The organism is Lachnoclostridium phytofermentans ISDg (assembly GCF_000018685.1).
Classification (GTDB): Bacteria; Bacillota; Clostridia; order Lachnospirales; family Lachnospiraceae; genus Lachnoclostridium; species Lachnoclostridium phytofermentans.
On record NC_010001.1, the window covers coordinates 4,073,949 to 4,177,500 of the forward strand.

64 protein-coding genes and 4 rRNA genes (2 of these 68 only partly in view) are annotated in these 103,552 nt (G+C 36.7%); 6 read left to right on the top strand and 62 right to left on the bottom strand.

Features of this window, described 5'->3' with window-relative positions; all coding sequences use genetic code 11:
* The 5 genes from CPHY_RS17335 to CPHY_RS17360 form a co-directional block, all read right to left on the bottom strand.
* A protein-coding gene (locus CPHY_RS17335) for an NCS2 family permease (RefSeq protein ID WP_012201348.1) crosses the window boundary here: on the bottom strand, window positions 1-1,251 show its 5' portion. It extends 111 nt beyond the left edge of the window; the window shows 1,251 of its 1,362 coding nt (coding positions 1-1,251); its start codon is at window positions 1,249-1,251; the stop codon falls past the left edge of the window.
* A gap of 522 nt (window positions 1,252-1,773) precedes the next feature.
* Window positions 1,774-3,459 carry a biosynthetic-type acetolactate synthase large subunit gene (gene ilvB, locus CPHY_RS17340; RefSeq protein ID WP_012201349.1) on the bottom strand — a complete coding sequence of 562 codons (1,686 nt, stop codon included), beginning with the start codon at window positions 3,457-3,459 and terminating at the stop codon, window positions 1,774-1,776.
* Window positions 3,460-3,591: 132 nt separating this feature from the next.
* Complete coding sequence (gene ilvD / locus CPHY_RS17345; protein WP_012201350.1) at window positions 3,592-5,265, bottom strand: dihydroxy-acid dehydratase; 1,674 nt, start codon at window positions 5,263-5,265, stop codon at window positions 3,592-3,594.
* Window positions 5,266-5,985: 720 nt separating this feature from the next.
* Window positions 5,986-7,209 carry a peptidase T gene (gene pepT, locus CPHY_RS17350; RefSeq protein ID WP_012201351.1) on the bottom strand — a complete coding sequence of 408 codons (1,224 nt, stop codon included), beginning with the start codon at window positions 7,207-7,209 and terminating at the stop codon, window positions 5,986-5,988.
* A 501-nt stretch (window positions 7,210-7,710) separates the two neighbouring features.
* Window positions 7,711-11,592, bottom strand: coding sequence for a phosphoribosylformylglycinamidine synthase subunit PurQ (locus CPHY_RS17360; protein ID WP_012201352.1), 3,882 nt, complete (start codon window positions 11,590-11,592; stop codon window positions 7,711-7,713).
* Between the two features lie 337 nt (window positions 11,593-11,929).
* Between CPHY_RS17360 and CPHY_RS17365 the strand changes: the two genes are divergently transcribed.
* Both CPHY_RS17365 and CPHY_RS17370 read left to right on the top strand, forming a co-directional pair.
* Window positions 11,930-12,892: a phospho-N-acetylmuramoyl-pentapeptide-transferase gene (locus CPHY_RS17365; RefSeq protein WP_012201353.1), complete on the top strand. Its 963-nt coding sequence runs from the start codon at window positions 11,930-11,932 to the stop codon at window positions 12,890-12,892.
* Between the two features lie 33 nt (window positions 12,893-12,925).
* Entirely contained in the window at window positions 12,926-13,816 is an 891-nt protein-coding gene (locus CPHY_RS17370; protein WP_012201354.1) for a LysR family transcriptional regulator, read from the top strand.
* A 137-nt stretch (window positions 13,817-13,953) separates the two neighbouring features.
* On the opposite strand, the gene CPHY_RS17375 is transcribed toward CPHY_RS17370, so the two are convergent.
* The 9 genes from CPHY_RS17375 to mutY form a co-directional block, all read right to left on the bottom strand.
* Window positions 13,954-14,889, bottom strand: coding sequence for a M14 family metallopeptidase (locus CPHY_RS17375; RefSeq protein ID WP_012201355.1), 936 nt, complete (start codon window positions 14,887-14,889; stop codon window positions 13,954-13,956).
* A complete protein-coding gene (locus tag CPHY_RS17380) occupies window positions 14,890-15,825 on the bottom strand; it encodes a M14 family metallopeptidase (protein ID WP_012201356.1) in 936 nt (311 codons plus the stop codon).
* Between the two features lie 313 nt (window positions 15,826-16,138).
* A complete protein-coding gene (gene leuD / locus CPHY_RS17385; RefSeq protein ID WP_012201357.1) occupies window positions 16,139-16,636 on the bottom strand; it encodes a 3-isopropylmalate dehydratase small subunit in 498 nt (165 codons plus the stop codon).
* A gap of 147 nt (window positions 16,637-16,783) precedes the next feature.
* Entirely contained in the window at window positions 16,784-18,049 is a 1,266-nt protein-coding gene (leuC, locus tag CPHY_RS17390; RefSeq protein WP_012201358.1) for a 3-isopropylmalate dehydratase large subunit, read from the bottom strand.
* A gap of 12 nt (window positions 18,050-18,061) precedes the next feature.
* Window positions 18,062-18,412, bottom strand: a complete 351-nt coding sequence (locus CPHY_RS17395) for a hypothetical protein (protein WP_012201359.1) — start codon at window positions 18,410-18,412, stop codon at window positions 18,062-18,064.
* Between the two features lie 275 nt (window positions 18,413-18,687).
* Window positions 18,688-19,770, bottom strand: a complete 1,083-nt coding sequence (gene leuB, locus CPHY_RS17400; RefSeq protein WP_012201360.1) for a 3-isopropylmalate dehydrogenase — start codon at window positions 19,768-19,770, stop codon at window positions 18,688-18,690.
* Between the two features lie 730 nt (window positions 19,771-20,500).
* Window positions 20,501-21,256, bottom strand: a complete 756-nt coding sequence (locus CPHY_RS17405; protein ID WP_012201362.1) for an HAD family hydrolase — start codon at window positions 21,254-21,256, stop codon at window positions 20,501-20,503.
* Window positions 21,238-22,161: a LysR family transcriptional regulator gene (locus CPHY_RS17410; protein ID WP_012201363.1), complete on the bottom strand. Its 924-nt coding sequence runs from the start codon at window positions 22,159-22,161 to the stop codon at window positions 21,238-21,240. The genes CPHY_RS17405 and CPHY_RS17410 overlap by 19 nt, the downstream gene beginning before the upstream one ends.
* A gap of 123 nt (window positions 22,162-22,284) precedes the next feature.
* The gene (mutY, locus tag CPHY_RS17415; RefSeq protein ID WP_012201364.1) at window positions 22,285-23,337 is read right to left on the bottom strand and encodes an A/G-specific adenine glycosylase; all 1,053 of its coding nucleotides are present in this window, start codon (window positions 23,335-23,337) and stop codon (window positions 22,285-22,287) included.
* 394 nt (window positions 23,338-23,731) lie between these two features.
* On the opposite strand from mutY, the gene CPHY_RS17420 reads away from it, so the two are divergent.
* Window positions 23,732-24,760, top strand: coding sequence for a hypothetical protein (locus CPHY_RS17420; protein WP_012201365.1), 1,029 nt, complete (start codon window positions 23,732-23,734; stop codon window positions 24,758-24,760).
* A gap of 158 nt (window positions 24,761-24,918) precedes the next feature.
* On the opposite strand, the gene CPHY_RS17425 is transcribed toward CPHY_RS17420, so the two are convergent.
* The 14 genes from CPHY_RS17425 to manA form a co-directional block, all read right to left on the bottom strand.
* Window positions 24,919-27,306, bottom strand: coding sequence for a transglutaminaseTgpA domain-containing protein (locus tag CPHY_RS17425; protein ID WP_012201366.1), 2,388 nt, complete (start codon window positions 27,304-27,306; stop codon window positions 24,919-24,921).
* 263 nt (window positions 27,307-27,569) lie between these two features.
* Window positions 27,570-28,553, bottom strand: a complete 984-nt coding sequence (locus CPHY_RS17430) for a DUF58 domain-containing protein (protein ID WP_157668754.1) — start codon at window positions 28,551-28,553, stop codon at window positions 27,570-27,572.
* 203 nt (window positions 28,554-28,756) lie between these two features.
* Complete coding sequence (locus CPHY_RS17435; protein ID WP_012201368.1) at window positions 28,757-29,707, bottom strand: AAA family ATPase; 951 nt, start codon at window positions 29,705-29,707, stop codon at window positions 28,757-28,759.
* A gap of 340 nt (window positions 29,708-30,047) precedes the next feature.
* On the bottom strand, window positions 30,048-33,005 hold the full coding sequence (locus CPHY_RS22500; protein ID WP_012201369.1) for a glycoside hydrolase family 9 protein: 2,958 nt from the start codon (window positions 33,003-33,005) through the stop codon (window positions 30,048-30,050).
* Between the two features lie 79 nt (window positions 33,006-33,084).
* Window positions 33,085-35,844, bottom strand: a complete 2,760-nt coding sequence (locus CPHY_RS17445; RefSeq protein ID WP_012201370.1) for a glycoside hydrolase family 48 protein — start codon at window positions 35,842-35,844, stop codon at window positions 33,085-33,087.
* A 642-nt stretch (window positions 35,845-36,486) separates the two neighbouring features.
* Window positions 36,487-38,520 (bottom strand): molecular chaperone HtpG, encoded by a 2,034-nt coding sequence (gene htpG, locus CPHY_RS17450; protein ID WP_012201371.1) that lies wholly within the window; start codon window positions 38,518-38,520, stop codon window positions 36,487-36,489.
* A gap of 165 nt (window positions 38,521-38,685) precedes the next feature.
* The gene (locus CPHY_RS17455; RefSeq protein WP_012201372.1) at window positions 38,686-39,180 is read right to left on the bottom strand and encodes a DUF5721 family protein; all 495 of its coding nucleotides are present in this window, start codon (window positions 39,178-39,180) and stop codon (window positions 38,686-38,688) included.
* A gap of 94 nt (window positions 39,181-39,274) precedes the next feature.
* The gene (locus CPHY_RS17460) at window positions 39,275-40,045 is read right to left on the bottom strand and encodes a TraX family protein (protein ID WP_012201373.1); all 771 of its coding nucleotides are present in this window, start codon (window positions 40,043-40,045) and stop codon (window positions 39,275-39,277) included.
* Between the two features lie 185 nt (window positions 40,046-40,230).
* A complete protein-coding gene (locus CPHY_RS17465; RefSeq protein WP_012201374.1) occupies window positions 40,231-41,859 on the bottom strand; it encodes an ABC-F family ATP-binding cassette domain-containing protein in 1,629 nt (542 codons plus the stop codon).
* 303 nt (window positions 41,860-42,162) lie between these two features.
* Window positions 42,163-43,593: a leucine-rich repeat domain-containing protein gene (locus CPHY_RS17470; RefSeq protein WP_012201375.1), complete on the bottom strand. Its 1,431-nt coding sequence runs from the start codon at window positions 43,591-43,593 to the stop codon at window positions 42,163-42,165.
* A 321-nt stretch (window positions 43,594-43,914) separates the two neighbouring features.
* The gene (locus CPHY_RS17475) at window positions 43,915-46,023 is read right to left on the bottom strand and encodes a glutamine synthetase III family protein (protein ID WP_012201376.1); all 2,109 of its coding nucleotides are present in this window, start codon (window positions 46,021-46,023) and stop codon (window positions 43,915-43,917) included.
* A gap of 361 nt (window positions 46,024-46,384) precedes the next feature.
* On the bottom strand, window positions 46,385-47,293 hold the full coding sequence (locus CPHY_RS17480; RefSeq protein WP_012201377.1) for a mechanosensitive ion channel family protein: 909 nt from the start codon (window positions 47,291-47,293) through the stop codon (window positions 46,385-46,387).
* Between the two features lie 143 nt (window positions 47,294-47,436).
* Window positions 47,437-48,096: a YesL family protein gene (locus CPHY_RS17485; protein ID WP_012201378.1), complete on the bottom strand. Its 660-nt coding sequence runs from the start codon at window positions 48,094-48,096 to the stop codon at window positions 47,437-47,439.
* A 93-nt stretch (window positions 48,097-48,189) separates the two neighbouring features.
* Window positions 48,190-49,122 carry a mannose-6-phosphate isomerase, class I gene (manA, locus tag CPHY_RS17490; protein ID WP_012201379.1) on the bottom strand — a complete coding sequence of 311 codons (933 nt, stop codon included), beginning with the start codon at window positions 49,120-49,122 and terminating at the stop codon, window positions 48,190-48,192.
* 224 nt (window positions 49,123-49,346) lie between these two features.
* Between manA and CPHY_RS17495 the strand changes: the two genes are divergently transcribed.
* Window positions 49,347-49,970 carry a class I SAM-dependent methyltransferase gene (locus tag CPHY_RS17495; RefSeq protein WP_012201380.1) on the top strand — a complete coding sequence of 208 codons (624 nt, stop codon included), beginning with the start codon at window positions 49,347-49,349 and terminating at the stop codon, window positions 49,968-49,970.
* Between the two features lie 216 nt (window positions 49,971-50,186).
* Here the strand turns inward: CPHY_RS17495 and CPHY_RS17500 are convergent, their stop codons facing one another.
* From CPHY_RS17500 to CPHY_RS17590, 19 genes are all read right to left on the bottom strand, one after another.
* A complete protein-coding gene (locus tag CPHY_RS17500; RefSeq protein ID WP_012201381.1) occupies window positions 50,187-52,127 on the bottom strand; it encodes an ABC transporter ATP-binding protein in 1,941 nt (646 codons plus the stop codon).
* Between the two features lie 34 nt (window positions 52,128-52,161).
* Window positions 52,162-53,883, bottom strand: coding sequence for an ABC transporter ATP-binding protein (locus tag CPHY_RS17505; RefSeq protein ID WP_012201382.1), 1,722 nt, complete (start codon window positions 53,881-53,883; stop codon window positions 52,162-52,164).
* Window positions 53,884-54,085: 202 nt separating this feature from the next.
* Window positions 54,086-54,670: a xanthine phosphoribosyltransferase gene (locus CPHY_RS17510; protein ID WP_012201383.1), complete on the bottom strand. Its 585-nt coding sequence runs from the start codon at window positions 54,668-54,670 to the stop codon at window positions 54,086-54,088.
* Window positions 54,671-54,903: 233 nt separating this feature from the next.
* Window positions 54,904-56,064: a phosphoglycerate dehydrogenase gene (locus tag CPHY_RS17515; protein WP_012201384.1), complete on the bottom strand. Its 1,161-nt coding sequence runs from the start codon at window positions 56,062-56,064 to the stop codon at window positions 54,904-54,906.
* An 18-nt stretch (window positions 56,065-56,082) separates the two neighbouring features.
* Window positions 56,083-57,165, bottom strand: coding sequence for a 3-phosphoserine/phosphohydroxythreonine transaminase (gene serC, locus CPHY_RS17520; RefSeq protein WP_041703761.1), 1,083 nt, complete (start codon window positions 57,163-57,165; stop codon window positions 56,083-56,085).
* A 433-nt stretch (window positions 57,166-57,598) separates the two neighbouring features.
* Window positions 57,599-58,435 carry a hypothetical protein gene (locus CPHY_RS17525; RefSeq protein WP_041703762.1) on the bottom strand — a complete coding sequence of 279 codons (837 nt, stop codon included), beginning with the start codon at window positions 58,433-58,435 and terminating at the stop codon, window positions 57,599-57,601.
* 143 nt (window positions 58,436-58,578) lie between these two features.
* A complete protein-coding gene (locus CPHY_RS17530; protein ID WP_012201387.1) occupies window positions 58,579-58,857 on the bottom strand; it encodes a hypothetical protein in 279 nt (92 codons plus the stop codon).
* Complete coding sequence (locus CPHY_RS17535; protein ID WP_012201388.1) at window positions 58,809-59,318, bottom strand: hypothetical protein; 510 nt, start codon at window positions 59,316-59,318, stop codon at window positions 58,809-58,811. The genes CPHY_RS17530 and CPHY_RS17535 overlap by 49 nt, the downstream gene beginning before the upstream one ends.
* A gap of 546 nt (window positions 59,319-59,864) precedes the next feature.
* The gene (locus CPHY_RS17540; protein WP_012201389.1) at window positions 59,865-60,371 is read right to left on the bottom strand and encodes a phosphatase PAP2 family protein; all 507 of its coding nucleotides are present in this window, start codon (window positions 60,369-60,371) and stop codon (window positions 59,865-59,867) included.
* A 277-nt stretch (window positions 60,372-60,648) separates the two neighbouring features.
* Window positions 60,649-63,564: ribosomal RNA gene (locus CPHY_RS17545) — 23S ribosomal RNA — on the bottom strand.
* A 459-nt stretch (window positions 63,565-64,023) separates the two neighbouring features.
* A 5S ribosomal RNA gene (gene rrf, locus CPHY_RS17550) occupies window positions 64,024-64,141 on the bottom strand.
* Window positions 64,142-64,224: 83 nt separating this feature from the next.
* Window positions 64,225-65,754, bottom strand: a 16S ribosomal RNA gene (locus tag CPHY_RS17555).
* The 16S, 23S and 5S rRNA genes sit together here, the layout of an rRNA operon.
* A 708-nt stretch (window positions 65,755-66,462) precedes the next feature.
* On the bottom strand, window positions 66,463-71,547 hold the full coding sequence (locus tag CPHY_RS17560) for a carbohydrate binding domain-containing protein (RefSeq protein WP_012201390.1): 5,085 nt from the start codon (window positions 71,545-71,547) through the stop codon (window positions 66,463-66,465).
* 271 nt (window positions 71,548-71,818) lie between these two features.
* A complete protein-coding gene (locus tag CPHY_RS17565) occupies window positions 71,819-72,640 on the bottom strand; it encodes a formamidopyrimidine-DNA glycosylase (RefSeq protein WP_012201391.1) in 822 nt (273 codons plus the stop codon).
* Window positions 72,641-73,028: 388 nt separating this feature from the next.
* Window positions 73,029-74,768 (bottom strand): FAD-binding oxidoreductase, encoded by a 1,740-nt coding sequence (locus tag CPHY_RS17570; protein ID WP_012201392.1) that lies wholly within the window; start codon window positions 74,766-74,768, stop codon window positions 73,029-73,031.
* 246 nt (window positions 74,769-75,014) lie between these two features.
* Window positions 75,015-76,568 carry an FGGY-family carbohydrate kinase gene (locus CPHY_RS17575; protein WP_012201393.1) on the bottom strand — a complete coding sequence of 518 codons (1,554 nt, stop codon included), beginning with the start codon at window positions 76,566-76,568 and terminating at the stop codon, window positions 75,015-75,017.
* Window positions 76,569-76,599: 31 nt separating this feature from the next.
* Window positions 76,600-76,956: a DUF1667 domain-containing protein gene (locus CPHY_RS17580; protein WP_012201394.1), complete on the bottom strand. Its 357-nt coding sequence runs from the start codon at window positions 76,954-76,956 to the stop codon at window positions 76,600-76,602.
* Complete coding sequence (locus CPHY_RS17585; RefSeq protein ID WP_012201395.1) at window positions 76,953-78,275, bottom strand: NAD(P)/FAD-dependent oxidoreductase; 1,323 nt, start codon at window positions 78,273-78,275, stop codon at window positions 76,953-76,955. The genes CPHY_RS17580 and CPHY_RS17585 overlap by 4 nt, the downstream gene beginning before the upstream one ends.
* Window positions 78,269-79,999, bottom strand: a complete 1,731-nt coding sequence (locus tag CPHY_RS17590) for an NAD(P)/FAD-dependent oxidoreductase (protein WP_012201396.1) — start codon at window positions 79,997-79,999, stop codon at window positions 78,269-78,271. The genes CPHY_RS17585 and CPHY_RS17590 overlap by 7 nt, the downstream gene beginning before the upstream one ends.
* 210 nt (window positions 80,000-80,209) lie before the next feature.
* Here CPHY_RS17590 and CPHY_RS17595 point away from each other — a divergent pair, with 210 nt between their 5' ends.
* Complete coding sequence (locus CPHY_RS17595) at window positions 80,210-80,791, top strand: TetR/AcrR family transcriptional regulator (RefSeq protein ID WP_012201397.1); 582 nt, start codon at window positions 80,210-80,212, stop codon at window positions 80,789-80,791.
* Between the two features lie 192 nt (window positions 80,792-80,983).
* Here the strand turns inward: CPHY_RS17595 and CPHY_RS17600 are convergent, their stop codons facing one another.
* A complete protein-coding gene (locus tag CPHY_RS17600; RefSeq protein ID WP_012201398.1) occupies window positions 80,984-82,384 on the bottom strand; it encodes an alpha-galacturonidase in 1,401 nt (466 codons plus the stop codon).
* Between the two features lie 342 nt (window positions 82,385-82,726).
* Between CPHY_RS17600 and CPHY_RS17605 the strand changes: the two genes are divergently transcribed.
* Entirely contained in the window at window positions 82,727-83,623 is an 897-nt protein-coding gene (locus CPHY_RS17605) for an AraC family transcriptional regulator (RefSeq protein ID WP_012201399.1), read from the top strand.
* Window positions 83,624-83,690: 67 nt separating this feature from the next.
* Here CPHY_RS17605 and CPHY_RS17610 read toward each other — a convergent pair whose 3' ends face one another.
* The 14 genes from CPHY_RS17610 to CPHY_RS17675 form a co-directional block, all read right to left on the bottom strand.
* Window positions 83,691-85,235, bottom strand: coding sequence for a glycoside hydrolase family 43 protein (locus CPHY_RS17610; protein ID WP_012201400.1), 1,545 nt, complete (start codon window positions 85,233-85,235; stop codon window positions 83,691-83,693).
* A 45-nt stretch (window positions 85,236-85,280) separates the two neighbouring features.
* Window positions 85,281-87,479 (bottom strand): hypothetical protein, encoded by a 2,199-nt coding sequence (locus CPHY_RS17615; RefSeq protein WP_012201401.1) that lies wholly within the window; start codon window positions 87,477-87,479, stop codon window positions 85,281-85,283.
* Between the two features lie 131 nt (window positions 87,480-87,610).
* Window positions 87,611-88,462, bottom strand: coding sequence for a carbohydrate ABC transporter permease (locus tag CPHY_RS17620; RefSeq protein ID WP_012201402.1), 852 nt, complete (start codon window positions 88,460-88,462; stop codon window positions 87,611-87,613).
* 12 nt (window positions 88,463-88,474) lie between these two features.
* A complete protein-coding gene (locus CPHY_RS17625) occupies window positions 88,475-89,392 on the bottom strand; it encodes a carbohydrate ABC transporter permease (protein ID WP_012201403.1) in 918 nt (305 codons plus the stop codon).
* 129 nt (window positions 89,393-89,521) lie between these two features.
* A complete protein-coding gene (locus CPHY_RS17630; RefSeq protein ID WP_012201404.1) occupies window positions 89,522-90,877 on the bottom strand; it encodes an ABC transporter substrate-binding protein in 1,356 nt (451 codons plus the stop codon).
* Between the two features lie 526 nt (window positions 90,878-91,403).
* Complete coding sequence (locus CPHY_RS17635; RefSeq protein ID WP_012201405.1) at window positions 91,404-92,459, bottom strand: hypothetical protein; 1,056 nt, start codon at window positions 92,457-92,459, stop codon at window positions 91,404-91,406.
* Window positions 92,460-92,734: 275 nt separating this feature from the next.
* The gene (locus CPHY_RS17640; RefSeq protein WP_012201406.1) at window positions 92,735-94,060 is read right to left on the bottom strand and encodes a glycoside hydrolase family 30 protein; all 1,326 of its coding nucleotides are present in this window, start codon (window positions 94,058-94,060) and stop codon (window positions 92,735-92,737) included.
* Between the two features lie 42 nt (window positions 94,061-94,102).
* Complete coding sequence (locus CPHY_RS17645; protein WP_012201407.1) at window positions 94,103-94,864, bottom strand: response regulator transcription factor; 762 nt, start codon at window positions 94,862-94,864, stop codon at window positions 94,103-94,105.
* Window positions 94,865-94,868: 4 nt separating this feature from the next.
* Window positions 94,869-96,680: a sensor histidine kinase gene (locus CPHY_RS17650; protein ID WP_012201408.1), complete on the bottom strand. Its 1,812-nt coding sequence runs from the start codon at window positions 96,678-96,680 to the stop codon at window positions 94,869-94,871.
* A gap of 82 nt (window positions 96,681-96,762) precedes the next feature.
* On the bottom strand, window positions 96,763-97,608 hold the full coding sequence (locus CPHY_RS17655) for a carbohydrate ABC transporter permease (RefSeq protein WP_012201409.1): 846 nt from the start codon (window positions 97,606-97,608) through the stop codon (window positions 96,763-96,765).
* A 7-nt stretch (window positions 97,609-97,615) separates the two neighbouring features.
* Window positions 97,616-98,497, bottom strand: coding sequence for a carbohydrate ABC transporter permease (locus CPHY_RS17660; protein ID WP_012201410.1), 882 nt, complete (start codon window positions 98,495-98,497; stop codon window positions 97,616-97,618).
* A gap of 215 nt (window positions 98,498-98,712) precedes the next feature.
* The gene (locus CPHY_RS17665; RefSeq protein ID WP_012201411.1) at window positions 98,713-100,068 is read right to left on the bottom strand and encodes an ABC transporter substrate-binding protein; all 1,356 of its coding nucleotides are present in this window, start codon (window positions 100,066-100,068) and stop codon (window positions 98,713-98,715) included.
* Between the two features lie 214 nt (window positions 100,069-100,282).
* Window positions 100,283-100,942, bottom strand: coding sequence for a hypothetical protein (locus CPHY_RS21015; protein WP_012201412.1), 660 nt, complete (start codon window positions 100,940-100,942; stop codon window positions 100,283-100,285).
* Window positions 100,943-101,390: 448 nt separating this feature from the next.
* Window positions 101,391-103,552: ribosomal RNA gene (locus CPHY_RS17675) — 23S ribosomal RNA — on the bottom strand (it continues 754 nt past the right edge of the window).

Consider the following 103,552-nt stretch of genomic DNA (forward strand, 5'->3'; position numbering starts at 1 on the left):
GATAAATCCTCCTGCAATACCATAGGAAATACTATAGCAAAGAGCTGTGAAGGCACCTGCAAAGAACGCTGGTATAGCTTCTTCTAAGTTATCCCAATCTACCTGCTTAAACGCGGAAAGCATCATAACACCAACAACAATAAGAGCTGGAGCGGTAGCTGCAAAAGGAATTGCACTTACATATGGAGCAAAGAATGCACTAACTGCAAACAAAATAGCTACCACTACACTGGTTAAGCCAGTACGTCCACCTGCATTAATACCTGCTGCACTCTCTACGTAAGTAGTAGTATTCGAAGTACCAAAGATAGCACCAATGCTGGTTGCTGTAGCATCTGCAAATAAAGCCTTGTCCATCTTAGACTTAAATCCTGCACTATTTTCAAGTGCTTCTTCATCCTCTTTAGAGAAGATTCCTGTTTTACGACCAGTTCCAATAAATGTTCCGATGGTATCAAAGGTATCTGATAAACTAAATGCAAAGATTGTCATTAATACAAGAGGAATTCTGCTTGCATCCGAAAATAAATGCTGAATACCTTCTTTACCAAATGCAGCACCAAAAGTTTCTGGTAACTGACTTAATGCTTCACTAAAACTTATCGAATCTGCTGTCTTTGTTACGCCAAAAGGAATACCAAGTAATGTAGTTACGAGAATACCGATAAAGATGGCACCCTTTACGTTTAATAATAAAAGAATAACAGTAAGTACAAGTCCAACTACAGTTAAAATAACGGCTGGATTATTAAAAGTTGCAATGCTAGGAACAATTGGATCACCAACAAAGATAACTAGTCCTGAATTAACAATTGCAATATATGCTACGAAAATACCGATTCCGCCACCGATAGCATGCTGTAAGCTTTCCGGAATGGATTTAATAATTAACTTACGAAGTTTTGTTACCGTAATAAAAATATTAAACAAACCACAGATAAATACCATTGCCAAAGCTTCCTGCCAGCTAAACTTAAGACCAAAGCATACGGTAAATACGAAAAATGCATTTAGTCCCATTCCTGGTGCCTGTGCATATGGAACATTAGCAACAAGTCCCATAATTAAAGTTCCGACGATAGATGCTAATATAGTTGCTAAAAATACCGCTCCCCATGGCATTCCAGTCTTTGATAACATCCCTGGATTTACTGTGATAATGTACGCCATTGCAAAAAATGTAGTGAAACCTGCTATTACTTCTGTACGCACGTTTGTATTGTTCTGCTTCAATTTAAAAAAGCGTTCCATAAATACTTCCTCCTATTATAATTTATTCAAGGAGCTTTACTCCTTAACAGGTACCCCTGTTTGAATCATAAAAAACGCTAGTAAGGCAATGAAACCGACTAACACGTGCTTTCATTCTTAAAGTTCATAGCACCCTTACACTGTTTTCTTATAATGTTTATAAATATACAATTAGTATAATTATTTGCATATTTAAACAAATAACTTTTCTCAATACACGCTCATTTTATCAATAGCGCTCTCAACTGTCAAGCATTAAAAGATAGAATTTTGTAATAAAAGGACGAAATAACACTAAATTTTGATTTTTACTTTAATCCGCTAAGAAGCCTGATTTCACTGAAATTTTTGTAATTATTCCAGCTTATTTTATTTATAAGTGACACTTATTTATCTCGTTGATATTTTAATTTATTCCTATTTTTTTACATATTAAATAAAATAAAAAACCCGCATTGCAGATTTTTTCCCACAATGCAGGTTGTAATTTTATACATACATATTTGAGTTAATTTCTTTATTTTAATTCTTTTTATCAAGATCATCCTCATTAAAACATTCCTCAATTGCAGCACCTGGTGCAACCATAGGCCAAACTTTATCATCATTATCAATGATACAATCTATTACGACTGGTTCGTTTAAAGAAAGTGCTTCTTTTAATACAGGTTCCACTTCTTCTTTTTTGGTAATTCGGAAAGCCTTTGCTCCCATAGCTTCTGCTAGCTTTACAAAATCCACTTTATCATTCAGAATCGTTTGAGAATAACGTCTTCCATAGAAGAGTGTCTGCCACTGACGAACCATTCCAAGAACGTGATTATTAAATATTACCTGTATAACTGGAATATTGTATCTTGTCGCAGTTGCAATCTCGTTCATATTCATACGGAAGCAACCATCACCAGCAATATTAATTACTGTCTTATCTGGCATTCCGACCTTTGCTCCAAGACTTGCCCCTAAGCCGTATCCCATTGTCCCTAATCCACCCGAAGTAATAAATGTTCTAGGATTTCTATATTTAATGTACTGTGCTGCCCACATCTGGTGCTGTCCTACCTCAGTTGTAATAATTGCATTCTCACCTGCAAGTTCATCAATTTTTTCTAAGATGTAAGGACCTGTTAAAACATTATTCTGATAAGTTAATGGATGTTTTTTCTTGCTTTCTTCAACTTTTTTCATCCATTCTTCATGTGATTGTTGTTCTAACTTCTCATTTAGTAAACGAAGAACTGCTTTGATATCTCCAATTAACCGTTTGTCTATAACAACATTCTTATTAATCTCAACCGGATCGATATCAATATGTATCTTCTTCGCATTTTGTGCAAACCTTGTAGCATTTCCAGTTACTCGGTCGCTAAAACGCGTTCCGATTGCTATAAATAAATCACATTCCGTAACACTTAAATTCGAAGTTTTTGTACCATGCATTCCAAGCATTCCGGTATACCTTGTATGGTTTCCTGGAAATGCACCTTTTCCCATCAAAGAATCTGTAACCGGGCAATCTAAGAGCTCTACAAATTCCATCAACTCTTTTTCTGCTCCCGATATAATAGCACCGCCGCCTACAAATACCATAGGTTTCTTACAACCACGAAGTAAGGCTAAAGTCTCATTCAAATCTTTACTAGTTACTTTTAGATATTCGTCATAGGTAATCTCTTCTGGTTCAGCCTCCACGTATTCATATTTTGCTGCTGTAACATCCTTTGTAATATCAATCAAAACAGGACCTGGTCTTCCACTCTTTGCTATCTTAAATGCACGACGGATCGTATCAGCAAGCTTCGTAATATCTTTCACAATAAAATTATGCTTTGTGATTGGCATCGTGATTCCCGCAATGTCAACCTCTTGAAAGCTGTCTTTACCAAGAAGAGGTACAGGAACGTTACCTGTAATTGCAACCATAGGAACAGAATCCATATAAGCGGTTGCGATACCAGTTACTAAATTCGTTGCACCTGGACCTGACGTTGCAAGACATACACCGACTTTTCCGGTTGCTCGTGCATAGCCATCCGCAGCATGGGAAGCCCCTTGTTCATGGGAAGTTAAAATATGTCTTATCTCGTCCTGATGACGATAAAGCTCATCATAAATGTTAAGCACCTGACCACCTGGATATCCAAATATGGTGTCAACGCCTTGTTCTTTCAAGCACTCAATTAAAATTTGCGAACCGGTTAATAACATACTGCACCTCTTTCTATAGTATCATTTTTTCAATCTTTTAATCTTGCCACTTCTGCAATCTCCAATCAGTGAAGAACTCTTTTTTGCGTGTGAATCACAAACAGAAGATAGTAAGCTTTATCTTAATCTTTCTTACTTAACACGTGGAACTTCTAAAATTGCACCACGATTTCCAGAGGTAACCATAGCAGTATAACGTGCAAGGTAACCCGTCGTAATTTTGGGCTCTCTTGGGCTCCAATTGACTCTTCTTCTCTCTAACTCCTCGTCGGATACTACGAAGTTAAGAGAATTATTCGGTATATCAATTTTGATGATATCCCCCTCCTCTATGAGAGCGATATTACCACCAACCGCTGCTTCCGGTGATACGTGACCTATCGATGCACCTCTGGATGCACCAGAGAAACGGCCATCTGTAATTAATGCAACAGAAGAACCAAGTCCCATACCTGCAATAGCAGAGGTAGGGTTTAGCATTTCTCGCATACCAGGTCCACCCTTTGGTCCTTCATATCGAATTACTACGACATCTCCCGCAACAATTTTCCCACTCTTAATTGCGTCAATTGCATCCTCTTCACAATCAAATACTCTTGCAGGTCCAACATGCACCATCATCTCAGGTGCTACAGCAGAGCGTTTTACTACACCGGAGTCTGGCGCTAGATTACCCTTTAACACTGCGATTCCACCAGTTTGACTATATGGATTTTCAATTGGACGAATTGTATCTGGATCTCTATTTACACAGCCTTCAATATTCTCTTTAATAGTCTTACCTGTACAAGTAATTAGGTCTGTATACAATAATCCCTTCTTATCAAGTTCATTCATAACAGCATAGACACCGCCGGCTTCATTCAAATCTTCCATGTAAGTATGACCAGCCGGAGCAAGGTGACATAGGTTTGGAGTCTTTGCACTGATTTCATTTGCGATATCTACATTTAAATCAACTCCTGCCTCATGAGCAATGGCTGGTAGGTGTAACATACTGTTTGTAGAACAGCCAAGTGCCATATCGACTGCCAACGCATTAAGAAAAGCCTTCTCTGACATAATATCTCTTGGACGTATATTATTCTGTAGAAGCTCCATAATCTTCATACCGGCATGTTTTGCAAGTCGAATACGTTCAGAGTATACTGCTGGAATTGTTCCATTTCCTTTCAGTCCCATTCCTAGCGCCTCTGTTAAACAGTTCATACTGTTTGCCGTATACATTCCGGAGCAAGATCCGCAGGTTGGGCAAACTTTATTTTCAAATTCCTCAACTTCCTCTTCCGTCATCTTACCAGCTGCATGTGCGCCAACTGCTTCAAACATACTGCTAAGGCTTCTCTTTTCTCCGTGAACACGACCTGCAAGCATTGGTCCTCCACTTACAAATATGGTAGGAATATTTACTCTAGCTGCTGCCATAAGTAAACCTGGAACATTCTTATCACAGTTTGGAACCATTACTAAAGCATCAAAACTATGTGCCATTGCCATTGCTTCAGTAGAATCAGCAATCAAATCCCTCGTTACTAGGGAATATTTCATACCGATATGTCCCATCGCAATTCCATCACATACTGCAATCGCTGGAAATACGATTGGTGTTCCTCCTGCCATCGCAACTCCTAATTTCACGGCTTCCACTATCTTATCTAAGTTCATATGTCCTGGTACAATTTCATTATAAGAACTTACAATACCTATGAGTGGTTTATCTAGTTCTTCCTTGGTTAATCCCAACGCATTAAATAAAGATCGATGAGGTGCTTGTTGTATCCCTTTGGTTACTGCATCACTTTTCATATCTCTATACACCTTTCTTTCTGTAATTTCTTTATTCTTAATCTCAACCAATCACACATTTCAAATCTTATAATCAAACCAACAAAGTGAGTCCACGTCTCTTTGATATTAAAAAAACGCCCGCCATAAGCAAGGATGCTTAGGGCGAACGTAATATCCGTGGTACCACCTAATTTCAGAATTTCTTCTGCTCTCTACAGTACAGGTTGCTCCTTATGAAGCAGAACCAATACTGTTTCCTTTTAACGGTGGACATCCGTTGAAGCCTACTAAGTAACTACTGTTCGGTTCAAAGCTCCGAGGCTACTTCCCGGTACATAAGCACTCCTGTACCATATGGCTATAAGTTCCCTTTTACCACTACTACGAATCTCCCGAAGACTTTCACCAGCCGTCTCCTCTCTTTGCTTCGATTCCGTAAGTACTCCTCCTCATCAACGCCTTTAAACTATTGATTTTTGTATTCAGTTATAACCAAAACTCTCCAAAAATTCTATTTGTATTGCAGTATAGTCTAGCAGAACTTTATTTTAAAGTCAACTGTCTTTTCAATATTAATATTTTATGGCAGATATAACTTTTAATACTTAAACAAGCCCTGAATATAACTAAAAAGAGCTAAGAAAACTTAAGTAATTCTGTTTTCTTAACTCCTTTTTCTTGACTCTTTTTTCTTAATTCTTTTTTCTTAACTTTTTATCAATTCTTTTTAGCTACCTATTATTTTGCGTATAACTCAATAATCTTTATTAGAATCTCCACTACTTTCTCCATTGCATTAACAGAGACATACTCATATCGTCCATGATAGTTTTCGCCTCCAGTACAAAGGTTTGGGCAAGGAAGACCCATAAAGGACAAACGAGCGCCATCCGTACCACCACGAATAGGAACAACAGTCGGTGTAATCTCTAGTGCCTCCATAGCTTCTTTGGCACGATCTACTAAATGCATGTGTGGTTCAACTTTTTCTTTCATATTATAATAGTTGTCTTTTATCTCCGCTGAGAAAGTATCCTGACCATATTTCTCATTTAAAAATTCGCAAACTTTAGAAAATAACTTCTTCTTTTCCTCAAACTTAACTTTATCGTGATCTCTTATAATATAATAAAGTGTTGCCGAATCAACAGTACCCTCTATTTTATCAAGATGATAAAATCCTTCATAACCTTCGGTATATGCTGGATTTTCAGATACTGGAAGCATCTGCTGGAATTCCATACCGAGTAATACTGCGTTCTTCATTTTTCCTTTTGCATAGCCTGGATGAATACTTGTTCCTTGTATCTTTAACTTTACACCTGCAGCATTAAAGTTCTCATATTCGATTTCTCCAAGCGTACTACCATCTACAGTATAAGCAAAATCTGCTCCAAATCCTTCTACATCAAAGAAGTCTACTCCACGGCCAACTTCTTCGTCAGGGGTGAAGCCAATCTGAATGGTTCCGTGTTCAATTTCTGGATGAGTTAGTAAGTACTCTGCCATTGTCATGATTTCCGCAATACCTGCTTTATCATCGCCACCTAACAATGTGGTTCCATCTGTTACTACTAAATCTTGACCTTCATTATTCTTAAGCCTTGGAAATTGTTTTGGAGACATAACAATTCCTAGTGCTTCATTTAATACAATATCCCCACCATCATAGTTCTTCACTACTCTAGGCTTAACATTTTCTGCGGTTAGCGCTGGAGCAGTGTCCATATGAGCTACAAATCCAAGGGCAGGTACTTTCTTCGTCGTTGTTGCAGGAATGGTAGCATACACATAACAATGCTCACTCATTCGAACATTCGTAGCTCCTAACGCTTTTAATTCCTGCTCTAAAGCTTTTGCAAGTATCCATTGTCTATCTGTACTTGGTACTGGCTCTTGATCATCCTCGGAAGTTGTATGAAAGCTAACATAATTTAAAAAACGTTCTAACACTTTTGACATATTGACCTCTTTCTGGTATTTTAACACCATTTTATTTTGAAATATTTCTCTCTAAGTTTTATAAAAAGTATGTTGTAAACAATTATCTCCAAAAAAGCTTTATGATTAATATTTATGCTTAATTTACGATATCTCACAACATTAATTGATAACTAATTTGATTTTCTTAGAAACAAAAATATTGATTCTAGGATATAGCGATATGACTCTTAGAAGTTAATGTGGCTTACTTATTATAGTATAAACGAATTCTTTCACTCCTATGTCCCACCAGTTTTCAATTTACCTGTTTGATAAATTCTACTACAAATTACAAGTCTACGCAAGCAATGCGTCTTAGAAAATGACTTTGCTAATAAAAAGCTATTGTAAAGCTGTCGATCTCTTGTAAGCATCGGCTCTACAATAGCTTTCCTATAAATCTCTACTTTTAACCTTTTTACTTTTAACCCCATACTTCCGATTCTAGAAAAACTCCCCTAACTCGTATAACTAATGTCTCTATTTAAAATAAGATACACCGGATTCAAAAATATACTGATTCTGATTTCCAAAGATGTTTAAAGCTACTCCATCTCCACGACGTTCGGAGTGTGCCATCTTACCAAGAACACGACCATCTGGACTTGTGATACCCTCAATTGCGTAATAGGAACCATTTGGATTATAATTTTCATCCATGGTTGGATTTCCATTCATATCAACATATTGAGTAGCAATCTGTCCATTTGCTGCAAGTTTCTTAAGCCACTCTTCATTTGCAACAAAGCGTCCTTCTCCATGAGAAGCTGGAATGGAGTAAACTCCGCCAAGTTCTGCCTTCCTTAACCAAGGAGATTGATTCGATACCACTTTCGTATACACCGTTTTTGAAATATGACGTCCAATATTATTCATCGTTAAGGTTGGCGAATCTACTGTCTGTGGCATAATCTCTCCATTTGGAACTAACCCAAGTTTAATCAAAGCTTGGAAACCATTGCAGATACCAAGTACTAAACCGTCTTTTATTTTTAAAAGGTCATTCACTGCATCACTGATACGAACATTACGAAAAGCTGTAGCAATAAACTTTCCAGAACCATCTGGCTCATCACCAGCGGAGAATCCACCAGGGAACATTAAGATTTGCGCTTCCTTGATTGCTTTCTCAAATGCGTCCACAGACTCTATAATACTTCTCTCATCCAAATTCTTGAATACTACAGTCTTAACCTCTGCACCAGCTCGTTCAAAGGCTCGTAAGCTATCATATTCACAGTTTGTTCCTGGGAAGACCGGAATAAAAACTTTTGGCTTTGCTACCTTATTCTTTGCTATATAAATTGTCTTTGCATCAAAAAGGTAGCATGGAACCTTTTCTGTCTCTACTTCTTCTTCCATATTAGAACGAGTTGGGAATACCTTTTCTAACGTGTTTGACCATGCAGATAATGCTTCTTCCATTGTAATAGATATATCTTTATAATTAAAAATGCGTGTATCTGTAACGGTACCTACCATCTGGTATGAAACATTTAGGGCATCTAATTTTACGAAATCTGATTCACTTACTTCCGCTACGATATCTCCGTAGGCAGGTGCGAATAAATCTGAATCTGTAAGATTAGGGTCAAAATCAACTCCTAACTGATTACCAAATGCCATCTTAGAAACACTTTCCGCAATACCCTTAGCACCTAAAGCATATGCCGATACGATAACCTTCTCATGAATTAATTTCGTAATCGCTTGATATAGATGTTGTAGCTTTTCATATTCAGGTAAATCATAGGAATCCTTCTCTATAGAGAAACGTACCAAACGATTACTAGCATTTTTTAATTCAGAGGTAACTACCTCATTTGCTTTCGCTACATCAACCGCAAAGGATACTAAGGTAGGTGGTACATCAATGTCATTGAAAGTCCCTGACATACTATCCTTACCGCCAATCGATGGAAGTCCCAGCTTCATTTGAGCATCATAAGCTCCAAGCAATGCAGTTAATGGTTCACCCCATCGACGTGCATCATTACCAAGCCTTCTAAAATACTCCTGGAAGGTAAATCGGATCTTTTTATGATCACCGCCTGCTGCCACAATTTTAGCAACAGAAGAAATTACTGCATATACCGCACCATGGAAAGGGCTCCAGCTGCTTAAGTAAGGATCATATCCATAGCTCATCATCGTTACGGTGTCACATGCACCACGAAGAACTGGTAGTTTTGCTACCATTGTCTGAACAGGTGTTAACTGAAATTTCCCACCATATGGCATCGTTACCGTAGCTGCACCGATGGAGCTATCAAACATCTCTACTAATCCTTTTTTGGAACAGATGTTTAAGTCAGAAAGCATTGATAACCACTGTTCTTTGATAGAGTTATCAACCTTTTTACCCATTTCCTCACAAAGAGTTTGCCCCTTAGAAGTTTCTTCCGAAGAAGTTTCAGACACTTCACCATGTAACTTTACAGTCTTAGCAGCAGGATAGAATGCACCCGCTTTAAAATAGTTCTCCTCTGCCTTTGGTATTGTTACTACTGCAGTTGCCTCCTGATGTGCCCCATTGGTATCTAAGAATTTTCTTGAGATATCAACAATTACTTTTCCACGCCAGTTAAGTACTAATCTAGGCTCTTCCGTAACCACTGCTACTTCTACAGCCTCCAGATTCTCCTCATTTGCATATGCAAGCATCTGCTCTACGTCATTTTTATCTACAACAATGGCCATACGCTCCTGAGATTCAGAAATCGCAAGTTCTGTACCATCTAAACCAGCATACTTTTTAGGAACCTTATCTAAATCAATACGAAGACCATCTGCTAATTCTCCAATAGCAACAGACACACCACCTGCTCCAAAGTCATTACATTTCTTAATTAATTTAGATACTTCCTCGCGGCGGAAAAGTCTCTGTAATTTACGCTCGGTAGGTGCGTTACCTTTCTGTACCTCTGCACCACAAGTCTGAATGGATTCTGTTGTGTGTACTTTAGAGGAACCCGTAGCACCACCACAGCCATCACGACCAGTACGACCACCCATTAAAATAATGATATCACCTGGCTCGGAATTTTCTCGAATCACATTTTTTCTTGGTGCAGCACCCATAACAGCACCAATCTCCATTCGTTTTGCAACGTAATTTGGATGATAGATTTCATCTACTAATCCAGTCGCAAGACCGATTTGATTTCCATAAGAGCTATAACCTTTCGCAGCTCCTGTTACAATCTTTCTTTGTGGAAGTTTACCTTGTAAGGTATCTTTTAAGGATACCGTCGGGTCAGCTGCTCCAGTTACTCTCATTGCTTGATAAACATAACCACGTCCGGATAATGGATCACGAATTGCTCCTCCAAGACAAGTTGCTGCTCCACCAAATGGTTCAATTTCGGTTGGATGGTTATGAGTCTCGTTCTTAAAAAATACCAACCACTCTTCTGTCACACCATCAATTTCAACCGGAACTACGATAGAACAGGCGTTGATTTCATCGGAAACTTCCATATCCTCAAGCTTCCCGTCTGCCTTTAGTTTCTTCATCGCAAGTAATGCAATGTCCATTAACGAAATGTACTTATCATCTCTATCTTTATAAAGGATCTCTCTATTCGCTTTATAATCTTCATATGCAGCCTTAATTGGCTCCTTATAATAACCTTCTTCAAAATCTACCTTAGTTAACTCCGTTAAGAAAGTGGTGTGGCGGCAATGATCGGACCAGTAAGTGTCTAGAACACGAATTTCCGTAATCGAAGGGTCTCTCTTTTCTTCCACTTTAAAATAATTTTGTATATGTTTAAAATCAGCATAAGTCATTGCTAAATTTAAAGATTCATATAATAAAAGAAGCTTCGTCTCCCCCATACTTTGAAAACCAATTAAATAGGATATATCCTCAGGTGTTTCAAACTCTGTCATTAAAGTTTCTGGTTTTACCTCATCTGTCTCCCTAGAATCCACAGGGTTAATACAATATTGTTTGATACGAACAAAATCTTCTTCCCCTAACGTACCATCTAATACATAAGTTGTTGCACAATGAATGACTGGCTCTTCTTTTTCATTTAAGAGCTTTACACACTGCTCCGCAGAATCTGCACGCTGGTCAAATTGTCCAGGGAGATATTCCACGGAAAATACTCTATCCCCTGATGCGAATGGAAACTTTTCCTCATATAAATCATCTACTGGTGGCTCTGAAAACACGATACCGAGTGCTTTTTGATAGGTTTCATCACTTACATTCTCTATATCATAACGGATTAAAACACGCACATTTGTAAGTGTCTTAAGCCCTAAATAACTTCTAAGCTCTTCTTTTAGCTCTTTAGCACGTACTGCATAAGGTACTTTTTTCTCTACATATACTCTTTTGACACTTCCCACGTCATTACCTCCGTATATTTTTCTAGGTTTTTGTGTATACTTCCTCTTTTCTGGTTATATTTATTATATCATAGGCGTATTTATAAATGAAATTAATATATATGAAATATTTCATTAGGTGAACTAATAAAGCCAGCTATTGTCCCATCTTATTATTGTCTGATTATATTTCAGTTAATGAGACAGTGCACTAGACAATCTTGTATGTCTATAGTACAATATGTGTGACTATTTTATCTAGTCCAAAGCGCAAAAAGCTAGTTCATCCATACAGTATTTGTAAGGGAGAACCAGCATGCGTAGTTAAGAATTCTGTTGAATACTCGGAGGAAATGATATGCTTTACTCAATTTTTAATAACTTGTCAGGCAAAAGTATTACTTTTGTAGGGTTATTGCTAGCTTTCTTGATAACATGTATCTTACTAAAGGTACTACAGAACATTCTACCAAGGGACGGTGGAAGAGCTCATGCGGTAAATGGTGGGCTGTCTCAAGGAAAGCCTCGCGGTGCAGGAATTGTTTTTATCCTAGTATTCGTTGTAGCTACATTGTTATTCGTTCCAATCTCCAGAGAACTAATTATTTATCTACTTATGATTATTGCTGCTATGATGAGCGGTTACTTAGACGATAGCTCAAAAGCACCTTGGGGCGAATATAAAAAAGGATTTATCGATTTAGTTATTGCTCTTGTGTGCGCCGTTACTTATGTGAATTTTAATGGCAGTACCTTAACAATTCTAACCACTGGTACTTCATTTGAACTTAATCCTGTCATCTATGTATTACTTGCAATGTTGTTAATTTGGGTTTCTATTAATGTAACCAATTGTACCGACGGAGTAGACGGGCTTAGTGGCAGCATCGGCATTGCTACGATACTTACCTTCTACCTTGTGTTTGTTTCAGTTATAGACAACCAAGATTATGCTTTAATTTCTCTACTTATGATTGCTTGTATTCTTGGTTACCTATGGTTTAATGCTTCTCCAAGTAAATTGTTAATGGGAGACGCTGGTTCCAGAGCAATCGGATTATTTATCGCAGTAATTGCTCTTAAAACAGGTAGTCCATTACTTTTTATCCCTGCTGCTATAGTTTTTATCATCGACGGAGGGCTTGGTTTGGTGAAGGTTGCTCTTCTTCGTTTCTTTAAGATTAAGATTTTAGTAAATACCAGAACACCAATCCATGATCATGTTAGAAAAAAACTAGGTTGGTCTGATCCACAGACCGTATTCCGTTTTATTACTATACAGGTTATGGTATCCTTTATCGTCCTTTATCTGTTGTTATAGTAGGAATCGAAATCATAGAAAGGGGAAGGCGCATTGGATATTAATTACGAGTTATATAAAGTATTCTATTATGTTGCAAAAACTCTAAGTTTTAGCGAAGCTGCTGCTGAATTATTCATCTCTCAATCTGCAGTTAGCCAATCCGTAAAAGTATTAGAAAAACGACTGAATCAGGTACTATTTATTCGTAGTACTAAAAGAGTAAGTCTTACCAAAGAAGGTGAGATGCTGTTTAAGCATATAGAACCAGCTATTAATTTAATCAGCAGAGGTGAGAATCAACTCCTAAACTCTACCCCAGCAGGTGGTATGCAATTACGAATTGCCGCAAGTGATACGATTTGTAGATATTTCTTAGTACCATATCTAAATAATTTTCACAAATCCTATCCTGAGGTACATATCCGTATTATTAATGGTACCTCACTTAAATGTGCAGAGTTGCTTGAGACAAATCAAGTGGATTTAATAGTTGTCAATTCACCTAACTCTGCATTAAACAATAACTTAAATATTCAAGATGTTACTACCTTTCGAGATGTCTTTGTTGCAAAACCAGACGCCTTTCCACTTGCCGATCATAAGCTTACGTTAACAGAGCTTCAGAAGTTACCTATCCTTATGCTTACGAAGCTATCTACAACAAGCGCCTTCCTTCATAATTTGTTCTTACAACAATCTTTGGATTTGGTGCCTGCTATAGAACTTAGCAGTAATGATTTATTGATTGATTTAGCTAAAATTGGTCTCGGCATCGCATTTGTACCGGATTTTTGTATCAATAATGTTAGCTCCCCAGAGCTTATTACGTTAGAAACAGCTGATGAAATGCCAGAGCGAAAATTAGTTGTAGCCTACGATGATAGCCTGCCACTCTCTGAGCCTGCACAATTTTTTATTCAGTCAATGGTAGACAAGTTATAGAATATTAGAGATATAATTAAAAAATGCTTAAAATAACAAGGGTGATATAGATTTTCGTTTTACCAACGAAAACTTATATCACCCTTATTGTTTCTAATATCAATTTACTTCATATACTACTTACTATTTTCCTTTGTTTATTCGTGTAATCTTCGTATCAGTTTATATACAATACAATTTTGTATCACCAAAGGTTTACTATGAGCAAAGAAGATAATACCATCGCTTGGTGCTATGATTTGTGAGATTACTTCCCCTTCGATCGGGTCAACAACTTCTGCTAAGACATCACCAAATTTCACTTCTTCTCCTGGTTTTCTAAGAGGGCGATATATTCCTGAAACATCTGTTTTAATTGGCATTAAAGTTTCTTCTTCCACAATACTTGCTATATAACCGCTATGACAGTTGTACTTGATGATTCCCATACGTGTTAGAAATCTAAGAACCGAAGATACCGCCTGTCTTGCTGATGTTTCATCAATACTGCTGGTTGCTGGAGTATATACAGAAAATGCATTCGTTCCATTCACTTGCCAGCAATAATTTAAAGTTCCTGTATCAAATGGATGTGGTTTTTTTGTGAGTACATATGGTAGCCCAAATAGATTCGCGAGGCTAGTGCTTTCATGCCCTGTTTCCATCATTCTGACATGAGGAATAAATTCTCCTGGAGTATGAAAACTTGCGAATTGGATACCAAAATTATAACCTTCCACTGCCTTAAATACTCCACCGGCGATACGCTCTGTTGTCTCACCACTATCATCTCCTGGAAACAAACGGTTTATATCAGACTTATCCATCGCCCAAAAACGTTTCTCTATGTTAATACTAGATTGATTCAATGTTGGTATTACCAGGATTTCATTGTTATTTACAATTGCTCCAATTTTTTCAAGCCTAGTTAATTCCTTAATCAACTGAGAGCAGATATATAACTGTTGTATTTCATTTCCCCTAGTTGGTCCCACAATACATGCTGCTTTTTCTCCCTTTCCAAAGCGAAAACCAACAATATGCATATCATCACGATAAGGACTTTTTACCGTATGAATTATTTCTTGAAACATTTACACCCCTCCTAGGATTCTAGCAATTAGGGAACCATCATAAACAACAGGGTATTCCCTTAATGTAAACACGACTCCATCACAAGGAGCTATAATGTGTTGAACAATCGTACCATTTAAGCTATCCACAATATTTCCCACAACATCTCCAGCTTTGATATCCATTAGGTGTTCTACACATGGTAAAAATACACCTGAGGCTTCTGCATGTATTAAAGTCACCTTATCCTGATCGGATGAGATCACTGACGTCTTTGGTGTAATGACAGGTCCACTCCAAATACCAAGCTTATGCATCAGACAAAAAATACCTTCTAAGATCTGATCTCCAAACTCTTTTGTAATTCTCATACCAACGCCCATCTCAATACTTAACGTTGGTACCTTTTTTTGATTTAAGCTATGGTATAGACTTGCAGGTTCAACCGTTGGAGAGGAATGAACCCAGATAAAGTCAGTATTCAACAACTTTGCATATTCCAATAGGCTTTCTTCATGCTGCTTATCAAGTCGGACCTGTGGAATCTCTCGTAAGAAGATATTACTTGCATGCAAATCTACACAAAAATCTGCTCCCTCAAAATCCTCTACAAGCTTTGCAGCAACGTACTCGGACATATCGCCATCCATATCTCCCGGGAAGCTTCGGTTCATATCTAGATCAAAGGTCGGTATTCTTCTTGTAATCGATTCCATACCAAGTGGATTTACACATGGATAAACATCTACAATCCCTGTTAAGAACTCCTTCGATTCCTGAATACGACGTATCAATTGATAACATATATACTGGCCTTCCAGCTCATCACCATGGATTCCTGTGACAATACAAATCCTTCTTTCATTTCCATTTTTATTCTCCGGCTCCAGGCGATTCTTTTTAATATGCATCGTTTCTAATACTGGCAAACCTACCGAAACCACTGTTTTTACCATCTTTTCACAACCCTTCTGTAGACATGTTTTATACTTTAAAGCATTGCTACACAATAGTATTTGTTCAAATTTCATTTCATTGTACTATAATTATATTGTAAAGTAAATCCCTTGAAAACCTTTCTAATAATAGCGGAATACTCCACTACTAGTATTCATCAAAAAACGAAAACAACTCGAATCCTCTATCTGAAAGCTAAATGCCTTCCGATTGGATTTTTCGAGTTGTTTCCGTAGCTTTATATCAAAACATGAATCACGAATTTTATATGAAACTCACTTTTTTTACATATTAATTCAAAAAAGAGTGTCCTTATACTGCTTCTAACTGCTCATTGATATAATTAATGAGGCCATCTGCTTTCATAATCTTTTGCATAAATTCAGGAAATGCCTGCCCCTGATAAGATGTTCCTTTGGTAAGATTTGTAATGATACCACTATCAAAGTCTATCTCAACCTCATTACCAGCATCAATATCTCTTGCAGCCTCCTTACATTCTATGATTGGAAGCCCTATATTTATTGCATTTCGATAAAATATTCTTGCAAATGTTTCAGCAATTACACAGCTAATACCAGAAGCTTTAATTGCAATTGGTGCATGTTCTCTGGAGGAACCGCAGCCAAAATTCTTATTTGCTACCATGATATCACCGAGGTTTACGCGGTTAACAAATTCCTTATCGATATCCTCCATACATTTTTTTGCAAGTTCTTTTGGGTCAGAGGAATTTAAATATCTAGCAGGAATAATAACATCTGTATCTACATTATCTCCATATTTATGAACTATACCATGTGATTTCATACATACCTCTATTCTGGCGCCCTAGCACCTCTTCATATCAAAAGTTATTAAGTGCCCATTGCATACTACAAACTAAAAAAGCACGCTTTGCGAAATTCCTTGCCATAGATAAAAAGTGAAAATTTCCTTGTTGTTTTCACTTTACCTTTATGAAAAGAGTTCGGATGGCTCACTTATCTTTCCAGTTACTGCACTTGCTGCTGCGACTGCAGGACTGCAAAGGTATACTTCAGATTCTACGTGTCCCATACGTCCAACAAAGTTACGATTCGTTGTGGATGCAGCTCGTTCTCCTGCTGCAAGAATCCCCATATGCCCTCCAAGACATGGTCCACAGGTTGGGGTACTTACTACACAACCTGCTTTAATAAAGGTTTGAATTAATCCTTCCTCAATTGCTTGTAAATAAATTGCCTGAGTCGCAGGAAATACAATAGCTCGCATCCCTTTTGCTACCTTTCTTCCCTCTAAAACCTTGGCAGCAATTCTTAAATCACCAATTCTTCCATTGGTACAGGATCCTATGACAACCTGATCTATCCTAACCTCTCCTGCTTCTTTCACAGTCTTCGTATTTTCAGGGAGATGAGGAAATGCTACGGTTGGTTCTAATTCTGATAAATTTATTGTAATTATCTGCTCGTATTCTGCATCTTCATCTGCTTCATAGATGGTATATGGCTTTGCCCCATGTTCCTTCATATATGAGATGGTTAAATCATCCACCGGAAAGATACCATTCTTAGCACCGGCTTCTATTGCCATATTCGCAATCGTAAATCGATCATCCATGGTCAAATTCTTAATTCCAGCTCCTACAAATTCCATGGATTTATACAATGCACCATCTACACCAATCATACCGATAATATGTAAAATAACATCTTTTCCACTCACCCACTCTTTTGGTTCTCCAGTTAATATAAACTTAATTGCAGCTGGAACTTTAAACCAAGCTTTTCCAGTAATCATACCAGCACCCATATCGGTACTGCCAACACCGGTAGAAAATGCTCCAAGTGCTCCATAAGTACAGGTATGTGAGTCAGCTCCAATACAAGTCTCTCCTGCTACAATCAGTCCTTTTTCTGGTAGGAGGGCATGCTCAATTCCCATCTCACCGATCTCAAAATAGTTCGTAATGTCATGCTCTTTCGCAAACTCTCTGACACACTTACAATGTTCGGCCGATTTGATATCTTTATTTGGCGTAAAATGATCTGGCACTAATGCGATTTTATCTTTATCAAATACTGTTTTCTTTTTTAATCTTTGTATTTCATGAATAGCAACCGGACCTGTAATGTCATTTGCTAACACTAGGTCAAGATTTGCCTCAATCAACTGTCCAGCTTTTACTTCTGGTAGATTTGCATGTGCAGCCAAAATCTTTTGAGTCATTGTCATGCCCATAACTATATCCTCCTATGCTTCTGGTAATGCAAATAACACATTTACAAACATAAAGTAAAGAATAAAGCAAACAAAGGAGACGATAAACCAAAGGACCGGAAACTTTCCTTCTACTTTTTTTACTACCATTCGGCTAGTATTGTTTAGTACCTTCTTAAACAGAGCAGTCATACCAATACCAAAGATAACAACGAATGCGAAAGGAATCACAAACATCAGCGCATTTGCATTGAATACACAAACCTGAAATACAAAGTTTGGCATACCAATCTTATCTGCATTCGCTCCTCCAAAAAAACTTAGAAAGAAAATAACTGTCAGGATAACCAATGCTTTTGATAAACTCTTAATGTATTTTTCCATTTTAACCTCCAAGTGATGAAACGAATGTTGTTATGTATGTTATTACAACCATTCGCTTTCAGATTACCAAAATATATTAACATATAATAATGGAAAATGCACTGACAATCCATGAGTTTACTATCTTTTAATCTTTACAATATGTGTTGTTTTTTACATGATATTATTGCATTTATTTTAAAATTTTCAATGAGAAGAGATTCATAATAATTATTAAACAAATCTAAATTTATCACTATACTACTATCATTTTATAATGAATTTAAGAAACCATATTAAATCTGTCCTACAATGGAATCTCCCATTTCTCTCGTTCCTATTAGCGTACAGCCCTCTGACATAATGTCTGCGGTACGAAGCCCTAAGTTTAATACTTCTTTTACTGCATTTTCTATGCTATCAGCTTCTTTTGTAAGATCGAAGCTATAACGTAACATCATGGCAGCCGATAATATTGTTGCGATTGGATTCGCAATATTTTTTCCAGCTATGTCTGGCGCAGAACCGTGACTTGGTTCGTATAATCCAAGTTTTGATTCACCAAGACTTGCTGATGCTAACATACCGATTGATCCTGTCACCATACTCGCTTCATCCGAAAGGATGTCGCCAAACATATTCTCTGTCAATATCACATCAAACTGCGTTGGGTCCTTTACAATCTGCATTGCGCAATTATCTACTAACATATCTGTTAAAGTTACCTCCGGATATTCCATCGCTACTTCTTTTACAACCTGTCTCCAAAGTCTTGAGGTATCTAAAACATTCGCTTTATCTACGCTACATACTCTTCTTTTTCGTTTACTTGCCACTTCAAATGCCCATCTTGCAATTCGTTTAACCTCATTTTCATCATAAGGCATGGTATCAACAGCTTTTCTAATCCCATTTTCTACTGTAGTTTTTCTTTCACCAAAATAGACTCCCCCGGTAAGTTCACGTACAACAACAAAGTCAAATCCATCGCCAATAATCTCATCCTTTAATGGACATGCCTGCTTTAATTGTTCAAACAACACTGCAGGTCGAAGATTACAAAATAGCCCTAAGCCCTTTCTTATGGCTAATAATCCTGCTTCTGGTCTTAAATGAGGAGGTAGACTATACCAGTTACTATGCCCTACATTACCGCCGACCGCTCCAAGGAGTACAGAATCACTTGCTTTAGCTGTTTCTAATGCCTCTTTCGTAAGGGGTTCTCCGGTTGTATCTATTGAGACACCTCCCATTAATACTTCTGTATAGGTAAATGTATGACCAAATTTACGACCAACCTGATCTAGTACCTTCATTGCTTCTGTAATAATCTCCGGACCGATACCATCTCCCGGAATTACTGCTATGTTGTAATTCATATGTTCGCGTCCTTTCTTGAATAAGATAAGTTTTGTATAAGATGTGCTTTTAATAAAATAAGCTTTTAATAAAATAATCTTTTAATAAGATGAGCTTTAACCTGTTTTTATAATATGTGTTTTTAAGTACTATCTAAAGTATACTATATATTTAACGTCATTTTAACATAGTTTTTGGTATAAATAAAATATATAATATGAATACTTAATATGACTTATAATTATGTTAATTTCTTATTGATTACTCATCACTAAATTGTGTAGAAGTATAACGAGATATGTAGTATAATTTTCCGGTAATTAATAATGAAAGCATATACGAAGCGAATTTATATTTTGCAAGGAGGTTATCCATTGTCACAAGGACTTTTACACCACATTGAAATATATGTTTCTGATTTGAAGAGTTCAGTTGCCTTTTGGGGTTGGTTATTAGAAGAATTAGTTTGAAGACCCAGACAGAATTAAGGTTGAAGTAGTAGCACCTTGATCGCTGTTTTTCAATTGCAAGTGTTCTATTGTAAGATTATGAGCATTGGGCGCAATAGGTAGCATGGGCAGTAGATCTCTTTTGTAAAATAAAAAGGCAAGTGATGGATGCACTGTAATACTAGTGTCCTCCATTACTTGCCGATTTCATATGGTAATTAATATCTTAAATTTCTAATTAAAGATGCTTTCTTTGCATCGTAAATCCGATTATTAGAAGTGATTATAGTTCCAATAATATTTAATCCGTTTGCTTTAAATATTCAACAAATTGATGCCAATCCTCTACTTTACATAAAGGTATGTCTGGGTGACTTGCCTCATAATCCTCAAGATAATCAAAACCACCTGTTTTATTCGCACCAGTATACCATATTGGAAATATTCCTGCTTCAGAAGCACCATTGATATCACAAAGGAGGTTATCTCCACAATACCATACCTCATTTGGCTGTAATCCTGCCTTTCGAAGCGCTAACTGAAATAAAAATTTGTTTGGCTTTCGAAATACATATTCACTTGATGCAAGGATAAACTCAAAATCGTAGTCTGGAAGAACGGAAGCCAAACGACGTCTTAAAGCCTCTCCACTAAACGATATATTACTAATAACCCCGACACGAATGTCATTCTCTTTCAGGTAATTTAAAACTGCCTCGATACCATCCGTTGGAACTCCTGGTGCTGCGGTATCCCAGAATAATTGTTCTATCTCACTCGGTTCTTCTTTAAATTCCAAACCAAAATATTCATACAGAAATCTTTGATATGGATGGTTATGAACCTCTAATTTGTAATCATCCATCGATTCCTTTGTAAATCTACCAATCTCTCTATTTAACTCTCTATCAAACGCAATCATCTCCTGAGCTGTCACACCATATGGATTTTTTATTGCCTTTGATAATACTGCCTCTACTGCAGCCAACGACTCAAACCCTTCCTCTTTTACTAAGGTCTGCCCATAGTCAAATAGAATCATCTTTGGCTTTCGCATATTAATTCCTCCATCTTTTGAACAAAATTTCGAACAGTTTCCTGATTACCTCTTTCTTTCATGTAAACGAAACCTATCTCTCTCTTGTCTAGCTTTCCTGGTAAAGAAATCTCTGTTAGTTCACCACAGTCTAATTCATTCTTTACAAATTCTCCAATAACACACGCAATTCCTAAACTAGTCTTTGCAAATTCTATTAATAAATCCATACTGCTTACCTCTAGTATCTGCACAGGTTTTAATTGCCTCTTTGCAAAATACTCATCGATATACATTCTGGTTATATTTTTTTCATCAAGAAGCATAAGGTTACCTTTTTCTAATAATTCACGACCAGTCAGTTCCCTTCCCTCTCTGATTCTTAAATTATCAAGGTAACTATTTGTTGCGATAAAGATATCTTGTATTTCGCCAACCTTTTTAAAAACCATTCCCTTTAAGGTGTCTGGCTTACCTACTAATCCTATATCTAATTTTCCTTCCTCTATTAAGTCTAACGTTTGAAGCGTAGACTGACACTGAATCGTAAATCGTATATGTGGGTATTCGTCCACAAATTCTTTTAAAAATGGTAACAGGACAAATTTGCATAATGTCGTACTGACACCGATACGAATATGTCCAATACCTAACTGGTGGATTCGCTTCATTGCATCTTCCCCTTCTTTCAGGGTTTCAAATGCAGTTCGAGTATAGCAATAAAGCTGTTTTCCCTCTTCTGTTAGTTTCACTCCACGAGAATTTCTGGTGAACAACGCAACTGACATACTTTGCTCCAGCTTTGCAATTGCCTTACTAATAGCAGGCTGGCTAATATACAGTTCCTTTGCTGCCAAAGATATATTTTCTGTTTTTGCCACCGCATTAAAGATTCGATAAGCGGATAATGAAAAATCTACTTCCATTGCATAACCTCCCCAGATTGTCCTATATTTATTGACAGCTTAACACTAAACGTCCTATTTTGGCAACCAAAATTTCTTTTCTCGTTATATTCAATAAACATTGACTTCATAAGAGAATTATTCTTAATTTAATTCCTTACGATATGCTTCAAATGCTGTTGGAAGAGAATAGTCCTTTCGAATACTCTGATTATCTACCCAGATTAATTCTGGTATCGGAACATCCTCTATTCTTTCAACCTTTATATAGTAACCGATCATATGCCATTCTTTGTGTGAAAATATATGTTTTGCTTCTCCTAGCTTTCTCTCTACTTTTGCATAAGGAGCTAAGGTTTTTATTGTTTCCTCCATCTGATTTATCGAAAGTTTTCCCTCTATATTCGGTAATTCCCATAAACCATGGAGAAGTCCTTTTTCCGTCCTCTTTCGAATTGCATAGTAGCCAGCACATTCCATCACAAGTACTGTTTTTTCCTCGATTACCCTCTCCTTTTTTTTCGGCTTCACCGGTATTTTTAACTCGTCTCCATTGTGAAATGCTTTACACAGATGCATAACTGGACATTGATTACAAAGTGGTTTCCCATTCGGTAAACAAACTGTTGCACCAAGTTCCATAAGTGACTGATTATAATCCCCTGGACGATCTTTCGGGATAATGGCTTCAATATCTTCTTCTAGCTCTTTTTTTACTTTTTCCTTCGTAATATCATCAAAACTTCCCGCGATACGTTTCATAACACGGAGCACATTTCCATCAACCGCTGCTACCGGTAATTGAAAAGCAATCGAACCGATTGCCCCTGAGGTATACGAACCAATACCCGGAAGTTTTTTTAATTCTTCTCGATTTGCTGGTAGCTCACCATTATATTGTTCCATAACTATGATTGCTGCCTTCTTAAGATTACGGGCACGATTATAATAACCTAAACCTTCCCACAGTTTCATCAATCGATCTTCCTCAACTGCCGCTAAATCTTTTATGGTTGGTAATTCCTTGATAAAACGGTCAAAGTAAGATTTCACCGCTTCCACTCTCGTTTGTTGTAACATAATCTCAGAAATCCATACATAATAAGGTTTAGGATTGGATCTCCATTCCAAAATTCTTGCATTTAGGTCATACCAATGTAATAAATATTCTACTGTTTCTCTATAATCATTCTTCATTATTTCCTCAATTCTGGTATCTTAGTGATTTTTTATAAGAATTTGCTTTATATTAATTTGCTTTTATATTAATATGTTTCTATAACTATTTACTTTTATATCAATTTGCTTTTCTATTAATTTGCTTTTTATTAATTTCTTTCATATCAAATTGCATTAATATCAATTTGCATTTTCATATGAATTTGCTTCTATATCAATATGTTTTTATATCAGTATGCTTTTATATCATTTTACTCTAGATAATGTTACACATTATATCACATTTTGATCTGTATGTTAAAATTTTATAATGGAAAATAAATAAGTTAAGAAACATGTAAAATTTTTGCCTAAAATTTGCCTTATTCCGATATTATCCTATTCTTATCTATAACCATAAAGGAGGCTTACTATGTCATCTCGTAAACTGATTATGCTTTGTATCCTAACCACTATTCTTTGTAGTGGCTGTCAAGCAACACAAGGGCCAAATAATTCCTCGATTAGTACCTCTAGTGAGCTTACTCCTGATGTTACGATTTCCGTAACGGGGGCTCCAGATATAACCGAAACACCCGAAGCTACACCTATTGCAGAGGATATCTTAATAACGGAAGAGGATGCTATTTCCTTAATTCAGGGGCAAATTAATACTAGAAAATACTCAATATCATTACTTACTGAAAATATAACAATTAATTCAAAGAATTATTATTCTTTTATCGCTACCAAAAACTTAACAGCATTGGAGCCAGCAATACTCGTGAATAAAAATACCGGTGAGCTCTCCTGTTTAACTTCCGATGGTAAGCACACACCATTTTCTTCCTTTAGTATAAGCCCAGTCAAAGAGGATACCGAAACCAACTGGAATGGCACCTTTATTCGCAAAGACTTACGAGGTGTAACTACCTCTACCGTAACCTTGATTCAAAATGATTCCACTTCTTTTGAATTTCATATACTAGCGCGTAATAGCCTTGGCGTAAATCGTCTCAGCGGCATCGGCTATATTGACGGGACAACCGCAAAACATTTTACAAACGATGAAATAAGTCTTACCTTTACCCTAGACAATAATTATTTAACATTAACTGACAATGATTTCTTTACTGAAAATTGGAATTCTATTGCTGGAAGTTATGTTCTTGATAAGGATGTGAACGAGGACCTAACTATTGTAGAAGAAGATGCTATCCAAATGATACGTTCCTTATCAACTCTTCAAACAGGGTTATCTGCTGAAATTAATGAATATCAAATTTTATCGGATAATACAAAGCTGATTATCAAAGATCGTATTTGTTATAGTTTTGGTACCTATGCAAAACTTGAAAATAAGGATATATTAGTGACAAACTTTTATGTCACATTAGATGGAGATGCAATTTATACATATAATTCTATTAAAAATACTTACGAATGTATTTATGGAAAATAACATAAAAAACGGAATATTTTATTGAATGTAGTCTTTCAATAAAATATTCCGTTTCTATTATTCACGGTAAAAGTTCACGAAGTGTACCTTTTCATTAATGAAAAGTTTATGTAGCAACTTTCTTTTTATGAAGAATTCACGTGGTATACTTTACCTTATTATCCAATCATTCTTTCGTGTCGTAGTAAATATAATCGTAATCTTAAATACTCACGATTTTTCATTGTTCTCTTTAAATCACTCGCAAAATAGTTTCGGAAACACTCAATCTTTTGCTGTTCCTCTATAGAAGGTTCCTCTTCGTTATAACGTATTTTTTGAAAAATATCAATGATGCTCTCCGCTTCTATTTCATTCATTGAGTGCTCTACGACTAGACGTTTTATAAAGCACTGGAATGTCTCAGAGTTTTCAATTCCCTTACCTAGAAACTCTGCCATTAAAAGCACTGCTTTAATATCTTGATAAACTCGTTTTACTAGGTTTGCCTTCCGATAACTTCTGTTAAAAAGCTGAATTCTTAGCATATAATAAAGGAATACACCAAATAAGATAAGTAGCACTACAATTCCTGCAATCATAGATATGCTTCGATAAGTGTTACGAGCAGTCTGAAACTCTCTTTCTTCCTGTTCTAATAATTTTTGATAGTTGTAAGGGTCGTATTGCGCCCCTATACTAGGAGTAACCACCGTACCATTCCCTATGCCTTTATCAGAACTCCATGGTTGGTACCGATAATCATAAAATGATGGGGTAGGTTCAAAAGGAATCCAGCCAATTCCTTCGATATATGCTTCTGGCCACGCATGAGCGTTCTTATTGTAAACATAATAGGAATATTGACTGCCCTCTTCGGATTGGGGTACTCGAAATCCTTGAACATATCTTGTCGGAATACCAACACATCTTGCCATCATCGCAAATGCAGTTGCATAATACGTACAATAGCCTTCTTTGGATTCAAAGATCAAGTAATCCACTAGATCATGCCCCTCCTCAGGCTGCTTCGGAATCGTACTATACGTATAATTAGCAAAAAATTTCTCTATCACTTTGCATTTCTCGTAATCATTTCTACAATTTTTCGTTATATCAAATGCCAAATCAGAAACACGCTTTGGTAGCCCTTCATAAACATTCAAATAATCTTCATAAATTCGATCTCTACGTAATTTAAGCAATTCTCCTAATTGTTCCGAAACTTTATAAGTGATTGGATACTTCTTATTTGCAATATTATCTCTAAATTGAAGAAAAGAAGTGACATTCTCGTTCTGATACTGAAATCTTGCTTGATTTTCTATGAGTTTATTAAAGTAGTTGCTATCAAGATTCAAATTCATAAACTGAAAAGAATAATTGACTCCTTTTGATTTTATATCATGAAAACGTAAATTCGCTTCATCGTCTGAATAGGCATCCTTGCGACTTGTTAGTCCAATATTTAATACCTTTAATGGATAAAATAATGTCCTTGTCGATATCCCCTCATATGTAACACTATAACTACGGGTGGAAATAACAGAGGAATAGTCTTCCGTTAAACCTTCTCGGTCGATAGCATATAATAACTCTAAAGAATCAAGCTCTGCTTCCGTATATTCTTCTTTCTTATAACTTACTATATCTTCCCATTTCTCACCATCAAATTTATTCTTCACATTTCCATTTAAATATACTGGAATGTTATTTAATGAACTGGTTTTTAAAGAAATCGCTAATTCTTCAGACTCCGAAATACTTCCTCCTACTTTACTTTCCTCGGAGTATCCAGCAAAATTTAAGTTAAACTCTTTCTTATCCGGATGTATCCATAAATCAATATTTGTAACCAAAGTTTCTACGGAATCTGAAACTGCAGTAATGCACCGTTTGATAGTTTTCCACTCGATTGGATTTTCAGAAGCAGGTAATATTAATAGGATAAGACTTAGAAGTAAGCCACATGGAACTAAAAAAGTCATTGCCATCGAAGGAACACTTCTATCCTTCTTATAAAAAAAAGTAATCCTAATTTCCACCAACGTAAGGAATATATAGAATAGCAAACTGACTACTACAAGTTTTGTTGTGAGCTGCTCCGTAAATCCTAAAAACAGAAGTACACAAAAGGCTATTACTGCCCCAATAATTCTTGTGAAATGTTTTTTTTGTAATAGGTAAATAAGTATCGAAGTTATAATTAATAAAAGTATAATCGCTGCAGCGGAATATCCTATCGAATTAGATTTTCCATCGCTTAATGTCTGATGAAACCACGAGGTGTATGAAGTAATTATCTTAGAAAATGATATATCAAATAGAAAGCATAGGAACACTATAGTCACAGCAAAGATTAATAAAACAAGATAAGGAAGAACATTTTTTTTGATATGATCAAAACAACGCAAAATTACAACCCAAAAGAAAACAAGAAGTAATAGAATTTCTTCATTTACACGAAGTCCAAAATAATTATTGGTAAACGATAGAACGGCGATACATAATAGCATAGTTAAAAGACAGGGATATCCATGGTTTTTTAACAATATTTTTACATTCATTTCAACTACTCCTCCTTGCCTGCTCTGTAGTAGTGTGAGTTCCACCCTTAAAACCATGCCCTCACTAGGCTGGATATTTATGCCGGAGACGACACTGGCACAATATCTATGCGAAAAAAAATTAATTTTATTTCAATCCTTAAACCATGCCCTCTCAGTAGGCCAGGGGTTTGGGCCGAGGACGACGCAGGCACAAACTTCAGTGTGAAGTTTTAGAATTTCTTAGGCGGCGTCTTTTGGCGCCTTAGAAATTCTCTTCACACTTAGCCCTCTAATACTTCTGAGATTTCTTGATTCGGTATGATCTGCTGAAAATAAATACGTGAATCTAACTTTATCGAAAGTTTTGAAACATCATCTTCTCCAAAATAAAGAATTGCTACTTCGTTTCCTAAAGAGACCATATGATAACTTGCTTTTACAATATCTTCCGAGAATGTATGTGTAAGAATTATGGAAAATGAGGTGTTTTTAAGAAGATTACAACTTTCCATTAATAACGAACTTATAGAATGTCTCGCTCGAAAATAAACATCCGTACACAGTTGGTAGAATTGATCGAAATCTTGTTTTCCTGATATATTCAATATTTTTATTCCAGCAATGTCATAGATAACTCTAACCGGAGTATTGCAACGATAAAAAAAGTCACAAAGCGCAAGTGCGGTTTCTATGATTTTATCTTCGAGAATGACTCTACTAACCTCATCCGAATTTTTCTTTTCGAAATCCACATACAGATAAACTTCTGTCTTTGGTTCCTGTGTATATTTTCTTGTTACAAGCGTTTTTAGTTTTGCAGAAGCCTTCCAATGAATTCTCTTTGGTTCATCACCTGGTTCATATCTTCGTATTTCAACATCAGGTACATTCTGATTTAATACTGGATTTAATTCAAGAGTTTTTCCTTCGGTCTCCTTATATAATTTTAAAGAATTCAAGCGGATAATTCTTGGCAATACCTTCGCTTGTATTGCAGATGGTGCATTATAAACGAGATGAAATAAATTTAGGTAATCAGTAACTGTTACCTTATCGATTCCAATACGATATTCTCCACGATAATGACAGCAAATCGTCGTCGCTTGTTCAATTTTTTCCCCAGGAAGTAAACAATAACTTCGATCGGAGCTAATATTTTCTACGGTAGAATAATCACTTTTAAAGCTTACATTCACATTAGAAAAAGTCATATAGTCTTCATTGGTTAATAAAAACTGATATGAAATGTGCTCTCCCTTTACCATCGTCTTATGCTCTATAAACTGGTATATTCTGAATCGCAAATACACGTAGATTAAGTAAATGTAAGAAACAATTGGAATACTAAGACTGAAAAAAAATAGTCCATAGCTTACATATCCCCCATAATAGCTAACAAAAATGCCAGTAAGTATTATGAAAAGGTATAAAAGCATTCGATTGCGCCTCATCCGATTCACTCCCTCCTTTAGGAAAAGTCTCGAAGAATTGGAATCGTAACTTTCTGCAACAACCCTCGAAGTATCTTCTCCGGAGATACTTTATTAATTTTTGCCTCCATTGAGAGTACAAATCGGTGGCATAACACGGGATAAATAACAGCCAGCACATCATCCGGTACGACATAATCTCTTCCATTTAGATATGCAGTCGCAGACGCCGCTTTCATAACAGCAAGGGTAGCTCTTGGACTCGCTCCAAGTATAAAATTTTCGTCCTCTCTCGTAATCTTTGTAACATCCACAATAAATGCTAAAACATCTTTATGTATTCGGACCTTTTTAACCTCCTCTTGCATCATGGCTACCTGCTCTTTTGTCATTATCGACTTTAATTCTGATAATCTACTACCATTATGATAAAGCATTGCCATCTTTAATTCATCTTCCGGTGCTGGATAGCCAATGGATATTTTCATCAGGAAGCGATCCAGTTGAGCTTCTGGTAAATGATAAGTTCCCATAAAATCAATTGGATTTTGAGTCGCAATTACCATAAAGGGAGCCTCTAATGGATATATCTTTCCATCCACCGTTACTTGTCTCTCCTCCATTGCCTCTAATAAGCTAGCTTGTGTTTTCGGAGAAGTCCGGTTGATCTCATCTGCCAATACGATATGATGCATAATAGCTCCCTCAGAAAACTCAAATGAACCTGTTTTCATATTATAGATAGACATACCAGTAACATCGCTTGGTAAAGTATCTGGTGTAAACTGTATTCTTCCAAAACTGCAATCGATTGATTTTGCAATCGCATTCGCCAGAGTCGTTTTACCAACCCCTGGAACATCTTCTAATAATAAGTGTCCACCTGCAAGTAGTGTTGTAACTGCAAAGGTAACCTTCTCTTTTTTCCCGATTAAAACAGAATTTACCTGGTCTACCAATTGATTTGCCAAATCTACATACTGAAACATAATACATCCACCCCTTTTGCATTTATTTGAATAAACCATTTTTTAACAATTATAATGTAAGTAATTGTAAATATCAACTATAGTTATCATAGATTACTTAATAAATTTTTTTTGGATAATCACAGCATTTATTAATATAAGAAAGCATCATCCCTCATAAACAATTCTTTCATGAATGAAGTAGCACTATTCGCGGACGATCCCTTGTCATGAATAAGGTCACATACACGCTGTATAAAAATGAGGCCCGACACATGCCGTGTGGCACGTGTCGGACCTCATATACAGACATGTATACTAAGTTATGACCCCTCTAAAAATTATTACATTTTTTCTCCTATTATGGTTCGACTCCCCAAACCAAAACATCAGAGATATATACTGTTGTCTTATTCCAATCAGCATAACTTGAGTTACTATCACCAAACGAATAATCATCTGTTTGTGTATAGTTTGTCCAGTCTACCTTAGAAAATCTTCCTTGAACTTCAATACTTTGCCCTGCGTTTAAAGTTCCGGCAGCGGACTTAAATGAAAATTCTAGATAGTAATCTGCATTTGTTTTTGGTGTACTCATCTTTACGAAAGTACCATTTACATTGGAACTACCAATCGTCGAATAATCACACCAGAATGCCTGATCCTTTTCGCCATTGATTGTATAATAATAGCGAATCTTAACATCGGATAAGTTGATTGCAGTAGTTCCGGTGTTAATTAATTTAATTCTTGGTGCAATGCCATTCGTTGTTGCAGAAGAATTTCCATTAAACATTTGAAGTTTAATATTTCCTGTTGGAGTAACAACAGAAGAATCCTTAATGGTAACTGCTAAGACTGGATTTGTCCCTTTATTCATTTCAAATACAATAGATTGACTTCCTACTGCAAATTGACTTAAATAAGAAGATAGAATCGTCACTGTTGTTCCGGAAACGGTATAATCAGTTCCAGTTACCAGGCTCTTAGACCCATTCTTAAGTCCAGCTAAGGTATTGCCATTTGGTGTAAGCGTAATAACTATATTTTCCTGTTTTCCGCTAGCCTTATCAAAGACAGCAGAATTTGGATTAATGGATGCACTTGGAGAAGTATCTACTAAAGTCACTTTTAATGTTGCATCGTTACCGCCACTAAATACAAATGTTAAAGTAACCGTACTAGCGCTCTGTGCTAAGAAATAATTCTTAGATAACGTTACTACATTACCAGATACAGTATAATCAGTACCTTTCGTTAAAACCGTTGTTCCATTCTTAACCGCTGTTAATGTATTACCATTATAGTTAATGGTTACTGGTATATCTGCGGATACAGCTGGGTTTTTGTCAAAGTTTGCTGTAGTCTTATCAAGACTTGCAGAAGGAACACCCGTCTTTGGCTCATTACCAAATACTAATTTACCATTATCATACAATGGTATATATGTGGTCTTTACGGTATTTCCTGAACTAACATTAGCAATTTGTGTAAAGGAGTAGTCATTGGAATTGTCCCATATATTAACGTTTTGTGGACCAGCAATTCTAAATTGTACTTCTTTCTTATATGCAGACTGTCCACCAGGATAAATCTTAGTTCCAGAGAAGTCTACATTCACATAATAGATATTATTCGCAGCATCCCAAGGAAGCAATGCCGATGTGGTTGCTCCATTGTTATAATTTGTCGATACCGTAAAATCATTCTTTGTATATCCCTTTGCTACATATTCCGAGATATCAATAAAATACTTAAAGGATAATTTATCGGTAACACGAGCTGGCCAACCTGTCTCATTGAAAACCAATGCCTTTACTTCGATAAAAGATGGACCAGAGGCATTAATACCAGCTTGAATAAATAACTCATCGTTTGTTACTGTTTCGATTGCCTTAAAGTTTGCAATTGGTGTTCCGCCATATGTTTTATAAACTTTAGCCAATGCGCCAACAAAACCTGCATTATAGTCACAAGCGATTTCATTGTTTACATAATTATTAATGTTATCCTCATAACTATCATTATTACCAGGTCCACCTACTAAAGCACCATAAATGGTGTGTCTATGGTAATTTGGCTCCGTCTGACTGTCTGCCCATGAACTATGAGCAGTTCTATGATGAGGTCTTGTTGGAGAATTTACACCATATCCAACCACAAAACTTCTTCCGGTACTTCCTAATGCATAATCTACCTGCTGTTTCGCAAATGCATTGTAAGTACTAACTTTTCCAGCACTACATCCGCTCCAATCAGCATAAACACTTGCTAGAAATGCTGTTGTCGTCGCATATCTTAATGCACCCCAGGAATCTAACCAAGCAAGTCCTTTTGGTGTATAAGTAATACGACTACCATTATACCCTGTAGTCCAATAGTCAAGATGCATTTCAATATTGTTCTTATAAATTGCTTTATTTGTAATTCTTGCTAATAATAAAGCTGCACCATAGTGAACATCATCCCAGTTTTGTGCCCACTTATAACTTAATGTGGAAGATTGAGGTTCTGTTCCCCATTTGGCTACATAAGATTCTGCCTTATCCAAATAGGTCGCTTCTCCACTTGCAAGGTAAATCCATGTAGCTGCCCAGGATAATTCATCATAAAATCCACTATAGGAAGTATAGAACCCACTTGCTGCTGTATATCCAGCATCGCTTTTTGTTGTATCTGCAAAATTAAAAAGCTCTTTTGCATGACGAAGGCAAGTTGCTGAATAAGTAGGGTCTTTTGTCTTATATATAAGTGCTGTTGCTGCAAGAGCTGCTGCTGCTTCTCCTACTACAGTAGAACCTGGGTTATTTAAATCAACCTTATAGGACGGTCTAGCCATCTGCATAACTTCAGCAGGTCCCCACCAAGAGTGATCTGTATTTCCATTACCAACCTGATAATAAAATACATTTGCTTGTGGATGACATTTAATTAGGTAATCACTAGACCACTTAATTTCATCTAATAAATAACTTAATTGGCCTGCCTTTGAAAGAGTAGCCTCTTCTTCATATACTGCCCATGCTAACATTGTTACAGTATAAGCCAAAGGAAGATTAAATTTTACATGATCACCAGCATCATACCAGCCACCAGTTAGATCCAAACCAACATCTGCTCCATCGGTTAAACCAGAGTCACCTCTCCAATTATTCCGAATGGTACTTGGCAGTTTACCAGAACGTTGAAACTCATAAAACATGATTGATTTTTGAAGAGCTTCTCCGTAATTATAATTGGTTTCCGCTGCGTCAGCTTTCGATGGTGCCATGGATATCAGAAGTGTTATCACTAATAAAAGACTTATTATCTTTTTCATATCTCTCATCCTTTCTGCGTACCATACTGGCAATAGAAAGTGACTTAACACTTTCTATTGCCAAACTTAAAAGAAAATTTTATGGTTCGATACCCCAATTAAGTTTTCCACTTATATAAGCAGTTGCCTTGTTCCAATCAACATAGGAGTTACCGCTGCTATTAAATGAATAATCCCCAGTCTGGGTATAATTAGACCAGTCAGTTTTTGAGAATCTACCTTGAACTTCGATTCCCTGTCCTGCCTTTAAAGAACCAGCACCACTTGTAAATCCAATCTCAAGATAATAATCTGCTCCAGTCTTTGGAGTTGCCATCTTTACAAAAGTTCCGGTAACATTACTGCTTCCAATCGATGACCAATCACACCAGAAACTCTGGCTCTTCTCACCATCAATTGTATAGTAGTAACGAAGCTTTACATCAGAAAGATTAATACTATTAGAGCCTGTATTTACAAGATAAAAACGAGGTGCAATTCCATTCGTTGTTGCACTAGTATTTCCATTGAACATCTGAACCTTAACATCTCCTACTACCACAACTACTGTTGTATCCACAACGGTTACTACAAAAGGTTTTGTATAAGAATTGCTAAAATTAAAAGTAATTGTAGTATCACCAAGTGGTAATGTAGATAGGAATTCTTTCTTAAGGACTACTGTAGTACCATTAACAGTATAGTCTGTATTTAAAGTCAGAGGTGTAGTACCTTTACTTAAGTTAACAAAGGTATAACCTTGCATTGATAATGTTGTACTAAGATCTGCTTGTTTTCCTACAGCTTTATCAAAGGAACCATTTGTAGGATTAATATTAGCATAATCAGTAGTGCCAGAACCATTCTCATAAAGGAGTGCATATACACCATTTGCAAGCGCTACATCACACTGAGCCCAGAATCTATGATATATAAACTCTGGTGACTTATTACTCTGATATGCTGCCAGTAACTTTGGATAAGATGGGTCTTGTAAATACTTAGAACGGATATCTAAGAATTTAATACCAGACTTAATCACATCACCATTTGGCATCTTACCATTAAAGGTACTTGGAACATAAACGGTCTGCTCAAAGAATCTCTTATAATCTGCACGTGCTTCAGGAGCAGCAACGCCCTTATCATCACGATATAATTTCCATACGCGATCTAATAATTCTTTTGCTAAGTTCTTTGCAGCTACATCGTTTGCAGCTTTACTATAATATAACAAAGCATTTGCAAGAGATCCTGTAACGCCAAGGTCGGTACCAGAATCAACCACTGTCACATGAAGCTTAGAGTTTCCAGTATAGGAGCCTGTCCATGTATCTGGCTGACCACTCCAGTCAAGTGTACTTGGTATCGTAAAGGTTCCATCTGCTTTTAATACAACCACAGATTTAACCCAAGCTACCCATTTATCTAGGATCTGTTTTGCTTTTACATCATTTGTCTTATAATAATATTCTGCAACACGTTGCATTGACCATGCCTGGAAACCAAACCAGGTATTACTTCCTGGATCTTTATAAACTGGGTTTGCTTCATAGCCCATTCCATAGAATGTAGCTGTTCCAGCTGGCCAAGTTTCATAACGACCATTCTTTGAGTTACTAGCACCACCGGCAATCCCACCTTCTGAAGATTGTAACCACTGATAGAATTCAAGCTGTCTAGTAAGGCTTGTTGCCCAGTCAGCCTGTCCATTTGTAGTTTTTGGTTTAAACTTCGAATTTTGAGATAAAACCCAAGCTGCCATAGGATTTTGATAACCAAAGTGGTTATGGCTAGATCCAATAACCCATGCCCAATCAGCTGTAATTCCACCGCCCCAAGCATAATACCAGGATAACAGATAATGTGATGCATCATATCCTGTACCAGCAACTGTAGAATTACCTATTTTTCTAAAATATTTATCAAACATGGAATAACGAAGATAATCGCCCATCATCGTAGCTTTTGATGAATAAGTATCGACATTTACACCATAATCTTTCGCCCATTCACTTGCCCAATAAGCAGCCTGAATTGCTCTTGCATCAGCATCTGGTGCATCCGTATACTTAAATTGCTGTGCATAGGAACTATCGCCAGTGAATAAGTCGAGGAAACCATTCGTTCCACCATATTTCATTGTATCCCAGCATGGCTGAGGAATTGTTTCCCATGTTGATTCCTGTTCTCCACGTTGGAATGTGTTGATATAGGATGGTTTTGAGGTTCCGTCTCCCCTAGAACCAAATCCATACCAGTTATCAACATCTAGTAACCAGTGCATACCATAGATTGTATTCCGTCCATAAGCTGCAACAAGCTGTGACCAAATTGGGTCACTACCAACAGGAGCACTCGAATCGAGCTTCGCTGGGTACTGACTAGGATCCTGATACTCAGGTGCATAAGTTGCAGGTTTACTCGGTGTATACTTACTCATACTGGTTGGTGGTTGATCTGCATCCGTTGGAATCATATATTTTTCTGCTACATTCCAAGCGGTCCCATATCCAGAAAAGTCACCTGTAAACTTGCCGTACATAGCTTCAAGCCACATATAGTAACTCATTGCCTCACTAGTAGTTACATGACCATAATCAGGAGCTTCTACAATCATTGTTTCAATAGAATGATACGGAATTCCCTGAGGACTAAAATAACCGTTCTTTGGGTTTTTAATATCCGACCATAAGTCCATAAAACGTTGCTCATAGGTTCCCCTTGTTGCTGCCGCCGCTAAAGCTTGCTCAGTTTCACCAGCCAAAGCGGATGTCTTTGCTCCCTGAGGAACTAGAGTAACTACCATTGCAGCGGTCATAATGGCTGCTGCTACTCTCTTGTAGATACGTTTTTGCATACAAAACCCTCCTTATTAATTAACTCTCCACGTCAATGACATAAGGCATTCGAACGCACTTCTCATCCCTTCCTTTCTTTGCATAAATTTTCAAATTTATATATCAATTGATCTGAAGGTTCTAAATAATATAAGATTAGCGATTTTACTAGGTTTATTTACAAAATTCTACGTTTCCCTCTTTTCACTTTAGGTAGGCTTATGTATAATAATTTGATTTATAATTCAATATATATTCAAGACAATTACGTCATTTATTTAACAATATCTTCCTTTCTCATATTTCGTCTGTATTTTATATTTATATATCAAACTTGTCTGTACACTCTGTATATTATCACTATTTACATTTTCTGTCAATTACAAGTAAAAGGTATTTTTTTGTTCAACATGCATAAAAAAAATGTCAATTTTTATAAATGAGTTATCAATTAATTCTCTTTTATAAAATGGTGCGAAACTTTCGTATAAAAGATATTTAATTTTTTAAACACAAAAAAGTATTTTTAGAACTTCACATTGTTATGAATAAGCAAATATAAAAAATATTTCATCATTTTCATGAAAACAAATCCACTAATCATAAAAAAAGAAAAACTGTTGCATTTGTTACTGTGCAACAGTTTCCCTTATAAATATTTTTTATTTTGTTAAGAGCATTAATATCTCATTACTTCTTTCAATGAATTTCGTCATAGCTTCTGGTGCTAATGGCTTATGGGCAATGAAAGCAAGGTCATATAATTGCTCACAGATCATATCGGTATGCTCAGCGGAATTGTTATCTAATACGTACTGAACTAACTGGTTATTGGCATTTAAGATTAATGTTTCTGTAGGGCCGAATGCAGATGGATCCATACCATACATATTATACATTTTCATCATATCCTGCATTCTACGGCTCTCCTCTGATAAAGTAATCATGGAAGAAACCTTTGCATCCTTTAATTTCATAACCTTAACTTCTAACATTTCTTTCTTTAATGCCTTCTTAAAAGCTTCTGTCAGACTGTCCTTTTTCTTATCCAATTCCTTATTTTCTTCCTCAGAAGAACTTTCCGTCATTGTAGCATTAATATCAGCATCAATTCTTTGGAAACGAATCTTTTCATCGGATTGCTCTAACTGAGTGATAAAAGGCTGATCGATATTATGTGTCATAAACACAGCATCAATACCAGCATCCTTAAACATCTTAATATATTGGCTCTGTTGCTGTTCATCGGTTACATAATATACGGTATCCTTCTTCTCTTCTTTTGGCTCGCCCGCAGACTCGGATTTTGTTTCTTCAACCTCTGCTTTTACTTCTTCCGTATTCTCTTCACCATTTAATCTCTTAGCAGCCTCAAGATACTCTGGAAGTGTTACATATTTCTTCTCTAAGTTCTTAAAGATAATGAAATCCTTCATTTTTTCACGGAATTTATCATCCTTTAAGCAACCGTATTTAATGAATGGGCTTAAATCATCCCAGTATTTTTCATAATTTTCACGTTCCACCTTATACATACCAGATAACTTATCTGCTACCTTCTTAGTAATATAATCAGAAATCTTCTTCACAAAACCATCATTTTGTAAAGCACTTCTTGATACGTTAAGTGGTAGGTCAGGACAATCGATAACACCCTTTAGAAGCATTAAGAATTCAGGAATTACTTCCTTAATGTTATCTGCGATAAATACCTGGTTACTATATAATTTTATTTTTCCTTCAACACTATCATACTCCGTATTAATCTTAGGGAAGTATAAGATACCCTTTAAGTTAAATGGATAGTCCATATTGAGGTGTATCCAGAACAATGGCTCTTTATAATCGTGGAATACCTGACGGTAAAATTCCTTGTAATCCTCTTCTGTACATTCATTTGGATGCTTTGTCCACAATGGTTCTGGGTTGTTAAGTGGCTTTGGCCCCTTCTTTTCTTTCTTTGTTTCTGCTACCTTACCATCTTCTGTAACCTCAGCATCAACAATAGAATCTTCCATTACTTCGGATTCTACTTCTGTTTCCTCTTCTGGCTCTTCTGTTGCATTTTCATTTTTAAAGAAAATTGGCACTGGCATAAAGGAACAATATTTTTCAATCACTTCCTTTGCACGGTATTCATTGGAGAATTCATAACTATCTTCATTTAAATAAAGAGTAATCTTTGTTCCTCTTTCAGCTTTATCCCCTTCTCCCATCTGGAAGTTGATTCCCTCTTCTGATACCCAGTGAACAGGTTTTGCACCTTCCTGCCAAGATAAGGTATCAATCGTCACCTTATGTGCTACCATGAATGCAGAATAGAATCCAAGTCCAAAATGTCCGATAATTTGGTCTTCATTCGCCTTGTCCTTATACTTATTTAAGAAATCCTGGGCTCCGGAGAAAGCAATCTGGTTGATGTATTCTTTTACTTCATCCGCAGTCATACCAACACCATTATCAATAAAGGTCAATGTCTTTTCTTCCGCATTTACAAGAACATTGATTTTAAATTCTTCCCCTTCTGGTATAGAGAACTCGCCAATAATGTTAAGTTTCTTAAGTTTAGTAATCGCATCACAGCCATTTGATATTAATTCACGGAAAAAAATGTCATGATCGGAATACAACCACTTTTTAATAATCGGGAAAATATTCTCGGAATTAATTGATAAATTACCTTGTTCCATACTCATGAGAAAAACACTCCTTTTATCTTTTATTTATCATTAATAAGCATTCATACTTGCATGAAAATGCATGTCCAATGCATGATAGTCAACTCGTTGTATATTACTATAATACGAGGTATCTGAAATGTCAAGAAAAAATTAGCACTCATTAGTAATGAGTGCTAACAATTATTCTTCATATGCGATTTCACTGCTTTTAAGATATTTCATAACTTGTTCATCCCAAGCATAATCTAATGATTTATCTAAGGAAAATGTCTTTAATCCTGTTCCAGTTACTACATGTAATTCACTGTTTTCATATCGAATGTGTAAATACAATCCGGTAACCTCGCTGCTATCTAATAATACCCCCTGGGTTGTTAATACCGATTCAATTGCTTTCCCTGATAGCATAAGACTAATTTGAAAGGATAACGGAGTCTTATTCCCTTTTACGACCTGGTAGGCAAATGGTCTGACTTCACTCCATTTCGAATGAGTTCTACTTCCTAGGGATTCGAGCTCTTCTGTGCTATAATAATCACGGTTTAATTTACCGTTCATTTCAAACCTTTGGAAAGTATGGATTATTACATCAGAAACTAAAAAAGCATCAAACACATTCTGAATCAGTAATTTAGACATAAAGCCTTTCACATCAACGATTTTTAATGATTTCATGAAAACCCCTATTCTGGCGCTTTGCACCTTTCATTCGACAAAAACTTTCTTAGGCGGTGTCTTTTAGCGCCTTAGAAATTCTCTTCACACTTCATTAATTAGATAAGAACTGATAAATTCCCTGTAGAATTACTAAATGTAATGGATAGAAAGTATAAAAGGCGTATTTAAACCGTTTTGTACCACGTTCACCATTATAATAATATAAGAATGGTGCCGCTAAAATTGCCATAAACTCAATACCACCGCGGAAAAATCCAACGAGTAGGATAAATAGTAACATACGTAGATTCCGATTCCCATAAGCTAAATAAAATCCCACGATTAGTAAGACACCATATCCATACTCAGAATAATCAGCCTGAACCAAAATTAATAATCCTGTACCACCAATAATTGTCAGCACGCCAAATAAGGTCATCCACATTGTATTACTATGCATTCGATTCTTAATATAATCATAAATTATAATAGTTAATAAACCAATTGCTAGTGTAAAGAAAACGTTTTGCTTATATAATAATAATTTTAAATTCATATTCGGGAATCCCCAAAAAGCATAATCATAAGGAATTTCGGAAATTACTGCAAAAAGAAGCAGACGAAGTAAATACTTCATTCGGTTTCTCGTGTGAAAGAATCCTTCCACAATTAAAAATGCAAATATCGGAAACGCAATTCTTCCAATACTTCTCCCTACTACATACCATGTAACATCAAGCTCATAGGATGATAGAGTTATATGAAATAATGGAGTAGTATACCTTGGCACAAAAATTGTGGTAAAATGGTCAATTAGCATGGTAAAACATGCGATAAGTTTTAAGGTAAAACTATTCAATGTTGTAGTCCTTTCTTTTCTCATGATAAAGCTAATTAAAAGATATCTAATTCTGCTTTTTATTCTACCTAGATTAGTACAAGAAGTCAACAACAGGGTCAAATGGATTCATAAAATGAAACCATTTGACCCTGCCTTTTCAAACTTGAAAACATGCCTTCAGTAGGCTGGAAGTTTGTGCCGAGGACGACGCAGGCACAAACTCACGCTTAGTCCTCTTCTGTATTTATATTTAATACTTGTCTCTTACGTGCCATTTCATCACTATCAAGGTACTCATCGTAAGTTGTAATCTTATCAATCAATCCGTTAGGCGTAATTTCCATAATACGGTTTGCGATAGTTTGAATAAACTGATGATCCTGAGAGGTAAACATTACAACACCAGAGAACTTCATTAATCCATTATTAAGTGCTGTAATTGATTCCATGTCCAAGTGGTTTGTAGGCTCATCCATAAGTAATACATTTGCGCCCATAATCATCATCTTAGATAACATAACACGCACACGCTCACCACCGGAAAGTACTTTAACCTTCTTAATACCCTCCTCACCAGCGAATAACATTCTTCCAAGGAAGCCACGAACATAAGTAACATCCTTTTCAGGAGAATATGGCATTAACCAATCCACAATGATATCTTCACTGTCAAAATCTTTCGTATTGTCTTTTGGGAAGTAAGCCTGGGTTGTTGTAATTCCCCACTTATATTCACCAGAGTCTGGCTCCATTTCACCGGATAAAATCTTAAACAAGGTAGTGCTTGCAAGTGAGTTACCACCAACCAAAGCAACCTTATCATCATGGGTAATAATAAAGGAAAGATTATCTAAAACCTTAACACCGTCAATCGTCTTACTTAAATTCTTAACTGTTAAAACTTCATTTCCAATCTCACGGCTTGGTCTAAAATCAATGTATGGATACTTTCTACTAGAAGGACGAATCTCATCAAGTTCAATTTTCTCTAACGCACGCTTTCTGGAAGTCGCCTGTTTTGACTTTGATGCATTCGCTGAGAAACGTTGAATAAAATCCTGTAATTCCTTAATCTTATCTTCCTTCTTCTTATTTGCTTCCTTCATCTGCTTTACCATTAACTGACTGGATTCATACCAGAAGTCATAGTTACCAGCATATAACTGGATCTTAGCATAATCAATGTCTGCAATATGTGTACAAACTTTATTTAAGAAATAACGGTCATGGGATACTACAATAACCGTATTTTCAAAGTTAATCAAGAATTCTTCTAACCAACGAATAGCCTCTAAATCAAGATGGTTTGTAGGCTCGTCAAGTAACAGGATATCTGGGTTACCAAATAAAGCCTGTGCAAGAAGTACCTTCACCTTCTGAGCACCATTTAATTCGCTCATCATCTTGTAATGTAAATCTGTATCAATTCCTAGTCCGTTTAATAAAGTGGCAGCATCGGATTCTGCTTCCCATCCGTTTAATGTTGCAAATTCTGCTTCCAGTTCACTTGCTTTAATACCATCTTCTTCGGAGAAATCCTCCTTTGCATAAATGGCATCCTTTTCTTTCATGATATCATACAATCTCTGATTTCCCATAATTACTGTGTTGAGAACATCAAATGCATCATACTTAAAGTGATCCTGTTGCAAAAATGATAATCTTTGTCCAGGAGTAATAATGATATCTCCTTTACTTGGTTCGATTTGCCCTGAAAGGATTTTTAAAAAAGTGGATTTTCCTGCTCCGTTAGCTCCAATTAAGCCATAGCAGTTTCCTTCTGTAAATTTAATATTGACATCCTCGAATAAGGCTCTCTTTCCTATTCTAAGAGTTACATCACTTGCTTGAATCATTTCGATACCTAGCCTTTCTATTTTTGCGCTATTACTTATTTTACAGTAAAATCTATAATTTGCAAGCCCTTTTTAACTTGCTGTAAATCTTTAGCGCATTTTTATTCTTTTCATAAGTTAATTTAACCACATCAGGGAAGTCCTCCGCTTCTTAAAGCGGGGGTAAGGACTTGCCTTTTTCAGCAGGAGTTCAAGCTCCTGGTGAAATGCCACGTAGTGGTTATGAGAATATCTGCTTTGACTATATTCTTTCATTTGTTTATACAAGAAAAAGTATGATTCACGAAAGAGGGGAAGGCCCTATTATTCTATTATATCCATCACTGCTTCTTGATAATCGAAACCATTTTCTTTTGCATAGGTTTCTGCCATCGAATTTTTTAAGGCAACAATTACTATGTTTGATGTTTCTCCAAAGATATCATTTCCAAAGGATACCGTAGTATCTGGTATTGTAATCTCCGTTAAATTTGTGCATGCATAAAAAGCCATATCACCAATATGTATCGTTCCTGTAGGGATATCAATATAGGTTAAAGATTGGCAGGTGGAAAAGCTCATATCTTCAATTGTGGTTGTAGAACCTAAAAACACAACCTCAGTTAATGAGGTATCTGAGGCAAATGCAGCAAATGGAATCCTTGTTACTTTCTTTGGAATAATCACACTCTCTAGTTTCTCGCAAGCACTAAATGCACCCTCTCCAAGTTGAGTAAGACTATCTGGAAGTCTTAGTTCCGTTATGGAATAACAATCTGAAAAAGCATAATCACCAATTTTCGTTATGTTCGGCGTTAAATCAATAGATAACTGAATACAGCCAGAAAAGGCTTCATTTTCGATAATTGTAAGTTTTTCTGATAATACTACATTTCTCAAGTTTTTCGCTAAGGAAAATGCACCTTCTGCAATCCGTGTGACACTTTTTAAAACTGTATATTCCTTTTCTTCGCTACCAGTAGGATACTTCACTAGCGTATTCTTATCTTTCGTATATAATACCCCATCTGTTATGGTATAGTGCTTATTTTCCTTTGGCAATGTCATCGTCTCAAGGGCAGGACATATTCCAAACGCGGATTGTTCTATCACTTCTAAGGATGCAGGAAAGTTTATCTCACTTAGTTTATAGCACTTTTTAAATGCTCTGCCTTTAATTACTTTAAGACCTTCTGGTAATACAAGTTTTGTGATTGAGGTATTATAAAATGCATACTCATCTATAACAGTAACTGGATAGGATTCTACGCTTTCCGGAATAATAAGTTCGCCTACTGACTCTGTTACAAAACCGGTTATATAAACTTCGCCTTCCTTAATTTTCATTGATAATATCGTACCATCATCATCGATGCAAACTTCTGTCTTATCTTCAGAAACCCAGCCTTTCGTACCTTTTTTTATTACCTCTGTACTAGAACTCACTTTATTTTTATCGGGATTTTCGCTATCTTCAGCCTTATCTTCACCCGCCTTTATTCCTTGTTCATTCTTATCTTTACCTAAGTTATCATCCTTATTCAGTTCTCCTATCGATGGAGTATTCGTTGGAATATTTATGTCCTTACCGGGTAATTCACTCGGTTTTGGTGTACCCAATAAATTCCCTGATAAATCCATCTCATCTTCTTGTTCTTTCTGAGGATTGGTAACATCTAGGGACTTTGATTTTTGACTACAAGCAGTTACCGAGACCATTAACAGCATGAAACATAATATTATCCACTTCTTCATTCATCCATCCTCCTTTGCATCATTATTTCCATTATATCATTTGGTAATATTTATGTAAAGGAAGGTGCCTCCTTTTAAGGACAAAGACTGTAGATTGCGCCTATGCTAGGTGCACGCTTTCATAAGATAAAACACACCTTGTAAACTTTTCATTGTTATAAATAACATACCTCTTTCTTATAACGCTATTAACTATAAAACGAGACAAAATATGATTTCGTAAAGAAATATATTTGTCTCGTTTTATAGTTACATGACAAGGAAAAGTTCACGTGCTTTTTCTTGTATTTATAAATCTATGAATATAAATCTTTTAATTCATTATACTTCGAACAATAGATCTCCATAAGTAGGAACTGGCCATACCTCTTTATCAACTATCGTTTCTAGCAAATCAATTGGTGTTCTAAGCTCATCCATAGCTGGGAATACTACATTTCTAAAGTAATTTGCCTGTTCTTCTCCCTCTTCTATAGATGCGGCAGTCTTTGTGTACTTCGATAAGTTATTAAGTGCTGCTTTTGCCTGAGCTAATAATGTCGAAGTCTCCGTTAATAAATCTGCCTGAACACTTACATCTGCTGTTGGTACTGCTGTTTTTACTGCATTGATGCTATTCGCAAGTGTTGTAGTGAATTTAATAACAGCAGGAATAAACATTCTATTTGCCATTTCAATCATCGTTTTAGCTTCGATATTAATTGCTTTTGAATAGGATTCATATAAAACTTCCACACGGGACTTTAATTCTGTTGTGGTTAAAACGTGATGCTTATCAAATAATTTGATTGCCTTTTCAGTAACTAACGCCGGTACTGCTGCAACCATTGAATTTAAGTTTGGTAAGCCACGTCTCTCTGCCTCTTCTACCCATGCATCAGAATATCCATTTCCGTTAAATACAATTCGTTGATGTTTGGTTACTGTCTTCTTAATTAGGTCATGTACCGCAAGGTCAAAGTCATCTGCCTTTTCTAATTCATCTGCCATATCGGAAAGAACATCCGCAACTATAGTGTTAACCGTTGTATTTGCATCTGCAATTGACATAGAAGAGCCAACCATACGGAACTCAAATTTATTACCAGTAAACGCAAATGGTGATGTACGGTTACGATCCGTTGCATCCTTCTTAAGCTCTGGAAGTGTATGCACACCAGTTCTTAATCTTCCGCCCTGTTTGGAACTCGTTGCTGCTCCTGTTTCAATTAACTGAGTTAATACATCTGCAAGCTGCTCGCCAAGGAATACTGAAATAATTGCTGGTGGGGCTTCGTTCGCACCAAGTCTGTGGTCATTGCCTGGATTCGATGCAGATAGTCTTAACAGGTCTGCATGTAAATCTACTGCTTTTAAGATAGCAGATAAGAATAATAAGAACTGAACATTCTCATGTGGTGTCTTACCTGGTTCTAATAAGTTCTTTCCAGTATTGGTTACGATAGACCAGTTATCATGCTTACCAGAACCGTTTACACCTGCAAATGGCTTCTCATGAAGAAGGCATGCAAGGCCATGACGGATTGCAACTTTTTTCATAATATCCATAATTAACTGGTTATGGTCAGTGGCAATATTGGCTGTAGTATAGATAGGTGCAATTTCATGCTGTGCTGGAGCAGCTTCATTATGCTGGGTTTTTGCTAAGATACCAAGCTTCCAAAGTTCTACATTCAGCTCCTTCATAAAGGAAGCAATTCTTTCCCTAATAGAACCAAAATAATGATCGTCAAGCTCCTGTCCTTTTGGAGGCATAGCGCCAAATAAGGTACGGCCTGTAAATAATAAGTCATCTCTTTTTAAGTAATTTTCCCTATCTACTAAAAAGTACTCCTGCTCTGCTCCAACGGAACAAGATACACTTGTTACGTCACTATGACCAAATAATTTACAGATTCGAACTGCATGTTTACTTATGGCTTCCATCGAACGAAGTAATGGAGTTTTTTTATCAAGTGCTTCACCGGTATATGCACAGAATGCAGTTGGAATACATAAAGTAACACCTGCAGCGTCTTCTTTTAAGAATGCTGGAGACGTACAATCCCAAGCAGTGTAACCCCTTGCCTCAAATGTTGCTCTTAATCCACCGGATGGGAAGGAAGAAGCATCTGGTTCACCCTTAATTAACTCTTTTCCTGAGAACTCCATTAATATCTTTCCAGATGGAGCTGGAGATATAAAAGAATCATGCTTTTCAGCGGTAATACCTGTCATCGGCTGGAACCAATGAGTATAATGTGTTGCACCTCTATCAATTGCCCAGTCCTTCATCGCATTGGCTACGATTTCAGCAACCTGTGGATCCAAATCCTCACCATTCTTAATGGTCTTTTTTAACGCCTCAAAAGTTCTCTTTGGCAAACATTCCATCATGGTTGCTTCATCAAATACGTCGATACCAAAAATATCGGTTAATTTCTCCGCCATAAATCTTATCTCCTTCTAAAATGATATTAGTTATCTCTCAGAAAATCCCTCTCAAATTACATTCAGTTACCATTAAAGCACATCCAAAATCAAAAAACAACTTTACTTTCCTAGCATTTCCGCAATTTTTATAAAAAAGGGTGCTCTCACTAATTGGAGAACACCCTTGCTCTAAGAACAATTTCTTATTATTAAAATATCATGTTTATAGAAAAATGTGAAGTATTTTTTTTAAAAACTTATAAATTTTCTGTTTTATCAAAAAAAACGTTGTCTTATCTTTTCAAATTATGCAATAGTTACAGAACCTATTCTGTACTTATAAGTAAGGACTCTATTTGCTATTTTTTCTACTTATAAATCACTTCTTAACCTTTTTGTCGTTCATTACATTAACATCCACATGATTAAATGGTATTGTAAAGCCTTTCTCATCAAACATGTATTTGATTGTTTCAAGGAGTTCGCCTTTTAATGAAAAACAATTCTCCGTTTTAACCCATACACGCATTGAAAGCTCAACTGCATCTTTTCCATAGGCACTTACAAATAAATCAACCGGACGATCCTCTAAGATCTTTTCATTCCTTTGACTTATTAAAAAAAGCTCCTGTTTTATCGACCTGATATCATCCTTATAACCAATTGGAATAATTAAATCCAAACGTCTGATTGGTTCATTTGTAGCATTGGTAATCTCGCTGTTAGCCAGGGTCCCATTTGGTAAAACAACTAATTTATTATCCGTAGTTAATATCTTAGTATAAAAAATATCGATAGCTATTACAGTACCTTCATTCCCCTTGACAATAATAAAATCACCAACACGGAATGGTTTTAATATCAATATGAGCACTCCACCGGCAAAATTGGATAAGCTTCCTTGTAATGCCAAACCAATTGTCAAACCTACAGAACCAAGTAAAGCAACAAAGGATGTTGTTGGTAATCCTAGGATCGCAGCAATCGTAATTAAAAGCAGACCATAGCATATGGCTTTTAACACAGATATAAGAAAGTTAGATACACCAACATCCATTTTAGCTCGTTCAAATGCTTTTTTTATGATTTTAACTAAGACATTCATAAGTTTCTTACCTACAAAGTAGACAAAAAACGATATCAGTATCAAAAATAAGAAATGCAATGCCTTAGGCCAAAAATCATCCCATAGCGTCGAGACTTTTGACATAAATTTATTTAATTCTAAATCTTCTATAAGATCATCTTTTATAATAGTGTTCTGCGCCAATAAAACTAATTTATTCATCTATAACCTCATTTCTGCACTACTCTTTGAATCATCAATTTAATTTTGCTATAACTATAAAGCAAGCTCATCGTTACTTATATCATAACAATGGCTTGCTTTTCCCATACGAGTCTATGAAAGGTTATAGTAATACCGAAAATCTATTCCCAGTACCATAAGTCCTTTCCTGTTTCTTCTTCTGTTCCTTCTGGCTTTGGCATGTACTTTTTAAAAACACGTTCAATTAAGAAGGAGCAAACCAAACAGCAAAGTGCTGGTGCAATAAAAATTGCTGGATAGATTATATATACTGCTAATCCAAATACAGCAATAACAATTGCCATTAATAATGTAGTAGGAAAGTGCTTCATAGCAATAATAAATGAAGTTTTAAATAACCCTTTTAAATTTAGAGTAAATCTTGATAAAATAGGGAAGACAAAAATTAAAACGAATATTAATACTGTTGTGATTGCAATAAATCCAGCGATTAACAAGGATCCATAACTCTTTCCATCATCTAGCATCAATTTGGAATAAGTAAAGTCAATGTACATGATATAGCTTACAACGAAGAATATAATTGTTGTTATAGTACCCAATTTTAAATTATCTTTAAATGAATGGAAAAATTCTCTTGTTACATAACCACGTTCTCGACGAATTACTTTTACTACAGTATAGTACAAGGCAGTTGTGGCTGGCCCGATTAACACAAGTGTCATGGAACACAGCACCCAGATAATACTGAGGAGAATCATATCCCATACTTTTCCCATGATTGTAAAAAATGCATTGTCCATATTAAAAAAATTACTCATTTTTTCCTCCTAAATATTACTTGTCCTTAAATTTTATCTATATATGCTGAACTTTAGTTCAACTAATATACTGATAAGCATTGGTAACCTATTTTAAATATATGAAGCGATCAGTTGAAGATTACCTGTCAACTGATATGTACCATAATCTGACGGAATAATAAAATGGTCTCCTTTATGAATTGGGATTCCATCTATCTCTCCACTTCCCTCAATTATACTGATCAGTGTAAATGGTTTATCCTGCGTAAATTCTTGTTTTCCGTAAATTTCAATTTTATACACAGTATAATATGGACATGTTACAAGATGTTCTTTCGTCGCATTTGGGTACTCTAATTTTTCATGATTTGCTTGTTTATCGACGTGAGGACAGCGAATAACATCAACGCTCTTACTAAGATGTAATTCTCTTGGTTTTCCATTTTGTAATCGACCATAATCGTAAAGCCGATACGTAATGTCACTATTTTGTTGTGTTTCTAAAATCAAGGTTCCCTTTTTTATAGCATGAACTGTTCCGGGTTCGATTTGAAAGAAATCACCTTTCTTAATTGGAAGAATACGAATCAAGTCCGTCCAAGCATTCTTCCCTATCATTTCCCGTAACTCATCTTTACTATTTGCATTATGACCTATCACAATTTCAGCATCTTCATCACAATCAAGAATATACCAGCATTCTGTTTTTCCTAATGATCCATCCTCATTTTCCTTGGCATAGGTATCATCTGGATGAACCTGAATGCTTAAATCATCCTTCGCATCGATAATCTTAACTAACAGTGGAAATACTTCTTGGTTTACATTTCCAAATATATCTCTATGCTCTGACCATAGTTTACTTAATGTATAGCCCTTATAAAATCCATTTATAATCTCACAATCACCATTCTGATGTGCACTGATTGCCCAGCACTCTCCAGTGTTATTGCTTGGAATTTCATAATGAAAATCAACTTTTAATCTCGTACCACCCCAGATCATCTCTTTAAAAACTGGTTTTAGAAACAATAACTCCTTCATAGCTGCCTCCACTGCTTTTTTCCATTATATCATCAAACAAGTTGTTTTTAAATACTATTCCCACATTTTATACACATTTTATACACATTTAATAAAAGCAAAAAAACGTTACAATTTTTTAAAGTTTCTTGTAGGAATATATTTAGATATTTTGACTAAATTACGCCACCATGCTATAATCTTTAGATGAATAAACTGTAAAAAGAAAGGGGTCTTTCCTTTATATGATACATGTTACAATTGAAGACATTTCACTAGATTTTATTACTGACCCAGAAGTTTTTTCACCCTCCTTTGCGGATCGTGGAACTTTAGCTATGCTATCTTACGTAACGTTTGATAATTCTGATACCCTACTAGATCTTGGCTGTGGATATGGCTTAGTCGGAATCTACGCCAGTAAAGTACTATCTCCCGCAAGAGTAACTATGTGTGACATCTCAGAAAAGGCTGTGGAACTTAGTAAGAAAAATGCTGAATACAATCAAGTATTGGATGAGCTTACTATTTTACAAAGTGATGGATTTCGTAATCTCCCAGTAGATGAATATTCCCTCATTCTATCGAATCCTCCTTATCATGTAGATTTTTCTGTTCCAAAACATTTTATTGAGGAGAGTTACCGCAGGCTAATCATGGGTGGGAAGCTCTATATGGTAACTAAGCGTAAAGACTGGTATAAGAATAAAATCATCTCTGTCTTTGGTGGCGTAGAGATTCATGAAAAGGATGGTTATTATATCTTTATTGCTCAAAAGCGTCCGAAGGGAAAAAAGCTACCTACCGAAAAAAAGGAGAACGGTCTTAGTAAAAAACTAGCACGTAAAATGAAGACAAAGCAGCACTAGAATCAAGATGTGTTATAAAATCTCATATCCAATAAATGATTTAATTTGTAAGAAATACGTAAGATAGTAATTAACTTAATAGGTTTCTAACAAATAAAGAGAGAATCACAAAAGAAATTATTTCTTTTTGTGATTCTCTCTTATTCATTGATAAGAAAAACTTGCGGAGCATGTAATTCTAATTACTCTTTTTTGAATTCTAATAAATCTCAATCTTTATTCAAACTGGGAAGCATACAAACGATAATAAAATCCTCGTTTCTTCATAAGATCGGAATGAGTTCCCTGTTCTACGACATTACCCTCATTTACAACTAAGATATTATCTGCGCTTTGAATGGTAGACAAGCGATGAGCAATAACAAAACAAGTCTTATCCACCATTAAGTTTCTCATTGCTTTTTGAATTTGAATTTCTGTTCTTGTATCTACATTTGATGTAGCTTCATCAAGAATTAGCATCTTAGCATCTAACAACATCGCCCTAGCAATCGTTAATAACTGCTTTTGACCTTTTGAGATATTCATACCATCTTCATTCAACACGGTATCATATCCTAATGGCAAATTCCTAATGTAAGAGTGTATCTTCGCTGCTTTCGCCGCTGCAACAACTTCCTCCATCGTAGCGTCTTCTTTTCCATAGGCGATATTTTCGTATATCGTTCCGCCAAATATCCAGGTGTCTTGTAACACCATAGCATAAGCTTTTCGCAAACTTTCCCTTGTTAAATCTCTAATCTCATTGTCATCGACATAGATTGCACCTTGATCCACATCATAAAATCGCATCAAAAGATTGATAATCGTTGTCTTACCGGCTCCAGTAGGACCAACAATTGCAATTAAGTTACCTTCTTTTGCATTCAGATTTAGATTCTTGATAATTGTTTTTTCTTTTGTATAACCAAATGACACATTTTCAATTGCAACCTTCCCTTGAATATTCTGAAGTTCTTTTGCCTGATATGTATCCGCTACTTCAGAAGGTTCATTTAACACACGAAAAACTCTTTCTGCTGCAGCTAACGAAGACTGAATCTCGCTTATAATATTAGCTGCCTCATTGATTGGACCAGAGAATTTTCTTGAATACAAAACAAAGGAGGAGATATCACCAAGGGTTAGTTTATTGTATAAGTATAAAACCGAACCTACGATGGTAACACAGGTTAGTGAAATGTTATTTATAAAGTTAACCGTAGGTCCTACAATACTACCGTAATAATCTGCCTGATAATACGCCTCTACCGCTTCTTCATTAATATGATCAAACTTATCAAGTACAACATCTTCTCCAGCATACGCTTTTATGGTTTGTAGACCTGATACCATCTCTTCTACAAAACCATTCATTTGACCAAGCTTTTCGGATCGTTTTCGAAATAACGGTCTTGTCTTATTCGCCATGTATTTTGTATATAAGATAGACATTGGGATTGTAATTAACATAACAAGTACCAAACTTGGTGAGATAATTATCATCATAATCAAAGAACCAACAACTGTTATAATACTTGCAAAAATCTGCACCAAATCCGTGGAAAGTGATGTATTAATTACATCAATGTCATATGAAATTCGACTTATAATATCTCCTGCGAGATGTTGATCAAAAAATCCAACCGGTAATTCCATTAACTTATCAAAAACATCATTTCTCATTTTCCTTACAATTTTTTGACTCAGCCGGATCATCAAAATCGATAATAAATAAGACAATATGGATGAAATGATGTAAAACCCTATCATAAGTAATGCATACCAAAGTACCTCTTTGATTGGAACTTTACCAACCCCAAATTCAATCAAATCAATTGCCTTTCCAGAGAGCATTGGTCCCACTAATGCAAAAAGGTTACTTGCCATAGCAAGTAGGATTGCACCAAAGAGCATCCACCAATAGATTCTTAAATATCTCCATAAGCCACGTAAGACTTTTCCTGTATTTTTGGGTCTATCCTCAGTATTAGGGGATTTAGTATTATTGGCTTTAGTAGTATTGGATTTAGCACTATTGGAATTATTACTTGATTGCGTATTACTGACTTTAACACTGTTTGAATTATTACTTGATTGCGTATTATTAGTATTATCTACTACTTTTTCTGCTCTTTCTTTACTTCCTTTTCTAGCTTGAAACATATCCTTTGCCAAGACTGTCCCTCTTTTCTTTTTCAGTATTTAATGTCTATTCCATGCTACCCATTTGAGACTCATAAATCTCATGATAAACATCGCAGCGTTCCAGTAACTCTTCGTGAGTTCCATACCCTAACATCTCTCCATCTTCAAGAACAAGGATATGATCAGACTGCATAATAGAGCTAATTCTTTGAGCAATCATAATAATTGTAGTATCTTGATAGTTTTTATGAATTGCCTGGCGGAGCATCGAATCCGTTTTATAATCAAGTGCAGAGGAAGAATCGTCAAGTATTAAAAACTTTGGATGATTTGCAAGAGCCCTTGATATATATAATCTCTGCTTTTGACCTCCACTTAAGTTACCACCTTTGATTGCTGCTTCATGGGAAAAATCATTCTCCTTCCCCATGATAAAATCATAAGCACAAGCATCTTGTGATGCTTCTATGACCTGCTCCATCGAAAGATTACGTCCAAAAGAAATATTTTCAAAGATAGTATCAGCAAAAATAATATCGTTCTGGAACGCTACACCAAATTTTTCTCTAAGTTTTCTTAGAGGTATCGATCTTATATCTTTCCCTTCTATAATGACCTGCCCCTCCGTAGCATCATAAAAACGCATTAACAACTGAATCAATGTAGTTTTTCCACTACCGGTAGCGCCAATAATACCAAGGCTTTCTCCTTTTTTTAGCTGAAAGCTTATATTCTTAAGGCTTAATTTTTCCTCATCATTTTCATAACTAAAGGAAACATCATCAAATGCTAAGTACTTTTGATCCTGCTCTTTCGAAACCTCAACTGGAGTAACAATTAGCTCCTCGCTTGCATCTAAAACTTCTTTAAGACGTTTTGCAGATGCACTAGCCTTTGAGTAGTTTATAAAAAGTCTGGTAACCATCATCATAGCATTTAATATCATTGTAAAATAGGATAAGAAAGCAACAATACTTCCTGGTAGTGTAACCCCTGAATTCACACGAAATGCACCAACAATAACTACAATAGCAAGACCAGTATTTAGTAATAAATTCATAATAGGACTTGAGAGAGCCATAACGCTGGCTGCTTTGATTTCATTTCCAATTAACTCATCATTTACATGACGAAATCTTTGTTTTTCATATTCTGTTTTACTTAATGCTTTAATAACACGTATTCCGGAAATATTCTCTCGAATTGTTTGAACCATCTTATCTACAGATGCCTGTACCTTGGTATACATTGGGATACCCCTTTTAGAAATTAGGTAGACAAGCAAGCCTAGTAGTGGAAGAATTGCAATTAAGATAAGAGTTAGTATAGGATCTAATGTTGCTGTTAATACAATGCCACCAACTAGTATAATTGGTGCACGTACTCCCAATCGTTGCATCATTCCAATCACTTGATGCACATTGTATGTATCCGTAGTCATTCTGGATATCAGAGATGGAACCGTAAATTTATCCACCTGTGCACCAGATAAGTTTGTGATACGTTCAAACGTATCATGCCTTATGGTCTGTACGCTATCTCTAGCTACTTTTGATGCCATTCGATTCGCAATAATATTTAACACTCTTGCTGCTACGGCTAACAAAACCATAATTCCGCCCCATATCAGGATATATGATACCTTACCAAAAGGTATGACATCATCCAATATATATGCTAATACCCATGGTAGACCTAAGTCGGCAAAAGTTCCCGCGATTTTAATTATTAAACCAAAAACCATCTGCCCATAATAAGGTTTTAAGTAACGAAATACACTGTCCATGTTTACCTCCATAATTGCGTATGTCTTTTGCGTTTCATGATTACTTGTGCTTTTGTTTTATTAAATATATTTACTTTTATTACTTAATAACATATGCTTTTATTGTATTTCTATAATTACATTATATATGTTTTTAAAATTAGTTGAAAGCTGTAAACGTAAAAATGCACCACAGAACTTTTCCATGGTGCAATCATATACTTTATTTATCTCCTCGAAATACAACGGTACCATCTTCTGCATTCATACTATCTACAATTGCTAATGATTCCAAATGTATTCCCATTTCACGAATAATTTCACCACCAGATTGAAACCCTTTTTCAATTACGATTCCTATTCCCTCAACCGACGCACCTGAGCTAATTACGAGATCTATAAGACCTACCAAAGCGCAGCCGTTTGCCAAGAAATCATCAATGATTAAAACTCGATCAGATGGTTTTAAAAACTTCTTTGATACTATAACATCATATGTTTTCTTATGTGTAAACGACTCTATTTTCGTAGCAAAAACTTCACCTTCAATGTTGATGCTTTGTGCTTTTTTTGCAAATACAACTGGAACATTAAAATACTGTGCCACAATACATGCGATACCAATACCGGATGCCTCGATCGTTAAAATCTTAGTAATTTTTTCTTTCTCAAATAATCTCTTAAATTCTTTTCCAATCTCATTGATTAACTCAATGTCCATCTGATGATTTAAGAAGGAATCCACTTTTAGTACATTACCTTGTTTTACGATACCATCTTTTCTTATTCTGTCTTTTAATAACTGCATTTTAAAATCCTTTCCAAACATCCTTATGTAATGTGTAACTTTATTAGCACTCTTATAATTATACACATTATTTTCTTTTATTCAAATGATTTTTCTTCTAATCATGGTAAAATCATGATTTCATCTTGATTTTATCATATATAGGTTTCTTAAAATAAGAAAAAGCACGCTTTGCGTACTTTTCCTTGTCATGTATGGAAAGACTTCAAGTTTCCTTCAGAATAAGATCTAAATTATATAACTCTTACCTTTAATACACCTTCGATTTCTTCTAATTCTTTTACAAATTCCTCAGTTACCACAGTACATAAGTCAAGTACAGTATAAGCATAATCACCCTTACTCTTATTTGCCAAATTCTCTATGTTAAGATTCTTAGAGGAAAATACAGTAGTAAACTGTGCAAGCATGTTTGGTTTGTTTCTATGGCAAATCGTTACGCGAGTACCAGCCTGACATACACCAGCATCAAGACTTGGATAATTCACGGAATTCACAATGTTACCGTTCTCGATGTAGTCACGAAGTTGCTTCACTGCCATAACTGCACAATTATCTTCCGATTCTTCTGTAGAAGCACCAAGATGAGGAATTGCAATTACTCCTTCCATTCCAGCTGTCTTAGCATTAGGGAAGTCAGTAACATACTTCTTTACCTTACCAGACTTAAGTGCCTCTTCTATTGCATCATCATCCACCAAAAGGTCACGAGCAAAGTTAAGGATTACAACACCATCTTTCATCATTGCTAAGGTGTCTTTATTAATCATTTTCTTCGTGTCATCAAGTAATGGCACATGAACCGTAATATAATCACACTCTTTAAAGATTTCTTCTCTCGTCTTTACGTACTTTATATCACGAGATAAGTTCCAAGCATGTTCCACAGAAATAAATGGATCACATCCAAATACCTCCATCCCAAGTCTATTGGCTGCGTTAGCTACAAGAACACCAATTGCTCCAAGACCGATAACCCCAAGTTTTTTCCCTTGAATTTCAGTTCCAGAGAATTTTGCTTTCCCTTTTTCTACAAGCTTTGCTACATTTTCATCGTCTTTTACAGTCTGTATCCAGTTGATACCACCACTGATATCACGGGCTGCTAATAGCATTCCAGCTACAACTAATTCTTTTACACCATTTGCATTTGCACCTGGTGTATTAAATACAACAATACCCTGCTCTGCACATTTATCTAATGGAATATTATTAACACCTGCACCTGCACGGGCTATTGCTTTTAAGTTAGAAGAGAACTCCATCTCATGCATTGCTGCACTTCGAACTAATACTGCTTCTGCTTCCTCAAATACATCGGTTTTTACATAATTATCATTAAATATATTAAGTCCAACTGGTGCAATCGGATTTAAACAATTATACTTTGTCATATCTTCTCCCCCTCTGACTTAGGCATTCTTTTCCTCAAATTCCTTCATGAATGCAACAAGTATCTCTACTCCTTCGATTGGCATCGCATTGTAGATACTTGCTCTCATACCACCAACGGTTCTATGTCCTTTTAAGTTTACAAAGCCTGCAGCTTTTGCTTCTTTTACAAACTTTGCATCCAATTCTTCAGAGCCAGTTACAAATGGAACATTCATTAAAGAACGGTCCTCTTTTACGACAGTGCCCTTAAACATCTTGCTCTGATCAAGGAAATCATATAAAATCTGTGCTTTCTTCTCATTATGAACCTTCATTGCTTCAAGGCCACCCATTTTTTTAAGCCACTTAAATACTTTACCACAGATGTAAATACCATATGCAGGTGGTGTATTATACATAGATTCGTTATCAACATGGATTTTATATTGAAACATCGTAGGTGTTCCTGGTAGGGTATCCTCAGTAATTAAGTCCTCACGAATAATTACAATAACAACACCAGCAGGTCCAATATTCTTCTGAACACCACCATAAATTAAACCATACTTCGTAACATCTACTGGCTCTGATAAAAAGCAAGAGGATACGTCAGCCACCAGTGGCTTGCCCTTAGTATTTGGTAGTGTCTTAAACTTTGTTCCATATATCGTATTGTTCTCACATATGTAAACATAGTCAGCATTCTCACTTATAGGGAGATCGGAACAATCCGGAATGTAAGTAAATGTCTTATCAGCAGAAGAAGCAACCGCATTTGCTGTACCAAATAATTTTGCTTCCTGATAGGCTTTCTTAGCCCATTGCCCTGTAATAATATAATCTGCTACTTTATTTTTCATTAAATTCATTGGTATCATAGCAAACTGTGAAGAAGCACCACCTTGCAAGAAAAGCACCTTATAGTTATCCGGAATATTCATTAAATCACGTAAATCTTGTTCAGCAGTATTAATGATTGCTTCATATTCCTTAGTACGATGGCTCATCTCCATAACGGACATCCCAGTACCGTTATAATCAAGCATCTCTTCTGCGGCTTCCTTTAGAACCTCTTCTGGTAAAACCGCTGGTCCTGCTGAGAAATTATAAACTCTACCCATTTGAAAATCCTCCTTATTCCTACTATAGATTATCCTAACACCTGGCAAATCTAGTACTTTACCACCCTGTCTTTTAAGCATGCTATGACACAAGCTCTATGCTTAGAACAACTTATGATACAGTCACATTCTAGCCGTTGTCGGTTATTCAAAGCTTTGCCACCTTTATACTGCATTGCTTTAATACACTACATTATATAGCCTTGTTAAATTTCAGTCAATAACTTTATCTTGAAATTTGCAACCTTATTATAAAATCAATGGTATATCAAAAAAACTCTATAAAGTCTTCTTGATATACCATTTTTTAAATTATACCATATATTGAATTTAATTCTATCTATTTTATAAGATACCATACTAAAATTCTATTTACGTTTATTAATGGTTTCAGTAAAAATACAATACTACATCTGACAGTAATTACTTAATTTTATTCTACTGTAAAAGGAATCTCTATATTAAGTACACTACGCGCATCCTCCGCCAATCCAAACCTTGTGATTAGCGTGTACCCTCCGGACTTTAAGCTAATTTTACTATAGTCTACCTCCTTCTCATGATCTACATTAAAATTGTTCTTATTCCCAAACCTCATGTTGCAAGGAGTTTCAATAATGATAATACCAGGTGAAACTGTTCCATACGTCCACATTTGCACCACATTGTCTGAAAAGATAGTTCTTGTCTCATTCCTGATGCTTAACATAGGGGCGTAAAGTAGATGTTCTCTTTCCTGCGGAATGTATTGATAAGAAATAAAGCAATAAAACGTATCATCTTTCGTATACTCATTATTATTGATAAATACTTTCCCTTTGATATCCTCGTTTTGAAATGTCCCTACATTAGGCAAATCTTCATCCACTTCTTCTACCTTGATTGATTTCTTAGGACTCACAAAACAAATCTCTGTCTGATTATCCAAAAGAACACCTTGAATTTCAGTATAAACAGTATATTTTCCGGCAATCAGAAAAAGAGGCGTAGAGGAAAGCTGAATGTCATAGTCCATCTTTACTACTTTGGAAACATCCATTGAGCTCTGTCTCTTATACCAACCATAATTTGAACAATCAAAAACCAAAGGATACTCCTTGTCAAAGAAAATGTTCTTATTATTAATATATTGGTAATCAGCGATAATCTCCATTCCGCTTTCATGTACAAATATAGTCCGTATTCCCTTCGTAGGTTGGAACTCTATGTTTTCCTCTGTTCCATGATAATATATTTTTGTTGCGCAAGAAACTGGATTTCCTTCTATCAAGGTATCCCCTATAGTCAACTCTAGTGTAAATAAAGTATGATCCCTTTTTTTGATATATAGTATAATTAGTAATAAAATTGAGAAAATGCAAATGAAAAATAGATAAATTCCTCTTTTCTTCACTAACGAATTCCTTTCTTTGTTTAATAAGATGTATCAAAGCTAAAACCAATATCTTCATATAGACTGCGTGGTGTAAATTTAACCCCTTCATCTGAATTTGAAGCTATAATTGTTCCTGCTATTAAGTTACGTTCAGCTGCACTTTTTAAATAGACTACTCCGCCACTATCTCCAGGACTCGTTAAATTACCTTTAATAACGGAAGATCCATAAACAAGAATTTTGTTCTTCCCATCAACATCAAAATAAGTCACAACTTGGTTGGTGGCAGTGATAGTACCTGTATTATAACCTGACATTTTTCCATAATATTTAACAATAGTGCCCACAGGGGCTTCGCAACCACCTTGTGATTTATCCCAAAAGAAACTTTTAAATTATTATTAATTACATCTACACCATAACCATTAATAGTATAACCTTTGAATAGTTCATCTATGTCATCATACAAAGATAATAAACTATTATATGAATTAACAACTTTTTCAAATCTAATACTATCTGAATAATTAGTTAATACTCTATATTTTTGTACATAATCATCAGAAGTATCAAGTAGTTGTATGATTAAATCCTCTTTATCTAAATATGCTCCACCAAACTCATCAGGATATGTAATCATTCGAGATTCTTTTCTAAAATTATTGATTAAATCATTGTATGCCTCCAAAGCTTTTGTTTGATCACAATCAAATCCAATATCATGCGCATAGGCATTAGTAAACACATTAAAGGCTGAGACTACCAGAATTATTACCATACAAAAAGCTATTTAACAATCCTCCTAATTTATATTTAATTGTATATTACCATATATGACTATAATTGTAAATAATATATACAATAATACAGTAAATTACAAATTAGGTGAACCGATGTTCTCATTAAAATAAAAAATAATCATAAATTGCATTCTTCTAAAGAAATACTTTTAATTTTGACATCAAAAAAGACATATTAATCCTAAATATTCCAACGCTTTACTTTCCACTTACGATCATTATAGGAACTTTAGCTGGTAGTCTAGTTTCATTCTCTTTTAGCTACCAACTTATTTGGCCTTATTATAAAACCAAAGGTATATCAAAAGCTCTACAAAGCTTCTTGATATACCTTTTTTAAATTATGCCATATATTGATTTTAAGTATCTATTATATAAGATTTCTTAACTCTATTGCATCCGACTGTAATTACTTAATTTAATATAAAGGGAATCTCTATTCTAAATACACTGAAGCGTACCCACCGACAGCCCAAACCTTATGAGCAACGTATACTGCCCTGAATTTAAGCTAAATCGTACTTTTAGAGAATTCTAATACCTATTAATCCGAATGTGATTCCCGATAATATCCCTGCTAAAACATCGGATGGAAAATGTACAAATAAATATACCCTAGAAATTGCTATCAGAGTTGCCAATATCAGCGCAATACTTCCAATTCTTAAGTCATATGCTACAATTGCTGTCGCACATGCAAATGAAGTTGCAGCATGGCCAGATGGAAACGAGGATCCAATTGGTCTTTTAATAAGCATTTTAATATCTTTATATTTATCACAGGGACGTTTTCTCATGCAAAGAGACTTTATAATAAGATTATTACCAATGATAGTTAACAATAGCGATAACAATATTGCTTTCGTTACCTGGCGATCGCCATAAATCCAATAAAACAGAGAAAACGCGAGCCATATCATAGAGCAGTTCCCTAGGGAAGTAATGAAACACATAAACCAATCCATAGTATTACTGCGTTTCTTAAACAACTGAAATAAAAGTTTTTCATCGATTCGAGTGCAATTCTTCATACAAATCTCCTGTTTTCAAAAGGTATCTATTAACTCTACATTATTCCTATCGGAAATCAATCAAATATACGTTAACTTATGGTAAAAATTATGTAAATATTTATCCACAGTCGAATCAAAAAAAAGAAACTGTTATCCACAGTTCCCTCTGATTTATCCGTAGTAATGTTATTCTAAAATAAAAAATAGCAAAAAACAAGAGATTTTCTCATTTTTCACTATTAAAACTTTTATTTTCTTTAATTACTTCACATTGAATTTTTTAAACAAACCTTTTTAGGTTAAGCCCTCGACCTATTAGTAACAATCAGCTACATGTGTTACCACACTTCCACCTTTGTCCTATCAACCTTATCGTCTTTAAGGGGTCTTACTAGCTTGTGCTATGGGATATCTTATCTTGAGGGGGGCTTCACGCTTAGATGCCTTCAGCGTTTATCCCGTCCCGACTTGGCTACTCGGCCATGCTCTTGGTAGAACAACCGATACACCAGAGGTCAGTCCATCCCGGTCCTCTCGTACTAAGGACAGCTCCTCTCAAATATCCTACGCCTACGCCGGATAGGGACCGAACTGTCTCACGACGTTCTGAACCCAGCTCGCGTACCGCTTTAATGGGCGAACAGCCCAACCCTTGGGACCTACTACAGCCCCAGGATGCGATGAGCCGACATCGAGGTGCCAAACCACTCCGTCGATGTGAACTCTTGGGAGTGATAAGCCTGTTATCCCCAGGGTAGCTTTTATCCGTTGAGCGATGGCAATCCCACTTTATACCACCGGATCACTAAGTCCTACTTTCGTACCTGCTCCACCCGTCGGTGTCACAGTCAAGCTCTCTTATGCCTTTGCACTCTACGAATGGTTTCCAACCATTCTGAGAGAACCTTTGAGCGCCTCCGATACCCTTTCGGAGGCGACCGCCCCAGTCAAACTCCCCGCCTGACATTGTCCCCTAGCCGGGTCACGGCTACAGGTTAGAAATCCAGTACTACAAGGGTGGTATCCCAACAGCGACTCCGTAAGAACTGGCGTTCCTACTTCTTAGTCTCCCACCTATCCTGTACATGCAGCACCGAATCCCAGTATCAAGCTGAAGTAAAGCTCCATGGGGTCTTTCCGTCCTGGCGCAGGTAACCAGCATCTTCACTGGTATTTCAATTTCACCGGGTGCATTGTCGAGACAGTGCCCAAATCATTACGCCTTTCGTGCGGGTCGGAACTTACCCGACAAGGAATTTCGCTACCTTAGGACCGTTATAGTTACGGCCGCCGTTTACTGGGGCTTAAGTTCAAAGCTTCGACTTGCGTCTAACCTCTCCCCTTAACCTTCCAGCACCGGGCAGGCGTCAGCCCATATACCTCACCTTTCGGTTTTGCATAGACCTGTGTTTTTGCTAAACAGTTGCTTGGGCCAATTCTCTGCGGCCTACTTTCGTAGGCACCCCTTCTCCCGAAGTTACGGGGTCATTTTGCCGAGTTCCTTAACAATGCTTCTCCCGTCGGCCTTAGGATTCTCTCCTCATCCACCTGTGTCGGTTTACGGTACGGGCATATAGCAAACAATAGCGGCTTTTCTTGACAGCATAGGTTCAGAAACTTCATTACTTAAAGTTCACTCCGCATCACACTTCACCATCACGAAACGGATTTGCCTATTTCGCTTGACTTTGTGCTTGCGCCGGTTTTTCCATTCCCGGCTTTTCCTACCTTTCTGTGTCCCCACAGTTCTGTTACTATATGGTACAGGAATATCAACCTGTTGTCCATCGACTACGACTCTCGTCCTCGCCTTAGGCCCCGACTTACCCAGAGCAGATCAGCTTTACTCTGGAAACCTTGGATATTCAGCCTAGAAGATTCTCACTTCTATCTCGCTACTCATTCCGGCATTCTCTCTTCTTAACACTCCACTGCTCCTTACGGTACAGCTTCTTCGCAGTTAAGAATGCTCCTCTACCAATCATACATTGTATGATTCCACAGCTTCGGTGGTGTGTTTTAGCCCCGGACATTTTCGGCGCAGGATCTCTCGACTAGTGAGCTATTACGCACTCTTTGAATGTATGGCTGCTTCTAAGCCAACATCCTAGTTGTCTCTGAAATCCCACATCCTTTTCCACTTAACACACACTTTGGGACCTTAGCTGGTGGTCTGGGCTCTTTCCCTTTTGACTACCCAACTTATCTCGTGTAGTCTGACTCCCGATCATCATCTATACGGCATTCGGAGTTTGATAACCTTCGGTAAGCTTTGACGCCCCCTAGGGTATTCAGTGCTCTACCTCCGTTAGACTAAATCGAGGCTAGCCCTAAAGCTATTTCGAGGAGAACCAGCTATCTCCGGGTTCGATTGGAATTTCTCCCCTATCCACAGTTCATCACCACCCTTTTCAACGGATGTGTGTTCGGTCCTCCACCACCTTTTACGGCAGCTTCAACCTGACCATGGATAGATCACCCGGTTTCGGGTATACACGTACTGACTGATCCATCAAAGATGGATTTACGCCCTATTCAGACTTGGTTTCCCTTCGGCTCCAGACTTTCTGTCCTTAACCTTGCCAGTAAATGTAACTCGCCGGACCGTTCTACAAAAAGTACGCGGTTCCACATATAAAGTGGTTCCACAGCTTGTAAACATATGGTTTCAGGTTCTCTTTCACTCCCCTCCCGGGGTTCTTTTCACCTTTCCTTCACAGTACTATGCACTATCGGTCACTAAGTAGTATTTAGCCTTGGGGGGTGGTCCCCCCGAATTCCAACAAGGTTTCTCGTGTCTCGTTGTACTTTGGATACCGCTCGCTCTCTTCCGGTTTCGAATACGAGGCTTTCACTCTCTCTGGCTGGCTTTCCCAAAACCATTCTTCTACCTTTCAAGTCACTTATTGCGGTCCATAACCCCGTGGATAAATCCACGGTTTAGGCTCCTTCCCTTTCGCTCGCCGCTACTCAGGAAATCGATTTTTCTTTCTCTTCCTCCGGGTACTTAGATGTTTCAGTTCCCCGGGTTCCCGGCGTATGGCTATGTATTCACCATACGTCAATGGAGGTTTGCTCCATTAGGTTTCCCCATTCAGAAATCTACGGGTCTAAGGATATTTGCTCCTCACCGTAGCTTATCGCAGCTTATCACGTCTTTCATCGGCTCTTAGTGCCAAGGCATCCACCATACGCTCTTATTAGCTTAACCTTTGTATTAGGTCACACTTTTCAGCATGTTCTAATATTGATATTTCATCACCTAGCGTGATGACTACTTTATCGGTTTGTTTATCGTTTATCCCTCATGATATCGTCTATCATAAGAGTAACGTGTCATTGTATTTAGATGTCTGACTCATAAATACGTTAATATTTATGTTTCATATTTCAATGTGAAGTTTTCAAAGTACAGTTTTTGGTTGTTATTACAACCCGACTGATATTTAATCAGTCATTGCATCAATCAAATATGTTAAATACTTTCTTAATTATTATAGAAGATATTCATTTGATTCATCCAATCACTGGTTAAACCAGTATCTATGTGAACTCTCTTATGATATAAATACCATGTGAGAAGATTTGCATATTTACTTCTTTTGTTTAACTATCTTTTGTTAGTATTACTTATATATTAGAAGAATTTTCATTCTTTTCTTTTTTATAAATCTGGCAGCCACCTACTCTCCCGTGCCGTCTCCAGCAAAGTACCATCGGCCGCTTAAGTCTTAACCATCGTGTTCGAGATGGGAACGGGTGTTTCCCCTAAGCGCATCGCCACCAGAAATTTGGTGCTATCTATTTAATTTATTGCCCTAAGGCAAAATTGATAACTCAACAGTGAAACAACCTTTACTCTTACTCTTAGAAAGGAGGTGATCCAGCCGCACCTTCCGATACGGCTACCTTGTTACGACTTCACCCCAGTTATAAATCCCGCCTTCGGCAGCTCCCTCCTTACGGTTGGGTCACTGACTTCGGGCGTTACCTACTCCCATGGTGTGACGGGCGGTGTGTACAAGACCCGGGAACGTATTCACCGCGACATTCTGATTCGCGATTACTAGCGATTCCAGCTTCATGTACTCGAGTTGCAGAGTACAATCCGAACTGGGATGACCTTTTTGAGATTTGCTCCCCCTCGCAGGCTTGCTTCTCTTTGTAGTCACCATTGTAGCACGTGTGTAGCCCAAATCATAAGGGGCATGATGATTTGACGTCATCCCCGCCTTCCTCCAGGTTATCCCTGGCAGTCTCTCTAGAGTGCCCAGCCGAACTGCTGGCTACTAAAGATAGGGGTTGCGCTCGTTGCGGGACTTAACCCAACATCTCACGACACGAGCTGACGACAACCATGCACCACCTGTCACCTCTGTCCCGAAGGAAGACCGACGTTACTCGGTTGTCAGAGGGATGTCAAGACTTGGTAAGGTTCTTCGCGTTGCTTCGAATTAAACCACATGCTCCACCGCTTGTGCGGGTCCCCGTCAATTCCTTTGAGTTTCATTCTTGCGAACGTACTCCCCAGGTGGAATACTTATTGCGTTAGCTGCGCCACCGAAGCCATGATAGCCCCGACAGCTAGTATTCATCGTTTACGGCGTGGACTACCAGGGTATCTAATCCTGTTTGCTCCCCACGCTTTCGAGCCTCAGTGTCAGTTACAGTCCAGTAAGCCGCCTTCGCCACTGGTGTTCCTCCTAATATCTACGCATTTCACCGCTACACTAGGAATTCCACTTACCTCTCCTGCACTCTAGTAAGCCAGTTTCAAATGCAGTCCCAGGGTTGAGCCCTGGGCTTTCACATCTGACTTGACCTACCACCTACGCTCCCTTTACACCCAGTAAATCCGGATAACGCTTGCCCCCTACGTATTACCGCGGCTGCTGGCACGTAGTTAGCCGGGGCTTCTTAGTCAGGTACTGTCATTATCTTCCCTGCTGATAGAGCTTTACATACCGAAATACTTCTTCACTCACGCGGCGTCGCTGGATCAGGGTTTCCCCCATTGTCCAATATTCCCCACTGCTGCCTCCCGTAGGAGTTTGGGCCGTGTCTCAGTCCCAATGTGGCCGGTCACTCTCTCAAGCCGGCTACTGATCGTCGCCTTGGTAGGCCATTACCCCACCAACTAGCTAATCAGACGCGGGCCCATCTCATACCTATAAATATTTGATAGCAAAATCATGCGGTTTCGCTATGTTATGCGGTTTTAGCAATCGTTTCCGACTGTTATCCCCCTGTATGAGGCAGGTTACCCACGCGTTACTCACCCGTCCGCCACTAAGTTTCTAAACTTCCATCCGAGGACTTCCATTTAAAAACTCCGTTCGACTTGCATGTGTTAAGCACGCCGCCAGCGTTCATCCTGAGCCAGGATCAAACTCTCAAATTAAAGTTTTTAACGAAGTTAAAAACTGATACTAATCGACGTTAGTCAATTAGATACCTTTTAAGGTTTTAACCATTCAGAACAATTGCTGACTTCTAAGTTGCCTTAGTTATCAATCTTTGTTTCCGTTTACTGTTATAGGGTTGTGTCTGATTTTCATCAAACACAGTTCTATTGCCAAACATTTCTGCTTGGACTTTTATTCTCAACGAATTTCAAGGTTGTTTCACTGTTCAGTTATCAAAGTTCATTGTGTGCTTGTTTTTGTTTCTCACAAGCAGCTTAGTTAGTATATCATGTAGCTTTTTGTTTGTCAAGAACTTTTTTCAAAGTTTTTTGAACTGTTTATTCTTTTCAAACAATTTAGCAACTCATTTATAATATCATGTTTTGCTTTGCTTGTCAACCCTTATTTTAAAAGGTTTTTGAGAGTATTAAATTGTTTACACAATTCAGTTATCTCTCAGCGACAGCTTATTTAGTGTATCACCTTAAAACTTAATTGTCAACAACTAAATTAAATTAATTTCGTAATCTACTTTTAAATCATTTTCATAATCTACTTTTAAATATTTTCTTCCAGACTTTCTCCCTTTACTTATGGATAGATACACGAATTTAGAAATGAAACAATACACTAAAAAAATAATTTACTCCTATAAAAAGTGCTATCCTAAAGATCAATTCATAGGATAGCACTCAAAATAACCTTTATTTGATAATTACTTTGGTCTGATAGGTATAAGTCGCTCCGTAATATAATTTTACTTTAGTAGTAATCGTAACAGCACCCTGGCTCTTAGCAGTAATCGTTCCATTTTCATCAACAGTAGCAATCTCTTCATCACTGGATTGATATGCTATAACCACTCTTCCTTTGGCGCTGAATAAAGCCTTCATTGTAAAGCTCTCAACTCTTTCCAAAGTAATCGGAAGACCTGCTAATACTTGTTGTTTTTTTCCTTGGTTTAAAGTTAATTCATTTTCTACTTGTATAAGATCTTTTGTCGATGTAATTCCTTCTTTCGATACTTTTTCTTTTAATAGAACATACTCATTCCCTTTTATAATAGGAATTTCCACATAACCATCTTTATCAACTCTGTATGTTGTACCAAATGGTACCGGCTCAAGCATTCCGGTATTACTATTTACCGAATAGAGATATAGTTTCTGTAAGGCTTTAAATCCATACTCTTTCCCAACAAAGAATTTAATTTCACTTTGCGCCGGTAGTACTCCTGATTGCTTAAAATCAAGGAAGAGTCCGTCAGTATTGTTTTTATCTTTCGATAAAATACTACTTATCCTCTTATTATTAGATATTCTACCAATATCAACACCGAGAGATAACTCTCCAGTAATGGTTCCCTTAGCTAAATTATTGACATCCAATTTTAACTCATAAAGAACTGTACCTAAACTATCCTTAACAACATAGTAAATATCCTTATTATTTTTAACAGCCGCTTCCAAAACTTCCTTCTTAATCACATAATTAGGTAGCATCTCATGTTTTGTATTAACTTCAATAATGACCTTATCAACATAATTGCTACGAAGTTGTGAAAGAATAAATTCCTCTGGTAACTCTATTAAAGAAGCATCCATATTTAACACAATCTTTGCAGCTCCATCATAAATATATACTTCAACCGGATTCCTAACCTGTTCCGGTATAGGTACTATGGTTGGAGTAATTATCGGTGTCGGTGATGGTGTTACTGTTAGCGCCACTGTCGGCGTTACTTCTGGCATCGGAGTTGGCGTCACCATTGGCGTTACCGTTGGTGTTACTTCTGGCGTCGGAGTTGGCGTCACTGTCGGCGTCACTTCTGGCGTTGGAGTCGGTGTCACTGTTGGTGTTACCTCTGGTGTTGGAGTTGGTGTCACTACAACATCACTGCTTCTCTTGATAGAAATATTATCAAGTTCAATTGTATATACATTATTTTCTGCCTCTTTGGTAGCGAGTAGGAAATTAAGTTTCGTACCATTTATCGCTGAGGTGAAGGTCCAAGAATATTTCTGAGGAGTTGTAGTTAATATAAATGTCTTATCTGCTTGACCTGCGCATTGTACAACAATCTGGTGATTCTGCGTAGACTTTGCATCAAAGGTAAGTGTATATTCTACCCCTTTACTAACCGGTACTAAGTCTTGGAATACTTGGATTGCCCAAGTTTCAGAGCTCTGACCAGCAGAAGTTACTGCTATTTTTCCCTCCGAAACTACTAATGATCCGGTCTTATCTCCATTCATAAACCATGATCCCCAAAAACTAAAGTCTTCAAAAGTACCATTTTTGATAAATTCACCATCGGATCCTATCACAACCTGAGTTACCTCTATTGTATCATCCATACCAGCAGCTTTTATTACAACTCTATAATTTCCTGCTACCAGGAATAAGCTTTTATCTAGGATAACTGAATCTTCGTAATAAGTAACCTTATTAGACGGTACAGCTTCTCCGTTTATGTACACAGTCTTTGGTGCTTCATTCCAAGCTGCTTCTATTGAATGAGTTAAGATACTATCTTCTCCTAATTTGATTGTTTGCTTTACAATCATTTCCGGGGTTACTTTGGAAAGTTCCTCCGGTGTCATCTCTCGAATCACAATATTGACAACGATAATATCATGCGGATTGTTTTGATTTGATGTTATCAAATCTCCCTTAGTTACATTTCCAAGTAGAAAATTTAATTTTGTTCCACCGGATACAGGGGAATCATATCGAAACTTATAATGAGAGATATCTTTTTCTAATACTGCTGTAGATAAAGGATTTGCACCGTTTTTCACACCAAGCTCTATGGTAAATGGTCTGCGTATCGTAGCGCTTGCATCAAATTCTAACACATAAGATTTTCCGCCTTCCATTGGGATATTCTCTTGGTAAAGCTGTAAATCCCAAGTATTTCCCTCATGCCATATAAAATGAACCTTTGCATTTTTTTCTGTAGCATCTATCGTTCCACAGCCATTTTGAAAATAGGTGCCCCAGCCTTCTGTTCCATTATCAAAAGAGCCATTGACTACGAGATTACCACCGCTCTCCATTACTGACTGAACTAATGCATTCGTTGAATCATATCCATCCGCTGTTGCTTGTATGGTATAGACACCAGCTCTATCAAATAATTCAGATCTTAAAGTAACCGTTTTATCTGCTTTATTAAAACTAACAAGGCTACTATCGACTGGGACATTATTGATAGAAAACTTTATATTTTCTGCATTTTCCCATCCTGATTTTTCATAGTACCTTAGGATAATATCTTCGGATACCTTTGGTGTAGCTTGAGAGCTAACCAAAAATGCACCTTGTAATAACGGTTTATTTGTAACATACAGCTCCACATCTTTAACATAAAACCTACAGATCTCACTAAACGCCCCTAACAGATACTTAAGTCCAAGGTTTCCTGAAAACCCTGCTGTAAAATTATAAGTATATTCCTGCCACTCCTTTGTGATATCAAAGCTTGTATCCAGTACACTTGCCCAGTCACCGCCCTCACGCTGTATTCTGATAATCGGAGTCTGAGTCTGATCACTTGAGGTTCTCGCCTTAAACTTCATTGTGTAATTTAATCCCTTAGCAATATCAACACCTGGGTACAATAGCATCTTATCGTAATTATTTATACACCTAGCACCAACTGCATAGCAAACATTTTCACCATTTTCAGACTCTACAGCATAGTCAGTTTGCGATACAGTCCATCCTGCGGTCCCTGCTGAAAAATCTCCATTACCTACCGGATAAATTTTCACACCTTCATAACTTACATTATTATCAGTCAAGCGCTTCATTGAGATATCATCAAGCGTAATGATACCTGTATTTCCACCTACATAGATTCTTAACTTTGACATCTCATCTGTATCAGTTCCCATTGTAAAAGTTAATTCGCATGGTGTCATAGTAGAGCCTATCTCATATTCCTTACTTCCATAGACGGTCATACTATCTTCACTTAAAAGTTCTAACTTAACCGTACCGGTATGTTCCGATTTTGCATTGAATTTTACCTGATAGGTATCCTTTTTTAATAGATTTAAACCTACTTGTTCTATAAAGGAATCTGATAAGGATACGTCAAAGCCCGATAGTTTTAGAGCCCTTTCTAAAGCGGTAACATTACCTGTTGCTCCAACCACTCTCCAAAACTGCATACGAGTTGCATTTCCCTGATCAAAGGTTCCATTATAAATATGCTCTCCATTTGCAAGTGGTGGCTTTGGGGCATCCTCTGAAATATCCCCAATTAATTCTAATACTTCAACTTTTACATTTTTAATGGATACAGGAATGTTGCTAAGTCCCATATTTAACTCTAGCCTTCCTGTTGTGGAGTCTTTGCTCATATCAAAAGTAAACTGATGTGTCTTATAAGACGTAGACAATGTGGCATTAACTACATCCGAATAAAGACTGAAATTTATCGGATTTGCTACTTTAATTTCCAACGTACGTGAGGCATCTGCTTTTGCATCAAAAGATACTTTATAGCGATATCCCTTTGTTAACGGAAGCTTATGTATCATTTGAATGGAATAAGTCTGGTTTCCCTGTGATGATATAGCTATTCTTGCAGAATCGTCTTCTTGTTTTTCTGCAATCGCATCTCCCGAAAAATCAGGCAAACAAACCAAATCCCAACCATTGGTACTATTATTCGCATAATCACTTGTCACTTTGTGAATTGCATCAAAGGTACCAGTAATAAGATTAGAACCTATAGCAACTCCCTCTGGAAGAGGATCTGGTAACACGGCTGGAGGCAATACATTTTCATCATATGTCTGCCCTTCCAAGTCATAAACTCGTACATAATCTATCTTCATCTGTCTGTTATCCAGTGAAGTATCTAGCTGTCCACCATCGTAATTTCCACCGACAGCCAAGTTAAGCATGAGATAGAATTCCTGATCAAAAGGCGCTGGATAGGTATAATTTACAGGATTTCCATCTCTTTTTGAATACCAATCGCTTGTTTCATAATAAAGAATGTCATCCACATACCAACGCATAACGCCCGGTAACCATTCTAAAGCATAGACATGTTCGTCCGTGATGCGAAAAGATTCTGAAGTATAGTTATCACCCATGTATTTGTTGTTTGGCCATGAACCGCCATAGTGGAGTGTTCCGCCCACTTGATTCACGAGTCTTCCCCTTGCTTCCATAATATCGATTTCACCGGACAACGCCCAACCTCCATATTTATCATAAGCCGGCATCATCCAAAAGGCTGGCCAATAACCTGTTCCTTCTGGCATAGAAATTTTTGCTTCAAAACGTCCGTATTTTTTGGTAAACAATGCGGGTGTTCCTTGTTCGGATGCATCGATGGAACCCTTGGTCCAGATTCTTCCTGAAGTATAAGAGGCTCCCTGATATTTGTTGCTATCATGGTTCTTCTTTGCAGTAATTACTAGCTTACCATCTTCAAAGCTCACATTATTTCCGTCATCGGTGTAGTACTGTTGTTCACTGTTTCCCCAACCCGCAATTCCATAGGCTGACCCATCACCAACCTGATATCCCCATTTTGTCGTATCAAGTTCTGTTCCATTAAATTCATCCTGCCATACCAGCTTCCAAAGGTTATCGTTTGTACCATCATTAGTGACAATAGTATCTCCTATCACAGGAACAGACTCTTCTGGTATTTGATCTGATGCTCTTACTATATTGGGTACAGCAGAACATAATACCATACTTGTACAAAGACAAATTGACAAAATCTTTTTACTAAGGTTACCTTTTGTTTTTCTCCTCATAACATACCTCCTTCTTACATATCGCAGTTCCTAAAATCCCATGCTATGGTAGACCCCCATGCGTTTCCTTATAGCATGAAATACAGCTGATGAAATCAGCTACTTCCTATAGTAAAATACAACCACACAAGATATCAGTGGTTGTATTTTATAGAAGGTACATATTTTTTAGATTGCACACTTTTAGGACAAAATTCATCACAAAAAAGGGAGGCAAAGCTTCCCTTCCATCACATGTATTCATTACTTTTAAAATTTTATATCTGTAAACCTATTTCTGACAATTCTCACAAAAGTAAATTGTGCCACCCATATAGTTAGCCTTCCTTATTTCCTGTCCGCATTTTGTACATGGGGTTAGATAGGTTTTTCTGCTTAGATAAGTAAGATACTTTCCTTCTTCACCAAATATATCTTTTTCAGTATCTCTGCCGCCACCTTCCACCATATCACGAAGAACACTCTTTATCGCGGAGAATAGATTTAAAAATTCTTCTTCCTCTACATTCTTCATCTTTCTCTTTGGATGAATGCCTGAGGTAAAAAGAATATCCTGAAGTACTCCATTCCCTAATCCGGGTATTCTTTGTTCGGTTGCTAGGAATGCTTTAGCGGATAAATTCTCACATTTATCGGTATACAAGGACCTAAAATAAGTATAATCAAATTCCTCAGATAATGGATGTGGTTTATCTATTGCTCCCTGATAATAATTATTCTTAAATTCTCCCTCCGCAAATGCCCAAATACCTCCATACATCATGACTGTTACCACTAATGCAGAATCATCTTCAAACTCTATATATAGTTGATTCTTTTTTGGAGCTTTATTCCTATCAGCATAATAGCGTATGGATGTTCCATCTGTAAATACGATTTTACAATCATCTGCTTTAATTTCTAACATGCCACCACATGGTCTTGCCTTTACTATGGTCTTACCAGATAGAAGTTCATCATAATTTTCTGGATTTCCATGATACCATGCAAAAGAGTGCGGTGATTGATTTGCTTTTACATAACGAATTACTTTACCTACAAGACTTTCATTTATTTCCTTTGATAATACTATACTTTCCGGTATTTCAAGCATAAAAACCTCCTCATGTAATGATATGTTCCGCTGGATAGTGCTTTCTAATCAATATTATAAACTAGTTTACATAATCTGTCATTCTTCTTTTACATTCTATAGCTAATTCGCCTAGCTTCTCTTATCATTTCATGAATGTAAAAATATGATATGAGTTTCATAAGTAAGATTATTAATGTTATCATGCACAATCAAGTTGTTACAGGCAATAAGGGCTGCTGTTATCAGATTAATTTTATTTGCGGGTGGGACCGATAATTTAAAGATTGTAAATCAGTACTAAAACAAAGGCTTACTATGATAAAATGAATAATCATAGTAAGCCTTCCATTATACCCAAGAAAACAATAGTAGCGTTATAATGTTTGAAGGAAAGAGAACTAAAACGTTATTTAATATCTGATTTTAGAAATCTCTTTTCTTCTTCCTTTAAATCTAATCCAAGTGTTCCGCCTGGATTCATATTATACCCAGGATCAAAATAATCCTTAAGAACCTTAAATACTCCATATTCTTTTCTGCCTAGCTGACCTTCTAACCAAGGTGCAAACATTTTACCTATTCCGTGATGATGACTCATAGCTGCACCGGATTTCTGAATTGCATCAAGGATAGTGCTGTGATATGCTTTGAACTTTTCAGCATCACTTAACTTGGTAATAAAGATAAAATAAAGGTTTGCTCCCTGTGGGTAGCAATGTGACATATGAGTTGTTACAATGGTGTTCGGTAATTTGTGGCAGACTTCTCTAACATCCCTATGTACCTGTGCCATATTGGACCAGTTCACAGTACATTCTAATGTATCGGTTGTAATACCAAAATCCATTAAAGTATCTCTAAGGTATGGGTCATTAAATCGGCCTTTTTCCCAACTCTTCGTTACAAATGAGGTCAAACTCATGCCACCATATTGTTTTGCAATTCTTTTAATATTCTTAGCTACATTTTTAGAAAATCCTTTTTCACCATCTGTAAATCCTAAAAACAGGCAGCGTTCCATATCTTTATATCCCCTGATATCAAAGATCTTATGTAAAGGAGTTTCATCTACATTGTATAAACGAAGCATTAAATTTGTTTCTTCAGGGTCGGATAATCGAAAAACGGAAGAAAATCCTGCCTCACACTGCATCATTTCTCTAGCTGCCTCCTGAGCTATTTCCCAGTTCTTAAAAATATAAGAAAATCTTTTTCTGTTTTCCGGCATATAGCGAAAGACTTTTAAAGTTACTTCTGTCAAAACACCAAAAGTCCCTTCCCCACCCATCATTATCTGATTCAAATTTGGACCGGTAGCTTCCATTGGATAAGGACTTGTTTGAATCGTTCCAATTGGCGTTGCATATTTTTGTCCCATTACAATATCAGAGATACATCCATAATAAGTACTGTTTTGACCTGCTCCCCTTGTTACAACCCATCCACCGACACTGCTGTATTCAAAAGACTGCGGAAAATGCCCACAGGTATATGCTCTCTTAGCACCAAACAAGGTAGGAGCTTGATTTAGCGCCTCTTCTAACTGTGGTCCCGACATACCCGTTTGAACGGTAATCGTTTGATCAATCTCGTTAAAGGAAAGTACTTTGTTATACCTTAGCCTCATATCCAGCGAGATCCCACCCTTTATTGGTTCCACACCTCTTGTAACACTACTACCGCCACCATACACATAAAGAGGTATATTATGTTTGGTACTATATTCAACAATCTGTTCAATCTGCTTCGTTGTATCAGGATAGACAACAACATCTGGTACACAATCAACTCGTCTTTCACGAAGCCGCAATGCATCATAACCGGTCTTTCCATAGGCAACAGCAAGACGTGGATAATCGTCCGTTGTTACAAATTCGTTTCCAACTATATCCTTTAGGGCCTTGATATGTACTTTATCTAAACCACATGGAATATCTAATTTTACTTTCTCCATTCCAATATCACCGGTATATTGTTTGAAATCTTCATCCTTCATCTCAAACTTTTCCTTCATCATCTTAAACAATGATTCTTTAGGATATTTCACAAACTCAGGGTCTCCCCAGCGAAAGATAGATCGATAACTGTTTTTTGGCGCTGCTTCTTTCACCCATTTAGGTTCAAATCCTGTATATGGCTTACTCATTATTATACCTGCTCCTTTCACAATGCCGCTTTGCGGCATCTCAAATAACCAAGTGTAAAGATATTTTCCTTCACGCTTAAAAACATACCCGCTTAGTATCCGCGTGACTTCTTAACCATGCCTGCTCAGTAGTCTGTGTGAAAGAACCTTGTTCTTTCACACAGGAAACCATGCCTGTTTAGTAGACTGGATATTTGCGCCGAGGACGACGCAGGCACAAATTCCGTGTGAAAGAGCCTTATTCTTTCACACTTCGCTCCTTGTCAAATGTTTTATTTTTATATAGAGTGGTGATAATCTTGGATAAATTCGTTTATATACATACTGATACAGATTTTTATAGATGCTATGCTCTTCCATATCTGGCTGAAACGTATCCTTTACATGTACCATATGTGTGATTGCCTCCTCATAACTTTTAAACTCGCCCATGGCTACAAATCCTGCAATGGAAGACCCCAAGCCGGAGGCTTCATGTGTTTGAATACGTATGACTGGAAGTCCAAACATATTAGCGGTAATCTGACAAATCTCATCGCTTTGTGACCCACCACCCGCTACATATATTTCTTTTATCTTTTGCCCTGACCGGTGCTCCATACTGTACATTCCATCCATTAGTGCAAATCCGATTCCTTCAATAATCGCACGATAAAGATAGATTCTTGTATGAACATCTGAAAATCCAATAATTGCGCCTTTCGCATTGGGTGTGACAACTCCTGGTGTCCAAAAAGGCTGTAAGATTAACCCTTCACACCCCGGCGGTACTTCTCTAAGTCTTTCATTTAGAATCTTCTCCGGATCACAACCCCGTTCCTTTGCTTCAACACACTCTTTCATGGCAAATTCACGTTTAAACCAGGAAATTAACCAGTAGCCACGAAAAATCTCAATCTCTGGATTGAACATCCCACGTGGTACTCCAGGATATGCTGGAAGAAAACGCTTTGGTTCAAAATATTTCTTTGTAGCAAACTGAACCGTTGCAGTTGTTCCAAAAGACAATGCTGCTTGATCTTCACTAATTACCGATAATCCTAGCGTTTCACAGCCTTTATCGGAACCAGTGGAAATGAGTGGTAGCCCCTGTGGAATTCCAGACAATTCTTCCATCTGTTTTGTAATCATTCCAATCGTTTCTTCCGTCTGTACCAACTCGCACATCTTCAGATTTGGAATATCGCACATACAGCGTTTTGGATTATTTTTTGTCTGCCAATTCATTTTTTTATAATCAAACGGAATATGTCCAATCATATTTGCCGGACAATCTTTTAACTGCCCTGTCATTTTATAGTTTAAATAGGTTGGTAACATAACAAACTTATGCGTCTTTGCCCAAGTTTCAGGTTCATTCTCCATAATCCAATTTGCAACGGAAACCTTATATTGCTTATTTAAAGTTGTTTCCATACCAACTAGTTTCATTGCGATTTTAATCCACCACTTAAACGGTTTTACGTGTTTTGTTTCTCTACTATCTAACCACAATATAACATCTCTCAAAGGCTCATAATTTTCATCTAGACACACCGATGAATCTCGAATGGTAGTCAGTGTTACCCCAATAACATCCTCATAGCCATTTGGACTTTTCTCTTTTAACTTTTTGGATATAGAACATAATGTATCAAAATAAAATTCAGGCTTTTGCTCTGCCCACCCTGGATTTTTGGAATAGTATGGAGTCTCATACTTATGTTGAATTATATGTACTATCTGTCCCTGTTTATTTACGAGCATTCCACGCATACTTTGCGTCCCCAAATCAAAGGTTAATATCAACGGATTCTTCATCTTTACCCTCTCCTTGATTGAATTCCTATTATTATTCCTTTAATATGTTGCTTGTCGCTATAATGTTAACATTTAACCCCAGTACATTTTCTATAATGACATCCCCAATTGAAATAGGTTTCGTTACCACCATTTTATTTATTTCCCTCATAACATCAGAGATTTTATCCTTTGGTATTTCTTCAGACACTCTGACTGGAAGTACAGGTACTTTAGGAAAGTTTGTTTTAACCGTAGAACAGATGGTTCGCATTGGATGTATCATCTCACTAACTGCAAATTCTTCTCCACGCTTACATTGATTTCCTGAAACCTTGATTGAAGTCCCCATTTCTTCAATCATCATCGCGCAACCATTGGGGCAGACAATACAGACAAGTTCTTTCATACTTGGCTCCCATCTGCGTGCTCTGCACGCGTACTAATCAAGGGGTGTGAAATAGATTTTTCTTCACACTTTTCTCCTTTCACTTCAACTGTTAGAGTATCTTCTTTAACTAAATGAAATTGACTCATATCCAGCTTGATAGTTTCCATTTCTGGAGGTTTTAAATATGAATATTTCTTTTCAAATATTTGCTTTCCATTGACTTTTATTGTTACTACGGCCTTCCTTAATACTTGACTGCTTCTAAAATAAAATGTAGCAGGTTTGCTTTCTTGACTGATACCAATCTGTTGTGGTACAAAGTAAAGAAAATCTTTGTCTACTTTGAATGATACTAACTCTTTTGACTCATAGCAATATTTTGCAGCTGCTTTTCCTGCAAGTTCCCCATTCTCTGATACATAATCCACCAGATCATTAACATGAAGTGCATTCCCACAAATAAAGATTCCTGGTTCACTTGTCATAAAATCATCATCACAAATTGGCCCTTTTGTCTTTGAATCCATTCGTACATTCAGACTTTCTGCCAACTCATTTTCAGGAATCAAGCCAACTGATAATATTAAAGAATCACATTCTACAATCTCTTCTGTCCCCGGAATTGGCACCATTGACTCATCCACCTTCATGATTTCAACTGCTTGTAACCTTTCTTCCCCGTAAAGTCTAGTTACCGTGTGTGATAAATATAGTGGAATATCAAAGTCATTAAGACACTGCATAATATTTCGTGTTAGTCCAGAGGGAGTAGCCTTTGCTTCATATACCCCACATACTTTTGCTCCCTCTAAGGTGAGTCTTCTTGCCATAATTAATCCAATATCGCCACTTCCTAAGATAACACATTTTTTTGTTGGAAGCTGACCTAATATATTGGTATATGCTTGTGCTGTTCCTGCAGTAAATACTCCTGATGGCCTCGTTCCATGAATAAAAACCTGCTTCGCTGTTCTCTCTCGACAGCCGGTTGCTAAGATAATAGATTTTGAAGTGTATTCAAGCACACCTTTTGTATTTACTACACGTACCAAATAGTTATGCTCTAGTTTTTCAATTCCTGTAACATAGGTAAGGACATTAAAATCAATCTTTCTTTGATGAAACTCATCGACATAGCGCCATGCATATTCAGGACCGGAAAGTTTCTCACCAAATCGAAGTAAACCAAAACCATCGTGGATACACTGTTTTAAGATACCACCCAGCCGTTCTTCACGTTCAATTAATAAAACTTTTGCACCTTGCCTTTTAGCTGATATGGCTGCAGCCAGACCCGCAGGTCCCCCTCCTATTACAATTACATCATAGTTTAACATGTGGTTCCCCCCTTTGTATCCCCCAAGGTTATATAAGCGTCTGAGCTTGATTTTTTTACTTCCTGAATTGAAATGTTCTCATGTTCACTTATAATCTGAGAGATTAGTGGCATACAAAATCCGCCTTGACATCTACCCATTCCTGGACGAATTCGCTTCTTTATACCATCAACGGTTGGTACTGATATGGGAGAGTTAAGCACATCGATAATTTCACCTTTGCTGATTTCCTCACAACGACATATGATAATTCCGTAGTCTGGATTGTTCTGAATCATTTTGGTACGCTCTTCACTGGACATCTCCCTCAATACTGGGATACCTTTTCGTATTGGATTGAATTTTTTATTCTTAGTAACTAACTCCTTTTTTGATAATTCCTTGATGACCATCTTTTCAATATCCAAAGCGACTACTGGTGCTGTCGTTAACCCAGGAGATTGAATGCCTGCACAGTGAATCAGATTCTTTGTCTTTCTTCCTTTTTCAATGATAAAGTCTTCTTCAAAAGTTGCTGCACGTACTCCTGTAAAATATGTAATGATATCTCGCTCCGATAACCCTTTTGCGATTAATTTCTGTTTATTAAATACTTCTTTTATGCTTTTACTTTCTGTTGCAAAGTTTTCTTTTTCATAGGTCTCAATTGCATTTGGTCCCACAAGTAAGTTCTCATGTACTGTTCTTAAGATACCACCACCTTTGGTATGCAGCTTATTACGGGAAATCATTTTAATAGAGGCAATTGATTTAACCAAATGTGCTGCTTTTTTGTCCAGTATAGAATTGGTACCTTTTCTTGGATGAATGGAATAAAATCGATCTTTCGCCATTGCTGCAACATCTTCTGCAAATGTTCCTGCCGCATTAATTACTAACTTGGGATAAAGAATACCTTTGTTTGTGGTCACACTTACAATCTGATCGTCTTTCACATCCATTCCTAAAACAGCTGTATTTAAGGAAACCTTTGCACCATTTTGTACTGCATTTTCCGCGTATGCTATAGTTAATCCATAAGGGCAAACACAACCTGCACTTGAATTATATAGGGCAAATGCAAACTCATCATTTAACTCTGGTTCTCGTTTTCTTAATTCCTCTCGCCCGATAATTCTTGTGTCCGTTACACCGCAAATATGTTTTTTCTGCCATGCATAAGCTGCCAATAACGGTAATAAATATCTTTGTTTAAAACCTACATATTGGCCTCTTCGCTTAAATGGAACATTAAGTTCCTTACAAACCTTGTCAAAGATTTGATTGCCTTGCACCACATAATGTTGTTTTAAACTTCCTTTGTTTAAGTCAACACCAGGATGAACTTCACCATCATTTCGTCCAGATGCCTGCATAGCAAGATCAGCCTCTTTGTCTACTAATAAAATATTCAAGTTCCATTTTGATAATTCCCTAGTAATGCTTGCCCCTGAGATTCCGCCACCAATAATTAAAACATCTGGCTTCATGCCTTCGAGCTCTTTTGAAGTTTCTTTTGGAATTCTCATACCCCGAATATTCGTATCCATAAGCTTAATGTCATTTACTACATGTAATCGTTTATCTTTGCTGACACACATTCTACATGCCTTTATAATATCCTCCCAATTTGTTAGCTGTCCAGAAACTCGAATGCAATCGTCCTCTACCTTTACCGATACACTTCCAGGAAAGTATCTTTCTAGTTTCTTATTCAGTTTCCTTTCAAAGACTTTTCCGCTCATTCACCCACTTCCTTCCCAGTCGTACACGTGTCCGACTCGTTTTACTACATATTACCAGAATTATGAAAATGTGTCAATTCACTATTGATACTTTTATACATTTTTTCATTATTTTTTACCTAAATATTGGACAAATATGATAAAAAAGTATATACTGTTTCAAGATATTGTAATTACATAGCTACTTCTAAAGAATTGAAAGGAGATTCTATGGCTGCTCCAAGAAAAGATAATGTCAAAGAATTAATTATTAATGCAACCGAGCAACTGTTGGAAACTCAGAAGCTCTCTGAAATAACATTTGCTCAAATAGCTTCCTGTGCTGGTATTTCTAAAGGAACACTTTATTACCATTATAAAAATAAGAATGATATTTTATTTGATATAACGGATAAGTATTTACAACAGCAATGGGACGATTTAATTGCATGGACAGAAAATCCACAAAAAGATACCTCGCTACATCGTCTTGTACAGTATGTTTTAGAGCGAGATGTTGCGAATGTAGGAATGCGTTTACACTTTTTTTATGATGCTATGCTTGGCAACGAAGAAGTTCGTTCCAAATTGATGCAGCGATATAATGATTTTGCAAAATTAATATCTAAAAAAATCAGTGATCGAAATGATAAACTTCCCGCAGAATATATTACCTGGCTTATTCTACTAATAAGTGACGGACTCTTCATTCATAAAACTTTGAATAATGATAATTTAGATGTTGATCTGTTTATTAAACAGAGTGGGCAATTTATGAAACAAGTGATATCTTATGTAGAAAATGAAAAATAAATTTATAGAAACAAAAACAATCGCAAACCCTTTATTATGGATTTGCGATTGTTTTTAATAAAGTAGGAGACGGCTCGAGCTCCCTGTCGGATGTAACCTCGACCTAAATAAACCGTCATGCTCTAGCTAACTGATTAACAATGTGACAAAGAGATTTTGGTTGGAGGCTATTTAAAACCGTCTATACTATCTCTATAGATTCCACTCTTTTGGAAGATATGCCTTTGTAGCATCTAACATATCCTCTACAAGTTTTTCTACTTCTTCTTTTGTTGCCATATCCTTTACTAATGGGTCCTGTTCAAATGCTTTCACCACCAAGGATTTATCGAAGGTAAGCGCTGCTTCCATAATGTACTCGTGATTTAAAATATGAGGCATTGTTAATTTAACAACGTTTTCTGGCATTTCACCCGCCATAATAGGTCGTATGGAATCTCTCTCAAACACCGCATTCGTTTCCACAATTGCAGTACTTGGAAGATTTTCAATCTGAAGATTCGTATTAGGAATATTCACATTACTAATAACTCTTGTTAAACCACAAAGTGCTTTGATTAATAGTATGCCTTCTTCACCAGATGGCTCAAGTTTAATCTCTTCTTCTCCGCTAACCAATCGATGGCTCTTATTTAAACGGTCTTCTAAATCTTTTTTTCTCCATTCAACTGTTGTTAGACCAAAGTTCCAATCTGCTACCGTCTCTTTATCCTTTAAATATCGTTCGCTTGGCATAAACTCTGTCAGGTGTCGATCACCTGCCGCTGCAATTAAACCAAATTCGTTAAATAAGTCAAACTTCACACGGTGCTTACAAGCAAAGGATGCATTTGCCCAGTTCTCATCTTTTTCTTCAAATCCTTCTTCAAAATGATCTTCAATATACTTACAATAAATAGGGAACAAATCAATCCCTTGATAGGAAGCATAATTAAACCAAGTAAAATGATTAATGCCAAGTACATTGACATGGATATCGTTTCGATCAATACGATCTATCTTTAATTCCTGTTCAGCGATTCCTTTTAGAACCTTCTGTGTTCCAAATACCTCATGACAGCAACCAAATGCTTTAATTTCCGGAAATACATGATATAACGTTTTTACACACATAGACATTGGGTTGGTATAATTAATGACCCAAGCTTTAGGCGAGTACTCTTTAATTGCGTTAGCTATTGTAACAAACATCGGAATGGTACGAAGAGCCCTCATCATACCTCCTGGTCCAGCAGTATCTCCAACGGACTGGTAGATTCCTAGACGCTCCGGCATATGTACATCTGCTTCCATCTCATCAAAGGTTCCAGGTAGTATAGAAATTACAACAAAGTCGGCCCCCGTTAACGCCGCTTCCATAGTATTAGCTGTCTCGTAGTTCCATTTTCCAACCGTATCATCTCGTCTGGTTATCATATTACCAATGATTTCGTTATTTTTTGCAGCCTCTTGATCAATATCATATAGAGATATCTTACCGCTCATATTTGGTTCCATAGCCAAATCTGTCATAAATGTCCATGCCCAGCCACGAGATCCGCCTCCTATATAAGCAATTTTTACATCAGAAACTTTTCCATTATTATATTTCATCTTCCGTTACTCCTTTCTTACAAAGAACCTTATTCTACCTTATTCTACACTGGACTTTCTATTAGAATGAGGTATAATTATATTATAAAATATTGTATTTCATATTAATTTTCAAACTATATGATACAAGTTACATATCAATTCACTTTTTCTCTTACAAATTTTTAAATCATACTTTTGTTTTACTGGTTAAAAATATATCCTAGTGTATCAACCAATTCAAACCATCTCATTCTTGGCATAAATTATTGGTTAACCCAACGCTTTGAAAGAATTGTTTTGTCTACGCTGCAATCATAAACTTAAGGTTCACGTAAGACAGCGCAAAAAATGGAGGAAACTATGAGACAAATTGTATTTGAAGAATCCCTAAATGGAATCACCATCGACCGCATCATACGAGACTATGAATATAACATGCCTACAAAACACTTTCACGATGAATATGAAGTATATTATCTTTTGGAAGGTGAACGTTATTACTTTATTGAACATCAAACCTATCTTGTAAAAAAGGGTAGTTTAGTTTTTGTAAATCGTGGGCAAATACATAAGACAGGTTTAGCCGGTACTTCTTACCATGATCGAATTCTCATTGAGTTAAAAGAAGAGCCTTTTGCTTCTTTCTTCTCCTTTTTTGGAGATTTGTCTTTAAAGGACTTCTTCTCCAAGCATTATGGCGTATTAGAATTAGAGGAAAAGGATCAGCGACGTATTGAGCGTCTTTTGACTAGTATCTCTACAGAAATTCAAAACAAATCGATCGGATTTGAGATATCCGTTATGATGAAACTAGCGAAATTACTTATTTTTTCCATGCGCTGTAAAGCTGATACCAATACCTTTATACCTGCGACTACCGCTACTACAGCAAAACATCGTAAAGTCGATGAGGTTGCTTCTTATATTGTAAATAACTGTACCAATCCAATCTCACTCGATGCCCTATCGAAACACTTCTTTGTAAGTAAATGTTACCTTAGCCGTATTTTTAAAGAGGTTACCGGATTTACAGTGAATGAATATATCAACATTCACCGTGTTCAAAAAGCACAATACCTGCTACTTTACAGTGAATCCAATATCTCCGAGATTTCGGCTCAACTTGGGTTTGAAAGTATTACTTACTTTGAGAGAGTATTTAAAAAATACACAGAATCCTCTCCTTTAAAGTATCGGAAGCAAAACAGAAAAGAAATTCAGCCAATACGTACAAAGAAGGCAGAACCTGTAGAATAAGAAGACCCTGAATTACAAGTATTCTATATTTAACAGGGAGAACCTAGAGAACAGGTTCTTCCTATTCTCATTCCTCGTAATGAAAATAATCAAAGTCCGCAGGTAAGGATAGTCCTGTCATATCAAAACAAAAGATTCCGAAATGTGCTCCGGTAAAACCTCTGCAATGCTCATCTGTCAGTATCTTTGTGCTGTACTCCCCAGTTATTTTAAACCAACTTAAGCCATCATAAGAATAAGAGAAATAGGCATAGGCTCCATACTCATCAGTTTCTACTTGTAAATGCAGTTGATTATGTTCTTCTAATACCAGTGGCTCTATCAAGTCTTCATATACCCCAGTATCATTACGAAGTAAAATTAAAACTTCTCTACCTTCTTCGTCTACCGATTTCCCAAAGATAAAATGATTTAAGGCATCATAAAAATACGTAATACCTGCAACCTGTTCTGGGTGACTTGGTTTAAATTCTAATCCGGTCATAGCTTTCGCATAATATTCTGTTTGTCTTCTTGCCAGCAGACTAACGCTGTGTAAAGAATTCAGTGACTCTTGTCCGTATAATCTTAGATAGCCAGCTCTTTCGGACAGACTAGCCTTCTCCCCGAGTGGAATTCTTGGACTAGAATAAACTATATCTAATGTATTGTTATCAAAATCATCTCTATTCTCCCGCTTAGGTACAGGATAAGAAGTTATTCCAATTGGCTCTGCCACTTCTACATCCGCTTTACCTGTCTGATTGTTAAGTCTTAACCAGCCGTCTTCAGTCCACTCCACTTTTTGAATTGCAGTCTCCCTACCAAGCAGGGAATCTTTTGTCCCTTCCCTTGGTCTGGAACAAAGATGAACCATGTACCATTCGCCATTCCCCGTATCCGTAAAATCTGCATGTCCACATTTTTTTAAGATACTGTCATCATCTTCCTTAGAAGTCAGCATTGGATTACTTGGATCCACCTCATAAGGACCCCAGATATCTTTTGATCTGGCAACCGTTACGCAGTGTCCATATCCAGTACCTCCTTCTGCTGTCATTAAATAGTACCAATCCCCTATGTGATATAGGTGAGGTCCCTCTGTATACCCATAAGATGTACCTTTAAAAATATTTTTGATTTCCCCTACAAGTGTTTTCTTTTTGGTATCATATTCTTGAAGCAATATTCCTTTAAAACCATTTCTCATATTCACCAAATACTTTCGACCATCCGTATCATGGAATAAGGAAGGATCAAATCCTGTACTATTTAAATAAATAGGTTCAGACCATTCCCCATCAATAGCATTCGACTGAATGAGATAATTATGGTTATTATAAAATCGTCCTTTTTTTGTCTTAACATCCGTAAATACAATATAGTAGATACCATCAGAGTAACTAAGACAAGGAGCCCAGATTCCACCGGAAGTTGGGTTGCCTATCATATCTACCTGACTCCTCCTTGCAATCGGAGAAGGTATCTGCTCCCAATTCTTCAAATCCTTCGAGTGGAAAAGATGAATTCCTGGCCACCACTCAAAGGTTGATGTTGCAATATAGTAATCCTCACCAACTCTGATAATGCTTGGATCTGGACAAAAGCCTCGTAATATTGGATTTTGAATCATACAAACTCCCATCTGCGTGCTTTAGTACGCGTATACAATAGAATCTTAATATGGAAATGGTAACATCCTCTCCTGTCTTACACACCAGCTACCATCCTTTGGAAATCCTGGTGTATCCTCACATCCCTGATATCCTGCAACCATCATCGCTACTGCAAGTAATAAGGAACCATTTCCCGGAAGATAAAGAGGTAAATCATGACGTAATCGCTGATAATTATTTCCACTTGCTACATAAGAATTTTTTGGGGTGTCCATTAATAGAATATCAATTGCTCCACTAGGGTCTCCCAACCGAACTTTTGTCATTGCCATAAAGGCAAAGTCCCATCCCCACATCGTATCGAATTTCCAACATTCCATTACCTTATCTAATGTATTTTGAACATAACGTGCATCTGCCCGCTCTCCCGGTAATAACCCATATGCTAAAAGCATAGAAGGATGATCCTCATTAAAGTGAGTAAATGTATCTACGCATCCTTCATGAGAAAGATATCTTCCATCATCCACTTGAAGTTCCGCCATATGGTCTGCTACAAACTCCCATTCCTCCTTCTCTTTCCCTAGTCTCTTCGCCCAGGATGTAGCAAGCTTAAGCCCAAAGCTCCAATATTCTAATTCAAAAGTAGGATTTGACGTAGTGCGCGGATTAAATCGTTCTTGTGCAGGAATTAATGGTGCAGGTAGATCATAACATTTCTTTTTCTCATTCCACTGTGCAAAGTCACACATGAAATCCGCAGTTTCTTTGACGATATTCCAATATTCCCTTAGAATATCCTCTCTCTTTGTATCGCGGTATAATAATTCAAGCATATATAAAATATGTGGTTGCTGCCATATTAGTAAAGTCGCAATCGGAGACGGACTGTCAATCGCATCATAAGCCACCATCTTTGGCCATCTGGCTCCCGCGTAACCATTTCTCTTCGCATTCTCCCTTGCCTCAGCTAAATGCTCCTGATACCAGGATAGACTTTTTTCTAAATACCTGCTTCGGTTCCATAATGGTAAAAAGGCACTGTGCCACAGATGCATTTCTAGATGAAATTTTCCATACCAACTATTACAAGTTAATCCGGTTTCTTGAGGTGGCATCGAACCACAAGATTGTATTTTTAACAGATATAGCGATAAAATGACTCTTCTCTCTAATTCGTTTGCTCTTTGATCTGTGGAACCCGAAAAATCCACAATAGCTCCATTTTCCCAAAAATCACGATAGGAAGCGATACTGCTTTTCACTACCTTAGAAAAGGTTAATTCCTCTTCCTTATATTCGTTAGGCTCACTATGAAAGGATAATTCCTTTGTGAAAGATTGTTCCTTTGTAGAGGATTGTTCCTTTGTGAAAGATTGTTCCTTCGTGAAGGATTGTTCCTTCGTGAAGGATTGTTCCTTCGTGAAGGATTGTTCCTTCGTAAAGGATTGTTCCTTCGAAAAGGAACAAGTAAAACAAAGGTAATCTTCCAAGGCTTTTAAGGTAAACTCATGCTTCTTCGTATTATGAAGTTCTGCTTTAGTTTCAGCTTTAATAGCCACATGATAGGAATCCTGATCTAACGTACGCTCAAGATACCAAATACTTTTCTCCTGCTTTTTAATAGTAGTCTGATGACTGTCAGGTTTTTCCCAATCGGAGGCTGTAATATCCGGTGATCCGTATGGGAATAAGATTTTTACTGTCAGCTTATTTAATAGCAAAGCTTCTGATTCTACACAAATTCCTAGGATATCCTCCTCCTGATGACAAACTGTTGTAACCTTGACAGGATACCCTTCTATTAAAAATCTGCTATTTAGAATACCTTCAAATAAATTTAATTCTTGCCTGATATCTTTTATCTGATTGGAGGTAATCTCCTTGTCCTCCCAGAAGAAACTAATTCGTACCAGATTCAAACGATGTGGATTTTCACGAAGCCAATGATATACTTCTTCATTCCCCGGTATCTTATCAACTGCATAAGCTACTGTTCTATTCACAGAATCATATTCTGTCATCACTAAATCGTCCATAGTATAGTACTTATTCGCCTTTGTAGGAGTTTTATGCCATCCCCATTGACTCATAGTACAAAGAGGTACTTCATGCTCTATCTGTTCCTTATAAAGGGTCTGTAATCCTGTTACATCTACAGTAAAAGCAAATTCGCCATTACCTACCGATAGCGGTGACTCTGGATTAACTTCCTTCATGATAGGATTATGTCTATTCACTAACTCGTAACGATTTATCATAATAGTTCCCCCTTCTACCAGAATACGAAAATTATAAATTCATATTGTTTCTATTCTGGTATTATAGTGTCTTTTCAAAATGGAAGTAACCTTGTGCAACAGCATAAATTACCGTCAAATAATAATATTTATTAACCTTTTAATCCACTTGTACTTATTCCTTCCACTAAGTACTTGTTAAAGAATAGAAAGATTAAAAATACCGGTAGAAGAGACAAGGTTGACATTGCAAACATTGCACCATAATCTGTGGTAGAAGATGCATCCGCAAATAATTTAATCGCAATGGATACCGTATAATCCTGTGGCTTATTCAGATAGATTAATGGTCCCATAAAATCATCCCATTTCCAATAAAATTGGATAATAACGGTTGTAACTAAGGCTGGTTTTAACAATGGTAGGATAACTCTAGAGAAGATGGTGTATTTACTACAGCCGTCAATTGTAGCTGCTTCATCTAGCTCTCTTGGAATTCCTGCCATAAATTGCATCATTTGATAGATAAAGAATGCTTGCCCAAAAAAATGAGGTAATACAAGTGGTAAGATCGAACCTACCATTCCTAATTTGTTATAGATAATATACTGTGGAATTAAGATGATCTGTCCCGGTAACATCATCGTACATAACATTGCTGTAAACAGAACTTTTCTTCCCCTATACTTAATTCTGGCAAAGGAGTATGCTACACAAGCAGAACTTACTACGGTAGCAAACGTTGCTATTACAGTAACGATAAAGGAATTCTTAAAAAAGGTAACAAATGTTATTCCGCCAAACCCTCGAAAGCCATTTGCAAAGTTCTCCCATCTCCAGTTTGGAGGTATCAAACTTAAAGAACCATTTAAAATTTCCACATTATTTTTTAAAGAACCGGTAATCATCCACAAAACAGGATATACCATGACAAAACCAAAGCAAAGAACAAATGCATGGTACAGAACTTTGCCAATTTGTTTTCTAAATTTTATGCCCATCATTGCTCCTCCCTTCTATTCCTGTCCCGCTTCGGAAAATACCCAACGCTTCGAGGACTTAAATATTAGTAAGGTGATTAAACTCATCACAACTAACATTACCCATGACATTGCACTTGCATATCCCATGTCATAGTATTTAAATGCTTGATTATATACATATAGGGAGTAGAAATTCGTTGCATCGTTTGGTCCACCCTTAGTAATAACAAAAGCCTGGGTAAATGCCATGAACGCTGAAATGGTCTGCATAACTAGATTATATAAGATAATAGGGGAAAGGCATGGTAGTGTAATCTTAACAAAGGATTGCCCTTTGTTCGCACCATCAATTTTCGCTGCTTCATAATAAGTACTAGGAATTTCTTTCAATCCTGCAGCAAAGATAATCATTGAAGAACCAAATTGCCATACTGTCATTAATATCAACGGTACCATTGCAAGTTTTTGGTCTCCAAACCATGATACTTTCTCAATTCCTAGATTCATCAAAATTGAGTTAATTAATCCCTTAGATGAGAATAATTCTTTCCATACTAAAGATACTGCGATACTTCCTCCAATAAGGGAAGGAATATAATAAAGAGAACGATAAAAAGTTACAGCTTTGCTTTTTCTCGTAAGTAAATAAGCGATAAATAAAGCAAACGCCAACTTAAGTGGTACACTAAAAAATACATACTTTAACGTAACGCGAACTGATTTCAAGAATCTAACATCTTGAAATAAACGGATATAATTATCAAGCCCTATAAAGTTTTCCTGTTTTATTAAGTTATAGTCCGTAAAGGAATAGTACATGGAAACAATCATAGGAACGATGGTAAAACCAAGGAAACCAATAATAAACGGAAGTGCAAAGGTATATCCCACCGTATTATCATTGTAAAGAAATTTATGTAAACTTAATTTTCTCTTTTCCTTCTTCTCCATAGAATCCTCCTTCTTGCGAAAAGGACTCTTACCTTTCTTCGTAATTTCCACAAAAAAGAATAAGAGTCCTAATACACAACATTTTATTCATATGTCATACACACGTGGTCAATGGTAAATCTTACTTAATTATTTAAATTGTCTGCTCGCAAAGTCAAAAATTTCTTTTGCCGCTTCCTCAGGTGTCTTATCTCCATAAATAACTTGTTCTACTAACAATTTATATTGATCTTCAATAATTGTCTTACACTCTGGGCTTATAACGTTAACTTCTTCTCCAGTTTTGTAGCTACCAATTAAATCAATAAAGTTGTACATAGTATTTGTAGTCTCATCTGCATTTAACTGTAAAGCCATACGAACAGTATCCATAATTGGAATACCACGTTCACCTTGAAGAATTTCATTTGCTTCCACACTGTTGATAAAGAAGTTAATGAATTTTGCTGCTTCTTCAGGAACCTTAGAATCTTTTGATATACAAAGCATTTGTGAGGATTGAATTACAGATCCTGATGGTCCATCTGCAAACTTTCTTGGAGCAGGAGCAATTTTTAATTCTCTATCTGCTGCTTTAATTAAGGATTTTAACTGATTACTAGCTACCCATGTCATAGCAGCTTCACCAGTAACTAAATAATCACCTTCGATGTCTTTAATTTCAGCAATTGCACCTGGATCAGGATATGCTCCTGCTTTTACTAATTCTTTTCTCATTGCTAAATAATCCACTAACATATTCGGATCATCAAATCCAAGCTTATCATTGGATGGAGCAAAGAAGTTTAAAGAATAATCCTCTTGAGAGATTCCCATACTACAACCAGATATAAAATCATCCAGCTTAGAGCTTCCGTAAATTCCTAACTTCTCATGAATAGTCAAACAAGCTTGCTTCCATTCATCCCATGTCCAGTTATCGTTTGGTTCTGCTACACCAGCCTGTGCAAATAATGCTGGATCATATGCAATACCATAGGAGTTAACACCACTGGATAATGCCAACTGAGATCCTTTGTATTGAGTTGTTAATAAGTAAGCATCCGTCGTATGAGACGTATCTACAGTACCGTTTGCTATGTATTCATCAAGTGGAACGATTTTGTCTAAATATGTTGGGAAATTACCTCCTAATTGGAAGATATCCCACACAGTGTTCGATGCTACTAAAGTATTTAACTTTGTGAAGTAACCATCAAAATCAAAGAATTCGTACTCAATATCGATGTTAGGATTCTGTGACTCATACAGCTCAATTACTTTTACTGTAGCATCATGTCTAGTTTGTGAACCCCACCATGCCATACGAAGTTTAATCTTTTCTCCGTTCGATTCATCTTTTTTTGTACCTGATGATTGTTCTGTATTCTTTGCACCACTAGTATCATTATCTACTGTAGTATTCTTTTTTCCAGAACCACAAGCTGTTAGTCCCAACACTAAACTTGCTGCCAACAATGTTGTCATGATTTTTTTAAGTTTCATAAATCTCTTCTCCTCTCTCTTTATGTGTTATCCGTAGTATAAAAGAAAAGCCCAGACAAGTCAATAATTCTGTATAAAGTGCACAATATCTAACTAACTTTTATCATTTTAGTACTATATTTACTAATTAAATTTTTCTTTAGATGTCCAATACTTGGTATTTTTGTGACTTTTGCTTATACACAAGACAGCTTTTAAATTAATATCTTAAAATTATACCAATCTATATACTATCGCAGATGTCAATATTGTACTTAAATAAGAACAATACGCTTTGTGAACTTTTCCTTGTTATAAATAAGGATAAGGACATTCAAATGAAACCATCCAAGTTCAAAAAACTTTCAAAAATCATCCATATTCAAAAACATTCATATTCAGCAATCATTAAAATTTAGAAATTAATAAGTTTCAGAAATTATTAAATTATTAAAATATAGAAATCAAAATAAAAATAAGTCCTTATCAATTTACTTAGCATTGATAAGGACTTTCAATTACCTATATTTTTTCCCATGTATGTTGTTCAACCCGCATTACTTAAACCGATGAATGTATTATCCTCTGGAAGTTCCTCAATGCGTATCCAGCCAGCTCCATTAACATCACCCTGAATATATATCCATTCTTCATCATCAGATGTCACTATGGTTGCATACTGATTCTTTTCTAACTTTACTTCCGCAGTTATTGAAAACTGTGTTTTATACAGGAAGAGATCATGAAGTAATATTACTCTGGTATTAACCAGATACATTTCCTTTGGCATACGAACCAAAACTGGTGTTGTAACCTCTACATAATTATCATTGACGTCATAACTTCCCATGCTCATATCCGATATATAAAACTTCCGAGGATGGAACCAAGTCTGTAAAGTATCTGCACGCTCCCTACATTCATAAAGCCCATCTCCCAAGGATTTTATATCGTCTACCAGTCCACCTATATCCCCGAGATCGTATATGATACCCTCTTTATAATAAAATATATTTACAATATTAAGGCAACTATCTCCGTAATCATCTATTAATATCTGAAGGCTTACACCATCGTTGGTCATATTAGAAAGATACAGTTTATCGGTAGGAGCATCAATCATAAAAGCTTTCGTCGCATTTCCTATGGTTAGCAAATAACTCCTCTCATAATGGTTCTTTCCCGTTCTTTCATACTTGATTTGTTCCAGATAACCATCACCATCCAAATCGAAATAATCTCCATTCTTAATTTCAACACTTTTTCCTTCTAGTGCTTGTTTCCTTAAAGAATCCAATCTTTTTTGTTCTTCTTTGGATAGTTTAGGCTGTTCTTCTGGTGGAGCGTAAGTTGGAGCAGGGGTAATCACGTAGCTACCCTTATTTCCTTGTGAATTGATTTCACTTATTGATATAGTTGGCGTTGGTGTATTGGATACCGTTATTGGGTTTGCAGGTATTATGGTTGGTGTTAAGGTTATGGTTGGAGTAATGCTAACTATTCTGCTATCTTCCGAATTAATATCCGATTCAGTCTTAAATTTACAACTACATAAAATACACATAGATGACAGTAAAGCAATCATTAGTAGCCACTTTCTCATCTTTACCCTCCTTTATAATTTTCCATATTTATACTCTCTAAATCAACATAATTAAATCAAGGAGATATGGCATGTTATTGTCAAATTCTTTAATTTTTTATTACATTTCATTACTGCCAAAAACAGTCCTAGGAGTATGAATTTATGAAGTCTAATAGGAGTTAAGACTATAAGTTATGCTAGGAAAAGGATTGCAAACTCCACCAGTTGTTTAAACTTTTAAATTCTGCCAGTAGTTAAAGCTATTAGTTCTCCAGCAGATAAGATTATAGGTTCTACCAACAAATTGTCATAATCGAATGCGCCTCTAAATGGATATCTGCTACCTTATTTCCCTCACAGATTTGTAATACCTTATCTTCTTCGGTCCGATTCATCAATACTAAAACCTTACTGTTATCTGGATTTAGAAATCCTACCGCTTCCACTTTATCGGTACAGCGAGATACCACGAACCTTTTCGCACCTTCTGTTACAAAACGACTTAAATGTCCCAAATAATAATAGGATAACTTAAAATCAAGCTCATCCGTTTCCTTATCATACATAACAGGAGCATCACAAAAGTTACCTACATGATTTGGTCCTCCATCAACATTTAATACAAGGTTCCAGTCAATATAGGCATTCATACCAGAATTAAGGTTACCGATGATATCATGAAGATACATTTCCGCATTCTTCACTTGACTATTTGTCTTAAATCTGGAATATTCTACACACCCTTCTGTAAAGATAAGCTCTTTTTCAGGATATTTTTCCTTCACGGTCTGCAAAGCTTCAAAATGATCCCCGGAATACCAGTGAAATGCAATCGCAGCGACACTTTCTCTTGCCATTGGTACAGCAAATGTTTCCTCTGTTCTTTCTATGATACAGTCTTTGTTATGGTCCCAGATTGCTATTTTTACATGAGGATACCCATTTGCATCTAGTGTTTTCCTCAGATATTCCGCTGCAAATACTCCCTCTTCTTCCCCTGTATAAAGGCAGGAGTCCCATGTTTGTGTAGCTTTTGGTTCATTCTGCACTGATAAGTATTGTACGTTAATCCCTAGCTTTTCGTATTCTTTAAGATAACGCACTATCATATCAGCCCACATCTGATAATATTCTTTTTTTAGTACACCACCATGATTCATCTCACCATTGCTTTTCATAAATCCTGGCGGACTCCATGGACTTGCTACTAAGATAAGCGATGGATTTAGAGTAAGCGCATCTTTGATAAATGGGATTAAGTATTGATGATCACGTTTTAAGTCAAAGGTTTTTAGCTCTTTATCTTCAGGATCCTCCACATAGGCATAATTACCAAGGGAAAAATCGCAGCTTTGGATATGTGTTCTACAAAAGTTATACTTGTGTCCATCCTTAGAAAAATATGCATCCAACACCTTCTTTTTTGAAGTCTCACTCATGGAAGCTACGGTTACCGCCGCTGCTTCGGTAAATGCACCACCAAAGCCGTAGATTGTCTGCCTTGTTTCCTTAGGATATAGTTTGATTAGGTTCATCTCTGCACGAGGATTCTCAACAAAGGAAACTTCGCTTTTTTGATATCTCATGGTTTCATTACTTTTATAAATTAACGCTTTCATCCTATTATTCCATCCTTTTCTTTTTGAATAAGAAAGAGCATCTTATTTATGAGTTCTGATATTCTTTCCAATACTATGGTCTCTTCGATATTCATATGGTGTAATTCCGGTTTCTTTTTTAAATACTTTGGAAAAATATTTTTCATCCTTAAACCCAACTTTATATGCAATCTCATATGTTTTAAAATAATTTTGTTCCAAATAACTGCAAGCATGTTTGATACGGATTTTATTTAAGTACTCAACAAAGCCACAATTCATATTTTGAGTAAATAACGTTGACAAATATCCAGCTGTAATTCCTACTTTATTAGACACCTCGATCAAGGTCAGATTCTTATGATAATACTCTTCCATATACTCTATTGCACTACTTACGATATAGTGAATTCCTGTACCCTCTTCGCATTCCACATCTTCCTTAGTTCCCAGCTGTTCCTGTACCAGCTTATTTATCGCCTCCAGGATTTCAGAAGAACGACACGGTTTTAGAAGATAATCTTTTGCGCCATAACGCAGAGCTTTCCTTGCATATTCAAAATCATCATAACCACTTAGGATAATTGTCTTTGGCACAAGAGAAAGTTTCTGTGCTTCTTGTAATACCTCGAGGCCTGTTTTTAGCGGCATCTGAACATCAAGAAGCATCATATCCGGCTGATATTGCAGAATAATATCAAGCGCTTGCTGTCCATTTTCCGCAAGATAGATTTGTGAAAATCTGTCGGTATGTAACTTTATGTATTTTGCAATCCCATTCCGGATTGTGTCTTCGTCATCTGCAATCAGAAGTTTCATTGACATATCCTTAAATCTCCTTCTTTTCAAATGGAATACGAATAGTTACAGTGGTTCCTTTTCCTCTCTCACTCTCAATGGTAAGCATAAAATTGTCTTGATACTTTAGCTCTAATCTCTCTTTTACATTCTTGATTGCATACCGGCCAACCCTTTGATTTGCATAGCGTTTAAAGTCTTCTACATTCCAGATTGCCTCGATTTGTTCTTTTGTCATCCCTGCGCCATTGTCTTCAATGCAAAATAAGATTTGATTATCCGAAAGACTTCCCGTAACTAATAAAAGGCATTCGGTACCAACATTTTCGAATCCATGTACGATAGCATTTTCAACAAATGGCTGCAAAATAAGTTTAGGAATTACAGCCTCCAATACCTCTTCCTCTATCGCTATTTTATAGTCTAATCTTTTAGAAAATCTCATTTTCTGAATATGTAAATATCTCGTTAAAAGCTCTTTCTCCTGTGCCACCGTTGTTACGCCCTTTCCTTCTGAAAGAACCATACGGAATAACTGTGATAATGCAAGGATATCCTCTGAAATTTCTTCATTTCCTGCATCTAATGCGCGCCAATATAGGGAATCCAGTGTATTATATAAAAAATGAGGATTAATCTGTGCCTGTAGTGCTCGAAGTTCACTTTCTTTCTCCGCCAGTGCCATAACATAGTTATTATTAATCAGTTCTTTGATTTCTACAACCATCTGATTAAAACATTCTGTTACTTCTCCCACTTCATCATACGCGGTTACCTCCACCTGCTGATTGAAATCTCCTAACTTAAACTGCTCCATCGCTCTGCACAATCTGCCAAGAGGCTTTGATACAATTGCAGATATAAACATTAGTACAGGGAATAACCCAATCAATACAGCAATTAATAAGGTAATAGGAGCTGATGTAATGGTATACATAGGTCCCTTTTCATTACTCTTTGGTACCATCTTGCATACCAATACTCCATTTTCCTTGTTCTGACTGCAAAAAACATTATAGTCACCAAGAGTTAACTGACTCTCTCTCTGTCGATGATCTTTTTGTATGTAGTTCTCACCTTGAATGTATCTAACTATTTCTCCATCTACTTTTCCGTACCTCGTCAGCTCTATACCTTCAGCGCTAAATACAACGATACCTTCATTCTGCTGCTGGATAGCATTTACACAAAGATCGGTATATTTTTCAGCAGCAATACCTATAACCAGATACCCAAGCGGAGTCTTTTTCGCCAAATCATACATTCCTCGATACATTACAATTTTGTCGGTACGATTTGCCTGATATGTACTTTTATCTGTTCTTGAAACCCTCTGCCAGTATACAGTGCCTTTACCTTTCAATGACTTTTGATAGATTTCGATATTTCTAACTTCTTCTATGCTAGGCAGATAAGAGGTAGCGTCAATACATCTTAAATAAGGTCTGACACCATTTTCCGGATAGATTGCGATTGTTTTAATATAGCCCTTTAATGCAATCATGTCCTGTATAATTTTCATTGGAGCACGATTTAACCACAGTCTAGAATCTTTATTCAGCTCTGAGGGATTCTCTGATTTCAATATCTTAGTAATATCATTATTAATGCAGATATACAAAGACAAATCCGTTACCTCTGTTTCAATAACGTCCAAACTATTTACTAAGCTTCTGACGCTGTTTAAGTTTTCTTCATGTTGTTTTTGTATCATTTTCTTATAATTATTTAAGAACAATATTATACTAATAATCAAAAGAACAGGCGTTACTACAAAATAGCTGTATAGAATTATCTTTTTCTTTAAACTAAGATGCTTCATCCACTCATGGGCTCTTCTCATAGTAATACTCCTCTTTTCTTAGGCTATTACAATCACCATATTCTCCTATTATTATAAGAAAGAATCCTGTTTATTTCAAGTTCTATCCTTTCACTGCCCCAAGTGCCACTCCTTTTGTTATATGTTTATTAAGTAACACATAAACGATGACCGCTGGTGCTGCTGTAAGTGCCATAACTGCAAATTGTACCGCATAATTCGAAGAATATTGCCCCGTAAACTCTAATATAGAAAATGGTAGTGTCTTCCACTTTGGCGTACTTAAATAAGTACTTGCCATCATAAATTCATTCCAATTATTTAAAAAAGTCATGATTGCTACTGTTGCTATGGATGGTTTTAACATTGGAGTAATTATACGAAAAACAATTCGATAAATACCGCAGCCATCCATCACTGCTGCTTCTTCTAGCTCAACCGGTATAGATTCAATAAAACCGCTCATTAAAAATAATCCCTGTGGAAGAGAAAATGCGACATATGGTATCAACAAGGCCCATATCGTATCTGTCAAACCGATTACATGATATATTTTATAGTTTGGTAGTAAGGTTGCATGGATTGGTATCATCATTCCGAGCAACAAAACTATCTTGACAAATCCACTTAGTTTCCAGAACATTTTCCTACAGGCAAAAGCTGCCATAATTGAGATGATGAGAACAAGTATTACAGCAAACCCATTAATTAAAGCACTATTTTTTAAGTACAGTAGAAAATGCCCATCCACAAATGCTTTATAATAATTACCCAACTGAATCTTTTTGGGGATTATAAGTAGTCCACTCGTAAACATTTCATTACTACTAGCGATAGAAAAGTTCACAAGCCATATTAGCGGAAATATTTGTATTACCGCAACACAGATTAAGATAAACCACAATAGATATCTCCCAAATCTACTTTTCTTTTTTCCTACCTCGTCCATAAACAATTCACCCCTTACTTAATTGCCTATCAGAAAAAATACGATTCAGTGACACTGTTACTACAAGGCAAATAACGATGTACACAACACCAATTGCATTTCCGTAACCATACTTAAATGCTTTAAATGCCTGTTGATACAAATAATTTGCAGCGAATTGTGTACTGTTTCCTGGTCCGCCGCCTGTCAGCAAATATACTGTTTCCATCTGTTTTAATGCCGATATAATGGCCATGGTAACATTAACTTGTATGACTGGCTTCATTAAAGGCAAGGTAATACGAAAAAAGACTGCTTTTTTATCTGCACCATCGATTACCGCAGCTTCATAAAGCACCGGATCAATATTTTTTATTCCTGTATAATAAATTAGCATTCCCCACCCAAAACCATGCCATATTAGTACTATTAATACAGACCATATCGCATATTTAGGGCTAAACCAATTGATTTTTTCATGCTGACCAAATAGTTTCAATATATTATTTAGTAACCCAAAGTCTGGATTATAAATAAATTTCCAAAGGTATGCTATCACAGCAACCGAAATAACGTTTGGTATAAAATAAATACATCGAAATACCCCTTCTGCTTTTCCTTGTAGCTTATCAAGAACAGCAGCAACTATAATAGCAAGTGGATGCTGAATACATATAAATCCAATTGCTAAGAACAAAGAGTTGCGAAGAGAAGTCCAAAACACTTTATCTTTGATTAAGTTCTTATAGTTGCTAAGTCCAATATAATCAAACTTTCCCATTCCCGAATAGTTCGTAAATCCATAAAATATACTTAGGCAGATTGGAGCAAGGATTGCAAAAATAAATACTAATAATCCTGGTAAAACCAAACTTAGAATTACAAGCTTATTACTATATAATTTCTTCATCTTGTTCCTCCTTCCTGCGCTTACTTTCTGCGCTTAATAGTTTGTGATAAGGAATGCAGGAGCAAAATTGTTGAAATAACAATTTCTTACCTGCTTCTCTTCCAATAAAAAATATTTCTGAATATTAGAAAGGGGCTATTGCAATATCACTAGACAACGGCCCCTCCAATTACTTATTGATGCAAGTGAGGCAGTTCACTGACTCATCTTGTGTTTTACTTACATGCTTCTCCTAGCGCTTTGTAGAACTCATCTACTGATTTTGTTCCATTGGATAAACTCTGAATTTCACTCTCTATTGCTGTTTTAAAAGCAGAGGTACCGCAATCATTAAATGGTGTTCCGGATACACTTGTTGCATTCTTAACGATATCTGTAAACTGTTTTTGAAGAATGGTTTCATTGCCAGTCATATAAGCCGACTGATCCTGTGCTGACATACCAACCCCATTTTCCCATCCATACTTAGATAATTTATCCTGCTGATACATGAAGTTTAAGAATTTAATTGCCTCATCCTTCACTTCTGAATTTGCAGAAACTGCATATCCGCCACCATTCCATGCAGCAATATCTGTTTGCTTTCCTTTTCCGTTTGCTAAAGCTGGCATCGTAAATACTCTGACATTTGACCGTACATCTTCACTAATATCCTTATTTAAAGCCATGGAAGCTTCCCAACTTCCCATATAAAACATTGCGGATTGTCCATTGGTAAATAAATTCATCGCAGTACCATAATCTTGAGAATCGTAACCTGTCTGGAACATTCCTACTTCTGCAGATTTTCTTAATAACTCAGCTGCTTCTTTAAATACAGGATCTGAAAAATCTCCGCTGCGAATCCCTTTCGATATCAGTTCGCTACAGTTCCCATTGATTCTAACTAAAAGATCTGTTAAATAAATCGCCATTGGCCATCCATCGCCGCCGTCCATTGCAACCGGAATCATACCGGCATCTTTTATCTGTTTTGCTAGATCTAAGAATTCTTCAAATGTATTTGGAACCTTCCAACCGTTATCATTAAATATTTTCTCGTTATAATAAAATGCCATAACGTCTGTATTTCTTGGTAGACCGTATAACTTTCCATCCTTCTTAAATCCTTCTAGAGAACCTGATACAAAACCATAGTTTGCATAATCACTCTCTTTAAGTTCTGCTAAAACTCCAGCTTCCAAAACTTCATCTAAGAAAGATGGCTGTCCCCAGATACTCACAACATCTGGCATACCATTCATTGCGTACGCTCTGAACTTCGTTTTATACGCTTCTTCATCCAATGCTTCAACTTCAATTGTTACATTAGGATTCTTATTTGTGTATTCGTCAATTATCATCTGTTCTATTAAGCCTTGACCATTCTTTCTATCCGGAAGATTAGAGAATAGTTTTAACGTTATTTTATCAGAACTTGAGTTCGGTGATTGTGTAGGCCCTTTCGTAGCTTCCGCTTTGTTATTCTCTTTCGTAGCATTATCTGTTTTCGCACTCTTGTCACTGCATCCTGCAAGTAATGAGATTACTAAAGTAATCGCCATGAGTATCGTAAGAACACGTTTCTTCATATAATACCTCCCACTTTTTGTGCATATTTATTTGATAACGTAATTATAACATTGATTTTTTGTACAAAACAGATAATAATTTATTAAAATGGTGCATTATTTTCGAATCATTAAAAAGCTTATATTATCTTATTCAAAGTATGATGACACTTTTTCATGCTAAGTTCTGAAAGTATAACTGCTTCTTGTATTTCGTTATAAACAAATTAAAAGATCATGAATTATTTCTAATAAGATCCCAAGCATAGTCCATCGGATTAAGGTAAAAACGCCCTATTTTGTTACTTTCCATCTCTTTTTTACATAATTTAGAGCAAATATTTATATATTCATCAACCATTGGCTCTGTGAAAACAGCTATATCCCCTTTATTATAAGGCAAAAAATCATTTTCCATATCTTCTAGGTATCTGTTCAATTCAAACGGATAAATATTATTGATCTTTTCATTTTCGAAATCTTCTTGCTTCTGAACACAATTTTTGATTTGATATTTGGTAATAAGATATGTATTTAGCAACCTGTAATCATTATGCAAGACTTCTACATCTTGTGAACAAAAAACCTTATAGCCATAATCATAATACAAGAATTTTCTATATATAGCATCTTGTATTAAGTGTAAATAGTATCCTAAATATAAATCGTCTGTTTTAATTTCATCTTCAAATTGATTCCTAAATGAAACAAAATCAATCAATTTCTTTTTACCATCACAAACAGTTACTTTAAAATGGCTATCTCCATGACTCGCTAAATCATGTGTAATAGCATCCGGTAATATTTGTCCTATACTAAACCTTGCAATATTGCTTATCATACCAGAATTAATAATCTCATTGGCAATTGTTAAATGCATTGTTCTTGATGCCATTTATCTCCTCCTAATAATGCAAGTTTAAAAAAATATTATTTATTTTCCGCTTTAAAGTCCTTTTATAATTTAGTATACTATATTGTTTTACATTTTTCTTTAGTTATTACTCAATATATCAATAAAAATTTCATCAAGAATAATTTATCATATTTTCTAGATGACTTGTAATGATTCTGAGATAATTAATAAAAGAAATGCCTAATATATATATTAAATATATGCATATTGCTTTTATTATTTTGCACCCTTTGAAGAATAAAAAAGAGCTGTTATCCACAGCTCACTCAAAAAAAGAAACTGTTATCCACAGTTCCTTCTGATTTATCCATAGTAATGTTATTCTAAAATAAAAAATAGCAAAAAACAAGAGATTTTCTCATTTTTCACTATTAAAACTTCTATTTTCTTTAATTACTTCACATTGAATTTTTTAAACAAACCTTTTTAGGTTAAGCCCTCGACCTATTAGTAACAATCAGCTACATGTGTTACCACACTTCCACCTTTGTCCTATCAACCTTATCGTCTTTAAGGGGTCTTACTAGCTTGTGCTATGGGATATCTTATCTTGAGGGGGGCTTCACGCTTAGATGCCTTCAGCGTTTATCCCGTCCCGACTTGGCTACTCGGCCATGCTCTTGGTAGAACAACCGATACACCAGAGGTCAGTCCATCCCGGTCCTCTCGTACTAAGGACAGCTCCTCTCAAATATCCTACGCCTACGCCGGATAGGGACCGAACTGTCTCACGACGTTCTGAACCCAGCTCGCGTACCGCTTTAATGGGCGAACAGCCCAACCCTTGGGACCTACTACAGCCCCAGGATGCGATGAGCCGACATCGAGGTGCCAAACCACTCCGTCGATGTGAACTCTTGGGAGTGATAAGCCTGTTATCCCCAGGGTAGCTTTTATCCGTTGAGCGATGGCAATCCCACTTTATACCACCGGATCACTAAGTCCTACTTTCGTACCTGCTCCACCCGTCGGTGTCACAGTCAAGCTCTCTTATGCCTTTGCACTCTACGAATGGTTTCCAACCATTCTGAGAGAACCTTTGAGCGCCTCCGATACCCTTTCGGAGGCGACCGCCCCAGTCAAACTCCCCGCCTGACATTGTCCCCTAGCCGGGTCACGGCTACAGGTTAGAAATCCAGTACTACAAGGGTGGTATCCCAACAGCGACTCTGTAAGAACTGGCGTTCCTACTTCTTAGTCTCCCACCTATCCTGTACATGCAGCACCGAATCCCAGTATCAAGCTGAAGTAAAGCTCCATGGGGTCTTTCCGTCCTGGCGCAGGTAACCAGCATCTTCACTGGTATTTCAATTTCACCGGGTGCATTGTCGAGACAGTGCCCAAATCATTACGCCTTTCGTGCGGGTCGGAACTTACCCGACAAGGAATTTCGCTACCTTAGGACCGTTATAGTTACGGCCGCCGTTTACTGGGGCTTAAGTTCAAAGCTTCGACTTGCGTCTAACCTCTCCCCTTAACCTTCCAGCACCGGGCAGGCGTCAGCCCATATACCTCACCTTTCGGTTTTGCATAGACCTGTGTTTTTGCTAAACAGTTGCTTGGGCCAATTCTCTGCGGCCTGGTTGCCCAGGCACCCCTTCTCCCGAAGTTACGGGGTCATTTTGCCGAGTTCCTTAACAATGCTTCTCCCGTCGGCCTTAGGATTCTCTCCTCATCCACCTGTGTCGGTTTACGGTACGGGCATATAGCAAACAATAGCGGCTTTTCTCGACAGCATAGGTTCAGAAACTTCGTTACTTAAAGTTCACTCCGCATCACACTTCACCATCACGAAACGGATTTGCCTATTTCGCTTGACTTTGTGCTTGCGCCGGTTTTTCCATTCCCGGCTTTTCCTACCTTTCTGTGTCCCCACAGTTCTGTTACTATATGGTACAGGAATATCAACCTGTTGTCCATCGACTACGACTCTCGTCCTCGCCTTAGGCCCCGACTTACCCAGAGCAGATCAGCTTTACTCTGGAAACCTTGGATATTCAGCCTAGAAGATTCTCACTTCTATCTCGCTACTCATTCCGGCATTCTCTCTTCTTAACACTCCACTGCTCCTTACGGTACAGCTTCTTCGCAGTTAAGAATGCTCCTCTACCAATCATACATTGTATGATTCCACAGCTTCGGTGGTGTGTTTTAGCCCCGGACATTTTCGGCGCAGGATCTCTCGACTAGTGAGCTATTACGCACTCTTTGAATGTATGGCTGCTTCTAAGCCAACATCCTAGTTGTCTCTGAAATCCCACATCCTTTTCCACTTAACACACACTTTGGGACCTTAGCTGGTGGTCTGGGCTCTTTCCCTTTTGACTACCCAACTTATCTCGTGTAGTCTGACTCCCGATCATCATCTATACGGCATTCGGAGTTTGATAACCTTCGGTAAGCTTTGACGCCCCCTAGGGTATTCAGTGCTCTACCTCCGTTAGACTAAATCGAGGCTAGCCCTAAAGCTATTTCGAGGAGAACCAGCTATCTCCGGGTTCGATTGGAATTTCTCCCCTATCCACAGTTCATCACCACCCTTTTCAACGGATGTGTGTTCGGTCCTCCACCACCTTTTACGGCAGCTTC

Coding starts and splice junctions, on each gene's coding strand:
- CPHY_RS17430 (WP_157668754.1), bottom strand. CDS start 28,553: ATGGTAAAGGGAGAGCACATTTCATATCAGTTTTTATTAACCAATGAA.
- CPHY_RS17540 (WP_012201389.1), bottom strand. CDS start 60,371: ATGAAGAATTGCACTCGAATCGATGAAAAACTTTTATTTCAGTTGTTT.
- CPHY_RS17515 (WP_012201384.1), bottom strand. CDS start 56,064: ATGACAAAGTATAATTGTTTAAATCCGATTGCACCAGTTGGACTTAAT.
- CPHY_RS17590 (WP_012201396.1), bottom strand. CDS start 79,999: ATGAGCGGAAAAGTCTTTGAAAGGAAACTGAATAAGAAACTAGAAAGA.
- CPHY_RS17585 (WP_012201395.1), bottom strand. CDS start 78,275: ATGTTAAACTATGATGTAATTGTAATAGGAGGGGGACCTGCGGGTCTG.
- CPHY_RS17480 (WP_012201377.1), bottom strand. CDS start 47,293: ATGAATAAATTAGTTTTATTGGCGCAGAACACTATTATAAAAGATGAT.
- CPHY_RS17625 (WP_012201403.1), bottom strand. CDS start 89,392: ATGGAGAAGAAGGAAAAGAGAAAATTAAGTTTACATAAATTTCTTTAC.
- CPHY_RS17435 (WP_012201368.1), bottom strand. CDS start 29,707: ATGTTTCAGTATGTAGATTTGGCAAATCAATTGGTAGACCAGGTAAAT.
- htpG (WP_012201371.1), bottom strand. CDS start 38,520: ATGAGTATGGAACAAGGTAATTTATCAATTAATTCCGAGAATATTTTC.
- CPHY_RS17410 (WP_012201363.1), bottom strand. CDS start 22,161: ATGGAAGTAGATTTTTCATTATCCGCTTATCGAATCTTTAATGCGGTG.
- CPHY_RS17365 (WP_012201353.1), top strand. CDS start 11,930: ATGCTTTACTCAATTTTTAATAACTTGTCAGGCAAAAGTATTACTTTT.
- manA (WP_012201379.1), bottom strand. CDS start 49,122: ATGAAGGAGTTATTGTTTCTAAAACCAGTTTTTAAAGAGATGATCTGG.
- leuC (WP_012201358.1), bottom strand. CDS start 18,049: ATGGGCATGACAATGACTCAAAAGATTTTGGCTGCACATGCAAATCTA.
- CPHY_RS17645 (WP_012201407.1), bottom strand. CDS start 94,864: ATGTCAATGAAACTTCTGATTGCAGATGACGAAGACACAATCCGGAAT.
- CPHY_RS17395 (WP_012201359.1), bottom strand. CDS start 18,412: ATGGAAAAATACATTAAGAGTTTATCAAAAGCATTGGTTATCCTGACA.
- CPHY_RS17420 (WP_012201365.1), top strand. CDS start 23,732: ATGTCATCTCGTAAACTGATTATGCTTTGTATCCTAACCACTATTCTT.
- CPHY_RS17620 (WP_012201402.1), bottom strand. CDS start 88,462: ATGATGGGCATAAAATTTAGAAAACAAATTGGCAAAGTTCTGTACCAT.
- CPHY_RS17570 (WP_012201392.1), bottom strand. CDS start 74,768: ATGAGTAAGCCATATACAGGATTTGAACCTAAATGGGTGAAAGAAGCA.
- CPHY_RS17380 (WP_012201356.1), bottom strand. CDS start 15,825: ATGGTAAAAACAGTGGTTTCGGTAGGTTTGCCAGTATTAGAAACGATG.
- CPHY_RS17635 (WP_012201405.1), bottom strand. CDS start 92,459: ATGAGAAAGTGGCTACTAATGATTGCTTTACTGTCATCTATGTGTATT.
- CPHY_RS17530 (WP_012201387.1), bottom strand. CDS start 58,857: ATGTCAGGTTATAATACAGGTACTATCACTGCCACCAACCAAGTTGTG.
- CPHY_RS17485 (WP_012201378.1), bottom strand. CDS start 48,096: ATGAGTAATTTTTTTAATATGGACAATGCATTTTTTACAATCATGGGA.
- CPHY_RS17460 (WP_012201373.1), bottom strand. CDS start 40,045: ATGAGAAAAGAAAGGACTACAACATTGAATAGTTTTACCTTAAAACTT.
- CPHY_RS17505 (WP_012201382.1), bottom strand. CDS start 53,883: ATGGACAGTGTATTTCGTTACTTAAAACCTTATTATGGGCAGATGGTT.
- CPHY_RS17605 (WP_012201399.1), top strand. CDS start 82,727: ATGAGACAAATTGTATTTGAAGAATCCCTAAATGGAATCACCATCGAC.
- CPHY_RS17495 (WP_012201380.1), top strand. CDS start 49,347: ATGATACATGTTACAATTGAAGACATTTCACTAGATTTTATTACTGAC.
- CPHY_RS17425 (WP_012201366.1), bottom strand. CDS start 27,306: ATGAATGTAAAAATATTGTTAAAAAACCATGGATATCCCTGTCTTTTA.
- CPHY_RS17455 (WP_012201372.1), bottom strand. CDS start 39,180: ATGAAATCATTAAAAATCGTTGATGTGAAAGGCTTTATGTCTAAATTA.
- CPHY_RS17405 (WP_012201362.1), bottom strand. CDS start 21,256: ATGCGAAAGCCAAAGATGATTCTATTTGACTATGGGCAGACCTTAGTA.
- CPHY_RS17615 (WP_012201401.1), bottom strand. CDS start 87,479: ATGATAAATCGTTACGAGTTAGTGAATAGACATAATCCTATCATGAAG.
- CPHY_RS17665 (WP_012201411.1), bottom strand. CDS start 100,068: ATGAAGAAACGTGTTCTTACGATACTCATGGCGATTACTTTAGTAATC.
- CPHY_RS17600 (WP_012201398.1), bottom strand. CDS start 82,384: ATGAAATATAATAATGGAAAAGTTTCTGATGTAAAAATTGCTTATATA.
- CPHY_RS17655 (WP_012201409.1), bottom strand. CDS start 97,608: ATGGACGAGGTAGGAAAAAAGAAAAGTAGATTTGGGAGATATCTATTG.
- CPHY_RS17470 (WP_012201375.1), bottom strand. CDS start 43,593: ATGAAGAAGTGGATAATATTATGTTTCATGCTGTTAATGGTCTCGGTA.
- CPHY_RS17465 (WP_012201374.1), bottom strand. CDS start 41,859: ATGATTCAAGCAAGTGATGTAACTCTTAGAATAGGAAAGAGAGCCTTA.
- ilvD (WP_012201350.1), bottom strand. CDS start 5,265: ATGAAAAGTGATGCAGTAACCAAAGGGATACAACAAGCACCTCATCGA.
- CPHY_RS17560 (WP_012201390.1), bottom strand. CDS start 71,547: ATGAGGAGAAAAACAAAAGGTAACCTTAGTAAAAAGATTTTGTCAATT.
- CPHY_RS17630 (WP_012201404.1), bottom strand. CDS start 90,877: ATGAAACTTAAAAAAATCATGACAACATTGTTGGCAGCAAGTTTAGTG.
- CPHY_RS22500 (WP_012201369.1), bottom strand. CDS start 33,005: ATGAAAAAGATAATAAGTCTTTTATTAGTGATAACACTTCTGATATCC.
- CPHY_RS17535 (WP_012201388.1), bottom strand. CDS start 59,318: ATGGTAATAATTCTGGTAGTCTCAGCCTTTAATGTGTTTACTAATGCC.
- CPHY_RS17580 (WP_012201394.1), bottom strand. CDS start 76,956: ATGAAAGAACTTGTCTGTATTGTCTGCCCCAATGGTTGCGCGATGATG.
- serC (WP_041703761.1), bottom strand. CDS start 57,165: ATGGGTAGAGTTTATAATTTCTCAGCAGGACCAGCGGTTTTACCAGAA.
- CPHY_RS17595 (WP_012201397.1), top strand. CDS start 80,210: ATGGCTGCTCCAAGAAAAGATAATGTCAAAGAATTAATTATTAATGCA.
- CPHY_RS21015 (WP_012201412.1), bottom strand. CDS start 100,942: ATGGCATCAAGAACAATGCATTTAACAATTGCCAATGAGATTATTAAT.
- CPHY_RS17510 (WP_012201383.1), bottom strand. CDS start 54,670: ATGCAGTTATTAAAAGACAGAATAAGAAAAGATGGTATCGTAAAACAA.
- CPHY_RS17650 (WP_012201408.1), bottom strand. CDS start 96,680: ATGAGAAGAGCCCATGAGTGGATGAAGCATCTTAGTTTAAAGAAAAAG.
- CPHY_RS17575 (WP_012201393.1), bottom strand. CDS start 76,568: ATGAAGAATCCGTTGATATTAACCTTTGATTTGGGGACGCAAAGTATG.
- leuB (WP_012201360.1), bottom strand. CDS start 19,770: ATGAATTACAACATAGCAGTAATTCCGGGAGATGGTATCGGTCCGGAG.
- CPHY_RS17445 (WP_012201370.1), bottom strand. CDS start 35,844: ATGCAAAAACGTATCTACAAGAGAGTAGCAGCAGCCATTATGACCGCT.
- CPHY_RS17610 (WP_012201400.1), bottom strand. CDS start 85,235: ATGATTCAAAATCCAATATTACGAGGCTTTTGTCCAGATCCAAGCATT.
- CPHY_RS17375 (WP_012201355.1), bottom strand. CDS start 14,889: ATGTTTCAAGAAATAATTCATACGGTAAAAAGTCCTTATCGTGATGAT.
- CPHY_RS17565 (WP_012201391.1), bottom strand. CDS start 72,640: ATGCTTGAAATACCGGAAAGTATAGTATTATCAAAGGAAATAAATGAA.
- pepT (WP_012201351.1), bottom strand. CDS start 7,209: ATGTCAAAAGTGTTAGAACGTTTTTTAAATTATGTTAGCTTTCATACA.
- CPHY_RS17640 (WP_012201406.1), bottom strand. CDS start 94,060: ATGAAAGCGTTAATTTATAAAAGTAATGAAACCATGAGATATCAAAAA.
- CPHY_RS17660 (WP_012201410.1), bottom strand. CDS start 98,497: ATGAAGAAATTATATAGTAATAAGCTTGTAATTCTAAGTTTGGTTTTA.
- CPHY_RS17475 (WP_012201376.1), bottom strand. CDS start 46,023: ATGGCGGAGAAATTAACCGATATTTTTGGTATCGACGTATTTGATGAA.
- mutY (WP_012201364.1), bottom strand. CDS start 23,337: ATGAAGAATGATTATAGAGAAACAGTAGAATATTTATTACATTGGTAT.
- ilvB (WP_012201349.1), bottom strand. CDS start 3,459: ATGTTATTAACCGGTTCGCAAATTTTAATTGAGTGCTTGAAAGAACAA.
- leuD (WP_012201357.1), bottom strand. CDS start 16,636: ATGAAATCACATGGTATAGTTCATAAATATGGAGATAATGTAGATACA.